At 72.1% G+C, this 112,684-nt stretch carries 103 protein-coding genes and 3 tRNA genes (1 of these 106 cut by a window edge); 59 read left to right on the forward strand and 47 right to left on the reverse strand.

Translation table 11 applies throughout. The features are described 5' to 3' along the window. A partial coding sequence (locus ACZ6Y1_RS18115) for a vitamin B12 dependent-methionine synthase activation domain-containing protein (protein WP_469630017.1) occupies positions 1–351 on the forward strand: 351 nt, incomplete at its 5' end. On the opposite strand, the gene ACZ6Y1_RS18120 is transcribed toward ACZ6Y1_RS18115, so the two are convergent. The 6 genes from ACZ6Y1_RS18120 to ACZ6Y1_RS18145 all read right to left on the reverse strand — a co-directional run bounded on the left by ACZ6Y1_RS18120 (position 338) and on the right by ACZ6Y1_RS18145 (position 5,534). Continuing rightward, positions 338–1,327, reverse strand: a complete 990-nt coding sequence (locus ACZ6Y1_RS18120; RefSeq protein WP_469630019.1) for a hypothetical protein — start codon at positions 1,325–1,327, stop codon at positions 338–340. The genes ACZ6Y1_RS18115 and ACZ6Y1_RS18120 overlap by 14 nt on opposite strands. Continuing rightward, on the reverse strand, positions 1,324–2,310 hold the full coding sequence (locus ACZ6Y1_RS18125; protein WP_469630022.1) for an LLM class oxidoreductase: 987 nt from the start codon (positions 2,308–2,310) through the stop codon (positions 1,324–1,326). Before ACZ6Y1_RS18125 ends, ACZ6Y1_RS18120 begins: the two co-directional genes overlap by 4 nt. A gap of 31 nt (positions 2,311–2,341) precedes the next feature. After that, positions 2,342–3,640 (reverse strand): cytochrome P450, encoded by a 1,299-nt coding sequence (locus tag ACZ6Y1_RS18130; RefSeq protein ID WP_469630025.1) that lies wholly within the window; start codon positions 3,638–3,640, stop codon positions 2,342–2,344. Between the two features lie 89 nt (positions 3,641–3,729). Beyond that, a complete protein-coding gene (locus ACZ6Y1_RS18135; RefSeq protein WP_469630028.1) occupies positions 3,730–4,872 on the reverse strand; it encodes a serine hydrolase domain-containing protein in 1,143 nt (380 codons plus the stop codon). After that, complete coding sequence (locus ACZ6Y1_RS18140; protein ID WP_469630031.1) at positions 4,872–5,123, reverse strand: hypothetical protein; 252 nt, start codon at positions 5,121–5,123, stop codon at positions 4,872–4,874. The genes ACZ6Y1_RS18135 and ACZ6Y1_RS18140 overlap by 1 nt, the downstream gene beginning before the upstream one ends. 126 nt (positions 5,124–5,249) lie before the next feature. Further along, positions 5,250–5,534 carry a phosphopantetheine-binding protein gene (locus tag ACZ6Y1_RS18145; protein WP_469630035.1) on the reverse strand — a complete coding sequence of 95 codons (285 nt, stop codon included), beginning with the start codon at positions 5,532–5,534 and terminating at the stop codon, positions 5,250–5,252. 245 nt (positions 5,535–5,779) lie between these two features. On the opposite strand from ACZ6Y1_RS18145, the gene ACZ6Y1_RS18150 reads away from it, so the two are divergent. Continuing rightward, complete coding sequence (locus ACZ6Y1_RS18150) at positions 5,780–7,039, forward strand: type III PLP-dependent enzyme domain-containing protein (RefSeq protein WP_469630038.1); 1,260 nt, start codon at positions 5,780–5,782, stop codon at positions 7,037–7,039. Positions 7,040–7,055: 16 nt separating this feature from the next. Here ACZ6Y1_RS18150 and ACZ6Y1_RS18155 read toward each other — a convergent pair. Next, a tRNA-Arg gene (locus ACZ6Y1_RS18155) sits at positions 7,056–7,128 on the reverse strand. 299 nt (positions 7,129–7,427) lie between these two features. On the opposite strand from ACZ6Y1_RS18155, the gene ACZ6Y1_RS18160 reads away from it, so the two are divergent. From ACZ6Y1_RS18160 to ACZ6Y1_RS18175, 4 genes are all read left to right on the forward strand, one after another. Further along, the gene (locus ACZ6Y1_RS18160; protein ID WP_469630040.1) at positions 7,428–9,050 is read left to right on the forward strand and encodes a dynamin family protein; all 1,623 of its coding nucleotides are present in this window, start codon (positions 7,428–7,430) and stop codon (positions 9,048–9,050) included. A gap of 4 nt (positions 9,051–9,054) precedes the next feature. After that, positions 9,055–10,902 carry a YfjP family GTPase gene (locus ACZ6Y1_RS18165; RefSeq protein WP_469630043.1) on the forward strand — a complete coding sequence of 616 codons (1,848 nt, stop codon included), beginning with the start codon at positions 9,055–9,057 and terminating at the stop codon, positions 10,900–10,902. A gap of 100 nt (positions 10,903–11,002) precedes the next feature. Further along, on the forward strand, positions 11,003–11,410 hold the full coding sequence (locus ACZ6Y1_RS18170; protein WP_469630046.1) for a single-stranded DNA-binding protein: 408 nt from the start codon (positions 11,003–11,005) through the stop codon (positions 11,408–11,410). A gap of 71 nt (positions 11,411–11,481) precedes the next feature. Then, positions 11,482–12,690 (forward strand): thioester domain-containing protein, encoded by a 1,209-nt coding sequence (locus ACZ6Y1_RS18175; RefSeq protein ID WP_469630049.1) that lies wholly within the window; start codon positions 11,482–11,484, stop codon positions 12,688–12,690. Between the two features lie 199 nt (positions 12,691–12,889). Here ACZ6Y1_RS18175 and ACZ6Y1_RS18180 read toward each other — a convergent pair whose 3' ends face one another. Then, a complete protein-coding gene (locus ACZ6Y1_RS18180) occupies positions 12,890–13,477 on the reverse strand; it encodes a hypothetical protein (RefSeq protein ID WP_469630053.1) in 588 nt (195 codons plus the stop codon). A gap of 152 nt (positions 13,478–13,629) precedes the next feature. Between ACZ6Y1_RS18180 and ettA the strand changes: the two genes are divergently transcribed. Genes ettA through ACZ6Y1_RS18195 form a run of 3 tightly spaced genes read left to right on the forward strand, consistent with a single transcriptional unit; the run spans position 13,630 to position 16,485 of the window. Beyond that, entirely contained in the window at positions 13,630–15,294 is a 1,665-nt protein-coding gene (ettA, locus tag ACZ6Y1_RS18185; RefSeq protein ID WP_007264121.1) for an energy-dependent translational throttle protein EttA, read from the forward strand. A 13-nt stretch (positions 15,295–15,307) separates the two neighbouring features. Then, positions 15,308–15,775: an acyl-CoA thioesterase gene (locus tag ACZ6Y1_RS18190; protein WP_384590857.1), complete on the forward strand. Its 468-nt coding sequence runs from the start codon at positions 15,308–15,310 to the stop codon at positions 15,773–15,775. After that, positions 15,772–16,485 carry a DUF8010 domain-containing protein gene (locus ACZ6Y1_RS18195; RefSeq protein ID WP_469630056.1) on the forward strand — a complete coding sequence of 238 codons (714 nt, stop codon included), beginning with the start codon at positions 15,772–15,774 and terminating at the stop codon, positions 16,483–16,485. The genes ACZ6Y1_RS18190 and ACZ6Y1_RS18195 overlap by 4 nt, the downstream gene beginning before the upstream one ends. 228 nt (positions 16,486–16,713) lie before the next feature. Here the strand turns inward: ACZ6Y1_RS18195 and ACZ6Y1_RS18200 are convergent, their stop codons facing one another. Continuing rightward, positions 16,714–17,118, reverse strand: a complete 405-nt coding sequence (locus ACZ6Y1_RS18200; RefSeq protein ID WP_469630059.1) for a globin — start codon at positions 17,116–17,118, stop codon at positions 16,714–16,716. A gap of 112 nt (positions 17,119–17,230) precedes the next feature. Between ACZ6Y1_RS18200 and ACZ6Y1_RS18205 the strand changes: the two genes are divergently transcribed. Continuing rightward, positions 17,231–18,226, forward strand: coding sequence for a methyltransferase domain-containing protein (locus tag ACZ6Y1_RS18205; RefSeq protein WP_469630062.1), 996 nt, complete (start codon positions 17,231–17,233; stop codon positions 18,224–18,226). Positions 18,227–18,266: 40 nt separating this feature from the next. Here the strand turns inward: ACZ6Y1_RS18205 and ACZ6Y1_RS18210 are convergent, their stop codons facing one another. From ACZ6Y1_RS18210 to ACZ6Y1_RS18275, 14 genes are all read right to left on the reverse strand, one after another. Beyond that, positions 18,267–19,262 carry an FHA domain-containing protein gene (locus tag ACZ6Y1_RS18210; protein ID WP_469630065.1) on the reverse strand — a complete coding sequence of 332 codons (996 nt, stop codon included), beginning with the start codon at positions 19,260–19,262 and terminating at the stop codon, positions 18,267–18,269. A gap of 59 nt (positions 19,263–19,321) precedes the next feature. Further along, positions 19,322–20,647, reverse strand: coding sequence for a VWA domain-containing protein (locus ACZ6Y1_RS18215; RefSeq protein WP_469630068.1), 1,326 nt, complete (start codon positions 20,645–20,647; stop codon positions 19,322–19,324). Positions 20,648–20,764: 117 nt separating this feature from the next. After that, positions 20,765–22,159, reverse strand: a complete 1,395-nt coding sequence (locus ACZ6Y1_RS18220; RefSeq protein WP_469630071.1) for a PP2C family protein-serine/threonine phosphatase — start codon at positions 22,157–22,159, stop codon at positions 20,765–20,767. 225 nt (positions 22,160–22,384) lie between these two features. Next, on the reverse strand, positions 22,385–25,405 hold the full coding sequence (locus ACZ6Y1_RS18225) for a tetratricopeptide repeat protein (RefSeq protein ID WP_469630075.1): 3,021 nt from the start codon (positions 25,403–25,405) through the stop codon (positions 22,385–22,387). Continuing rightward, positions 25,402–26,649, reverse strand: coding sequence for a hypothetical protein (locus ACZ6Y1_RS18230; protein ID WP_469630679.1), 1,248 nt, complete (start codon positions 26,647–26,649; stop codon positions 25,402–25,404). The genes ACZ6Y1_RS18225 and ACZ6Y1_RS18230 overlap by 4 nt, the downstream gene beginning before the upstream one ends. Before the next feature lie 83 nt (positions 26,650–26,732). Next, positions 26,733–27,707 (reverse strand): glutamate ABC transporter substrate-binding protein, encoded by a 975-nt coding sequence (locus ACZ6Y1_RS18235; protein WP_469630682.1) that lies wholly within the window; start codon positions 27,705–27,707, stop codon positions 26,733–26,735. Between the two features lie 356 nt (positions 27,708–28,063). Next, positions 28,064–29,473, reverse strand: a complete 1,410-nt coding sequence (locus ACZ6Y1_RS18240; RefSeq protein ID WP_469630078.1) for a hypothetical protein — start codon at positions 29,471–29,473, stop codon at positions 28,064–28,066. 180 nt (positions 29,474–29,653) lie between these two features. Continuing rightward, a complete protein-coding gene (locus ACZ6Y1_RS18245; RefSeq protein ID WP_469630685.1) occupies positions 29,654–30,676 on the reverse strand; it encodes an N-acetylglucosamine kinase in 1,023 nt (340 codons plus the stop codon). Further along, complete coding sequence (locus ACZ6Y1_RS18250; protein WP_469630081.1) at positions 30,673–31,938, reverse strand: 6-phospho-beta-glucosidase; 1,266 nt, start codon at positions 31,936–31,938, stop codon at positions 30,673–30,675. The genes ACZ6Y1_RS18245 and ACZ6Y1_RS18250 overlap by 4 nt, the downstream gene beginning before the upstream one ends. Positions 31,939–31,944: 6 nt before the next feature. Then, the gene (locus ACZ6Y1_RS18255; RefSeq protein ID WP_469630084.1) at positions 31,945–32,802 is read right to left on the reverse strand and encodes a carbohydrate ABC transporter permease; all 858 of its coding nucleotides are present in this window, start codon (positions 32,800–32,802) and stop codon (positions 31,945–31,947) included. Further along, a complete protein-coding gene (locus ACZ6Y1_RS18260; RefSeq protein WP_469630087.1) occupies positions 32,799–33,743 on the reverse strand; it encodes a carbohydrate ABC transporter permease in 945 nt (314 codons plus the stop codon). Before ACZ6Y1_RS18260 ends, ACZ6Y1_RS18255 begins: the two co-directional genes overlap by 4 nt. A 6-nt stretch (positions 33,744–33,749) precedes the next feature. Then, positions 33,750–35,084 (reverse strand): ABC transporter substrate-binding protein, encoded by a 1,335-nt coding sequence (locus ACZ6Y1_RS18265; RefSeq protein ID WP_469630090.1) that lies wholly within the window; start codon positions 35,082–35,084, stop codon positions 33,750–33,752. A gap of 147 nt (positions 35,085–35,231) precedes the next feature. Further along, on the reverse strand, positions 35,232–36,734 hold the full coding sequence (locus ACZ6Y1_RS18270) for an ROK family transcriptional regulator (RefSeq protein ID WP_469630094.1): 1,503 nt from the start codon (positions 36,732–36,734) through the stop codon (positions 35,232–35,234). A 194-nt stretch (positions 36,735–36,928) separates the two neighbouring features. Continuing rightward, the gene (locus tag ACZ6Y1_RS18275; RefSeq protein WP_469630096.1) at positions 36,929–38,011 is read right to left on the reverse strand and encodes a mechanosensitive ion channel family protein; all 1,083 of its coding nucleotides are present in this window, start codon (positions 38,009–38,011) and stop codon (positions 36,929–36,931) included. A 269-nt stretch (positions 38,012–38,280) separates the two neighbouring features. Between ACZ6Y1_RS18275 and ACZ6Y1_RS18280 the strand changes: the two genes are divergently transcribed. Next, on the forward strand, positions 38,281–38,817 hold the full coding sequence (locus ACZ6Y1_RS18280) for an HNH endonuclease (RefSeq protein WP_469630098.1): 537 nt from the start codon (positions 38,281–38,283) through the stop codon (positions 38,815–38,817). A gap of 232 nt (positions 38,818–39,049) precedes the next feature. On the opposite strand, the gene ACZ6Y1_RS18285 is transcribed toward ACZ6Y1_RS18280, so the two are convergent. After that, entirely contained in the window at positions 39,050–42,049 is a 3,000-nt protein-coding gene (locus ACZ6Y1_RS18285) for a beta-N-acetylglucosaminidase domain-containing protein (RefSeq protein ID WP_469630102.1), read from the reverse strand. A 220-nt stretch (positions 42,050–42,269) separates the two neighbouring features. Here ACZ6Y1_RS18285 and ACZ6Y1_RS18290 point away from each other — a divergent pair, with 220 nt between their 5' ends. Both ACZ6Y1_RS18290 and ACZ6Y1_RS18295 read left to right on the forward strand, forming a co-directional pair. Then, positions 42,270–44,297, forward strand: a complete 2,028-nt coding sequence (locus ACZ6Y1_RS18290) for a 4-alpha-glucanotransferase (protein ID WP_469630105.1) — start codon at positions 42,270–42,272, stop codon at positions 44,295–44,297. Between the two features lie 56 nt (positions 44,298–44,353). Continuing rightward, the gene (locus tag ACZ6Y1_RS18295) at positions 44,354–44,593 is read left to right on the forward strand and encodes a hypothetical protein (RefSeq protein ID WP_469630108.1); all 240 of its coding nucleotides are present in this window, start codon (positions 44,354–44,356) and stop codon (positions 44,591–44,593) included. Positions 44,594–44,699: 106 nt separating this feature from the next. On the opposite strand, the gene ACZ6Y1_RS18300 is transcribed toward ACZ6Y1_RS18295, so the two are convergent. After that, positions 44,700–45,194 carry a MarR family winged helix-turn-helix transcriptional regulator gene (locus tag ACZ6Y1_RS18300; protein ID WP_469630111.1) on the reverse strand — a complete coding sequence of 165 codons (495 nt, stop codon included), beginning with the start codon at positions 45,192–45,194 and terminating at the stop codon, positions 44,700–44,702. A gap of 133 nt (positions 45,195–45,327) precedes the next feature. On the opposite strand from ACZ6Y1_RS18300, the gene ACZ6Y1_RS18305 reads away from it, so the two are divergent. The 4 genes from ACZ6Y1_RS18305 (at position 45,328) to ACZ6Y1_RS18320 (ending at position 49,555) form a co-directional block, all read left to right on the forward strand. Beyond that, a complete protein-coding gene (locus ACZ6Y1_RS18305; RefSeq protein WP_469630114.1) occupies positions 45,328–46,602 on the forward strand; it encodes an MFS transporter in 1,275 nt (424 codons plus the stop codon). Positions 46,603–46,669: 67 nt separating this feature from the next. After that, positions 46,670–47,644: an EamA family transporter gene (locus ACZ6Y1_RS18310; protein ID WP_469630117.1), complete on the forward strand. Its 975-nt coding sequence runs from the start codon at positions 46,670–46,672 to the stop codon at positions 47,642–47,644. 41 nt (positions 47,645–47,685) lie between these two features. Then, positions 47,686–48,621: a DMT family transporter gene (locus ACZ6Y1_RS18315; protein WP_469630120.1), complete on the forward strand. Its 936-nt coding sequence runs from the start codon at positions 47,686–47,688 to the stop codon at positions 48,619–48,621. Positions 48,622–48,655: 34 nt separating this feature from the next. Next, positions 48,656–49,555 (forward strand): LysR family transcriptional regulator, encoded by a 900-nt coding sequence (locus tag ACZ6Y1_RS18320; RefSeq protein WP_469630124.1) that lies wholly within the window; start codon positions 48,656–48,658, stop codon positions 49,553–49,555. Positions 49,556–49,943: 388 nt separating this feature from the next. Here the strand turns inward: ACZ6Y1_RS18320 and pepN (ACZ6Y1_RS18325) are convergent, their stop codons facing one another. Beyond that, positions 49,944–52,526: an aminopeptidase N gene (gene pepN / locus ACZ6Y1_RS18325; RefSeq protein WP_469630127.1), complete on the reverse strand. Its 2,583-nt coding sequence runs from the start codon at positions 52,524–52,526 to the stop codon at positions 49,944–49,946. A 139-nt stretch (positions 52,527–52,665) separates the two neighbouring features. Here pepN (ACZ6Y1_RS18325) and ACZ6Y1_RS18330 point away from each other — a divergent pair, with 139 nt between their 5' ends. Next, a complete protein-coding gene (locus ACZ6Y1_RS18330) occupies positions 52,666–53,187 on the forward strand; it encodes a DUF1203 domain-containing protein (RefSeq protein WP_469630132.1) in 522 nt (173 codons plus the stop codon). Positions 53,188–53,292: 105 nt separating this feature from the next. On the opposite strand, the gene ACZ6Y1_RS18335 is transcribed toward ACZ6Y1_RS18330, so the two are convergent. Further along, on the reverse strand, positions 53,293–54,321 hold the full coding sequence (locus ACZ6Y1_RS18335) for an aspartate-semialdehyde dehydrogenase (RefSeq protein WP_469630137.1): 1,029 nt from the start codon (positions 54,319–54,321) through the stop codon (positions 53,293–53,295). Between the two features lie 279 nt (positions 54,322–54,600). On the opposite strand from ACZ6Y1_RS18335, the gene ACZ6Y1_RS18340 reads away from it, so the two are divergent. Further along, on the forward strand, positions 54,601–56,073 hold the full coding sequence (locus tag ACZ6Y1_RS18340; protein WP_469630139.1) for a M28 family metallopeptidase: 1,473 nt from the start codon (positions 54,601–54,603) through the stop codon (positions 56,071–56,073). Between the two features lie 67 nt (positions 56,074–56,140). On the opposite strand, the gene ACZ6Y1_RS18345 is transcribed toward ACZ6Y1_RS18340, so the two are convergent. After that, positions 56,141–59,464, reverse strand: coding sequence for a S8 family serine peptidase (locus ACZ6Y1_RS18345; RefSeq protein ID WP_469630141.1), 3,324 nt, complete (start codon positions 59,462–59,464; stop codon positions 56,141–56,143). 273 nt (positions 59,465–59,737) lie between these two features. After that, positions 59,738–60,334: a CGNR zinc finger domain-containing protein gene (locus ACZ6Y1_RS18350; RefSeq protein ID WP_469630145.1), complete on the reverse strand. Its 597-nt coding sequence runs from the start codon at positions 60,332–60,334 to the stop codon at positions 59,738–59,740. Between the two features lie 133 nt (positions 60,335–60,467). On the opposite strand from ACZ6Y1_RS18350, the gene ACZ6Y1_RS18355 reads away from it, so the two are divergent. Then, the gene (locus tag ACZ6Y1_RS18355) at positions 60,468–60,926 is read left to right on the forward strand and encodes a VOC family protein (protein ID WP_469630148.1); all 459 of its coding nucleotides are present in this window, start codon (positions 60,468–60,470) and stop codon (positions 60,924–60,926) included. 30 nt (positions 60,927–60,956) lie between these two features. Continuing rightward, positions 60,957–61,853, forward strand: a complete 897-nt coding sequence (locus tag ACZ6Y1_RS18360; RefSeq protein WP_469630151.1) for a pyridoxamine 5'-phosphate oxidase family protein — start codon at positions 60,957–60,959, stop codon at positions 61,851–61,853. Here ACZ6Y1_RS18360 and ACZ6Y1_RS18365 read toward each other — a convergent pair. Further along, complete coding sequence (locus ACZ6Y1_RS18365) at positions 61,829–62,791, reverse strand: hypothetical protein (protein WP_469630156.1); 963 nt, start codon at positions 62,789–62,791, stop codon at positions 61,829–61,831. The genes ACZ6Y1_RS18360 and ACZ6Y1_RS18365 overlap by 25 nt on opposite strands. Positions 62,792–63,056: 265 nt before the next feature. Continuing rightward, positions 63,057–65,612, reverse strand: coding sequence for an aminopeptidase N (gene pepN / locus ACZ6Y1_RS18370; RefSeq protein WP_469630159.1), 2,556 nt, complete (start codon positions 65,610–65,612; stop codon positions 63,057–63,059). Between the two features lie 134 nt (positions 65,613–65,746). On the opposite strand from pepN (ACZ6Y1_RS18370), the gene ACZ6Y1_RS18375 reads away from it, so the two are divergent. After that, complete coding sequence (locus ACZ6Y1_RS18375) at positions 65,747–66,394, forward strand: mycothiol-dependent nitroreductase Rv2466c family protein (RefSeq protein ID WP_469630163.1); 648 nt, start codon at positions 65,747–65,749, stop codon at positions 66,392–66,394. Between the two features lie 129 nt (positions 66,395–66,523). Here the strand turns inward: ACZ6Y1_RS18375 and ACZ6Y1_RS18380 are convergent, their stop codons facing one another. Together ACZ6Y1_RS18380 and ACZ6Y1_RS18385 are read right to left on the reverse strand one after the other, a co-directional pair. Then, positions 66,524–67,180, reverse strand: coding sequence for a superoxide dismutase (locus ACZ6Y1_RS18380; RefSeq protein WP_469630166.1), 657 nt, complete (start codon positions 67,178–67,180; stop codon positions 66,524–66,526). 145 nt (positions 67,181–67,325) lie between these two features. Beyond that, complete coding sequence (locus ACZ6Y1_RS18385) at positions 67,326–68,732, reverse strand: amino acid permease (protein WP_469630169.1); 1,407 nt, start codon at positions 68,730–68,732, stop codon at positions 67,326–67,328. Positions 68,733–69,020: 288 nt separating this feature from the next. On the opposite strand from ACZ6Y1_RS18385, the gene ACZ6Y1_RS18390 reads away from it, so the two are divergent. Then, positions 69,021–69,623, forward strand: a complete 603-nt coding sequence (locus tag ACZ6Y1_RS18390) for a biotin transporter BioY (protein WP_469630172.1) — start codon at positions 69,021–69,023, stop codon at positions 69,621–69,623. A gap of 73 nt (positions 69,624–69,696) precedes the next feature. Here ACZ6Y1_RS18390 and ACZ6Y1_RS18395 read toward each other — a convergent pair whose 3' ends face one another. Further along, positions 69,697–71,124: an amino acid permease gene (locus ACZ6Y1_RS18395; protein WP_469630177.1), complete on the reverse strand. Its 1,428-nt coding sequence runs from the start codon at positions 71,122–71,124 to the stop codon at positions 69,697–69,699. Between the two features lie 220 nt (positions 71,125–71,344). Here ACZ6Y1_RS18395 and ACZ6Y1_RS18400 point away from each other — a divergent pair, with 220 nt between their 5' ends. Continuing rightward, positions 71,345–71,830, forward strand: a complete 486-nt coding sequence (locus tag ACZ6Y1_RS18400; protein WP_469630180.1) for a ribose-5-phosphate isomerase — start codon at positions 71,345–71,347, stop codon at positions 71,828–71,830. Positions 71,831–71,906: 76 nt separating this feature from the next. After that, complete coding sequence (locus ACZ6Y1_RS18405) at positions 71,907–72,713, forward strand: Fpg/Nei family DNA glycosylase (RefSeq protein ID WP_469630183.1); 807 nt, start codon at positions 71,907–71,909, stop codon at positions 72,711–72,713. Positions 72,714–73,194: 481 nt separating this feature from the next. On the opposite strand, the gene ACZ6Y1_RS18410 is transcribed toward ACZ6Y1_RS18405, so the two are convergent. Beyond that, positions 73,195–74,436 carry a GNAT family N-acetyltransferase gene (locus ACZ6Y1_RS18410; RefSeq protein WP_469630189.1) on the reverse strand — a complete coding sequence of 414 codons (1,242 nt, stop codon included), beginning with the start codon at positions 74,434–74,436 and terminating at the stop codon, positions 73,195–73,197. A gap of 117 nt (positions 74,437–74,553) precedes the next feature. Here ACZ6Y1_RS18410 and ACZ6Y1_RS18415 point away from each other — a divergent pair, with 117 nt between their 5' ends. Together ACZ6Y1_RS18415 and ACZ6Y1_RS18420 are read left to right on the forward strand one after the other, a co-directional pair. Continuing rightward, entirely contained in the window at positions 74,554–75,696 is a 1,143-nt protein-coding gene (locus ACZ6Y1_RS18415; RefSeq protein ID WP_469630192.1) for a SpoIIE family protein phosphatase, read from the forward strand. Between the two features lie 400 nt (positions 75,697–76,096). Next, the gene (locus ACZ6Y1_RS18420) at positions 76,097–76,843 is read left to right on the forward strand and encodes an ABC transporter ATP-binding protein (RefSeq protein WP_469630688.1); all 747 of its coding nucleotides are present in this window, start codon (positions 76,097–76,099) and stop codon (positions 76,841–76,843) included. 9 nt (positions 76,844–76,852) lie between these two features. Here the strand turns inward: ACZ6Y1_RS18420 and ACZ6Y1_RS18425 are convergent, their stop codons facing one another. Further along, positions 76,853–77,455: an AAA family ATPase gene (locus ACZ6Y1_RS18425; protein ID WP_469630691.1), complete on the reverse strand. Its 603-nt coding sequence runs from the start codon at positions 77,453–77,455 to the stop codon at positions 76,853–76,855. After that, positions 77,452–77,841 (reverse strand): DUF4232 domain-containing protein, encoded by a 390-nt coding sequence (locus ACZ6Y1_RS18430; protein ID WP_469630196.1) that lies wholly within the window; start codon positions 77,839–77,841, stop codon positions 77,452–77,454. The genes ACZ6Y1_RS18425 and ACZ6Y1_RS18430 overlap by 4 nt, the downstream gene beginning before the upstream one ends. Before the next feature lie 818 nt (positions 77,842–78,659). Between ACZ6Y1_RS18430 and ACZ6Y1_RS18435 the strand changes: the two genes are divergently transcribed. From ACZ6Y1_RS18435 to ACZ6Y1_RS18445, 3 genes are all read left to right on the forward strand, one after another. Continuing rightward, complete coding sequence (locus ACZ6Y1_RS18435; protein ID WP_469630199.1) at positions 78,660–80,051, forward strand: pyridoxal phosphate-dependent decarboxylase family protein; 1,392 nt, start codon at positions 78,660–78,662, stop codon at positions 80,049–80,051. Further along, positions 80,048–80,503 (forward strand): HD domain-containing protein, encoded by a 456-nt coding sequence (locus ACZ6Y1_RS18440; protein ID WP_469630202.1) that lies wholly within the window; start codon positions 80,048–80,050, stop codon positions 80,501–80,503. The genes ACZ6Y1_RS18435 and ACZ6Y1_RS18440 overlap by 4 nt, the downstream gene beginning before the upstream one ends. A 135-nt stretch (positions 80,504–80,638) precedes the next feature. Next, positions 80,639–80,833, forward strand: a complete 195-nt coding sequence (locus tag ACZ6Y1_RS18445; protein WP_384745525.1) for a hypothetical protein — start codon at positions 80,639–80,641, stop codon at positions 80,831–80,833. A gap of 63 nt (positions 80,834–80,896) precedes the next feature. Here the strand turns inward: ACZ6Y1_RS18445 and ACZ6Y1_RS18450 are convergent, their stop codons facing one another. Beyond that, on the reverse strand, positions 80,897–81,283 hold the full coding sequence (locus ACZ6Y1_RS18450; protein ID WP_469630207.1) for a cupredoxin domain-containing protein: 387 nt from the start codon (positions 81,281–81,283) through the stop codon (positions 80,897–80,899). 544 nt (positions 81,284–81,827) lie between these two features. Between ACZ6Y1_RS18450 and ACZ6Y1_RS18455 the strand changes: the two genes are divergently transcribed. Then, on the forward strand, positions 81,828–82,214 hold the full coding sequence (locus ACZ6Y1_RS18455; RefSeq protein ID WP_469630210.1) for a hypothetical protein: 387 nt from the start codon (positions 81,828–81,830) through the stop codon (positions 82,212–82,214). 45 nt (positions 82,215–82,259) lie between these two features. Here the strand turns inward: ACZ6Y1_RS18455 and ACZ6Y1_RS18460 are convergent, their stop codons facing one another. Next, positions 82,260–83,015 carry a GntR family transcriptional regulator gene (locus ACZ6Y1_RS18460; RefSeq protein ID WP_469630213.1) on the reverse strand — a complete coding sequence of 252 codons (756 nt, stop codon included), beginning with the start codon at positions 83,013–83,015 and terminating at the stop codon, positions 82,260–82,262. A gap of 78 nt (positions 83,016–83,093) precedes the next feature. On the opposite strand from ACZ6Y1_RS18460, the gene ACZ6Y1_RS18465 reads away from it, so the two are divergent. Beyond that, positions 83,094–83,372, forward strand: a complete 279-nt coding sequence (locus ACZ6Y1_RS18465; RefSeq protein ID WP_469630216.1) for a hypothetical protein — start codon at positions 83,094–83,096, stop codon at positions 83,370–83,372. A gap of 266 nt (positions 83,373–83,638) precedes the next feature. Here ACZ6Y1_RS18465 and ACZ6Y1_RS18470 read toward each other — a convergent pair whose 3' ends face one another. Continuing rightward, positions 83,639–83,794 (reverse strand): hypothetical protein, encoded by a 156-nt coding sequence (locus tag ACZ6Y1_RS18470; protein ID WP_469630218.1) that lies wholly within the window; start codon positions 83,792–83,794, stop codon positions 83,639–83,641. 41 nt (positions 83,795–83,835) lie between these two features. Here ACZ6Y1_RS18470 and ACZ6Y1_RS18475 point away from each other — a divergent pair, with 41 nt between their 5' ends. The 4 genes from ACZ6Y1_RS18475 (at position 83,836) to ACZ6Y1_RS18490 (ending at position 86,723) form a co-directional block, all read left to right on the forward strand. Further along, on the forward strand, positions 83,836–84,579 hold the full coding sequence (locus ACZ6Y1_RS18475) for a GntR family transcriptional regulator (protein WP_469630221.1): 744 nt from the start codon (positions 83,836–83,838) through the stop codon (positions 84,577–84,579). After that, positions 84,576–84,902: a hypothetical protein gene (locus ACZ6Y1_RS18480; protein WP_469630224.1), complete on the forward strand. Its 327-nt coding sequence runs from the start codon at positions 84,576–84,578 to the stop codon at positions 84,900–84,902. The genes ACZ6Y1_RS18475 and ACZ6Y1_RS18480 overlap by 4 nt, the downstream gene beginning before the upstream one ends. 385 nt (positions 84,903–85,287) lie before the next feature. Then, on the forward strand, positions 85,288–86,199 hold the full coding sequence (locus ACZ6Y1_RS18485) for a hypothetical protein (protein ID WP_469630227.1): 912 nt from the start codon (positions 85,288–85,290) through the stop codon (positions 86,197–86,199). Next, complete coding sequence (locus tag ACZ6Y1_RS18490; protein WP_469630230.1) at positions 86,196–86,723, forward strand: hypothetical protein; 528 nt, start codon at positions 86,196–86,198, stop codon at positions 86,721–86,723. Before ACZ6Y1_RS18485 ends, ACZ6Y1_RS18490 begins: the two co-directional genes overlap by 4 nt. A gap of 457 nt (positions 86,724–87,180) precedes the next feature. On the opposite strand, the gene ACZ6Y1_RS18495 is transcribed toward ACZ6Y1_RS18490, so the two are convergent. Together ACZ6Y1_RS18495 and ACZ6Y1_RS18500 are read right to left on the reverse strand one after the other, a co-directional pair. Continuing rightward, on the reverse strand, positions 87,181–87,393 hold the full coding sequence (locus ACZ6Y1_RS18495) for a bacteriocin immunity protein (protein WP_469630233.1): 213 nt from the start codon (positions 87,391–87,393) through the stop codon (positions 87,181–87,183). Then, positions 87,390–87,854, reverse strand: coding sequence for an NUDIX hydrolase (locus tag ACZ6Y1_RS18500; protein WP_469630236.1), 465 nt, complete (start codon positions 87,852–87,854; stop codon positions 87,390–87,392). The genes ACZ6Y1_RS18495 and ACZ6Y1_RS18500 overlap by 4 nt, the downstream gene beginning before the upstream one ends. 18 nt (positions 87,855–87,872) lie before the next feature. Here ACZ6Y1_RS18500 and ACZ6Y1_RS18505 point away from each other — a divergent pair, with 18 nt between their 5' ends. The 11 genes from ACZ6Y1_RS18505 to ACZ6Y1_RS18555 all read left to right on the forward strand — a co-directional run bounded on the left by ACZ6Y1_RS18505 (position 87,873) and on the right by ACZ6Y1_RS18555 (position 94,925). Continuing rightward, entirely contained in the window at positions 87,873–88,655 is a 783-nt protein-coding gene (locus ACZ6Y1_RS18505; protein ID WP_469630239.1) for a GntR family transcriptional regulator, read from the forward strand. A 139-nt stretch (positions 88,656–88,794) separates the two neighbouring features. Beyond that, positions 88,795–89,136, forward strand: coding sequence for an SCO3933 family regulatory protein (locus ACZ6Y1_RS18510; RefSeq protein WP_469630242.1), 342 nt, complete (start codon positions 88,795–88,797; stop codon positions 89,134–89,136). A gap of 2 nt (positions 89,137–89,138) precedes the next feature. Beyond that, positions 89,139–90,497, forward strand: coding sequence for an FtsK/SpoIIIE domain-containing protein (locus tag ACZ6Y1_RS18515; protein WP_469630245.1), 1,359 nt, complete (start codon positions 89,139–89,141; stop codon positions 90,495–90,497). Positions 90,498–90,575: 78 nt separating this feature from the next. Next, complete coding sequence (locus tag ACZ6Y1_RS18520) at positions 90,576–91,217, forward strand: DUF2637 domain-containing protein (protein ID WP_469630249.1); 642 nt, start codon at positions 90,576–90,578, stop codon at positions 91,215–91,217. An 11-nt stretch (positions 91,218–91,228) separates the two neighbouring features. Continuing rightward, positions 91,229–91,420: a mobile element transfer protein gene (locus ACZ6Y1_RS18525; protein ID WP_469630252.1), complete on the forward strand. Its 192-nt coding sequence runs from the start codon at positions 91,229–91,231 to the stop codon at positions 91,418–91,420. 16 nt (positions 91,421–91,436) lie between these two features. Then, the gene (locus ACZ6Y1_RS18530) at positions 91,437–91,595 is read left to right on the forward strand and encodes a hypothetical protein (protein WP_469630255.1); all 159 of its coding nucleotides are present in this window, start codon (positions 91,437–91,439) and stop codon (positions 91,593–91,595) included. A gap of 23 nt (positions 91,596–91,618) precedes the next feature. After that, positions 91,619–91,939, forward strand: coding sequence for a hypothetical protein (locus ACZ6Y1_RS18535; RefSeq protein WP_469630260.1), 321 nt, complete (start codon positions 91,619–91,621; stop codon positions 91,937–91,939). 89 nt (positions 91,940–92,028) lie between these two features. Next, complete coding sequence (locus ACZ6Y1_RS18540) at positions 92,029–92,211, forward strand: hypothetical protein (protein WP_469630262.1); 183 nt, start codon at positions 92,029–92,031, stop codon at positions 92,209–92,211. After that, complete coding sequence (gene repSA / locus ACZ6Y1_RS18545) at positions 92,151–93,584, forward strand: replication initiator protein RepSA (protein ID WP_469630265.1); 1,434 nt, start codon at positions 92,151–92,153, stop codon at positions 93,582–93,584. The genes ACZ6Y1_RS18540 and repSA overlap by 61 nt, the downstream gene beginning before the upstream one ends. After that, a complete protein-coding gene (locus tag ACZ6Y1_RS18550) occupies positions 93,577–93,780 on the forward strand; it encodes an excisionase family DNA-binding protein (RefSeq protein WP_400053288.1) in 204 nt (67 codons plus the stop codon). The genes repSA and ACZ6Y1_RS18550 overlap by 8 nt, the downstream gene beginning before the upstream one ends. Further along, positions 93,780–94,925, forward strand: coding sequence for a tyrosine-type recombinase/integrase (locus ACZ6Y1_RS18555; protein WP_469630270.1), 1,146 nt, complete (start codon positions 93,780–93,782; stop codon positions 94,923–94,925). Before ACZ6Y1_RS18550 ends, ACZ6Y1_RS18555 begins: the two co-directional genes overlap by 1 nt. Positions 94,926–94,992: 67 nt before the next feature. Here the strand turns inward: ACZ6Y1_RS18555 and ACZ6Y1_RS18560 are convergent. Continuing rightward, positions 94,993–95,066, reverse strand: a tRNA-Gly gene (locus ACZ6Y1_RS18560). 169 nt (positions 95,067–95,235) lie between these two features. Here ACZ6Y1_RS18560 and ACZ6Y1_RS18565 point away from each other — a divergent pair. From ACZ6Y1_RS18565 to clpX, 5 genes are all read left to right on the forward strand, one after another. Beyond that, a tRNA-Pro gene (locus ACZ6Y1_RS18565) sits at positions 95,236–95,312 on the forward strand. A 160-nt stretch (positions 95,313–95,472) separates the two neighbouring features. Continuing rightward, the gene (tig, locus tag ACZ6Y1_RS18570) at positions 95,473–96,861 is read left to right on the forward strand and encodes a trigger factor (protein ID WP_469630272.1); all 1,389 of its coding nucleotides are present in this window, start codon (positions 95,473–95,475) and stop codon (positions 96,859–96,861) included. Between the two features lie 320 nt (positions 96,862–97,181). After that, positions 97,182–97,799 (forward strand): ATP-dependent Clp protease proteolytic subunit, encoded by a 618-nt coding sequence (locus tag ACZ6Y1_RS18575; RefSeq protein ID WP_376661033.1) that lies wholly within the window; start codon positions 97,182–97,184, stop codon positions 97,797–97,799. A 52-nt stretch (positions 97,800–97,851) separates the two neighbouring features. After that, on the forward strand, positions 97,852–98,520 hold the full coding sequence (locus ACZ6Y1_RS18580) for an ATP-dependent Clp protease proteolytic subunit (protein WP_384588417.1): 669 nt from the start codon (positions 97,852–97,854) through the stop codon (positions 98,518–98,520). A 163-nt stretch (positions 98,521–98,683) separates the two neighbouring features. Next, positions 98,684–99,970: an ATP-dependent Clp protease ATP-binding subunit ClpX gene (clpX, locus tag ACZ6Y1_RS18585; RefSeq protein WP_030026955.1), complete on the forward strand. Its 1,287-nt coding sequence runs from the start codon at positions 98,684–98,686 to the stop codon at positions 99,968–99,970. Positions 99,971–100,037: 67 nt separating this feature from the next. Here the strand turns inward: clpX and ACZ6Y1_RS18590 are convergent, their stop codons facing one another. Together ACZ6Y1_RS18590 and ACZ6Y1_RS18595 are read right to left on the reverse strand one after the other, a co-directional pair. Continuing rightward, positions 100,038–100,946, reverse strand: coding sequence for a hypothetical protein (locus ACZ6Y1_RS18590; RefSeq protein WP_469630278.1), 909 nt, complete (start codon positions 100,944–100,946; stop codon positions 100,038–100,040). A gap of 127 nt (positions 100,947–101,073) precedes the next feature. Further along, positions 101,074–101,709 (reverse strand): hypothetical protein, encoded by a 636-nt coding sequence (locus ACZ6Y1_RS18595; protein WP_469630280.1) that lies wholly within the window; start codon positions 101,707–101,709, stop codon positions 101,074–101,076. Positions 101,710–101,808: 99 nt separating this feature from the next. Between ACZ6Y1_RS18595 and ACZ6Y1_RS18600 the strand changes: the two genes are divergently transcribed. Further along, complete coding sequence (locus ACZ6Y1_RS18600) at positions 101,809–104,430, forward strand: valine--tRNA ligase (protein WP_469630283.1); 2,622 nt, start codon at positions 101,809–101,811, stop codon at positions 104,428–104,430. A gap of 60 nt (positions 104,431–104,490) precedes the next feature. Here ACZ6Y1_RS18600 and ACZ6Y1_RS18605 read toward each other — a convergent pair whose 3' ends face one another. Then, a complete protein-coding gene (locus ACZ6Y1_RS18605) occupies positions 104,491–105,039 on the reverse strand; it encodes a vitamin K epoxide reductase family protein (protein ID WP_469630287.1) in 549 nt (182 codons plus the stop codon). A 151-nt stretch (positions 105,040–105,190) separates the two neighbouring features. Between ACZ6Y1_RS18605 and ACZ6Y1_RS18610 the strand changes: the two genes are divergently transcribed. Then, a complete protein-coding gene (locus tag ACZ6Y1_RS18610) occupies positions 105,191–106,342 on the forward strand; it encodes a sensor histidine kinase (RefSeq protein WP_469630290.1) in 1,152 nt (383 codons plus the stop codon). A 66-nt stretch (positions 106,343–106,408) separates the two neighbouring features. Here the strand turns inward: ACZ6Y1_RS18610 and ACZ6Y1_RS18615 are convergent, their stop codons facing one another. Continuing rightward, positions 106,409–107,458, reverse strand: a complete 1,050-nt coding sequence (locus ACZ6Y1_RS18615) for a rod shape-determining protein (protein WP_469630293.1) — start codon at positions 107,456–107,458, stop codon at positions 106,409–106,411. Positions 107,459–107,575: 117 nt separating this feature from the next. Here ACZ6Y1_RS18615 and folC point away from each other — a divergent pair, with 117 nt between their 5' ends. The 5 genes from folC to mreC form a co-directional block, all read left to right on the forward strand. Continuing rightward, positions 107,576–109,093 carry a bifunctional tetrahydrofolate synthase/dihydrofolate synthase gene (folC, locus tag ACZ6Y1_RS18620; protein ID WP_469630297.1) on the forward strand — a complete coding sequence of 506 codons (1,518 nt, stop codon included), beginning with the start codon at positions 107,576–107,578 and terminating at the stop codon, positions 109,091–109,093. 3 nt (positions 109,094–109,096) lie between these two features. Next, positions 109,097–109,444, forward strand: coding sequence for a DUF4233 domain-containing protein (locus tag ACZ6Y1_RS18625; RefSeq protein ID WP_469630301.1), 348 nt, complete (start codon positions 109,097–109,099; stop codon positions 109,442–109,444). Between the two features lie 544 nt (positions 109,445–109,988). Then, positions 109,989–110,399 carry a nucleoside-diphosphate kinase gene (ndk, locus tag ACZ6Y1_RS18630; RefSeq protein ID WP_384588392.1) on the forward strand — a complete coding sequence of 137 codons (411 nt, stop codon included), beginning with the start codon at positions 109,989–109,991 and terminating at the stop codon, positions 110,397–110,399. 296 nt (positions 110,400–110,695) lie between these two features. Further along, positions 110,696–111,715: a rod shape-determining protein gene (locus ACZ6Y1_RS18635; RefSeq protein ID WP_008738981.1), complete on the forward strand. Its 1,020-nt coding sequence runs from the start codon at positions 110,696–110,698 to the stop codon at positions 111,713–111,715. A gap of 144 nt (positions 111,716–111,859) precedes the next feature. Then, a protein-coding gene (gene mreC, locus ACZ6Y1_RS18640) for a rod shape-determining protein MreC (protein ID WP_469630304.1) crosses the window boundary here: on the forward strand, positions 111,860–112,684 show its 5' portion. 117 nt of this gene lie beyond the right edge of the window; only the first 825 of its 942 coding nucleotides appear in the window; its start codon is at positions 111,860–111,862; the stop codon falls past the right edge of the window.

Genomic DNA, 112,684 nt, shown 5'->3' on the forward strand with positions numbered 1-112,684 from the left:
CTGTTCGAGTCCGACTCCTACCGCGAGTACCTGGAGCTGCACGGCCTGTCGGTGCAGCTGGCCGAGGCCCTGGCCGAGTACTGGCACGCCCGGGTCCGTGCCGAGCTCGGTTTCGGCGGTGAGGACCCGGCGAAGGTCGAGGACATGTTCGACCTGAAGTACCGCGGTGCCCGTTTCTCCCTGGGGTACGGTGCCTGCCCCGATCTGGAGGACCGGGCGAAGATCGCCGATCTGCTGCGGCCGGAGCGGATCGGGGTCCACCTCTCGGAGGAGTTCCAGCTCCACCCCGAGCAGTCCACCGACGCGATCGTCATCCACCACCCCGAAGCGAAGTACTTCAACGCGCGATAGCGGCCCAGTCGTCCAGAGCGTGCAGCACCCGCGTCATGCTCTGGACGTCGTCCGCCGCCCTGGCCGCGTCCAGGGCGCGGCGCAGCAGCGCCGCCCCCTGCGACGTGCCCTCCGGGCGGCGCCGCAGGACCCCGGCGAGCCCCAGGCACAGCAGTACCTCCGCCTTCGCGGGGGCTGCCGGGGGCAGGTCGGCGAGCCCCTGCCGGTACACGTGCCCGGCCTCCTCCCACTGTCCGGCGGAGGCCAGTGCCTCCCCGTCGAGCAGGCAGGCCCAGGCGAGGGTCGAGCCGGCCAGGGGGCCCAGGCGGTCTTCGGCACGGTCCGCGGCGCACAGCTCGCGCAGCCGCCGCAGGTACGGGCGGGCCTCCTCGTGACGGCCGGCGCCGCTGAGCGTGCGCGCGGCGGTCGCCAGCGCGCGCAGCGCCCCCTCCGGGCGGTGCAGCCGCAGGAACTCGGCCGCCGCGCCCGAAGCCTGCGCGACGGCCCGGTCGCCGTCGGTGCGGGACCGGGCCATGGCCGAGTGCAGCCGGCCCCAGGCCGCCTGTTCCGCGTCGCCCGCGCGCACGGCGCAGAGCACCGCCTCCTCCGCACGGATCCGGGCCCGCTCGTCGTCCCCTCCGGCCAGGTGGTGCCGGGCCGAATGGTTGAGGAAGGCCGCCTGTGCCCGATGGTCCCCGAGAGCGCGTGCCGCCCCCCGGCCGAGCGCGAACACCTCGTCCCACGGGCCCGCGTCGGGCCACCAGTCACAGGCCCAGTGCAGTGCCTCGGCCGCCTCCGCGACCGTGCGGTGCGCGTCGGCCGCCGCGGCGGCCCGCAGGGCCGGCAGCCATCCGGGTGCGCCGTGCCGCAGCCGGCGCGCCGCCTCCTCCTTGCCGTCCTCCGGCGCCCCGGGCGCCAGCAGACGGGCCGCCGACAGGGCGTCCTCCAGCAGCCGGTGGTGCCGTACGGCGTCCCCGTGCGGGGTGCCGGACCTCATTCGGGCCCGTCGGAGAGCTCCCCGGCCGCCCCGCACGCCCGCAGCACCCGCCCCGTCCACGCGTACTCGACCGGGTCGCCGGGCAGGTCCACGATCAGGTCGGTGACCCCCAGCTCCCGGCACGAGCCCAGCCAGGCCGCGACCTGCTCGACGGAGCCCACCAGTTTCGGTGCGTCGATCCCGCGGGCGGGCGCCCCGTACCAGAGCAGTCCGTCGTGCAGCTCGCCCTCCTCGGCGAGGCCGTAGCTCGTGGTGTGCTCGCTGGAGACGACCTGCGCCATGAACATGCGCCCGGCGACCTGCTGCCGCCGGTCGGGGGTGGCCAGCCGGGCGGCGGCCTCCCATGCCTCCTCCTCGGTGTCCCGGGCCACGATGCCGACCAGCATCGAGACCCGATCCACCCGCTGCTCCTTGCGGGCCCGCTCGATGCCCTCCGCGAGCATGGGGCGGGGCCTGGCCATCGTGAGCACGCAGTCGGCCGGCACCAGGCCGGGGGTGGACGAGGTGGGCGTGAGGATCAGCGGACGTCCGGCCGCCGGGTCGTGGCGCCGGTCCAGCGCCGACCTCAGCTCCTCGGCGAAACGGGCGAGTTCCGCGCGCGCCGCGACCTTGTCGCCGCGGTCGTCGGCGCGCGAGGAGCGGGTGGCGCCCGCCACGATGTTGACGTGCGTGGGCCGCCCGAACCGGTAGCCGAGGTCGGTGACCCGGCGGGCCACCGACTCGGCGCTCTCCTGGTGCGGGCGGACCGCGACGATGGGTTCGAGCGCGGCCGACCCCGCCAGTACGTCGAAGGCGGCGAGCCAGGGGTCCAGCGCGACCGGGAAGTCGTAGACGAACGCCCCGGTCAGCCCGATCTCCTCGGCGGCGCCCATGTAGCGGCCGAGCCGCTCCAGGTAGGCCGCGGGTTCGAGGATGCCGCCGAAGCCGAACTGCACGGAGTGCGGCGGAACGATGAAATTCAGCGACAGCGGCCACGACGGCACGGGGAATTCCTTTCACGCGACTCGGTCGGTGTCATCGGTCCGCCCCGACGCGCGGCCTGACCTCGCGCACCGACACCGGTACGCCCCCGTCGGGCCACATCGTGGCGACTCCCGTCGGCGGCACCACGTCGGTGGCCAGCTCGATGTCGACCCTGCGCGCCAGCTCGGCCAGCAGGACCTTCAGTTCCAGCTCGGCGAAGGCGTATCCGATGCAGCGGCGGTAGCCGCCGCCGAACGGGACGAAGCTGTAGGGCGCCGGTTCGCGGTAGTCGGGGGCGTCCCGGTCCCACCGCTCCGGGCGGAACTCCAGCGGGTCGGTCCACAGCTCGGGCATGCGATGGGTGACGTACTGCGAGTAGAGGACCTTCGCCCCGGCGGGTATGACGTGCCCGGCGAACTCGAAGTCCTCGACGGCGGTCCTGCCGGTCAGCACGCCCGGCGTGTAGAGGCGCAGGGTCTCCGAGACCGTCCAGTCGACGTAGTCCATGCCGCGGATCAGTTCGGCGGTGAGCGGCCGGTCGCCCGCGACCCGCTCCACCTCCTCCCGGATCCGGCGCATCACCTCGGGGTGCTTGAGCAGGGCGTACACCGCCCAGCCCGCCGCGGAGCTGCTGGAGTCGTAGCCCGAGGCGATGAGGCTGATCACCTGGTCGCGGACCTCCAGGTCGGCGAGCTGGTCGCCCTCGAAATACGATTCGAGGAGCGCGTCCAGGACGTCGCCCTGGTCGTCGGGCTCGGCGCGCCGCTTGGCGATCTCGGCCCGTACGTACCGGTCGACGCGCTCGCGCGCCGCCATGGCCCGGCGGTAGGCGGTGCCGGGCAGGTCGTGGTCGAAGCGCAGGAACGGCGACCGGTTGATGTAGTTCAGCGCGGTCTGCAGCTCACGGCCGATCTCGTCGGTGTGGGCCTTGAGGCGGTCGCCGAAGAGGGAGTGGATCGCGATCCGCCGGATGCACGAGCGCACGTCCGCGAACGCGTCGACGGACTGGCCGGAGCTCCACCCGCCGATCATGCGGTGGATCTCGTCCACCATCGTGGGGACGTACCCCTCGATGCGCCGGCGGGTGAACGCGGGCCGTACCAGCGCGCGGCGGCGGCGGTGGTCCTCGCCGTCGCTGACGACCATCGCGTTGGCGCCGACCACCGGGATCAGCAGGGTCAGCACGTCACGTGAGAGGAACTTGGGGTCGCGCGGGGAGTCCGTGAGCAGCAGCTCGTTCGCCTCGGCGCCGAACATCAGCACGTACTGCTGGCCGCCCACGCCGAACTTGCACACGGGCCCGTGGACCCGGTGCAGTTCGACGAGGGCGTCGTACGGCTTTCCCAGCATGCCCCTGAGGTACCGGCGGTGCCCCCAAAGGCTGGGCCCGGGGAGCCGGTTGACCATGTCCCGGGTGCGGGAACCGCCCATCGTCTCCACTACTCCGTTCCGGTGTCGGCGCTCGCGGCGGTCCTGCCCGCGCGGGGCAGGCGCGGCAGCCCCAGGTCGTCGTAGAGGGCCCGTACGAGGGCGTAGCGGCGGGCGAAGGTCTTGACGTCGTCGAGCCGGCCGTTCCAGTACACCGCCACGACCAGTCCGAACAGCGGGTCCACCAGCAGGGTGGAGGTGTTGCCGCCGGCGTGGCCGAAGGTGCGGGCGGAGGTCCGGCGCCCGAAGATGGCGGGCTGCGTCATGATCCCGAGACCGTAGGGGAAGTCGGTGTCGCAGATGGACCGGTCGGGGGAGCCCGGCCAGTGCGTGGCCGTCAGGGCCTCCACCGTCGACGGCCGCAGCAGCGGCGTGCCCCGGTGCAGTCCCTTGTCCAGCAGCACCTCACCGACCACCCGCAGGTCCCGCATGTCGCCCCACACGCCGACCCCGGGCAGGGGCAGCGCGCTGGCCAGCTCCATGTAGCGCAGGCCCTCTTCCTCGCCGGGGGGCGCGGTGACCTTGGCCCGCCGCTCGGGAGGGAGCGCCGGGTCGAGGCCGAGGGTGGCGCCGAGGCCCAGCAGCTCGAACATGGCGCGGTAGCTGTCCCCGGACGCACCGCCGTTGACGGTGTTCAGCAGCCGGTCCAGTACGTACCAGGTGGTCACCGGGTTGTAGACCATGGTGCTGCCGGGCAGCGGACCGGCCGGCGCGTCGCAGACGACGGCCCAGATCAGGGCGTCGATGTCCGACCAGGCGAAGTCGCCGAGATCGGTGCCGCCGGTGTCGATGGCCATGACCGGGTCGGTGACGCCGACCGCGTGCGTGAGCAGGTCCCGTACGCGGACCTTCTCCTTGCCCCCGCCGGTGAACTCCGGGAGCACCTTCGACACCGGGGTGTCGAGGTCCACGGCGCCGGTCTCCCAGGCCCGGGCGAAGGCGAGGGCGCCGAGCGGCTTGGAGGAGCAGGTCCAGGGGACGAAGGTGTCCGTGGTCATGGGGTGGCCGTCGCCGTTGTCCCCGAGGGCGAGGTCGACGACCTGGCCCCGGAAGGAGACGGAGAGCTGGACGCCCGTCTCGATGCCCCGCTCGATCTCGGCGTCGAACAGCCGCTTCACCAGCGGCAGTTGCAGGTCGGTCGTGGTGGCTGCCATCAGGAATCGGCTCCCTCTGCGGTGGGGTGGACCATCAGGTAGACCTCGCGGAGGGTCAGCTTGTCCCAGCTGGCGACGAGGTCCGCCTCCACGTCGGCGGGCAGGCCGTCGCCGACCTGGTCCAGCCAGGCCAGGACCGCGTAGTCGCCGGCGGCCAGGCGGCTCAGCGGTGTCGTCTCGTGGTCGGACGCCTCCTCCCGTACGAGTACGGGACGGACGAATTCCTGGAAGGTCGGTATGCCAGAGGCCATCGTTGGTGTTTCCCCCGTTGGTTCGGAACGGTTCACCGCGGGATCCGTGACCGGGGATCCGTGACCGGGACCCGTGACCGGGACCCGTGATCCCGGATCCGCGACCTGCGCAGTCGCGAATCGCGGTCAGCGTGCGGCGTCGGTGCTGCTTGTCTGCATGGAACGGACGGCCGACTCCAGGGAGTGGAGCGACTCGAAGGTCTCCCTGACCAGGAGTTCGTCGGGGAACTGCACGTCGAAGGTCTCTTCGATGGTGAGGACCAGCTCGATCGCGGACATCGAGTCGAGGCCGATGTCGGGGAGCCGGACCGTGGTCCACTCCACGTCGGCCGGCACGTTCCGCAAGTGACTGATCAATGTGTCCCGCAGCCGGTCCGCAATGGACGGGTCGGATGCGCCTGCGCCGCTCAAGAGCCCCCCTCTTTTTCAGGACCAGCCCCGACCGCTCCACATCCCGTACGGCTGAATCAGCCAGTGGAGTGATCTTGAAAGATCCGTCTCGCACATACGAACGGGAGTACAGTATGGGCGTTGTCCGGTCTGCCGCAAGCGCCGTCCAGAGTGGGAGAACGGCTCGCTGGGACCGGAACAAGGCCTGCTCGGCGCCCAGTTGACGGTGCGTCGGAAGACAGTGAACGAGGAACGGACGCCACGACGTGATTGACCGTGTTCTTCGCGAGACCGCCGAGCGCTTCGGTACCCCCGCCTATATTTACGACCTGGCCGAATTGCGTTGCCGTGTGGCTGATTTGCGTTCCCATCTGCCCGAATCCGCCCTCCTTTACTACTCATTGAAGGCCAATCCGCACCCTTCGGTCGTGGCCGAACTGCGACGGGCCGGGTGCCGGGCGGAGGTCTCCTCGCCCGGCGAGCTGGCCGCGGCCCTGGAGGCCGGACACGACCCGCGGGACGTCCTTTACACGGGCCCCGGCAAATCGCTCGCGGAAATAACGGAGGCGCTGAAGCAGGGGGTCACTCAGTTCTCCTGCGAATCCGCCGCCGAACTGCGGCGCCTCGGCCCGGCGGCCCTCGCGGCGGGCCGGCGGGCGCGGGTGCTGCTGCGGCTGCAGCCGCCCAGCGGCACCAAGGCGGGGCTGTCCATGGGGGACGGCCGGCAGTTCGGGTTCACCCCCGAGGACGCGGTCCGCGCGTGCGCCGATCTGCCGGACGGCATCGAGCTGCAGGGCTGCCACGTCTACCTCGGCTCGCAGCTGCCCAGCAACGACGCCCTGTCGGAGGCGTTCGCCACGGCCAGGGCCACGGTGGAGGCGGTCGGCGCCGCGGCGGGAGTCCCCCTCGGCCTCGTCGACCTCGGCGGCGGCTTCCCCTGGCCCTACGCGATGCCGGGCGAGGGCGCCGATCTGACCGGCCTGCGGCCGCGGCTGGAGGAGCTCCTGTCGGGCTGGGGCGCGAGCGGTACGGGTGCGCAGGGCGGCGGCGAAACCCCGCGCGTGGCCTTCGAGTCGGGGCGGCGGCTCGCCGCCTCGGCCGGTCACCTGCTCACCACGGTGCTCGACGTCAAGGAGCGCCCGGAGGGCACGATCGTCGTACTGGACGCGGGCATCAACGTACTGGGCGGCATGAGCGGCCTGGGCCGGGTGCTCCGCCCCGCCGCCGGGTTCCTGAACCTCTCCGCCGGGGACGGCGGTGACGACCGTGAAACGATCACCGCCGACGTGGTGGGCCCCCTGTGCACCCCCCTCGACCGCCTCGCGGTCCGCGCCACCCTGCCGCGGCCGCGCGAGGGCGACGTTCTGTGCATCCCCAACGTGGGCGCGTACGGGCTGACCGCCAGCCTGACCGGGTTCCTGAGCCGCCCGCCGGTCGTCGAGGTGGTTCACGACGGGGACCGGCTGATCGGTGCCTCCCGGCGGATCTCCGTCACCGAGGAGGTGGCGGCGGCAACTGCCGGGTGACCCGGTGGAGAAGGTGTGCCCCCGGCAGGACTCGAACCTGCGGCCAAGTGCTTAGAAGGCACCTGCTCTATCCACTGAGCTACGGGGGCCGGAAGGTGGCCGTGGTGGGCCGCGCCGGGTCAAGGATAGGGCTCCGGCTGCCTTGTCCCGGTTGCTTCACCCGCGTGCCACGATGTGTAGGTTCGGTGAAGCGGTCCCGATAATCGCAGGCAGGTGCGATTCCCGCATCGCTTTTGCGCCGCGGCGCCCTTGGTGTTGTGCACTCGTTATGCCTGCGCCCCACTCGTCCACTGTGTCCAGGATGTCCCCTGGGGTGGCGCTCGGCGCGCAGAGGACTTATAAGCTTCAAAAATGGTCCTAAATTGGGCATTCTTCGCATGTGGTGACCTTGGATGTTCGGCCTCAGCTGCTCGATGCCCTGTCCGCCCTGCGCGACCGGGTCGCGTCCGTGCGTCTGCCGCTGCCCCTGCCCGGCGCCCCGCGCGCCCGCCAGACCAGAGCCGAGCTGCTCGCGCAGCTCGACGACTACCTCGTACCCCGGCTGAAGGCGCCCGAGGCGCCGATGCTCGCCGTCGTCGGCGGGTCCACCGGGGCCGGCAAGTCCACCCTCGTCAACTCCCTCGTCGGCCGCCAGGTGAGTGAAGCCGGGGTGCTGCGGCCCACGACCCGCATCCCCGTGCTCGTCTGCCACCCCGACGACCACCACTGGTTCGCGGGGATGCGCGTACTGCCCGACCTGATGCGGGTCTGGGTGCCGCACGACGAGGACGAGGGGCCGCCCGCCCCCCGCAGGTCCCCCCGCGACCCGGGACGCGGCCCCGGCCCCGGCCGGCTGGTCCGCGAGATGCGGATCGAGACCGTGTCCACCCTGCCCCGCGGCCTCGCCATCCTCGACGCCCCCGACATCGACTCCCTCGTCGTCGAGAACCGCGACCTCGCCGCCCAGCTCATCTGCGCCGCCGACGTCTGGGTGATGGTCACGACCGCCTCGCGGTACGCCGACGCCGTCCCCTGGCACCTGCTGCGCACCGCCAAGCAGTACAAGGCCACGCTCGTCATCGTCCTCGACCGGGTCCCGCACCAGGTGCTCGCCGAGGTCTCACGCCAGTACGCCGCGCTCCTCACCCGGGCCGGGCTGGGCGACGTACCCCGCTTCACCGTGCCGGAGCTGCCCGAATCGGCGGGCGGCGGCGGACTGCTCCCCGCCAGCGCCGTCGCCCCCCTCTCCGCCTGGCTCGCCCACCACGTGCAGGACCCGGCCGCCCGCCAGTACGCCGTCGGGCGGACCGCCCTCGGCGCGCTCGACTCCCTCTCGCGGCGGATGCCGGAGCTCGCCTCGGCCGTCGCCGCCCAGCACGCCGCCGCCGTACGGCTGACCGCCGCCGTCGAGGGCGCGTACAAGAAGGAGGGGAAGCGGATCCAGGGCCGCCTCGACCAGGGCGCCGTCCTGGCCGGCGACGCCCTCACCCGCTGGCGCGGCTACCCCCTCGACACCAGCTCCGGCGAACTGCTCGACTCCCTCGCCGACTCCCTCGCCGCCCTCGTCCAGTGCGCCGTCGCCGCCGCCGACGAGCGCATCGCCGAGGCCTGGAAGCGCGAACCCGCCTCGGGAGCCGTGTCCCTGCCCGCCCCCGACCGGGAAGCGGGCGCACGCATCGGCATGGCCGTCCGGCGCTGGCGGCGCGTACTGGAGGAACTCGCCGAGGAAGAGGTCTCCGCCCTCGAACGGCAGCCCGCCCCCGACCCCGAAGGCGTCGCCGCCCTGCTCGCCGCCGCCCTCCTCGGCGGCAAACGGGCCCGCCCCGCCGGCGAGCGGCTCGCCGAACGGATCGGCGCCCAGGCCGCCCTGCGGCTGCGCGACCGCGGCGCGGAACTGGTCGGCGACCACCTCGACCAGGTGCTGCGCGCCGAACGCGACCGCCGGCTCGCCCCCCTGGAGGCACTCGAAGTGACCCCCGAACCACAGGCCGAGCTCATCGCCGCACTGTCCCTACTGCAGAAGGAGAGGTGACGCGGTGAGCGCCCTGACCGACCCGGACCGCGACCGCACCGACGACCGCTGGGACGACGGACTCATCGCGCGCTCGCGCCGGGCGGAGGCGGACGAGGGCGGGGAGGGCGCCGGCGGGGACGGCGACGACGCACTCGTCCGGGCCGTCTCCGGCGCAGGCAGCGACGGCGGCAAATCGGCCGCGCCCCCGCTCAGCGCCGAGGGCCGGGCCCTGCGGGCCCGGCTCGACGCCCTGCGCCAGCTCGTCGGCCTGTCCCGGACCAGGCTCGACGGCAAGACCCTCGCCGAGGCCGGCCGGGTCCTGGACGAAGCCGCCGCACGCCGGGGGCTGTCACCGCAGCACACGGTCGTCGCGATCGCCGGAGCCACCGGAAGCGGCAAGTCCACGCTGTTCAATTCACTCGCCGGAGTGCAGATCTCGGAGACCGGGCTGCGCAGGCCGACCACCGCCGCACCCATCGCGTGCAGCTGGTCGGACGGAGCCGCCGGACTGCTGGACCGGCTGGAGATCCCGGGCCGGCTGCGCCGCCGGCCGCGCGAGACCTCCGAGGCGGGGGCCCTGCGCGGCCTGGTCCTCGTGGACCTGCCCGACCTCGACTCCGCGCTCGGCGCGCACCGCGAGCACGTGGACCGCGTACTGGCCCTGGTCGACGCCGTGGTGTGGGTGGTCGACCCGGAGAAGTACGCGGACGCCGTCCTGCACGAGCGCTACCTGCGGCCCCTCGCCGGGCACGCCGAGGTGACCTTCGTCGTGCTGAACCAGGTCGACCGGCTGGCCGGCGAGTCCGCGGACCTCGTCCTGGACGACCTGCGGCGGCTGCTCGACGAGGACGGGATCGCCCTCGGCGAGCACGGGGAGCCCGGTGCCACGGTGCTCGGACTCTCCGCCCTCACGGGTGAAGGCGTCGGTGAACTGCGCGAGCTCCTCGCACAGTTCACCCAGGAGAAGGGCGCCGCGACCAGAAGGATCTCCGCCGACGTGGACCGCGCCGCCGCGCGCCTGCGGCCGCTGTACGTGGCCGACGGACACCCGGGGCCGGAGATCGGGGAGGCGGCGCGCACCGAGTTCGAGGACCGGCTCGCCGAGGCCGTCGGGGCGTATGCGGCCGGCCTCGCCGCCGAGCGGGCCTGGCGGCGCAACGCCGGACGGGCGTGCGGGACGCCGTGGCTGCGGCTGTGGCGGTGGTACGAGAACCGCCGCGCGCCCCGCACCCTGTCGGGCCTGGCCGCGCTGGCCGCGATCGGCGGCCGGGGCGCCGCCGCCCCTCAGGCGCCCGTCGAGGAGGAGGTGACCGCGCGCCAGCGCGTGGAGCAGGCCGTACGGGCCGTCGCCGACGAGGCGGTCGCCGGCCTGCCCGAGCCGTGGGCGCAGGCCGTGCGGGAAACGGCGGTGCGCGGCGGCGAACGGCTCCCGGAGGCGCTGGACGAGATCGCGGTGACCCTGGGCGCGGCGGTCGCGGTGCCGACCGCCAAGCCACCGCGTCCCGCGTGGTGGCCGGCGGCGGTGCTGGGTCAGGCCGCCATGACGCTGCTGCAGATCTTCGGCGGGCTGTGGCTGGTCGGGCAGATCGTCGGGGTCCTGGAGCCGAAGCTGCTGCCGCCCGTGCTGCTGATGGTGGCGGGCATCATCGGCGGCCCGCTGGTGGAATGGGCCTGCTCGATCGCGGCGCGGGGCCCGGCGCGGCGCTACGGGCAGGACGCGGAGCGCAAGCTGCGCCAGGCCGCCGCCGGATGCGGGCGGGCCCGGGTCCTGGAACCGGTGGCGGCGGAACTGCTGCGCTACCGGGAGGTGCGCGAGCAGTACGCCGCGGTAGCCGCAGGGGGGACGAAGTTGTCCACAACCCGCCAGTAGTCCACAGGCTCCGGCGGGGTGCCGGCCCTTCGGCCCAGCATGGTCCGTAGCCCGTACGGATGGTCCGCGCGGGCACGGTACGAGGGGGAGGGCGGCGGGGATGAACGACACCCAGGTGACGCTGGTGGGCTTCGTGGCGACGCGGATCGACTTCAGGGAGACGCCGGGCGGCCCGTCGGCGAGGTTCCGGTTCGCGGTGACGCCGAGGTGGTTCGACCGGCGCACGGACGCCTGGACCGACGGGGCGACCAGCTTCTACACCGTGTGGGCGAGGCGCTCGCTCGCCGTGAACCTGGCCGGCTCCGTGTCGGTCGGCGAACCGCTGGTGGTGCACGGGAGGCTGCGGGTGCGGGACGACCCGGCCGACGGGGAACGGGACCGGTGGTTCTCGGCGGACATCGAGGCGACGGCCATCGGGCACGACCTCAACCGGGGGACCGCGGCCTTCCGGCGCGTGGTGAAGACGGAGACCCCGCTGATGCCCACTCAGAAGGCGGCGGTGGTCTGAGTGTTCGAGGCGGATAGGATTCCCCGGTACTCACGGGCACCTGGGTCTGCTTCGGCCCGAAGGGGAAGACTGTGTCGATTGCCGTTCCCGCATCCTCCGCTCCTGATCCCGCTCCTTCCGTACGGGGCTCCACACGCCGCCCGCTGGCGGTGGCCCTGCTCGCCGCGGCCCTCACCGCCGCGCCCGGAGCCCGGGCGGCCGCCGACTCCGGCCCGGTGCCGCCCCGGGCGGCGGAGGGTGCGAGCGCCGTGCTGGACGGGCTGAAGACGTACGGCCAGGCGGTCCTGCACTCCGGCGACGGATCCGTACGCCAGATCCCGGCCGGGCTGTACGAGATGCGGGTCGACGGCGGCGGCATGCTCCAGACGTACGGGGTGGGGGTGGCGGGCAGCGCGCAGCCCCAGGCCCGGTACACGGAGAGCGGCTGGAGCGGCAGCCCGCTCGCGGGGAACGGGGACGCCGGGCGGATCCGCTGGGTCCTGGAGCACTCCTACCCCCAGCTGAACGACCTGGCCGGCCTCGCCAAGGCCGCCGGGGCCGGGACGCTGACCGCGGAGAGCGCGGCCGCCGGCACCCAGGTGGCGATCTGGCGGCTGGCGGACAAGGTGCAGGTGGAGGCGGCGGACCCGGCGGCGGAGAAGCTCGCCGACTACCTCCAGAAGGCGGCCGCGCGGCTGCCTGAGCCGCCGGCCTCGCTCGCGCTGGACCCGGGCGAGGTGTCGGGGGCGGTGGGCACCCGGATCGGCCCGGTGACCGTGCACACCGGGGCGCGGAGCGTCTCCGTCGTGCCCGACGCCGCGGCGGTCGCGATGGGGGTGCGGGTGGTGGACGCCGAGGGGCGGCCGCTGGAGACCGCCGTCCACGGGACCAGGCTGTTCTTCGAGGTGCCCGCGGGCACGCCCGACGGGGCCGCCTCGGTCACCGTGCACGGGGCGACGAAGGTGCCTGTCGGCCGGGTCTTCACCAGCGAGGCGCCGGCCCAGGCGCAGGTCGTGGCCGGCTCCAGCGAGTCCGCGTCCACGGCGACCGCCCACGCGCAGTGGCCGAAGCCCTCCGACTCCCGGCCGGGCGCCACCGCCGACCCGGCGAACCTCACGACCCTGGGCACCCGCGCCAACCCCGCCTCGGCGACCACCCCCGAGGAGGAACGCCTGGCCACCAGCGGCAGCTCGGCGGCCACCCCGGTCATCGCCTCCCTGGCGGTGGGCCTGGTCGTCCTGGGCGGCCTGGTCGTCCTCGTCCTGCGCAAGCGCCCGCAGGACGAGGAGGAGACCCCCTAGTGCGGTGACCGGAGAGGTTCATCGGGTCGCGGCGCCCGGCACGGCACCTCGCGGTGTTCCCGGTCCGCGCGAGTACGTCCCGTACGAGCCGCGGCCCTCCGCCTTGCGACGCACCGCACCGCACCGGACACCGCGACCAGCGGCCGGTCGGGACGGGCCGCGGGAAGCCGGGGACGCGGGCCGCCCGGGGCGGCAGGCCCTAGGCAGGCGGCGCCGGAGGCCGGCCCGCGTCCACGCCCAGGTCGGCCCGCATCGCGCCGCGCATGGCCTTCCAGCCCTCCCGGAAGCCCAGCAGCTCCGCGTGGAGGGCCTCGAAGGAGACCGCCCCGCCGGCCGCCGCGTCGGAGTGGGGACCGGCCTCCTCCAGCTGCAGGATCCGGGCAAAGGTGCCCGCGAGGGCCTCCGTCATGCCGTCCATCGCCTCCAGCACCGCGTCGGAGGCGATCATCTGGGCCTCCGCGAAGGCCCCGTGCATGGTGCGGCGCGCCTCCTCCAGGTCCGACCGGGCCTCGCCGGTCACCTCGCCCTTGCGGACGAGCCACAGGTAGAGCATCAGCTCCTGCCGGTACCGGCGGTAGCTGGAGTTCGCCGTCACGTAGCAGTCGCGCCGCGCCGCCTGGTCCGCGACGCGACGCTCGCGGTCCCACTGGGCTTCGGCCTGCCGCTCCTGGCGTTCGAACTGCTGCGACTGGATCCGCGCGACCAGGCGCTGCGAGAGCAACGGAGCCAGTAGCGTGCCGGTCACACCGACCAGTGCCACGGCCAGCGCCGGCAGCATGCTTTCCATGAGAGCCCCCCCCCCGGCCCGTTCCACCCCGTCCGTCCACGGGCATCCTGCCCTACTACTCGCCGGGCCTGCCATACGAGTTTCCCCCGCGGGGTGGACGTCAGGCAGTATGGGGTGTATCTGCCCACCATCGATCTGCCGGACGGTTTCTCTTGGCTGAGTTCATCTACACCATGCGCAAGACGCGCAAGGCACACGGCGACAAGGTCATCCTTGACGACGTCTTCCTGAACTTCCTGCCCGGCGCGAAGATCGGTGTGGTCGGCCCGAACGGCGCCGGTAAGTCCACCGTTCTGAAGATCATGGCGGGTATCGAGCAGCCGTCCAACGGTGACGCCTTCCTCTCGCCCGGTTACTCCGTCGGCATCCTCATGCAGGAGCCCAAGCTCGACGAGTCCAAGACCGTCCTGGAGAACGTCGAGGACGGCGTCGGCGAGATCAAGCAGAAGCTCAACCGGTTCAACGCGATCGCCGAGGAAATGGCGACGAACTACACCGACGAGCTGATGGAGGAGATGGGCAAGCTCCAGGACGACCTGGACCACGCCAACGCGTGGGACCTCGACGCCCAGCTGGAGCAGGCCATGGACGCCCTGGGCTGCCCGCCCGGCGACTGGCCCGTCACCAACCTCTCCGGTGGTGAGAAGCGCCGCGTGGCCCTCTGCAAGCTGCTGCTGGAGGCCCCCGACCTGCTGCTCCTCGACGAGCCCACCAACCACCTCGACGCCGAGTCCGTGAACTGGCTGGAGCAGCACCTCGCCCAGTACAAGGGCGCCGTCGTGGCCGTCACCCACGACCGTTACTTCCTCGACAACGTCGCCGAGTGGATCCTCGAGCTCGACCGCGGCCGCGCCCACCCCTACGAGGGCAACTACTCCACCTACCTGGAGAAGAAGGCCGAGCGTCTCAAGGTCGAGGGCAAGAAGGACGAGAAGCGCGCCAAGCGCCTCAAGGAAGAGCTGGAGTGGGTCCGCTCCAACGCCAAGGGCCGCCAGGCCAAGTCCAAGGCCCGTCTCGCCCGCTACGAGGAGATGGCGGCCGAGGCCGACAAGATGCGCAAGCTGGACTTCGAGGAGATCCAGATCCCGCCGGGCCCGCGCCTGGGCTCGATCGTGGTCGAGGTCAACAACCTCTCCAAGGCGTTCGGTGACAAGGTCCTCATCGACGACCTGTCCTTCACGCTGCCGCGCAACGGCATCGTCGGCATCATCGGCCCGAACGGCGCCGGCAAGACCACGCTCTTCAAGATGATCCAGGGCCTGGAGACGCCGGACTCCGGCGAGATCAAGGTCGGCGAGACCGTCAAGATCTCGTACGTGGACCAGGGCCGCGCCAACATCGACCCCAAGAAGACCCTCTGGGCGGTCGTGTCGGACGAGCTGGACTACATCAACGTCGGCAACGTCGAGATGCCGTCCCGCGCCTACGTCAGCGCCTTCGGCTTCAAGGGCCCGGACCAGCAGAAGCCGGCCGGCGTGCTCTCCGGCGGTGAGCGCAACCGCCTGAACCTCGCGCTGACCCTGAAGCAGGGCGGCAACCTGCTGCTCCTCGACGAGCCCACCAACGACCTCGACGTCGAGACCCTGGGTTCGCTGGAGAACGCCCTGCTGGAGTTCCCCGGTGCGGCCGTGGTCGTCTCCCACGACCGCTGGTTCCTGGACCGCGTCGCCACGCACATCCTGGCGTACGAGGGCGACTCGAAGTGGTTCTGGTTCGAGGGCAACTTCGAGTCCTACGAGAAGAACAAGGTCGAGCGGCTCGGCCCGGACGCCACCCGTCCGCACCGCGCCACCTACAAGAAGCTCACCCGAGGCTGAGGCCGGAAGAATCATGGCCAGACACCACTACCGGTGCCCCCTGCGCTGGGCGGACATGGATGCCTTCGGGCACGTCAACAACGTCGTCTTCCTCCGTTACCTGGAGGAGGCGCGGATCGACTTCATGTTCCGCCTCGCGCCGGGGGAAGGCAGTGAGTCCTTCACGGGCGGCTCCGTCGTGGCCCGCCACGAGATCGACTACAAGCTGCCGCTCGTGCACCGTCACGAGCCGGTCCTCATCGAATCCTGGGTCACCCGGATAGGCGCCGCGTCCCTGACCATCCGCTACGAGGTCAAGGACGAGGCGACCGAGGACGCGCCCGAGACGGTCTACGTGCGGGCCGAGACCGTGGTCGTCCCGTACAACCTCGCCGAGGGGCGGCCCCGCCGCATCACGGCCGAGGAGAGGCACTTCCTGGAGGAGTACCTCGACAAGCCGAAGGCGCCCGAAACGGCTTCCGAAGGGCGCCTCGCGGCATGAACGAGCAGTTGCGCTTCGCCGACTCCGGGGAGGCGGCGGACCTCGCCGCCTTCCTGGGCCGGCTGGTGCACTACGACCGCGCCGCCGCGGTCCGCCTCCAGGCGGGCGGCGGCGCGCTCGCCGTCTTCGGACGGCCGCCGTCCTTCGAGGTCCTGGCCGTCCGCACGGTGCGGCTCGCCGAGCCGGTCGCGACGCCCCTGGACCTGACGGTCTCCGCCGGTGAGTTCCTGGAGCACGTGGACGAGGCCTCGGCCGCGGCCGCCGTGCCCGGCGCGGTCACCGGCCCGCCCTGGACCGGTGTGCTCCCGCCCCGTGGCGGCTGGCGGCAGGTGCCCGGGCTGCCCGGCCCCGAGCGGATGAGGGCGGCCGTCGCGGCCGCCGTCGCCGAGTTCCGGGCCCGTGACGAGGCCCTGCCCCCGCAGCACCGGACCCGCTCCGAGCGCGACCGCATCGGCCGCGACATCTGGTCCCGCACGCTGGGCGACACCGAACTCCCGCTGCGCGCCGTGCACGCCGCGCAGTCCCTGGGCTTCTTGCGGCCCGTCCGGACCGCGGTCGCCGCCGGCGGGACCACTCCCGGTGCCCCGGACCCGGTGGCGCTGCTCGCCGCCGGGAGCTGGCTGCGGCTGCGCACCCCGTACGGCTCCGTCGCCCTGCGCCGCCCCGGTGCCGCCGGCGGCCTGGGCGCCCTCCAAGTCCGGCCGGTCTAGGGGGGCGAAAGTCCCGCACGGCGCCCACGGTGCCCGGCACGCACTCTCGCCGCACCGGCCGAAGCCGCGAGTACGCCCAGTACGAGGGGTTTCGCCCGGCACGCCGAGAGCATGCACCGGACGCCGCGGGTACCGCCCAGGACTTTCGCAAGCACCCGCACAGACGACCGCACCGCACCGCACCGCACCCCCTCGCGTTCCGCTCGGGGGCCCGGTTCCGCCTCCGGATCAGCCCGCGGTGTTGATCATCGAGGCGGCGGCGTACGTCAGGTACTTCCACAGCTGCGCCTCGTGCTCCGGCGCGAGGCCCAGCTCGTCCAGCGCGACCCGCATGTGCCCCAGCCAGGCGTCGTGCGCCGCCGAGTCAACCTGGAACGGGGCGTGCCGCATCCGCAGCCGCGGGTGGCCGCGGTGCCGGCTGTAGGTGCTCGGACCGCCCCAGTACTGCATCAGGAACAGCGCGAACCGCTCCTCGGCGGGGCCCAGGTCCTCCTCCGGGTACATCGGGCGCAGCAGCGGGTCCCCGGCGACCCCCTCGTAGAAACGCCGGACCAGGCGGCGGAAGGTCTCCTCACCGCCCACCTGCTCGTAGAAGGTCTGCTCCTGAAGCGCGCCCTGCGGAATCTCATTCACCCGACCATCGTCTCAGACGCCCGGACGGAGGTCCGGGGCCCCAGGACCCATCCCCGGACCCGCCGCCCGCCCCGCGGTCGCCTCCGGGGCGCCCGCGCAGCACAGTGGAGACATGGGCGCACACACCTCACGCACCACCGCGGTACGGGACCTGCGGGAGACCGCCCACGCCGCGCAGGTGCGGGAGCTGACCGCCGCCGGGGTGCTGGAGGACCCGCGCTGGCGGGCCGCCTTCGCCGCCGTGCCCCGGGACGTGTTCGTGCCGTACTTCTGGACCGGCCGCGGCGCCGGACACGAGCGGCTGTGGGCCGAGGACCCCGACCCCGAGCGACGGGCCCGCTGGCTGCGCGGCGTCTACGCCGACACCCCGCTGGCCACCCGGCTGCGCGACGGCCGCCTGGTCTCCTCCAGCAGCCAGCCCTCGCTGATGGCGAAGATGCTGGCGGCCCTGGACCCGGCCGACGGCGACGACGTCCTGGAGATCGGTGCGGGCACCGGCTACAACGCCGCCCTGCTGTGCCACCGCCTCGGCGACGAGCACGTCACCACCGTGGACCTGGACGAGGAGATCACCGAATCCGCCCGGACCCACCTGGCCCGGCTCGGCTACCACCCGACCGTCGTCACCGGGGACGGGGCGCGCGGCTGCCCCTCCCGGGCCCCCTTCGACCGGATCATGGTGACCTGCACGCTGCCGATGATCCCCGTGGCCTGGCTCGGCCAGTGCCGGCCCGGGGCGCGGATCCTGGCCCCGCTGTCGACGGGCCTGATCGCCCTCACCGTCCGCGACGCCGGCTTCGCCGAGGGCCGCTTCCTGCACACCCCGGCCTATTTCGTCCCGGTGCGCGGGGCCACGGCCGCGCCGCCGCCGCCCACCGGGCTCGTGGAGGGGCACGGGCTCCCGTACGAGATGGTCGAGAACGAGCGCTTCCAGTTCATGCTGGTCCTGACCGACGGCGTGCTGCACCCCCGCGAGGCGCTGGACCTGTGGCGCCGGGAGGACCGGCCGGGCCGTGAGCGCTTCGGGGTCACCGTCAGCACCGAGGGCCAGTGGTCGTGGCTGGACGATCCCCAGGGGCCCTACGTCTGGCCCCTGGGGGACGGCTGAACCGGCTGCCGCGGCGGCCGTCGGATCAGCGCCGGCGGGATCAGCCCCGACGGATGGTGATCGTGGTCCAGGCGCCCACGTGGACGCGGTCGCCGTCGGCCAGCGGTACCGGCACGTAGGGCTGGATCGGCTCCTCGCCGCCGTTGATGGTGGTGCCGTTGGTGGAGTTCTGGTCCACCACCGCCCAGCTCTGGTCGGGCTGCTGGACGAGCACGGCGTGCGCGTGCGAGACGCCCGGGTCCTCCGGGGGCACCGACAGGTCGATGTCGGGCGACTCACCCGTGGAGGCCCGGCGGCGGCCGATGGTGATCTGGCCGCCGGAGAGCGGCAGGTGCTGCTCCGGGGAGTAAGCGGGAAGGTTGAGCCCGGCCGCCTCGGGGCCGCTGCGCTGCATCATCGCCATGAAGTACGAGCGGTCGGGGCCGATCGTCGCGGTCCAGGCACCGGTCTGCGCCGGGAACGCCTGCTGCGCGGACTGCTGCTGGTACTCGTGCTGCGGCGGCACCTGGTGCTGCTGGTACTCGTGCTGCGGCGGAGTCTGTGCGGCCTGCGGCGGCGCCGGGGGCGCCTGCTGGTACTGCTGCTGCGCGGGCTGCTGGTACTCCTGCGGCGCCTCGTGCGCGGGCGGCGACAGCATCCAGTCGTCGTCGCGCTGCAGCGGCTCGGCCGGCCGGTTCACCCGGGACGGCCGCGAGCCCTGGTACTCGAAGTGGTCCTGCGCGTACGCCGGCGGCGCCGGAGCGGGCGGCGGCGGCGGAGGAGGAGGCGTGGCGCCGGTCCGGGGACCCGGCCCGGCGGTGGCCGACCGCGTCAGGAAGTTGTACCGGCACTCCTCGCAGAACGGGGCCATGGCCTCGCGCGGGGTGCGGCACTGCGGGCAGAGCTCGGCCTGCATGGTCGCGGCACCACCGGTCGGGGGGAAGCCGTAGCCGTAGGACGGAGCCGCGGGCGGTGTCTCCTGGGCCGCCATGCGGTGGCCGCACACCTCGCACCAGTCGTCGGCGGCGGACTGGTGCCCGTTCGGGCAGGTCGGCATGACGGCGCTTCCCCCTTCTCCTCCCCGCGGTCTTCCGCCGCGGGTCTTCGCAGGACTTCTCAGGTCTTCTTCACTCGGACGGTCTGCGTCGAGCGCGTTTCGAGGGTCATCTCGTCGGCGTCGGCGACCTTCGCTTTCAGCCGCACAGTACCCGCCACCGCATCCACGACATCCACCACCTTCGCCAGAAGCTTCGCGGTGTCGGCGTTTCCGGACGCACCGGCCAGCTGTACGGCGCGTCCGAGCTTGGCCGTCGCGCCGACGACATCACCCAGTTTGCGCGCCTCGAGGCCCTGCTGGATAGCCTGCGCCAGCTCCGCCTGCCCCGTGTAGTGCGCGACCTGCGGGTTCATGGCCGTGGACGCGGCCAGATCGTCCGTCCACACCGCCCGTACGAGCCCCTGGGCGAGCGTGGTGACCGGTTCCCCGGGCGCCGACCCGGGGAGGACGAGCGAGGCGCGGGCCGCCAGCATCTCCTGGCCCACGGAGGCGGCCGGGACGCGGACGCACACGTGGTACTCGCGGGACTCGTCGCCCCACGAGCCGGTCGGGTAGTCGCCCGCCCGCGGCCCGGCCTCGGTGCGGCGGCCGGTCAGGTCCTGGACGGTCGGCGCGACCTGCTTCACGTACTGGATCTCCACGCCGACCGGGGTCCACAGGCGCAGCGCGACGTCCGCGACCTCCTTGCCCATGACGTTCTCCATCATGCGCGTGAAGTCCTCGGCGAGGTGCGCCGGATCGGCCACGATGTCGGCGGAGCCGAGGAGCGCGCTCGCGATGCCGGTGACCTCCTTGACCTCCCAGTCGGTGCCCACCCCGCGCGCGTCGCAGGTGAAGCGGCCGGCGCAGGCGTCGAGGGTGGCCCGGAGCACGGCCGGCTCCTCGTGCTCGTTGCGGCCGTCGGTGAGCAGGATGCCGTGCCGGATCGCGGCGGTGGAACCGCGCAGCAGGCCGTCGGCGAGCCGCAGCCAGGTGCCGATGGCGGTGCCGCCGCCTGAGCTCAGCCCGCGCAGGGCCTCCTTGGCCCGGGCCCGGGTCGCCGGATCGGCGACGGCGAGCCGGCCCTGGCCCGGGTAGACCTCCTTGGCCACGTGCGTACCGGCGACCACGGCGAACGAGGTGCCGTCGCGCAGGGTGTCGATCGCGGCGGCCGTGGCCTCGCGGGCACCGCGCATCTTGTCCGGCGGGTACTCCATCGACCCCGAGCAGTCGACCATGATCACGACGGCGGCGCCCTGGGCGACGCTCGTGCGGGTGACGGCGGCACCACCGGTGGCGGTCACCGTGACGATGGCGTGCACTTCCTGCCCGCCCACCGGGAGGAACTCGTTCTGGTACACCTCCACACCGAAGCGCGGGGCGCTCGGCTTGGCGAAGTTCGCCATCGACTGGACTCCTTGAGGGGTCGGGCTCGGGCTCGGGCGGGGGACGGCGGTCGGCCGTCGGGACGGCGTCTGGACGGGCGGTCGGGGCGCGCGCGGTCGGGGCGCGCGGAGGGCGGGTCAGGCCTGGGGGCGCGCTTCCGCTTCCGTATCTGTCCCGGACTCCGCTTCCGCATGCCCCTGTTCCGTTGCCCGCGCCGGCGCGGGCGCGGCGAACGGGACCACGGCCACCGTGACGTTGTCGTGCCCGCCCCCGTCCAGGGCGTGGCCCACCAGGACTTGAGCACTGTGCAGCGGGCGGGCGGCGGCGTCCGCGGGAAGCACCTGGGCCATCTCCCGCGCGGACTCGGCGTAGTTCCACAGGCCGTCGGTGCAGACGACGACCACGCCGGGGTGGTCCGGCTTGAAGGTGGCGGTGTGCGGTTCGAGGTCGTACGCATCCGCCCCCAGCCAGCCGGTGATGGCGTGCGCACGGACGTCGGCGTACGCCTCGGCCTCGCCCATCAGGCCCGCCGCGACCATCTGGGCGGCCCAGGAGTCGTCCTCGGTGAGGCGGCGCGGGAGCGCGGCCCGGTCGTCGGGCACCCAGTACGCGCGGCTGTCGCCGACCCAGCCGATGGTCAGCAGACCGCTGCCGACGACGGCGCCGACCAGGGTGCAGGCGGGGGCGTTCTGCGCGCCGGGGACCTCGGGGGCCAGCGCGTTCACCGCGGCCGCGGCGGCGAGGATCGCGGCGTGCATGGCCTCCTGCGGGTGCGCGCCGCGCGGGAGCGCGTCGAGCAGCGCCTCGTTGGCGGCGCCCGCGGCCGCGGCCGACGCCTCGTCGGGTCGGCTGGCGGAGGAGACGCCGTCGCAGACGATGGCCACCGTGGCGGTGGAGCCGTCGGGCAGGGCGGTGGCCGCCACGGCGAACGAGTCCTCGTTGCGGTGGTGGCGCAGACCGCGGTCGCTGACGGCGGCGACGCTGCCGAGCTCCTCCTCCAGGTGGTCCCGCTCGCGCGGCTGGGCGTGCCCGCAGTGCTCGCAGTACCCGTCGGTGTCCACGTGGCCGGCGCGGCAGGCGACGCAGGTCTTGCCGGGGCCGGGGCCGGTGCCGGTGCCGGTTCCCTGCGGGGCGTCGGCGTACGGGTCCTCGTGCTCGGCGCCGCCGGCCTGGTGCGACGGTTCGTGCGGGGCCTCGTACGGCGCCTGGTACGGGGCTTCCGCGCGCGGCGCTTCTCCGTACGGGCTGTCGGTCGCACCCCGGGTGGTGCCCTCCGCGGGCGTGGTCCCGTCCGGCCGGGCGGAGCCGCCGCCGGAACCGGAAGGCTCCCACGGGGCGCCCGCCGGGGGCGTGGTGCCGCCGGGTACGTCGTACCTGGCCTGCGGCCCTTCCGGCGCGCCGCCGTGCGCGTGCTCGGCGGTGCCGCCCGGGGCCCACACCTGCTCCGCCGGGGCGTCGACCAGGGTCGGTGCGGCGGAGGCCACCGTGCCCCAGCCGGGGGCCGGGGAGGCGTGACCAGCCGGGGCCGGCACGGCGGGCGGAGCCACGGCCGGCGCGGCCGGGGCCGGGGGCGCCGCCTGTGCCGCCGTGGGGGCCGCGGCCGGTGGCGCCGGTGGGAGCTCGATCGTCGGGCGGTCCGCGGACGCCGCCGGAGGAGGGGAGGTGACGGCGTGTCCGCAGACTCCGCAGAAACGGTCACCCTCCTCCAGGGGTTCCGCGCAGCTGGGGCAGCCCGACGGCCGATGCATCGACATCACTCACACCCACGTCCGGGGACGGAAACGGTTTGCCCGTTCCACCAGTTCGATCCTCTCCTCGCCCCGCTGCGCCAGCCGCGCGAGTACGCGGTACGAGCGCTCGAGCCCGAAACGCAGGCCCCGCTCGTCCAGTTGACTGCCGAGCAGCGAGGTCCGGCCGGGGTCGGAACCCCGGCTACCCGACAGTACCCAGTCCAGGGCCGAGCCCAGAACTTCGGTGGCGAGCCGTTCGTGGCGCTCGGGGTCCAGACCGAACCGCCGCAGCGCCTCCACCTGCTCCGCGGCGGCCGTCAGATCGGTCAGCAGCGGCTCGTGCGGGGACCGGTCGCGCAGACGTGCGCGTACGGCCGCCACCCGCGCGGCGGTGTAGTGGATGGACGCCTCCGGCACGGACTCCAGCGTGAGTACGGCCCCGTCCCGGTCGCCGGCCGCGAGCTGGACCCGCGCCAGACCGAAGGCGGCGCTGACGAAGCCCGGATCGGTGCTCCACACCAGGCGGTAGTACTCGGCGGCGTTGTCCAGCTGTCCCAGCACCTCGGCGCACAGCGCGAGGGCCAGCTTCGGCGCGGGCTCGCCGGGGAAGGCGTCGTAGATCGCGTCGAAGGAGAGGGCCGCGATCTCGTCGTCCCCGGTGGCGAGCGAGGCGATGCCGCGGGCCCAGACCACGCGCCAGTCGTCCGGGTGCAGTTCCTCCAGGTCCGTCAGCGTGCGTGACGCCTCCGGCAGTTCGCCCAGTTCGAGGTGGGCCCGCAGGCGGCGCAGCCGCAGCTCGGCGGAGTCGGCCGGCGCCGCGCCGAGGGCGGCGAGGAGCTCGCCGGGCGCGGAGGCCAGCAGGCCGGCCAGGAAGCCGGCGTTGGGATCGCCGGCGTCCACGAGCGGCACGGGCAGCGCGAGTGCCGTCCCGCGGGCGTCGAGCCCTCCCGCTCCCACGGAGGGGGCCGGCGCCAGGGCCACCGCCACGGGCGGGGAAGCCGGTGCGGGCACGGCGGCCGGAGCCTGCCGGGGCGCCGGCACCGCCGCCCCCGCGACGTGCGTGGCGGTGGTTCCGAGTCCCCCTGCGGTCGCCGCGACGCCTCCGGCCGGCGCCCCGCCGGGCACGGGCCCCCACGTACCGGGTGTCCCCGTGGGGCCGGCCGCCCCCGGCGCGGCGACGCCGCCGGGCGCGGCAACGCCCCCGGGCAGGGGACCCCACGTACCGGAGGCCCCCGGAACCTGCGGGGTTCCGCCGGGCGCGTGGGCCCCGGCCGGGCCGCCTGCCCACGGTCCGGGGGTGCCGTGGGGCGGCGGGGCCGCAGTCGCGGGCAGCGGGGTGCCGCCCGCCGGGGTGGCGGATCCGGACGGGTGCGCGGCCGTGCCGGAGGGTGCGCCCGGGACCGGGGCTGCCGCGGGGAGTGCGGCCGGGCCGCGGCCCAGGAGACCGGCGAGACCGCCGCCCCGCCGGGAGGCGAACGGCCGGGAGGACGCCTCGCGCAGGCCCAGGAGGGACACCGGCCGGTCCGCCGTGTCCGTGAAGAGCTGGGTGTCCGGGACCCGGGTCTCGGGGCCGAACAGCGTCGACAGCTGCGGCCGCGGCCGCCCCGTCTGGAGGGCGACCACCTCCCGCAGCACACCCGTCAGCTGGTCCGCCATCTCCTGCGCGGACGCGAACCGCCGCCCGGGGTCCGGGTCGGTCGCCCGGACCAGCAGCCGGTAGAAGGACTCGTACCGCTGGAAGACCTCGATGTGCTCCGGGTCCGGGAGCGAGTCCACGAAGATGTTCGTGTACCCCTGGAAGTCGAAGGTCAGCACGGCCAGCGTCCGCGCCACCGTGTACAGGTCGGAGGCGACCGACGGCCCCAGCTCCGCAACCTCCGGCGCCTGGTAGCCCACCGTGCCGTAGATCGCCGACTCGTCGTCGTCCATCCGCCGCACCGCGCCCATGTCGATCAGCTTCAGCTGGTGCTGCTGCTGGATCGCGTTGTCGACCTTGAAGTCGCAGTACAGGAGATTGCGGCTGTGCAGGTGCCCCAGCGCCTCCAGCGCCTCGATGCCGTACGCGCACGCCTGCTCCACCGGCAGCGGATCGCGCCGCCCGTCCGGCCGGCGCCGCTCGTTCGCGATCTCCTTCAGCGATTTGCCGCCGACGTACTCCATGACGATGTACCCGTCCAGCGAACCCGTCCGCTGGTCCAGGTGCTCCACGAAGTTGTAGATCCGCACGATGTTGGAGTGCTCGATCTCCGCGAGGAAGCGCCGCTCCGATATCGCGGCCGCCATCGCGTCCTGGTCCCCGGTGTCCAGCAGGCCCTTGAGCACCACCCACCGGTCCGAGACCGCCCGGTCCACCGCCAGGTACACCCAGCCGAGCCCGCCGTGCGCCAGGCAGCCCGCCACCTCGTACTGGCCGCGCACCACGTCACCCGCGTGCAGCTTCGGCACGAAGGAGTACGGGTGCCCGCACTTGGTGCAGAACCCTTCCGTCCGGCCGGGCCGGTCACCGCGCGCCCGGCCCACCGGGGCCCCGCAGTCCGAGCGCGAGCAGAACCGCTTGCGCTCCGGCACCTCGGGATTCTCCAGGACGGCCGTCGAAGGATCCGGCCGCGGCACCTCGGGCACCTTGACCAGCCCCGCACCGAGCCGGTTGCGCCCCGACGCCGAGACGGACCGGCCCGTGCTGCGCACCGACACCGAACGGGTCGACGCGGCCCCCGACAGGGAGCGCGACAGCCGCCCCGACACCGAGCGCCGGGACGAGGACGAACGGGAGGAGCGGGAGGAGCGCGCCGAGGTCGACACCGAGGACGAGGAACGGGAGGACCCGGAGCCCTGCGACCCCTGCGACCCCCGGGATCCGGACGAGCCCGCCCCGCCCCGCGCCGCGCTCGTCATGGCCGTCGGCGGCGACACCAGCTCCTCCGCGCCCGCCAGGGCCGCGCCCAGCGGCGCCAGTCCGCAGGTGTCGCAGTACAGGTCGCCCTCGCCCATGTCCTCGTACGTCCCCGGGCAGCCGGGGCGCAGGCACGCCGTTCCCACCAGGCTCATGCGCCGTCCTTTCCGGGAGTCTCCGCGGGCCGCAGGGCCTCCGCCGTCGCCTGCTGGTAGCGCAGGACGGCCTGCTCGGCGGCGCGCAGATCGCAAGGAGCGCTCCACAGCATCCGCCGGGCCGTGTCGTACCGTTCCATCAGCAGAGGGTCCTCCGCCATGCCGTGCCGTGCCACCTTCGCCTTGTACGCGTCCAGCCGCCCGCGCAGCTCCGCCCGGACGGCCAGTGGTGCCGTCACCGCGGTCAACGATTCCCGGGCCCTGCGCAGTTCCTCCTCGGCCCGTTCCTCCAGCGACTCCAGCAGCGGCGAGAGCCGGTGCCAGCGCGCGTGGCGCCGGTGCTCGGCCGCCGCCGCGAGCTGTTCCTGGAGCACCGTGGGCGGGCCGCTGACCGCCGGGACCTCCGAAGCGGCGATCTTCGCCAGCACCTCGCCGCGCGCGGTCCGCGCCTCCGACAGGGTCCGGTCGGCCCGCGAGAGCACGTCCCGCAGGCTGATCAGCCGCTGCTCGGCGTCCTGCCGTACGTCCAGCACCGCCTCGACCTCACGGCGCACGTCCTCCAGCGCGAGCGCGGCCCGGTCGTAGCGGGCGGTGTCCGGACGGCCGCCGCCGGGGGCCGCGCCGCCCCCCGCCGGCTGCCAGAACGCCAGCGGGTCGGCGATCACCCGGGCCCGCAGCTCGGTCAGTTCCGCGGTGATGTCCTCCAGGTCGTCGCCCGACGGGTGCTCCCCGGGGCGGACGCCCACCGAGTGGGCCAGCGAGCGGGTGCGGTGCAGTTCGGCGGCGAGCAGGTCGATGCGGGCGGGCAGCGCCGACCACACCGCGTCGGCGGCCACCACCACGTCCAGCGAGCGCGCGTACAGGTCGTTCATACGGGCCACCAGCTCGGCGAGCGAGAGCCGCTCAGCGAGCGCGGCGCCCTCCGCCGCGGCGCCGGCGATCAGCACGCCGGGCCCGCGCAGCCGCTCGGTCAGCTCGACGAGGTCCTCGCGGTTCGGCCAGCGCCGCCGCTCCCGGATCTGCCGGGCGGCGGTCAGGGCCCCGCTGTAGGCGTCGAAGTACGTCCACAGCCGGGTGATGTCGGCCTCGGCGGCCGCCCAGCGCTCCCGGGTGAGCCCGGTGAGCGCGGCGCCCTCCAGCAGCCGGCGCCCCGCGTGGTCCTGCAGCGCGAGCAGCGAGGTCTCCACCGCCTCGTGTTCCGCGCCGAGTCTGGCCAGGGCGCGGTCCACGCCGTCCCTGTCCATCACCGCCGATCCGCCTTCCACCGACAGTGCCTCCACCGATCGCCCCTCTCGTCCCTCCGTGCCGGAATCAGCCGCCACCGTTCTCAGCCGTCCCGGTACTTGGGGGCCGGCGGCGCGGTCACCCCGGGCAGCACGGGCTCGAGGTGCTTGCGGTAGGAGACCATCCACGGGCTGTTGGCGCCGCCCGCGCGGTAGCCCTCCAGCACGTTGTTGACGCGGCGGACCAGGTCGGAGGCGTCCTTGTTCATCGCGACCCCGTAGAACTCCCGGGTGAAGGGGGAGCCGACCAGCCGCACGGAGGGGTCCTGCGCGGCCTGGCCGGCCGCGAGGGCGTTGTCCGTGATGATCCCGTCGACCTCGCCGAGCTGCAGCCGGACCAGGCAGTCCAGCTGGTTGGGCACGGTGACCGGCGCCGCGCCGTACGACTGGGCCTTCAGGGAGGCCTCCGCCGTGGAACCGGCGGCCACGCAGATCTTCTTGTCCTTCAGCGAGGTGTCGTACCCGGTGATCGGCGAGCCCTTGGGGGCCAGGACCTGCTGTCCGGCCTCGAAGTAGGCCGTGGAGAAGGCCACGTCCTCCAGCCGCTTGCAGTTGATGGTCATGGTCCGCACGACGATGTCGACGCGGCCCTCCTGGAGGGCGGGGATGCGCTGGCTGGTGGGGATGGCCCGGTAGATGACCGCCTTCTCGTCGCCCAGTATGTCCTTGGCGATGGCCTTGACCAGGTCGATGTCGAAGCCGTCCAGGCGGCCCTGGTCGGACGGGTCCCCGGGGCCGGTGCCGCCGGTGGTGGTCTGGTTGCGGTAGCCCCAGCGGAAGCTGTTCTGGTCCACGCCCGCGACGAGCTTGCCGGCGGCCTTGATCCGGGCGATGGCCGCCCCGTCCACGGTGGACGGGCGCAGGCTGGCCTCCGGGTCCTGGCAGGTGTCGGAGGGGGCCGCCGGGGCCACCGCCATGGAAGCGGGCCCCCGGTACACCCCCGGGCGGCCGGAGTCCGGCGCGGCCTGGGTCAGCGGCAGCAGCACGGCCGCGGCCGTCATCGCGCACGCGGCGGCCATGGCGGTCACCCCGCCCCACCCCCGCAACCGGGTCCGCGTTCCCCGCGCCGCCCGCGGAACGGGGAAGGGTTCGTCCGGACCACCGCCGTAGTACACCTCACCGCCCCCGTGACCACCCCGCCCGCCGCTGCGGCCACCGGTACCGGAGTACCCGCCGTGTCCGCTCCCGGCTACGCCGTGTCCGCTGCCCGCGCTGCCCGCGCCCGTGTGACCGTCCGCGGACTCGGCGGTGCCGGGGCCGGCCGGGTCCTGCGGAGCGTCGCCCGAGCCCGCGGCAGCGCCCGCGGCGAGCGGGCCGTGGGGTGTACGGCCCTCGAAGCCCTCGGAGACCCGCCTCGCTCGTATCCGCATCGCGCTCACCTGTACTCCGAAAGCCTGCGCCCGATACCGAGCAGCGCCGCCACCGCACCGGCCACCGCCAGGGCCGCCGAGCCCGTCAACAGACCGCCCAGCGCGCCGAGCCCGTCCCGCGCGGCCCGGGTGAACTCCTGCTGTTCGTGGGCCACCGCCTGCTCCAGGGAGGCGTCCACCGTGTCGAACGCCGCCCCGCTGGTGTCCTTGTGCTGCGCGTCCCCGACGACCTGCGTCAGAGCGGACTCGAAGTCACCCTTCAAGTCCGCCTCCCGGGCCGCCGCGTGCCGCTGCCGCCACTGCTCCGCACCTGCCACCGCGCGGCTCACCGGCTCCCGGCCCGCCTCGTCGTCGGCGAGCCGCAGCGCCGTCGCCAGCCCGGAGTCCAGCTGCTTCATGTTGGAGGTGAACTCCACGTCGTACTTGTCGGACTTCTTGTCCTCGGCCAGCACGGCGCCCCGCGCGACCAGCGTCAGGTTCTCCCCGGCCCGCGCCTGGAGCGAGGCGATGCGCGCGTCGTTCAGCACCTTCAGCGACTCCTGCCCTTCCGACCGGGCCGAGCTCAGGTCCGACCGCGCCACCGTGTGCCCCACGGCCAGCCACAGCAGGACCACCACCGACGCCGCCGTCGCCGCCAGCAGCCCATGGTTGAAGACCCGGTTCGTCCGACGGTAGTTGCGCCGCTGCGCCCACACCAGGGCGGCGAGCGCGACCAGGCCCAGTCCGAGCGAGACCAGCGGCCACGCGCGGGCCTCGTCGTAGTCGGTGTACAGCCGGCCCGTCTCCGACTCGTAGAGCCGCTGCGCCGCGGGCAGCAACTGCGTGGTCATCTGCTCGTTGGCGTAGCGGAGGTAGGCGCCGCCCAGCGGCATGCCCTGCCGGTTGGTGGCGCGGGCCTGCTCTATCAGACCGGTGTAGCGCGGCAGCTGCTCGCTCAGCAGGGCGATCTGGGCGCGGGAGTCCTCGTTGCCGCCGGTGTTGGCGGCCGCGTTCACCAGCAGTCTGGAGGCGTTGGCGATGTCCTTCTCGTAGCGCTGGCGGACCTCGCGGGGCTCCTGGGCGCCCAGCAGGAAGCCGCTGGAGGAGGTCGTGTCGGCGTCCGCGAGGGAACGGTAGATGCTCGCCGCGTCCGCGCTCAGCGGCTGGCTGCGGCCCACGACGTCGTCGGCGGCGGCGGACCGGCCGGAGATCTCCCACACGCTGACCACGCCGAACAGCAGTACCAGGGCGGCCAGGGCGGCGCCGATGATCCGCAGCCGTCCCGGCTCGGTCACCGCCGCCGCGCGCAGCCGCTCCACGCCCTCCGCCCAGGCGGTGCCCCGCCCCGGCGGCGCGCCCGGCGGAGGTCCCGACGGACCGGCGGGCGGCACGGAGACACCGCCCCCGGGCGCGGGTGCGCGTGATGTGATCGCCACCGTGACCTCCCCCTCGGTCCTGTCCACTGTCCGGAGCAGTATGGCGTCAGTGCCGGCCGGTCACACCACCCGGTACTCCATCCCGGACGGTCTGCCCCCCGGCCGCGCCCGCCACCCCTTCAGTGTCAATACGCACGCGAGACCGCCACGGTTCCAGATGCGTGCCCTCCAGGAGCCGGTTCACCCGAATCGGGCACCGGAGCGGGCGTCCAGCGGGGCCCCGAAGTGCGCGCGGAGCCTCGCGTACGCCGACGGCGGCGCGCCGAGGGCGTCCAGGCCGAGGAGGGCGGCGCCCAGGACCGGCGGCGCCGTGATCACGCGCATCCGTGCGAGCGGGGCCCGTTCGGCGAGGCCCCGGGCGACGCGTTCGTTCAGCTGGGGGTGCCGGGCCGTCAGCACCCCGCCGCCCAGCACCACCGGGACCTCGCGGTCGAGGAGTTCCAGGCGGCGCAGCGCCACCGTCGCCATGGCCACGACCTCGTCCGCCTGCCGGTGCACCAGCGAGGCCGCCACCGGGTCCCCGGCGGCCGCCACCGCGAACAGCACCGGGACCAGTTCGTGCCGCCGCCCGCCCGGGATCCGGCCCAGGTGCAGAGCCTCGATCAGGTCGTACATCGAGGCGTGCCCGAAGTGCGCGGGCAGGGCCAGGGCCAGTTCCGTCCGTTCGCCCCGGCCGTCCTCGGCGCGGGCCGCGAACCACAGGGCCTCCTCGGCCAGTCCGCCCCCGCCGCCCCAGTCCCCGGAGATCCGGCCGAGCGCGGGGAAGCGCGCGGTGCGCCCGTCCGGGGTCATCCCGACGCAGTTCACCCCGGCCCCGCACACCACGGCCACCCCGATCGGCTCCTCCACCCCGGCCCGCAGGATCGCGAAGGTGTCGTTGCGCACCTCGGTGGCCGCGCCCCAGCCGCGGGCGCCGATCGCCTCCGTCAGCTGCCGCTCCTCCACCGGCAGGTCCGCGTTGGCCAGACAGGCCGACACCTGCGCCGCGTACGGGGATCCGGGCCCCGCCGCGGGCAGACCCGCGGCCCCGGCCGCCGCGGAGACGGCCTGTCCGAGGACGTCCACCGCGGCCTCGACGCCGGAGCGGGGAGGCTGGAAGCCCCCGGAGCGGCCGGTGCCGAGCACCGTGCCGTCGGCGGCGATCAGCGCCACGTCGGTCTTGCTGTTGCCCGCGTCGATCGCCAGTACGGAAGGGAGGGTCAGGCCCACGCCAGGTGCTCCTCGTTGTGCGCGAGGAGCCGGTCGGTGAGCCCCTCGGCCAGGTCGTACTGCCCGACCAGCGGATGCGCGAGCAGGGCCCTGAAGACCCGCTCGCGGCCGCCGCGCAGGGCCGCGTCGAGCGCGAGGTCCTCGTACGCCGTCACGTGCGCGACCAGTCCGGCGTACAGCGGCTCCAGCCGGGGCACGGGCAGCGGCACCGGGCCGGCGGCGGTGACCCGTGCCTGGACCTCGATCACCGCGTCGTCGGGGAGGAACGGCAGGGTGCCGTCGTTCCGGGTGTTGACCACCTGCACGGGCGACCCCCCGTCGCCCAGCAGGGCGGCCGCCAGGTCCACGGCCGCCTCCGAGTAGAAGGCCCCGCCGCGCTGGGCGAGCAGCGCCGGCTTCTCGTCCAGCGCGGGGTCCGCGTACAGGGCGAGCAGTTCCCGCTCCATCGCGGCCACCTCCGCGGCCCGCGACGGGCCGGCGCCCAGTTCCCGTACGACCTCGTCGTGGGCGTAGAAGTAGCGCAGGTAGTACGAGGGCACCACGCCCAGCCGGTCCAGGAGCGCGCGTGGCAGGTGCAGCTGGGCGGCGATCGACTCCCCGTGCTCCGCGAGCAGCCGGGGCAGCAGGTCCTCGCCGTCCGGCCCCCCGAGACGTACGCCCCGCTCCCAGGTCAGGTGGTTGAGGCCGACGTGGTCGAGGTGGACGTCCCCCGGGGCCACGTCCAGCAGGGCGGCGAACCTGCGCTGGAAGCCGATGGCCACGTTGCACAGCCCGACGGCCCTGTGCCCGGCGCCGAGCAGGGCCCGGGTGACGATCCCGACCGGGTTGGTGAAGTCGATGATCCAGGCGGCCGGGTTGGCCCGGCGCACCCGTTCGGCGATGTCGAGGACCACCGGGACGGTCCGCAGCGCCTTGGCGAGCCCGCCCGCCCCCGTGGTCTCCTGCCCGACGCAGCCGCACTCCAGCGGCCAGGTCTCGTCCTGGAGCCGGGCGGCCTGCCCGCCGACGCGCAGCTGGAGCAGGACCGCGTCGGCCCCGTCGACGCCGGCGTCGAGGTCGGCGGTGGTGGTGACCCGGGCCGGATGGTCCTGCCGGGCGAAGATCCGCCGGGCGAGGGCGCCGATCAGCTCCAGCCGTTCGGCGGCGGGGTCGATCAGGACGAGCTCGGTGACGGGAAGGGTGTCGCGCAGCCGTGCGAAGCCGTCGATCAGCTCGGGGGTGTAGGTGGAACCGCCGCCCACCACTGCGAGTTTCATCAGTCGTCAGCCTTTCACGCCGGTCAGGGTGACGCCTTCGACGAACGCCTTCTGGGCGAAGAAGAAGAGGACGATCACCGGGGCCATGACCAGTACGGTCGCGGCCATGGTCAGGTTCCAGTTGGTGTGGTGCGCGCCCTTGAAGGACTCCAGCCCGTAGCTGAGGGTCCAGGCGGCCGGGTTGTCCGAGGCGTAGATCTGCGGGCCGAAGTAGTCGTTCCAGGCGCAGAAGAACTGGAACAGGGCGACCGCCGCGATCCCCGGTTTCGCCATCGGCAGGACCACGCGCAGCAGGGTGCGCACCTCCCCGCAGCCGTCGACGCGGGCGGCGTCGAGGTACTCGTCCGGGATGGTCAGCAGGAACTGGCGGAGCAGGAAGATGGAGAACGCGTCGCCGAACGCCATCGGGACGATCAGCGGCCACAGGGTGCCCGACAGGTCGAGCTGCTTCGCCCAGAAGAGGTACATCGGTATGACCACCACCTGCGGCGGCAGCATCATCATGGAGATCACGAGCAGCAGCGACAGCCGACGCCCGCGGAAGCGGAACTTGGCGAGCGCGTAGGCGACGGGCACCGAGGAGACCACGGTCAGCAGGGTGCCGAGCCCCGCGTACAGCAGGGTGTTGCGCCACCAGGTCAGGAAGCCCGGGGTGTGCCAGACCGTGGCGTAGTTGCCCCACTCCCAGGTGTGCGGCCACAGGTCGCGGGTGAGGGCCTGCCGGTCGGCCATCAGGGAGGTGAGCAGGAGGAAGACGAAGGGGAGGACGAAGAACAGGGCGGCGGCCACGCCCAGCGCGTGCACCCCGATCCAGTGCAGGACGGCCCTGCGGCCGCGTGCGCCCGCGGCGCCGGCCGCGCTCACGCGTCCGCTCCGAGCAGTCCGCCGCGGCGGCGCATCAGGAGCGCGGTGAAGGCCATGGAGAGGGCGAACAGCACCAGGGCGATGACGCAGGCGGAGCCGTAGTCGAAGCGCTGGAAACCGGCGTTGTAGACGAGCTGGGGAAGGGTCAGGGTGGACTTGTCGGGGTAGCCCGGCTCGAACTGCTGGCCGGAGCCGCCGATCACCCCGGCCGCCACCTTTCCCGCCACCAGCGGCTGCGTGTAGTACTGCATGGCCTGGATGACCCCGGTGACCACGGCGAACAGGATGATCGGCGCGATGTTGGGCAGGGTGATGTGGCGCAGCCGCGCCCAGGCCCCGGCGCCGTCCAGCTCGGCGGCCTCGTACTGCTCCTTCGGTACGTCGAGCAGCGCGGCCATGAAGATGACCATGAGGTCGCCGACCCCCCACAGCGCGAGCACGGTCAGGGCGGGCTTGGACCAGTCCGCGTCCGTGAACCAGCCGGGGGTGGGCAGGCCGGCCGCGTCCAGGAGGGTGTTGGCGGGGCCGGTGCCGGGGTTGAGGAGGAAGACGAAGGCGAGGGTGGCGGCGACGGGCGGGGCCAGGTAGGGCAGGTAGAAGAGGGTCCGGAAGATCCCCGCACCCGTCTTGATCTTCGTGATGAGCAGGCCGACGCCGAGGCCGAAGACGACCCGGCAGGAGACCATGACCGCCACCAGCCACAGGGTGTTGCGCATCGCCGGCCAGAACAGCGGATAGTCCGAGAAGACGTAGCTCCAGTTGTCCAGGCCGTTGAAGACGGGCGGCCGGAAGCCGTCGTAGCGGGTGAAGGAGAAGTAGACGGTCGACAGCAGGGGGTAGGCGAAGAAGAGGCCGAAGCCGATCAGCCAGGGGGACATGAAGGCCGCGGTGCGCAGCGCGGAGCGGCGGCGCTTGGAGCGCAGCGGGTTCGTGGTGGTCATCTGGGGCTACTTGGCCTTCGCGATGTCCGTGTCGATCTGCTGGTCCGTCTTGGCGAGCCCGGCCGGGATGTCGGCGACGTCGCCCTTCTCCACGGCGTAGGCGAAGTCCTGGAGGGTCAGCTGGTAGGTGCCCCCGTCGGCCTGGGCGGGGGTGGTGTTCGACTTCGGGTGCCGCGCGATGTCGATGAAGGTCTTGAACTGCGGGGTCACCTGGAGGGCCGGCGACTCCAGGGCCGCCAGCGTGGAGGGGATGTTGTGGATGGCGTTGGCGAAGGCCACCACCGCCTCGGTGTCGGTGGTCATGTACTTGACCAGTTCCCAGGCCGCGTTCTGCTTCTTGCTGCCCCCGGCGATGCCCATGATCGTGCCCGAGAGGTAGCCCTTGCCGTAGTCGCCGATCCGGTCGTCGGGCACGGGCAGTGGAGCGGTGCCCACCTCGAACTTCACCCCGGCCTCCTGGGCCATCGCGGCCCGCCACTCGCCGTCGACCTGCATGGCGACCTGGCCGGTGTGGAAGGGGTGTTCGGCACTCCACTCGTCGCCGAAGGTACTGCGGAAGCGCTCCAGCTTCTCGTAGCCGCCGAGCTTGGCCACCAGGTCCTTCTGCGCGGTCAGCATCTGAGCGAAGGCCGGGTCCTTGGCCAGGTTGGACTTGCCGTCGGCGCCGAAGTACGCCGGGCTCCACTGCGCCGCCAGCCGCATGGGGGTGGTCTCGTAGCCGTGGAAGGTGGGCATCAGCCCGACCTGCTCGTACGAATCCCCCTTCGGCTTCGTCAGCTTCTGCGCGACCTCGGTGAACTGGCTCCACGTCTTGGGGGGTTCGGTGATGCCGGCCTCCGCGAAGGCGGTCTTGTTGTAGACGAGCCCGTACGCGTCGTTCAGCAGCGGCAGCGTGCACTGGTTGCCGTCGAACTGGGTGTACTCCAGCAGGGTCTTGGGGAAGACCTTGGCCTTGTCGATCCCGGACTTGGCGAGGAAGGGGTTCAGGTCGGCGAAGGCGCGGGAGTTGCAGAACTTGCCGACGCTGTCGGTGGTGAAGGAGGAGACCACGTCCGGGGCCTTGTCCCCGCCCGCGCGCAGCGCCTGGTTGATCTTGTCGTCGGTCATGTTGCCGGTGACCTCGACCTTGATGTTGGGGTGCGCCTTCGTGAAGCGGGCGATGTTCTCCTCGATCGCCTTCACCTCACCCGGCGCGGACCAGCCGTGCCAGAAGTTGAGGGTGACCTGGGCCTTCGGGTCGTCGGAGGCGGTGTCGGCTCCCTGGCCCGTACAGGCGGTGGCCAGTACGGATATCGCGGCGAGCAGGACGGTCGCGGTGACCGGGCGTCCGGTTCTGGGCATGGCGGGGCTCACTCTCTGCGGGAGGAACTACCGATGGGGGGTGCCAGTGGGGGTGCGCGCGGGTGTGCGGATGCGGATGCGGATGCGGATGCGGATGCGGGGGCGGTGCGGGTGTGTGCGGGTGCGGGTTCGGGTGCGGGTTCGGGGTCAGCGGGAGGTGTCGAAGACCTCGTCGCGGGTGGCGGCCAGCGCGGTCTCCAGGGCGCCGCGCAGGACCGGGCGCTCCGGGACCTCGCCGGAGACCAGGCGGGGGCGGGAGGGGGCCAGTTCGGCGAGCTCCTCCTCCAGGAGCCTGCGCAGCGGGTCGCCGCCGGCGGCGATCACGGCTCCGGAGAGGACCACGATCTCCGGGTCGAGGACGGCCACGAGGGAGGCGAGACCGGTCGCCAGCAGGGTGGCGTACGACTGGAGGAAGCGCAGGTGGGGCCCTTCGGGCGTGGCGGCGGCCCGGGCGAGGAGAGCGACGGCGGCGGCAACCTCGGGACTGTGCGCCCCACCGGCCCCACCCGGGGACAGACCCCCTGCCCCGGCCGCTGCCCCTGCCGCTGCCCCTGCCCCGGCCTCGGGTCCAGCTCCGGCTCCTGCCTCGGGTCCAGCTCCGGCTCCTGCCTCGGGTCCAGCTCCGGCCCCGGCCTCGGGTCCATCTCCGGCTCCTGCCCCGGGTCCAGCTCCGGCCCCGGCTCCGGCTTCGGCCCCGGCCGCTGCCCCGGCCTCGGGTCCGGGTCCGGCTCCTGCCACCGCCCCGGCGGCCCCGGCGCCGGGTGGTGTTCCGGTCTCGGAGGCCGGCGCGGGCGCGCCCTCGGCTTTCACGCCGAATCCGGCGGCGAGGCCGGGCACCACCTGGGCGCCGGCCAGCTCCTGGTAGCCGCCGGTGTTGGCGCGGGCCGGCCGGCGGACCAGGGGGTGGCCCGGCACGGGCAGGAAGCCCACCTCGCCCGCGCCGCCGGTCCAGCCGCGGTGCAGCCGGCCGCCGAGCACGAGGGCGGCGCCGAGCCCCTCCTCGTTCCACAGCAGGACGAAGTCCTCGTGGCCGCGGGCCGCCCCGAGGCGCTGCTCGGCGACGGCCGCGAGGTTGACGTCGTTCTCGTACTCGACGGGCATCGGCAGGGCCGCGGCCAGCTCGTCGAGCAGCGTGGGGGAGTGCCAGCCGGGGAGGTGGCCCGCGTACCGCAGCCGGCCGGTCTGCGGGTCGAAGGCGCCGGGGGTGGCGATGACCACCCGGTGCAGGTCGGAGCGGTGCAGTCCGGCGGCCTTGACCGCCTCGCCGAGGGCTTCGGTCACCTGTCCGACGGCGTCCGCCCCCTCGGTGTACGGCACCTCGTGCGTGCCGACCACGGTGCCGGTGAGGTCGGCGACGGCCGCGAGCACCCGCCCCGGGGTGACGTCCAGTCCGCCGACGTACGCGGCCCGGGGGTTGACGGAGTACAGCTGGGCGCTGGGACCGGGACGGCCGCCGTCGGTGCCGGTGGCCACGACGAGTCCGGCGGCCTCCAGGCGGGCCAGCAGCTGCGAGGCGGTGGGCTTGGACAGTCCGGTCAGGCTGCCGATCCGGGTCCGGGAGAGCGGCCCGTGCGCCAGCAGGAGTTCGAGCGCGGCGCGGTCGTTCATGGCGCGCAGCAGGCTGGGTGTTCCGGGCGTGGCGGCGGGCATGGCGCGGTCTCTCTCTCGCCGGAGCAGACGGTACGGACGAACGGTACGGACGGACGGTACAGCGGATGGTACGGACGGGCGGTACGCGCCGGGGGAGGACTGTTAGGTAAGTTTCCTATCACTGTTCGGGCCCTGTCAATGCCGCTGCCCCGCAGGCTCGTCCTGCGGGGCAGCGGGGAAGGCGTGTCTCGGGGCTACTTCGTGATCTTCGGTCCGCCGGGCGCCGGGATCGGGGCGGTGGCCAGGGACTGCGGGGAGGCCGGGTTCGCCAGCGCCGAGGGGGCGGCGACGGCGGCCGCCGGGTCCGCCGGGGCCTCCTCCTCGTCGGCGGGCGCGGCCGCGCCACCGATGATCCGGATGCCCGCGGCGTCGAAGGCCTCCTTGATCCGCCAGCGCAGCTCCCGCTCCACCGCGAACTGCTTGCCGGGCATGGTCTTCGCCGACACCTTCACCGTCATCGAGGCGAGCAGCACCTCGTCCAGGCCCAGCACCTCCACCGGACCCCACAGGCGCTCGTCCCACGGGGACTCCTTCGCCAGGGTGTCGGCGACCTCCTGGACCACCTCGCGGATCCGGGTCAGGCTCTCGGTCGGCTTGACCTGGATGTCCACCCCGGCGGTCGCCCAGCCCTGGCTGAGGTTGCCGATCCGCTTGATCTCGCCGTTGCGCACGTACCAGATCTCGCCGTTGTCCCCGCGCAGCTTGGTGACGCGCAGACCGACCTCGATGACCTCGCCCGAGGCCACTCCGGCGTCGATCTTGTCCCCGACGCCGTACTGGTCCTCCATGATCATGAAGACGCCGGACAGGAAGTCGGTCACCAGGTTGCGGGCGCCGAAACCGATCGCCACACCGGCCACACCGGCACTCGCCAGCAGCGGGGCCAGGTCGATCTTCAGGGCGGCCAGCACCATCAGCGCGGCCGTGCCGAGGATCAGGAACGAAGCCACCGACCGCAGGACCGAGCCGATGGCCTCCGAGCGCTGGCGTCGGCGCTCGGCGTTGACCAGCAGTCCGCCCAGGGCGGTGCCCTCGACGGCCTCGGCGCTGGTGTTCATCCGGTTTATGAGCTTGGTCAGCGCCTTGCGGACCACCGAGCGCAGTGCGGCCGCGATCACGACGATCAGCAGGATCCGCAGGCCGATGCCCAGCCAGGTGGCCCAGTTCTGTTCGATGAAGCTCGCGGCCTCGGTGACGCTCTCCTGCGCCTCCTTGACCGAGGCGGGCGCGTCCGGAACGTCCGCTGCGAGCGGCAGCAGAGCGGCGGGCCAGGGCACGACGGGAACCTCCAGGTGTAGCGGTCTGCCCGGAAGGGGTGTGCGGGCAGACCAACCACACTAACGGGGCAATCCCTGCGACGTGTTTGCCGAGGGGCTTCCTGTTCGAGGGAGAGACGGGACTCACTTGGGCAGGAAGCAGGTGTGGTTGAAAACACCCCGGACCCGTTACGGGCGCGTGGTGGCGCTTCGACCAGCCGTAAGGAGAGACTGGAGAGCAGATCGTCCCGGCGCGAGCCACGCGCCGCCGGCGTACAAGGAGGCAGTCCGTGCCGCACGTCCTGGTCCTCAACGCGTCGTACGAGCCCCTCGGCGTCGTACCGCTCCGCCGCGCGCTCGTCCTCGTCCTGGAGAACAAGGCCGTCTCCCTGGAGGAATCCGGCGCCTATCTGCACAGCGCGACAAGGGTCGTCCCCGCGCCCAGCGTGGTCCGGCTCAAGCGCTTCGTACGGGTCCCCTACCGGGGGCCCGTTCCGCTCACCCGGCGCGCCCTGTTCGCGCGCGACGGGGGACGCTGCATGTACTGCGGTGCCGTCGCCACCAGCGTCGACCACGTCATCCCGCGAAGCCGGGGCGGCCAGCACGTGTGGGACAACGTCGTCGCCGCGTGCCGCCGCTGCAACCACGTCAAGGCGGACCGCCACCTGGTCGACCTCGGCTGGCGCCTGCGGCACCAGCCGGCGCCGCCGTCCGGGCTGGCCTGGCGGATCATCGGCACGGGGCACCGGGATCCGCGGTGGATGCCGTACCTCCAGCCGTACGGGGCGGAGGATGCGCTGGAGCGCATCGGGCTCGCGGCGGGATAGCCCTGCAGCGCCGGTCACCCGGGGCGCTGCCCCACCCGGGGCGCTGCCCCGGACCTGCCCCTGTCGGGTGCGGCGCCGCTGCGGGGGCGCTGCCCCCGGACCCCCGCGCCTCAAGCGCCGGCGGGGCTGGATTTCGCTCCTGCCGTCCGCCACCAGCGGGCACTTTCAGCCCCTCCGGCGTTTGACGAGCGGAGGTTCGGGGGCGGCGCCCCCCCGCAGCGGGGCCGCGGGCTTACGGAGTCACCGCGTACGCCTCCGCGCCCCACAGCGAACAGCCGAAGCGCGTCGCGCGGCGCTCGCACGTGACCCTGACGAACCGGGAGTCGGGGGCGTCCACGCGGACCGTCTCGCGGCCCCCGCGCGAGGCGGGGACGGTGGCCGCCGGGCGCCAGACGCGGCCGTCCGCGGAGGTCTCCACCCGGTACGCCGACGGGTACGCCTCCTGCCAGTGGAGCTCCAGGCGGCCGATCCGGGCCGGGGCGCGCAGTTCGGCCTGCCACCACGCGCCGTCCACCGCCGGCGAGGACCAACGGGTGTTCGGGTAGCCGTCGACCGCCGCCGACGCCGGGAAGTCCGCGGTCTCGTCCCCCGAGGAACTCGCCCGCGCCGTGCGCAGCAGGTCCGGCCCGCCCGTGCGCGGCACCGCACGCACCGTCAGGGTGCGGGTCTCCGTGCCGAAGGTGACCGGAACCGCATAGGTGCCCGGCGCCGTCGCCGGGGCGACGCTGACCTCCAGCGGGATCGACACCTGACCGCCGCGCGGGGCCACCACGGTCCCCGGCAGCCGTACCGACACGCCCGCCGGGGGCTTCGCCGTCAGCGGCCCGCGGACCTCACCGGCGCCCAGCGCGGTCAGCTTCGCCGACACCCGCTGCGCCGCGCCCCCGACCTCCGCGTCGGCCGCGCCGTCCGCCAGCTCGAAGCGGGCCTGCGGGCCGTCACCGAGCCACGGCACCACCTGGTGAACCCGGGGAGCGGCACTCGCGTCCGCCCAGGAGAGCCGCACCGCGTCCGCGAGGACCCCGCCCGTGTCCACCTGGGTCCAGCCAGAGGTGGCGGCCTCGGCCACCTTGCGCCAGCCCTGGCCGGGCACCTCGACCTCCACCGCCGCTCCCCGCGCGCCCGCCGGGAGCGGGTCCGTCATCACCGTCACCGCCGACACCGGGCGCGCCGCGTCCAGCCGGACCGTCCAGCTGTTCGCGTCCTTCGTCACCGTGCCCGTCTTCCGTGCGGCTCCCGTCCACGCGTCCGCCTCCGCGGCGGCCTGCTTCAGGAAGGGGTCCAGTACGGCCTTGTCCACCCGCACCGTGCCCGGCTCGGCCAGTGCCTGCCGGGCCGTGTCCAGGGCCTGGTACGCCTTCCACGCGGCCGTCCCGTCGCCCTTGGCCTGGGCCTGGAGGACGTCGAGCGCCAGTTCCCCGGCCGTCCCGTAGCGCGCCAGCCGGTCAAGCCAGGGGCCCGCCTCGGCCGACAGCGACGGCAGCCTGGCGGGCGCCTCCCGCAGGACGGTGAAGGCCTTGCGCAGGTCGGCCCCGGCCGCCGGATCCCCCGCCGCGCGGGCCTTCCAGAACTGCTCGACCAGCGGCTTCAGATACGCCGACTCCTCCAGCTTCAGACCCGACGACGCGGTGTTCCCGGCCAGCGCCGCCACCGCCTCCCGCGCCCGCGCGTCCGGGCCCGCCAGCTCGCGCACCGCCGCCGCCCAGGACTCCCCGGCCCGGTAACCGCGCGGGTTCCACGCGAAGTCGGCCGCCGTGAAGAGCGGGATCCGCGACAGGGTGCCCTGCGGCATCGCGTTGGCCAGCAGCGCCGCGGAGCCGCCCGCCACGGCGGGCTCGCGGCCCGCGTAGGGGCCGAGGAAGATCCGGGCCGGGTCCCAGTCGTTGACCGGGTAGTTGTCCATCGTCACCAGCGGGTGGCCCATCGTGGAGCGCGCCCCGGCCACCTCCTTGCCGGTGATCGTGCGCGGCACCACGCCCACGCCCGTCCAGGCCACCTCGACCCGCGGGTCCAGCGCGGCCGCCAGGGCCTTGCGGTAGGTGGTGGAGCCCTGCTGGTGGTACTCCGTCGGCAGCAGCGACAGCGCGGCCGTCCCCCGGTCCTTGCGGGCCGCCAGGTGCGCCGCCAGCTCGCCCGCGACCTCCGCGTGCGCCTTCGCGGCCGCCGCGGGCCCCCGCCCGTACTTCTCGCGGTCCTCGCGGCAGCCCCACTCGGAGTAGCTGACGTTCTGGAACTGCACCTGGAAGGCGCGGAAGCCCAGCTCCCACATCGCGTCCAGCTTGCGGGCGAGGGCGGCGCGGTCGTCCTGCGAGGACAGGCACATCGACTGACCGGGCGAGACCGCCCAGCCCAGTACGACCCGGTTGGCGCGGGCCTTCTCGGCCAGCGCGCGGAACTCCTCCTGCCGCTCCGCCGGGTACTCCTGCCGCCAGGCCGTCGTCCGGTACGGGTCGTCGCCGGGCGCGATCAGCAGCCGGTTCTGCTTGGTGCGGCCCATGAACTCCACCTGTGCGAGGCGCTGTTCCCCGGTCCACGGCTCCCCGTAGAAACCCTCGGTGATCCCGCGCACCGGCGCCGCGGGCCAGTCCCGCACCAGCACGCCGGGCGCCTTCCCGGCGCCCGCCGCGAGCAGCTGACGCAGCGTCTGCGCCGCGTGGAACAGCCCGTCCTCGCCGACGCCGGCCAGCGCGACCGTGTCCCGGCCACCGGGCCGTCCCACCGCCAGCCGGTAGCCGCCCTCCGGCAGGTCGCCGGGCTCGGCCGCCCCCAGTGCCCGCAACGCCTCCTGGGCGTCCGGGCCCTGGAGCCGTACGACCGTGCCGTGCGCGGGCAGCGGGGCGCCGGGGGCGGTCTCGCGCACGGTGCGGACGCCCGCCGCGCGCAGGGCCTCCCGCACCACCCGGACGGCATGGGGGTCCGCGTCGGCCGGGGCCACCAGCACGGCCTCCGTGCCCAGGGGCACCTCGCGCGCCGGATCGGCGGTCATCGACTGCGGCCGGGGCCATACGGCGGGCCCTTCGGCGGCGGTGCGCGGGGGGTTGGCGGCGGGGTCGAGGACGAGTTCGGCGGAGGCTCCCGCGCCGGCGACGGCGGCCGGTTCGCGGTCGGGGCCGGCCGGACCGGTCACGACCGTGAACATGCCGGTCGGAGCCGAGGCGACCGCCCCGCCCAGCAGCGAACCGATCACCGCCACGGCCGCGGCCGCCGTCCGCTTCCTGCCCCTGAGCTGCACAGAGCCTCCTCGTCCCGAGACGTCCCCCGCTCGTACGGATGAGCCCGAGCCCACCACCCGTGCGGCTGGAGTGTCAATGCGGATGGGCGATCTGACCGGTATGCGCCAGGAATGCGATGCCCCGTACTGGGTAGGGCTGCTGTGTTCGCGGCCGTGTCCCAGGGTGCCGCCCCGGTGTTGACCGGGCGCCGACCCACCCTCAGCACAAAGGAGTGCGCCCATGGACGACGACCTGGCCCGGCTCGCGGCCCTGCACGGTGTGGCCACCGCCTACCAGCCCGCCGCGGACGTCACCGTCCCCGTACCGCGGGCCACGGTCCGCGCCGTACTCGGGATGCTCGGAGTCCGCACCGACACCCCCGAGGACGTCCGGGCGGAGGTGGAGGCCGCCGAACGGGAGGCACGGGAGCGGCTGTTGCCTCCGACGCTGGTGTGGTGGGAGGGCGAGCCGCCACCGGCCGAACTGGCCGCCCTGCCCGCCGGCACCCGGATCCGGCTGGAACCGGAGCCGGCGGAACCGGGCTCGGCGGAACCGGAGCCGGCGGAAACGGGCTCGGCGGAAACGGGCCGCCGGCCCCGGCACGTCGAGTGGTCCGGCGGGGCCGTGCCCGCCGAAGTGCCCCTGGGAGTGCACCGGATCGCGTGCGCCACGCCGGACGGGCGGACCGGGGCGGCCACGCTGATCGTGGCCCCGGAGCGGGCGCCCGCCGCGCCCGGGCGGGCCCACGGGGTGCTCGTCCAGCTCTACTCGCTGCTCTCCGAGCGCTCCTGGGGCATGGGCGACCTCGGCGACCTCGCCGAACTCGCCCGCTGGACCGGGCGCACCCACGGCGCGGGCTTCATCCAGGTCAACCCGCTGCACGCGGCCGTGCCCGGCACCCCGACCGACCCGTCCCCGTACCGGCCCTCCTCGCGCCGCTTCCCGGACCCCGTGTACCTGCGGATCGAGGACGTGCCGGAGTACGCGGAGTGCCCCGGGCGCGAGGCCCTCGACGAACTCTCCCGCCGAGGCGGCGAGTTGCGCCGCCAGGTGCTGGAGAAGGGTGCGCTGATCGACCGGGACGCGGTGTGGGAACTCAAGCGGGCCGCTCTGGAGCTGCTGTACGCCGTCCCGCGCACGCCCGAGCGCGAAGCCGCCTACCGGGCGTTCTGCGCCGCGCAGGGGGCCCCGCTGGACGCGCACGCCTCCTGGTGCGCGGGGCGGGAACCGGGCGGACGGGCCGACTTCCACCGCTGGCTGGTGTGGCTGACGGACACCCAGCTCGCCGCGGCCCAGCACGTGGCCCGGGACGCCGGGATGGCGGTCGGGATCGTGCACGACCTCGCCGTCGGGGTGCACCCCGACGGCTCGGACGCCCGCACGGGTTCCTTCCACGCCCGGGACGCCTCCGCGGGCGCCCCGCCGGACGCCTTCAACGCGCGCGGGCAGGACTGGGGGCTGCCGCCCTGGCGGCCGGACCGGCTGGCGGAGACCGGCTGTGCGCCGTTCCGGTCCCTGCTGCGTTCGGTGTTCCGCTACGCGGGCGCCCTGCGCATCGACCACGTCATGGGGCTGTTCCGGCTGTGGTGGATCCCGGAGGGGACCCCGCCCGCCGAGGGCACGTACGTCTCGTACGACGGTGAGGCCATGCTGGCGGTGCTGGTCCTGGAGGCCCACCGGGCCGGGGCGCTGGTCATCGGCGAGGACCTGGGGACGGTTGAGCCGCGGGTGCGCCGGGCGCTGGCCCGGCGCGGGGTGCTCGGCACCTCGGTGCTCTGGTTCGAGCGGGACTGGGACGGCGGCGGCAAGCCGCTCGCGCCGCAGGACTGGCGGGCCGACTGCCTGGCCACCGTCACCACCCACGACCTGCCGCCCACGGCCGCCAAGCTGGCCGGGAGCCACGTGGAACTGCGCGACCGGCTCGGCCTGCTGGCGCGTCCCGTCGAGCGGGAGCGGGCCGAGGACGCCGCCGACACCGCCGAGTGGCTGGAACTGCTCGGCGGGCTGGGCCTGGACACCGGGGACGAGGAGGCCGCCGTACGGGCCCTGTACGGGTTCCTGCTGCGCACTCCCGCCCGGCTGGTCGGCGTATGGCTGCCGGACGCGGTGGGGGACCGGCGGCCGCAGAACCTGCCGGGCACCTGGGACCAGTACCCCAATTGGCGGCTGCCGGTCGCCGACGCCGACGGGCGGCCGCTGACCCTGGAGGAACTGGCCGCCTCGCCCCGGGCGAACGCCCTGCTGAGGGCTCTGCGGAAGGGGGCCTGACCCCGTACGGCACCCCCGGGCGCGCGGGCCGCCGGGGCGTTCGCTAGTTTGGCACCGTGGACAAGAAGAACGCTCTGCGCGCCGGCACCATCACGGCCGGATCTGCGCTGATGATGCTGCTGATGACGTCTCCCGCCCTCGCGCTCACCCGCGACGACGGCGACGACCCGGGCGCGGGCCTGAGCGTCGGCGAGACGCTCGGCCTGTACGTGGCGCTGCCGATCGTGCTGTTCCTGGTCATCACGGGTCTCGTGATGGTCCTCGACAAGTCGGACAAGCCGCAGAAGCAGGCCTGACGCGCCGCCCCTCAGGGGCGGCACCGTATGACTTTCCCGGGCGCCGGGGGTCCGCACCGCCGATTCGATCGGGTCGTGCGACGCCCCCCGGCGCCCTGTCGTGTTCTCACATCCCGGCCATCAGCTTGCGGAGCAGGCCGGTGAGTACGGCGGCCTCCTCGTCGCTCAGTCCGGCGAGCGCGGCGCGCTGCACCTCCAGGCCGGCCGTGACGGCCTCGTCGATGAGCGCGAGGCCGCGGTCGGTGATCGTCACCTGCAGTCCGCGCCGGTCGTGCGGATCGGGCTTGCGGTAGAGCAGCCCGGCCTTCTCCAGCTTGTCCAGACGTCCCGTCATGCCGCCGGTGGTGAGCATCAGCGTCGCCGAGAGCTGCCGGGGCGAGAGCGTGTACGGCTCTCCGGAGCGGCGCAGGGTGCCGACCACGTCGAACTCGCCCCGCGAGATCCCGAAGCGTGCATACGCCCGTTCCATCTCGTCACCCATGGCCCGGGCGATCCGGTAGATGCGTCCGAAGACTTCCATGGGTTCGGTGTTCAGGTCAGGGCGCACCGCGTGCCACTGGGCGGCGATGGCGTCGACGGCGTCCTTGTTGGCCTCGGTCATGGGCGCAGTATCCAGCCTTCCGGAAGTCGATCGCAAGAAAGTTGCTTGACGGAAAGTAGCTTACGAGTAAGCTACTTGCTATCGACCTACTTGCCGTCGACCTACTTCGATCGGCCAACCGCGGGGGGAAGCAATGGAAACGAGAGTCGCGGGTGAGCGGGCCCTGCTCGCCGGTGTCGGGATCAGCGCGGTCGGGATCGGCATGTACGTGCCGTTCTCGCTGGTCTTCTTCCATCACGTCACCGGGCTCTCCTTCACCCTCGTCGGACTGGTCATGACCGTCACGGGTGTCGCCGGACTGGCCTTCATGCCGCTCGCCGGGACGGCCGTCGACCGGTTCGGCGCCAAGAAGGTCAACCTGGTCCTCTACGGGATGCGGGCGGCCGGCTTCGCGCTCTACCCCTTCGCGAGCTCGCCGGCCGCCTTCGCCGCCGTCACCCTCGTCACCGCCCTCGCCGACCGCTCCTTCTCGATCGTCCAGCAGTCGCTGATCGGGGAGGTGGCGCGAGGCTCCGCCCGCGACCGGCTCCAGGCCTCGATCCGGGCCCTGCAGAACGCCGGCATGGGCGCGGGCGCCCTGCTCGTCACCGGGGTCCTCGCCCTGTGGGGGACCGGCGGGTTCACCTACACCGCCTGGGGCAACGCGCTGGCCTTCACCCTCGCCGGACTGCTCGTCTCCCGGGTCCGCCCGGTGCCGGGCGGCGAGGGCGGCACCGCGAAGCGCGAGGCCGCCGGCTACCGGATGGTCCTGCGCGACCGGCCCTTCCTCGGACTGACCGCCGCCAACTTCCTCGCCGCGCTCGGCTACGCCGCCCTCTCCGTCCTCTTCCCGCTCTACCTCTCCACCTGGCTGATGGCGCCCGACTCCCTCACCGGAGCCGCCTTCACCCTCAACACCGCCCTGTGCGCCGGAGCCGGCGTGCTGATCGCGAGCCGGGTCCGCAAGTCCGGCGCCCGGCGCACCCGCGCGGCCGCCCTCGGCTCCCTGCTCTTCGCCGCCGCCTTCGCGGGCCAGATCGTGCTCGGCACCGTCCGCCCCGGACAGACCGCCACCCTGGTCGCCCTGATGGTCATCGTGGTCGTCTACACCCTCGGCGAGCTGGTGCACAGCCCCTCCGGCGGCGCCCTGTCGGTCTCCGCCGCCCCCGAAGCCGTCCGCGGCCGCTACCTGGCCACCTATCAGCTCTCCTACTCGCTGGCCACCGCGCTCGCCCCCTCGCTCTTCACCGCCCTGCTCGCCGTCGACGGCCGCCTGCCCTGGGCCCTCCTCACCGTCAGCGCGCTCGGGGCCGCCCTGGCGCTGGTCCGCCTGGAGCCGCACCTGCCCGCCGAGGCCGTCCACGCCGAGCCGCCGGCCCCGGCCCCCGCCCCCGCCGCCGCGGCCGCCCCGGCCCCGGCCGCCGCCTGAGCCGCGCCCCCGCACCACGCCTCACGCCTCCCGTCCTTCGTTCCTCACCCGCCGAGGAGTCAGCGCCATGAAGCGCATCGCCACCGTCGCCCTCACCGCCCTCGCGCCCGTCTCCTGGGGCTCGACCTACGCCGTGGCCACCGAGCTGCTGCCGCCCGACCGGCCCCTGTTCACCGGCGTGATGCGGGCCCTGCCCGCCGGACTGCTGCTGACCGCCCTGTCCCGCACCCTGCCCAAGGGCGAGTGGTGGTGGAAGTCCGCCGTCCTCGGCACCCTCAACATCGGTGCCTTCTTCCCCCTGCTGTTCCTCTCCGCCTACCGGCTGCCCGGCGGGGTCGCGGCCGTGCTCGGCTCGGCCGGACCGCTGTTCGTCGTCGGACTCGCCGCGCTGCTCCTCGGCGAACGCGCGAGCCTGCGCACGGTCCTCGCGGCCGTCGTGGCGGCCTTCGGCGTGAGCATGGTCGTCCTCACCGCCGAGGCGAAGCTCGACCTCATCGGGATCATCGCCGGCGTGGTCTCCTCCGCCTCCATGGGCGCGGGCACCGTCATGACCAAGCGCTGGGGGCGGCCCGAAGGCGTCGGCCCGCTGGCCATGACCGGCTGGCAGCTCACCGCGGGCGGGCTGGTCATCATCCCGATCGCCGCCCTCGTGGAAGGCGCCCCGCCCGCGCTCGACGGCATGGCCTTCCTCGGCTACGGCTACATGATGCTGATCAACACCGGAACCGCGTACTGGCTCTGGTTCCGCGGCATCGGCCAGCTCAGCGCCACCTCGGTCACCCTCCTGGGCCCGCTCTCCCCGCTCACCGCCGCCGTCATCGGCTGGGCCGCCCTCGGCCAGGCGCTGACCCCGGTCCAGCTGGTGGGCATGGCGGTCGCCTTCGGCGCCACCGTCGCCGGACAGCTCTTCGCCGCCCGGACGGCGGCCCGGGCGGCCGCCCAGGGCGCCGCGCAGACCGCAAGCCAGGAATCGTTCAGTTCTACTGAACGGATCGATCACAACATTTCGATGGACCTGAGCGATGGACCGGTGCGACGGTAGAGCCACGAACGACACAGACCAACCCGAGGGGGAGACCCGCAGTGGCCGTCACGGACCGCGTCCGCACCGCTTCGCACGCACAGCCCACCGCGGCGGGCACAGGGAAGAAGGGAGCCGCCGGACTCGGCGTGCTCCTCGCCCTCCTCGCGACGGTCGTCTGGTCCGGCAGCTTCGTCGCCACCCGGGGGATGGCCGGACACGTCCCGCCCGTGCAGGCCGTGTTCTGGCGCTGGGTCATCGCCCTCGTCGCGGTAGCCCCCTTCGCCGCCCGCCAGGTCTGGCAGCAGCGGGCGCTGATCCGCCGGCACTTCGGATTCATCGCCCTGGCCTCGCTGTTCGGCGTCACGCTCTACAACACCCTCGTGCACCAGGCCGGACTGACCACCTCCGCCTCCAACATGGGCATGATCATGGCGGCCTCGCCCGTCATCATGGCGCTGTACGCCCGGCTCGGCGGCGAACGGCTCGGCGCCCGGCGCACCATCGGGATGTCCGTCGCCGCCTTCGGCGTGCTGCTGCTCGTCGGGGACGGCTCCATCGGCTTCGACTTCGGCGCCGGCGACCTGTGGATGTTCGCCGCCGCCCTCTCCTTCGCCACGTACAGCGCCCTGCTCAAGCGCAAGCCCGCCGAACTGGGCGGCCTGGCCTTCCTCATGACCACCTTCGCGCTCGGCGCGCTGATGCTGGCACCCGCGTACGCGGTGTCCGTCTCCGTCCAGGGCGCCTTCGAGGTCACCGCCGGGTCCGTCGGAGCGCTGCTGTACGTCGGGGTGTTCTCCTCGGCGGTCGCGTTCTTCGCCTGGAACAAGGCGGTCTCGGTCATCGGGGCGGCCCGGGCCGGAATCGTCTACTACCTCCAGCCCGTCTGCGTGGCCGGACTCGGCTTCCTGCTGCTGGGCGAGCGGACCGGCTCCGCGCAGCTGCTGAGCATGGCGCTGATCCTCGGCGGGGTCATGCTGGGGAGCGCCCGCCGGTAGGGCCGCCGGGCAGGGCCGCCGGTAGGTTCGGCCCATGACCGAGTGGGACATCAAGAAGCTGCGGATCCTGCGGACCCTCGCCGAACGGGGGACCGTGACCGCGACGGCCGAGGCGCTGCACATGACGCCCTCGGCCGTTTCGCAGCAGCTGACGAACCTCGCCCGGCAGCTGGGAGTCGTGCTGCTGGAGGCCGAGGGCCGGCGGGTCCGCCTCACGGACGCGGCACACCTCGTACTGCGGCACGCGGAGGCGGTGTTCGCACAGCTGGAGCGGGCCGACGCCGAACTCGCGGGGTACCTCGCCGGGGACGCGGGAGAGGTGCGGGTGGGCGCCTTCTCCACCGCCGTGCCGGCACTCGTCGTACCGGCGGTGGCGGCGCTGCGGGAGAGCCGGCCGGGGGTGGAGGTCCACGTGCGCGAGACGGAGGCCGCGGAGTCGTACGAGCTGCTGGCGGCCGGGGGCGTGGACCTGGCACTGTCCCTGGCGGCCCACGCGCCGACGGCACGCGATCCGCGGTTCACACGGGTGACGCTGATGGAGGACCCGCTGGACGTGGCGCTCCCCCCGGGACACGCGCTGGCCGGGGCGGCGGAGGTACGGCTGGCCGATCTGGCCGACGACCCGTGGATCTACGGGGGCAGCGGCCCCTGGTCGGAGATCGCGGTGGGCGCGTGCGAGGCGGCGGGGTTCGTACCGGAACAGGCGCACTCGGCGTCCGGGTGGACGGCGATCCTGGCGATGGTGGAGGCGGGGATGGGGGTGGCGCTCGTCCCGCGCATGGTGTCGAGCCGGGCCTCGGGCGTGGCCGTCCGGGTGCTCACCCACGACCGGCCCACCCGTCACGTGATCGCCGCGGTCCGCCGGGGCGGCGAGGCCGCGCCGGCGGTGTCCCACGTCCTGACGGCCCTGCGCACCGTCGCGGCGGCCCGCTAGCCGCGGGCCGCGTGCAGTTCTCGGCCCGGGGCAGCCTGGGCGGGTCTGCGCCGCGTGCCGTTCGCCCGGAGCCCGCCGGGCCGCAGGGCCCGGGCGGGGTGCCGCTGCGCGGAGCCGTCCCCGACCCTCCCCCAGACTCCGTCCGGGGGGACCCCCTCTTCCACCGTTCCCCGGGCTCCGCCCGGACCCGCGCCTCAAACGCCGGCGAGGCTGGAATTGCCCCGGCCGGGCTGGGAAATCCAGCCCGTCCGGCGTTTGAGGACCGGGGGTCCGGGGGCAGCGCCCCCGGCAACGGCGGCGCGCCCGGGCGCATGCAGCCACGCCGGAGGCGCGGAGGCGAATCACCCTGTGCCCGTGGGGCGGGATGCTCCACGGGCACGGGTGGGGGCTACGCCCGAGCGGCAGCGGCAGCGGCGTCGGCCGCCTGGGCCTTCAGCGCGCGTTCGACACCCGCGCGGGACTCCGAGACCAGCCGGCGCAGCGCCGCGTTCGGCTCGGCAGCGGACAGCCACGCGTCCGTCTCGGCCAGGGTGGCCTCGGAGACCTGGAGCGACGGGTACAGACCCACCGCGATCTGCTGCGCGATCTCGTGGCTGCGGGACTCCCAGACGCCCTTCAGCGCCGAGAAGTACTTCGCCGCGTACGGGGCCAGCAGCTCCCGCTGGTCCGTCTGGACGAAGCCCCCGATCACCGCCTCCTGCACCGCGTTCGGCAGGTCACCGGACTCCACCACCGACGCCCACGCCGCGGCCTTCGCCTCCGCCGTCGGACGCGCCGCCCGCGCCGTCGCCGCGTGCCGCTCGCCCGCCGCCGTCGCGTCCCGCTCCAGCTCCGCCGCGATCGTCCCCTCGTCGGCGCGGCCCGTGGCCGCCAGCCGCTCCAGGAACGCCCACCGCAGCTCGGTGTCGACGGCCAGGCCCTCGACCACGGCCGAGCCGTCCAGCAGCGCCGACAGGAACGCCAGCTGCTCCTCCGTACGGGCCGTGGCCGCGAAGGCACGCGCCCACGCCAGCTGGTGGTCGCTGCCCGGCTCCGCCGCGTGCAGGTGCTCCAGCGCGGCCGCGGTCCAGGCCGCCAGCCCCTCCTCCCGCCACGCCGGGTCGGCGTACAGGTCGATCGCCAGCTTCACCTGGCGGTGCAGGGACTGGACGACGCCGATGTCCGACTCCTTGCCGACGCCCGACAGGACGAGCGCGAGGTAGTCGCGGGTGGCGAGCTCGCCGTCCCGCGTCATGTCCCACGCCGAGGCCCAGCACAGGGCACGCGGCATCGAGTCGGTGAAGTCGCCCAGGTGCGCGGTGACCGTCGCGAGGGACTCCTCGTCCAGACGGACCTTCGCGTACGACAGGTCGTCGTCGTTGAGCAGCACGACGGCCGGACGCGCACGGCCCAGCAGCTCCGGAACCTCCGTCAGCTCGCCGTCGATGTCCAGCTCGATCCGGTCCGTGCGGACCAGCTTGCCGCCGTCCAGGTCGTACAGGCCGACCGCGATCCGGTGCGGGCGCAGCGTGGGCTCGCCCTTGGCCCCGGCGGGCAGCGCGGGCGCCTCCTGGCGGACGGCGAAGGCGGTGATCACACCGTCCGCGCCGGTGGTGATCTCCGGCCGCAGGACGTTGATGCCGGCCGTCTCCAGCCACGCCTTCGACCAGGCGGTCAGGTCGCGGCCCGAGGTCTCCTCCAGGGCGCCCAGCAGGTCGGACAGGCGGGTGTTCCCGAACGCGTGCGCCTTGAAGTACGCCTGGACGCCCTTGAAGAAGGCGTCCGTGCCGACGTAGGCGACGAGCTGCTTGAGCACCGAGGCGCCCTTGGCGTACGTGATGCCGTCGAAGTTGACCATGACGTCGTCGAGGTCACGGATGTCCGCCATGATCGGGTGCGTGGACGGCAGCTGGTCCTGCCGGTACGCCCAGGTCTTCATGGAGTTGGCGAACGAGGTCCACGCGTGCGGCCACTTCGAGCCCTCGGCGTGGGCCTGGCAGGCGATCGAGGTGTAGGTGGCGAAGGACTCGTTCAGCCACAGGTCGTTCCACCACTCCATGGTGACCAGGTCGCCGAACCACATGTGCGCGAGCTCGTGCAGGATCGTCTCGGCGCGCACCTCGTAGGTGGCGTCCGTGACCTTCGAGCGGAAGATGTACTGGTCGCGGATGGTGACCGCGCCCGCGTTCTCCATCGCGCCCGCGTTGAACTCCGGCACGAAGAGCTGGTCGTACTTGGCGAACGGGTAGTCGTAGGCGAACTTCTCCTGGAACCAGTCGAAGCCCTGCCGGGTCACGTCGAAGATCGCGTCCGCGTCGAGGAACTCGGCGAGCGAGGGCCGGCAGTAGATGCCGAGCGGGACGACCTGGCCGTCCTTGCCCTCGTACGTGCTGTGCACCGCGTGGTACGGGCCGACGATCAGGGCCGTGATGTACGAGGAGATGCGCGGGGTCGGCTCGAAGGCCCACACCCGGTCCTTCGGCTCCGGCGTCGGGGAGTTCGAGATGACCGTCCAGCCCTCGGGGGCCGTCACGGTGAACCGGAACGTGGCCTTCAGGTCGGGCTGCTCGAAGCTGGCGAAGACCCGCCGCGCGTCCGGCACCTCGAACTGGGTGTACAGGTAGGCCTGCTGGTCGACCGGGTCGACGAAGCGGTGCAGGCCCTCGCCCGTGTTGGTGTACGCGCAGTCCGCGACGACGCGGAGCTCGTTCGCCCCGGCCTGGAGCCCGCTCAGGGCGATCCGGGAGTCCCGGAAGACCGCCGCGACGTCCAGCGGCCTGCCGTTCAGGACGACCTCGTGCACGGCCGGGGCGACCAGGTCGATGAAGGTCTCGGCCCCGGCCTCGGCCGACTGGAAGCGCACGGTGGTCACGGAGGGGAAGGTGCCACCCTCCTGGGCGCCGCTGAGATCGAGCTCGATCTCGTACGAGTCGACGGTGAGCAGCTTGGCCCGCTGCTGGGCCTCTTCACGGGTGAGATTCGTGCCGGGCACGCGTTCATCTCCTTTGATGGTGACGTTGCCCGGTCATCCTTCCATGCGGTTCGCGCCACCGGGCAGGAGTAATCCACGGGCGAACGCGACGTCGGATTTCCGCCGGACTCCGGCGGCCGCCGCCGCCAGGCTGGCGGGCATGGACAGCAGGTACTGGGCGAGGCCCATCGAGGAGACGGCGCTCGGCGAGCTCCGGGTACGGGACGACGCCGGACGGGAGTGCGTCCCGTACCGGGACGAGGAGGGCGGGGCGCCGCTGCGCTGCTGCCTGCGGCCGAGCGCGGCGGGCGAACGGATCGCGCTCGTCTCGTACGCGCCGCTGCGCCGCTGGGCGGCCGGCACGGGCGCGGACCCGGGCGCCTACGACGAGCAGGGGCCGGTCTTCATCCACGCCGGGACCTGCGCGGGGCCCGCGGCGGGCGGCGGACACCCCTTCGCCCGGGCGGGCGTGCAGCGCACCGCCCGGCGGTACGACGCCCGCGGGCACATCCTCGGCGGGCGGGTCCTCGACCTCGGTGAGGACCCCGACGGGATGATCGAGCGGGCCCTCGACGAGGCCTTCGCGGAGCCGGAGGTGGCCCTGGTGCACCTGCGCGCCGCCGAGTTCGGCTGCTTCCTCTTCGAGGTCCGCAGGCCGGCCCCCGGCCCCGCCGGCGGCTGAGGCGCGGGCCCGGCGGCGCGGCCCCTGGGCGCGCGCCGGGAGACAGCGGGAAGGGGGCGGGCACCTCGTGGCACCCGCCCCCTTGCCGTCGTGCTGCCCCCGGGGTCAGCCGCGCAGCTCCTCGGCCACGAGCTCCGCGATCTGGACCGCGTTCAGCGCGGCGCCCTTGCGCAGGTTGTCGTTCGACAGGAACAGCGCGAGGCCGTTGTCCACCGTCTCGTCGGCGCGGATGCGGCCCACGTACGAGGCGTCCTTGCCGGCGGCCTGGAGGGGGGTCGGGATCTCCGACAGCTCGACGCCCGGGGCGTCCTTCAGCAGCTCGTAGGCGCGCTCGACGCTGATCGGGCGGTCGAAGCGGGCGTTGACCTGGAGCGAGTGCCCCGAGAAGACGGGGACGCGCACGCAGGTGCCGGAGACCTTGAGGCCCGGGATCTCCAGGATCTTGCGGGACTCGTTGCGGAGCTTCTGCTCCTCGTCGGTCTCGAAGGAGCCGTCGTCGACGAGGTTGCCCGCGAGCGGGACCACGTTGTAGGCGATCGGACGCTTGTAGACGGCCGGCTCGGGGAACTCCACCGCGTCGCCGTCGAAGGTCAGCTGGTCGGCGGCCTCGGAGACCGCGCAGGCCTGGCCCTTGAGCTCGGCGACACCGGCCAGGCCGGAGCCGGAGACGGCCTGGTAGGTGGTGGCGATCATCGCGGTCAGGCCGGCCTCCTCGTGGAGGGGGCGCAGCACCGGCATGGCGGCCATGGTGGTGCAGTTCGGGTTCGCGATGATGCCCTTGGGGCGGTTCTTGATCGCGTGCGGGTTGACCTCGGAGACCACGAGGGGCACCTCGGGGTGGCTGCGCCAGGCGGACGAGTTGTCGATCACGACGGCGCCCTGGGAGGCGACCTTCTCGGCGAGGGCCTTGGAGGTGGCGCCGCCGGCGGAGAAGAGGACGATGTCCAGGCCGGAGTAGTCCGCCGTCGAGGCGTCCTCGATGGTGATCTCCCGGCCCTCCCACTCGAGGGTCGAGCCGGCCGAACGGGCCGAGGCGAACAGCCGCAGCTCGTCCACCGGGAACTTGCGCTCGGCGAGGATGCCGCGCATGACTCCGCCGACCTGTCCGGTGGCTCCGACGATTCCGACCCTCACGGTGACTCCTTCAGCTACGTACGACGCGTGCGCGCGTGAAGCCATCATGCGTTCGACCCCACGAGCCTTGTCCAATCCATTGTCCGCAGTACGGACGATCTGCGTGCAGAACGGGTGTGCGGCGCCGCACCGATCCGGAACGTGACGGGGTGTGACAACTCTGTGGCGGCTGCGTTGCGCGGGCCGCGACTGTCCGTGATGTCCCGGTCGCGGCACCTATGGTCCGGACAGTCGACTCCGATATGCGGACGTCGTACCGAACACGGGGAGGGAACCGCCATGTCCGACCACCGCAGCCGCCACCGCCGCTCCATACCGGCGCTGGCCGCGCTCGCGGCCGTCGCCGTCGCCGCACCCGTTCTGCTCGCCGCCACTCCGGCCGCCGCCCACCCGCGCGAGGGCAGGCTCGCCAAGGAGCTCGTGGAGGAGGTCACCGCCCGGGGGGCCTACCGCCACCTGGCGAAGTTCCAGCAGATCGCCGACGCCAACGGCGGCAACCGCGCCGCCGGCAGTCCCGGCCACCAGGCGTCCGCGGCCTACGTGCACGACACCCTGAAGAAGGCCGGGTACGAGGTCTCGTACCAGGACTTCGACATCTACGAGGCGCACACGAAGACGGAGCGGACCACCGTCCTCGGCGACCAGCCGCGCGAGCTGGCCACGGCCGCCTTCACCTTCACCAGGTCCACGCCGGAGGGCGGGCTGACCGCCCCGCTCGCCCTCGCCCGGGTCGACGAGACCCCGGGCTGCACGGCCGACGACTACCCGGCCGGCGCCTTCACCGGGAAGATCGCCCTGGTCAAGCGCGGGGCCTGCACCTTCGTGGAGAAGCAGAAGGCGGCCGCCGCGGCCGGCGCGCTCGGTGTCATCGTCTACAACCACAGCGGCACCACGCCGGTGCGCGGCGGCTTCTCCTCGCCCGCCGAGGGGATCATCCCCAGCGCCGGCATCACCCTCGCCGACGGTGAGGCGCTGACCGCGGCCGCCGCCGGGGGCGAGGTGAAGGTGCGCCTGGACCTGGACCAGGAGCACGTCAAGAAGACCACCCGCAACGTCGTCGCCGAGACCAGGGGCGGCCGGTCCGACCGAGTGGTGGCCGTCGGCGCCCACCTGGACTCCGTCCCCGAGGGGCCGGGCATCAACGACAACGGCTCGGGCTCGGCCGCTCTGCTGGAGGTGGCGCTCAAGCTGGCGAAGGAGACGCACGGCAGGCCCGCCAACAAGGTGCGCTTCGCCTGGTGGTCGGCGGAGGAGCTGGGTCTGCTGGGCTCCGAGTACTACGTGGCGCGGCTGTCCGAGAAGCAGAGGAAGGACATCGCCCTCTACCTGAACTTCGACATGATCGCCTCGCCGAACCCGGTGCAGTTCGTGTACGACGGCGACGACTCCGACAGGACGGGCGCGGGCGCGGGCCCGGCCGGTTCGGCGCAGATCGAGGCGCTGATCAACGGCTTCCTGGACAGGAAGGGCAAGCCGCACGAGGGCAGCGACTTCGACGGCCGCTCCGACTACGGCCCCTTCATCGAGAACGGCATCCCGGCCGGCGGCACCTTCACGGGCGCCGAGGGCATCAAGACCGCCGAGCAGGCCAAGCGCTACGGCGGCACGGCGGGCGCCCCGTACGACCCGAACTACCACGGGGCGGGCGACACCCTGAAGAACCTGGACCTGAAGGTCTTCGACACCAACCTGGACGTGATCGCCCACGCGGTCGGCACCTACGCCGAGTCACTGGGCTCGCTGGGCCGGTAGGTCCCGCCGGAAAGGCCGAAGGGCCGGTGCTCGACGGAGCACCGGCCCTTCGGTTGTCTGCCGCGTACTACGGCAGGACCTTCTCGATCTGCACGCTGCCGGTGCCGGCGGCGGTGCCGCGGGCGTTGAGCAGCTGGACCTGGCCGAAGAACTGCCGGCCCTCGGGGGCGGCGGCGCTGACCAGGACGTTCGCCGAGATCGCCGTGGAGGCGCCGTTGGCGAGGTTCACCGCGGCGGCCTCGTCGACCTGGACGGAGCCCAGCGCGGCCGAGAAGTACACGTCGCGGTAGTCGTAGGTGGTGGAGCCGGACGGGACCGCGTAGCCGAGCACCTTGATCTGGTAGGTGCCCGCGCCCGGGTTGGCCAGGCTCACGGCCTCCTCGGAGTCGCCGTCGGCGGAGGAGCCGACCTTGACGCCGTCCTTGTAGACCTCGAGGTCGAGGTCGGCGGCCGTGTCGGAGACCTTGCCGATCGCGATGTCGAGGCGGGAGACGCCCTCGCCGATCGTGACCTCGGTGGTCTGGGTCTCACCGTTGGCGATGGTCGGCTTGGCGACCTTCGCCGAACCGAGCGGGCCGCCCTGGAGCTTGCCGCCGGTGATCGCCGCACCGTCGTTCTTGACGGTCCACTGGACCGGCGCCGGGGTGCCCTGCTTCACCTCGGGCAGGACCTTGACCGCGGGGTCGAAGGCCGCGCCGAGCACGGAGACGTCCAGCTTGAACGGGTTGTCGAGGAGCGGCGACGTGCGGCGCGACTCGACCTCGATCTCCCAGACGCCCGGCTGCGGGTCGGCGTACGACCGCAGGTCGGGGCGGCACTTGTTCGCCGGGTTGTCGTAGTTCGGGTAGCACTGGGTGGTCGCGCTGTCCTCGACGCCCACGCCGTACGGGTGGATCGAGATGAAGCGCGTCTGGCTGCCCGCCGCGAGACCGCCCAGGGCGACCTCGAGGGTCTTCGCGCCCTGCGGCACGGTGACGAAGTACGACTTGTGGCTGTTGCGCTGCACGGACGAGGTGTCCGAGAAGGAGAACGACGGCTGCGCCAGCGGGGTGGAGGCGATGACCGTGGTCAGGATCTGCTTGTCGATGCCCTCGGTGGTCTCGTCGTCCAGCTGCAGGATGCCGCTGTGCACGCCGGCCGTCTTGACGTTGGCCTCGACCTTGATGGTGACGGGCTTGTTCAGCGGCAGCGTGACGTAGTCGTAGCCGCCGATGACCTTGAACGTGCCGTCGTTGTTGCGCCAGCTCAGGTTGTGGCGGGTGCCGTACTTGACGCCGGTGGTGCGGGTGACGACGACGTCGTAGACCTTCTTCTGGCCGACCTTCAGGCCGCCCTCGCGGTCGTAGAGGCCGGTGCCGAAGCCCGGGGTCTTCAGGAACTGGTCGATCGCGGTGTCGACCGGCGCCTTGACGGTGAACTCGTTGGCCTTCGCGCCGCGCTGGATGGACTCCCACGCGCCGAGGACGTTGATCAGACCCGAGCCCTGGGCGTGCGCCGGGACGTCGTCGATCTTCTTCGCGGTGCTGGTGAGCGCGGTGCGCAGGCTCGCCGGGGACAGCGCGATCTTCTGCTGCTTGGCGGCCGAGATCAGCAGGGCGCTGGCGCCCGCGGCCTGCGGCGAGGACATCGAGGTGCCCTGGAGCATGCCGTAACCGGCCGGCAGGCTGTAGCCGGCCTCCTTCACGGGCGCGCCGGGCAGCCAGGTCTGGATGGTGTTGATGGCCGCGCCGGGGGCGGTGATGGTCGGCGTGAACCCGCCGTCCTCACGCGGACCGCGCGAGGAGAAGGGGAACATGTTGTACTTCTTGGTCACGCCGGAGCCGTAGTTGGCGGCCCAGGTCTCCTTGGAGACCGCGGCACCCACGGAGATGACCTTGTCCGCGAGGCCGGGGTCGCCGATGGTGTTGACACCGGGGCCCTCGTTGCCCGCCGAGATGACGAGCTGGACACCGTAGGTGTCGATGAGGTTCTTGTAGAGCTCCGAGCGGGCGTTGTTGCCGTCGTTCAGCGCCGGCAGGCCGCCGATGGACATGTTGACGATGTCCACGCCGCGGTTGACGACGAGGTCGATCATGCCCTCGGTCAGCGCGATGTTGGTGCAGCCGCCGGACCAGGTGCAGGCGCGCGAGGAGACGATCTTCGCGCCCGGCGCCTCGCCGTTCATCTTGCCGCCGAAGAGGCTGTTGGCGGCGGTGATGCCGGCGACGTGCGTGCCGTGCTCGGACTCGATGATGCCGATGTTGACGAAGTCGGCCTTCTTGCCGACCCAGTCCCCGCCGAGCGGGTCCATCGGGACGTCCTTGCGGATCTGGATCACGAACGGGATGCGCTCGGCGACGTCGGTCGCCGGGTTGTCCGTGCCGAAGTACCCGATCTGGTAGCCGTCCTTGTACGGCTTCATCGGCTCGTTGTTCGTGAAGTCGTTGTCCTGGTCGGTGTCGACGCGGACGGTGCCGGCGGCGGCGTCGTAGAGCATGCCGAACCGGTCGGTGGTGTCCCCGTCCCGGTTGACGTCGCCCTTCATGTCGCCGTTGGCGGTGATCGACTCGCTGAAGCGGCTCCACTGGTAGCTGCCCTCGGGCGCCTTCCAGCTCGCGCCGCCGGCCGTGAAGGTGCCGCCGGAGGTGGTGACCGGGGTGATCTGGGCCCGCCAGGTGGCGTCGCCGTCGGCGATCGGGTCGGTCGCGGTGACCCAGTCGACGATCTTGCGCTCGCCGGTGGTGGTCTTCTGCAGGGCCGGGTGGCTGACGTCGACGCCCGAGTCCAGGATGCCGATGGTCACGCCGCGGCCGTCGGCCTGCGGGTTCTTCGCGACGAAGTCCACGGCGCCCGTCTCGAAGGACGGGTTGTACGGGTTCTTCGCCGGGGTGTTCTTGTCCGGCGCGGGGTACGACTCCGCGGCGGTCTTCTGGACCTGGCCCGACTCGCCCTTGGTGTCGGGGCGCGGGTCCGGCAGCTGGATCTCGTGCCGCAGGTCGATGCCGTGCACGGAGGACAGCTTGGCGGCCGCCTTCAGGGCGGCCTCCGCCTTGCCGGTGGGCAGGGTGGCGCGCACGTAACCGAGCTTGTCGTACGTCTGGCCCACCGAGGCGCCGGGGACGGCGTCGAGCTGGTCGGTGACCTGCTTGGTCTGGCCGGGGGCCGTGGCGACCATGACGGTGACGGTCGCGTCACCCTTGGCCTTGGCCTCCTGGAGGAGCTCCGCGTCGGCCGAACCGAGCTTCTGGTCGGCGGACTTGACGGCCGGGTTGGAGCCCGGGGCGTCGGCCGCGTTCGCCGCGAAGACGGGCGCCGAGCCGGTGGCCGCGAGGGCGGCCACCAGGCCCGCCGCGGCCGCGACGCGCGCGACGCGTCTGGCCGCGGGTATGGAGCCGGGGGATTCGAGGGTCATCAGCATCCCTGGTAAGTGAAAGATACGGTCCGGATTTCGGTGCCGGATGACCGGTCAGCTTTGCGTAAACGACAGCTCTTTGGGGAGTGTTGTCATTGACCGGTACCCGCCATGGCGGACACTCGCCAGCGCGGCGCATACGCCAGCGCGGCCTTACCGGGACAGACCGGAGTGAACTGCCGGGGTCGCGGAGCTGATTTGTCGACTTGGCGACCGCATGACAGCGCCGGGGCGCGGTCGCGCCCCGGCGTGGGTGTGACAGTTTCGGACCGTTCAGCGCTCGCGCGTGCGCGCGTAGTGCCGGGAGGCCTTCGCCCGGTTGCCGCAGACGGCCATCGAGCACCAGCGCCGGGTCCCGTTGCGCGAGGTGTCGTGGAAGTGCAGCACGCAGGTCTCGGAGGCGCACTTGCGGATCCGGTCGGGCGCGGCGCCCAGCAGTTCCAGGTAGTTCCGGGCCGCGGTCCAGGCCGGCCCCCAGGTCGGGTCGTCGAACTCGGCCCGCTCGCCCGGGCCTTCGGCCGTCAGGGTGGCGCGGATGCGCCCGTGCTCCAGTACGGCGTCGACCAGCGCGCGGGCGCTCTCGTCGGCCGGGTCCGCCACCGCGCGGGCCAGGGCCTCGCGGGCGGTCATCAGGTGGACCAGGGTCGGGGCGTCGGCGCGGAAGCGGCCGGCCAGTCCGGTGGACTCCAGCCAGATGCGCAGCCCCTCGACCCGGCCGAGCCCGAAGGCCCCGGCGAAGAGGTCGGTGAGCTCGCCCTCCTGCATCCAGCGCGTGTTCAGCAGGTCGAGCGCGACCGGCTCCCCGGTCAGGGGGCGGGGGTCGGTCGCCCGGGCCGTGACCTGGTCCTTCGCCGGGTCCGTCGCCGTCATGTCCGTCTCCTCCACGCCTCGCTAACCCCTGAAGGGTACGTGACCGGTTGACGCCTTGTGCCCTAACCGTTAATCTCGATTTAGAAGGTTAGAAAGTGGGAAGTCAAGAACTCCTCCGGGGAAGGAACCCGTCATGACGACTGCCATCAGCACCCTCCGCACCGGACACGTGGGCCTGAACGTCACCGATCTGGAGCGCTCGCTGGCGTTCTACCGGGACGCGCTCGGCTTCCAGGTGCTGGGCGAGGGCAAGGAGGAGGGCCGGCGCTTCGCCTTCCTCGGCCAGGACGGCGAGCTCGTGCTGACCCTCTGGCAGCAGGCCGACGGCGCGTACCTCCCCGCCGCGGCCGGACTGCACCACCTGGCGTTCTCCGCGGGCGCCATCGAGGAGGTGCGGGAGTACGAGGAGCGGCTGCGCGGCCTGGGCGTCGAGTTCGCGTACGAGGGCGTCGTCGCCCATCGCGAGGGCGCGGCCTCGGGCGGCATCTTCTTCCACGACCCCGACGGGACCCGGCTGGAGATCTCCGTCCCGACCGGCGCCGAAGGCGCCCCCGCCCCCAGCGAATCCGCTCCTACCTGCGGATTCTTCTAGTCACCGCTTCTTCGCGAGGAAGGAAGTCCCATGTCCGGCGCCTACCACCAGGGCTCGATCGCCGTACAGGAACGGGTCGGCGTACGCGAGCTCGCCGAACACGTGGGCCGCTCGATCGGCACGGGCATCAAGGACGTCGCCGCGGCCTTCCTGGAGCAGCAGCCACACCTGGTCGTCGGCGCCGCCGACGGCGGGGGCCTGCTGTGGGCCTCCCTGCTCACCGGTGCGCCCGGTTTCGTACGGGCCACCGGGCCGCAGCGGATCACGGTCGCCGGCGGCCTGCCGGCGGGCGATCCGCTGACCGGGGCGCTGGCGACGGTCGGGACGAAGGTCGGCACCATCTCCCTCGACCCGCGCACCCGGCGCCGGATGCGGCTGAACGGAACGCTGGAGGTGACCGGCCGGGGCTTCGCCGTCCTGGCCGAGCAGGTCTTCGCCAACTGCCCCAAGTACCTCCAGAAGCGGCAGCCGCTGGACCTCGCCGCCGAAGGAGCCGGTGTCGTGCGGCGCGGGGACGCGCTCACCCCCGGCCAGGAGCGGGCCGTCCGCGCCGCCGACACCTTCTTCGTGGCCACCACGGCCGAGGCGGACGGGGTCGACGCCAGTCACCGCGGCGGGCTGCCCGGCTTCGTCGAGGTCCTCTCGCCGACCGAGCTGAGCTGGCCGGACTACGCGGGCAACGCCATGTTCCTGACCCTGGGCAACCTCGCCGCCGACCCGCGCGCCGGGCTGCTCTTCCCGGACTGGGAGACGGGGGCCGTGCTCCAGCTCAGCGGCCGGGCCGGGGTCGAGTTCGGACCCGACGGGAGCCGCAGCACCCGCTTCCGCGTGGAGTCGGTCGTCGAGGCCGTCCACCCGGGGCGGCTGCGCTGGAGCGCCCCGGAGTACTCGCCCCACCTGCCTCACCTGGGCAGCACCACCAGATAGGCGGCGGGCTCGCGGTCGCCGGACGCCGTCAGGGCGGTCCGGACGACCGCGGCCTGCTGCTCCGGCCAGTCGCGGAGCTTGCGCGGGGTGATGTGGATGACGGTGACCCCCAGCCGCTCCAGGGTCTCGCGCTTGCGCACGCACTCGGACCACTCCTCGTCCTCGCCCTGGCGCGGGGCGCGGGTGTCGAGCTCCACGGCCACGGAGTGCTCGGGCCAGAAGGCGTCCACCCCGCCGAGGTGGGGGCCGCCGGGGATGCGCAGGTCCACGTTCCAGACCGGCTCGGGCAGCTCGTATCCGCGTACGAGGTGGTACAGCCGGTCCTCCGCGATGGCGCGGCCCTCGGCGAGGAGGGCCTCGACGGCGTCGACCACGTGCGTGCGGTTCAGCAGCCGGGCCACCGTCAGCTCCCGTACGACGGCGGACGGTTCGCAGTGCCCGGCGCGGACGGCCTCGCTGAGCAGGCGGCGTACGGTGCCGGCGTCGTCGAGCTGGGCGACGGCGTCCGCGACGGCCCGCGCGACGGGCGCCACGGGCAGTCCGGTCACCTCCTCGGGCCGGGGCGGGGTGTGCGCGCGCACGATCCGCACGTCCCCGGTGGACCGCAGCCGGCGGGTGCCGGGGACGAGCACGTCGACGTGCGAGAGGGCGAGCAGGGCGGGGACGGAGGTGAACCGGTACAGCGCGAGCGCCGCCAGCCCGGTGATCATGACCTCCCCGTGCCCGCGCCGGCCGGCGTACAGCAGCGCGGCGTGCAGCCGCTCCTCGCTGGTCGCGGGGCCGGAGTGGAGCAGGAACACTCCCGGCAGGATCTGCTGCCAGGGGCGCTCGGCGGCGTCGGAGGCGGTGACGCCGTGCTCGCGCAGCTGAGCGAGGGTCAGCACGCGGGGCCGGGTGCCGGTGAGGTGGGCGAGGGGGAGGGGTGCGTTGTGGTTCATGACGCGGTGATTCCCTCAGGCCATGGCCTTGATAACCGCTGTTACACGCCCGTCGACAAATCCGGACAAGCCGGGGCTAAAGTACGGGCGTTCGATGACCGATACGCGGCCCCCGCCGCCGCAATTCCAGCCCCGCCGGCGTTTGGGGCGCGGGCGCGGAGCGCCGTGTTCGTGACGGAAGCCGAGAGCCGGGCGCAGCCAGAACCAGCCCCGCCGGCGTTTGAGGCGCGGGGGTTCGGGGCCGGGCCCCGAACCCCCGGCGGGGTCAGCCGGCGGCCGCGTCGCAGCGCTGGGCGCGCAGGGCGCGGGCCAGGTCGTCCCGCGATTCGAGGACCAGGCGGCGCAGCGCAGGGGCGGCGTCGGGGTGCGAGGCGAGCCACGCGTCCGTCGCCGCGACCGTGGACTCCGGGTCCTGCAGCGAGGGGTACAGCCCCTTCACCACGTCGATGCCGATCTGGATCGACCGCTCCGACCAGATCCGCTCCAGCACGGAGAAGTACGGCTGCGCGTAGGCCGCCAGCAGGTCCCGCTGGGAGGCCTGCTGCATGCCCGCGATCGTCGCCTCCACCAGCGCGTTCGACAGCGCGTCGGACTCGACCACCGCCGCCCACGCCTGGTCCTTCACCGCCGCCGACGGCCGCGCCGCCAGGCACCGCACCTGGTGCCGCTTGCCCGACGCCGTGTCGTCCCGCGCCAGTTCCGCGGCGAGCACGCCCTCGTCCACCGCCCCGTGCGCGGCCAGCGGCAGCAGGAAGTCCCAGCGCAGTTCCTGGTCCACCTCCAGCCCGTCGATCCGGGCGGAGCCGTCCAGCAGCCCCAGCAGCAGCTGGAAGTCGCCCTCGGTCGCCGCGCCCGCCGCGAAGAAGCGGGCCCACGTCAGCTGGTGCTCCGAACCCGGCTCGGCCAGCCGCAGTTCGTGCAGGGCGCCCACCGCCAGATCCCGCCCGGCCTGCTCGCGCCGCTCGGGCGCCGAGTAGTGGGTGACCGCGGTCTGGGCCTGGGCGTGCAGCATCTGGAGCACGCCGACGTCCGTCTCCCGGCCCGCGTGGGCCAGGACCAGCGAGAGGAAGTCGCGCGCCGGCATCAGACCGTCCCGCGTCAGGTTCCACAGCGCGGACCAGCACAGCGCCCGCGCCAGCGGGTCCGCGAGGTCCCCCAGGTGGCCGCGCAGCGTCTTCAGCGAGCCCTCGTCGAAGCGGACCTTGCAGTAGGTCAGGTCCTCGTCGTTGACCAGGACCAGGTCCGGCCGTTCCCGGCCCGCCAGCTCCTCGACGACCGTCCGCGGCCCCGCCACGTCCACCCCGGCCCGGGCGTAGCGCACCAGGCCGCCGTCGGACTCCAGCCGGTACAGGCCGACCGCCACCCGGTGCGGGCGCAGCTCCTCGCCCTCCTGGACCACCGCCAGCTCCGTCAGGCGCCCGCCCGCGTCGTACGTCAGCACGGGGGTCAGCGCGTTCACGCCCGCCGTCTGCAGCCAGGCCCGCGACCACCCGGCCATGTCCCGGCCCGAGACCTCCCCGAGCACCGACAGCAGGTCGTCCAGGGTGGTGTTGCCGTACGCGTTCGCCTTGAAGTAGCGGCGCGCGCCCTCCAGGAACGCCTCCCGCCCCACGTAGGCGACCAGCTGCTTGAGGACCGCCGCGCCCTTGGCGTAGGTGATGCCGTCGAAGTTCAGCTTCGCGTCCTCCAGGTCACGGATGTCGGCCGTGATCGGGTGCGTGGACGGCAGCTGGTCGGCGCGGTAGGCCCATGCCTTGCGGCTGTTGGCGAAGGTGACCCACGCCTGGTCGAAGCGGGTGGCCTCCACCAGACCGAAGGAGCCCATGAAGTCCGCGAAGGACTCCTTCAGCCAGAGGTCGTCCCACCACTTCATGGTGACGAGGTCGCCGAACCACATGTGCGCCATCTCGTGCAGGATGACGTTCGCGCGCCGCTCGTAGGAGGCCTGCGTCACCTTCCCGCGGAAGATGTACTCCTCGCGGAAGGTCACCATCCCCGGGTTCTCCATCGCGCCCAGGTTGTACTCCGGCACGAAGGCCTGGTCGTACTTCCCGAAGGGGTACGGGTAGTCGAAGATCTCGTGGAAGAGGTCGAAGCCCTGCTTGGTGACGAGGAAGACGTCGTCCGCGTCGAAGTGCTTCGCCAGGCCCTTGCGGCACATCGCGCCCAGCGGGATCGTCAGGTCCCCGCGGGTGTAGGTGTCCGTCACGTAGTGGTAGGGGCCGGCGACGACGCAGGTGATGTACGTCGAGATCGGCTGGGTCTCGGCGAACCGCCACACCCCTCCCTCGCGGGACTCCTCCGCCCCGTTGCTCCAGACCTGCCAGCCCTCGGGCGCGGTCACCTCGAAGCGGTACGGCGCCTTCAGGTCCGGCTGCTCGAAGTTGGCGTACACGCGCCGGGCGTCGGCCGGCTCGTACTGGGTGTAGAGGTAGACCTCGCCGTCCTCCGGGTCCACGAAGCGGTGCAGGCCCTCGCCCGTGCGGCTGTACGCGCAGTTCGCGTCGACCACAAGGACGTTCTCCGAGGCCAGACCGTCGAGGGCGATCCGCGCCCCGTCGAAGACGGCGGCGGTGTCGAGCTCCCGCCCGTTCAGGGTGACGGAGTTCACGGAGGGGGCGATCAGGTCCACGAAGGTGGACGTGCCGGAGGCGGCGGCCCGGAAGCGGATCGTGGTCACCGAGCGGAAGGTGCGGGGCCCCAGGGCGGGCTCGGCGTCCGCCACCGCCGACCTGATGTCGAGGACCACCTCGTACCCGTCGACGGACAGCAGTTCGGCCCGCTCGCGGGCCTCCTCGCGGGACAGGTTCTCTCCGGGCACGTGCACTCCTTCGTGCGTCATCGTGTTCTTTCGACGAATCCTCCCACGGGGGAATGTGCGCGCCCCGGTCCTGGTTGGGGACACAGAACGTCAGCCAGTGCTGCCCTTTTCCGCGATGGAGACTGAGGAGAGACATGACCGACACCCAGGTGCGCGAGAAGACCCCGGTCGACTTCTGGTTCGACCCGCTCTGCCCCTGGGCCTGGATGACCTCCCGCTGGATGCTGGAGGTCGAGAAGGTCCGTGACGTCGAGGTCCGCTGGCACGTGATGAGCCTCGCGGTGCTGAACGAGAACCGCCTCGACGAACTGCCCGAGCGCTACCGCGAACTGCTCGGCCCCAAGGGCTGGGCCCCGGTGCGCGTGGTGGTCGCCGCCCAGCAGAAGTTCGGCGACGAGGTCACGGGCAAGCTCTACACCGAGCTCGGCACCCGCATACACAACGAGGCCAAGGGTGCGACCCGCGAGGTCATCGCCGAGGCGCTGGCGGCGCTCGACCTGCCGGCCGAACTGCTGGCGTACGCGGATTCCGACGAGTACGACGAGGTGCTGCGCGCCTCGCACAACGACGGCATCGACCGCGTCGGCCAGGAGGTCGGCACCCCGGTGATCTCCGTGCCCGGCGCCGACGGCGAGGAGGTCGCCTTCTTCGGCCCGGTGGTCACCCCCGCCCCGCGCGGCGAGGCCGCCGCCCGGCTGTGGGACGGCACGCTGCTGGTCGCCTCCACGCCCGGCTTCTACGAGATCAAGCGCACCCGGACCAAGGGTCCCTCCTTCGAGTAACCCGCACCCTTCCGCGCAGCACACGGAAAAGCCCCCGCGAGTCACGTCCTCGCGGGGGCTCTCCCTTGGACACGCCCGCCGGTGATGGCTGAGAAGACGATCACGAGGCGGACGGGCTGTGGGTGCCGGTCAGCCCTTGACGGGGATCAGCAGCGGGGTGTTGGCCCTGGCATCGGTGTAGCGCTTCGCGACGTCCTGCCAGTTGACGACGTTCCACATCGCCTCGATGAAGTCCACCTTCTGGTTCTTGTACTGCAGGTAGAAGGCGTGCTCCCAGGCGTCGAAGACCAGGATCGGGGTGCTGGCCACGCCCACGTTGCCCTGGTGGTCGTAGACCTGCTCGACGACCAGCCGGCCGCTGACGGGCTCGTACGCGAGCACGCCCCAGCCGGAGCCCTGGGTGGCGGAGGAGGCGAAGGTCAGCTGCTTCTTGAACTTCTCGAAGGAGCCGAAGGACTCGGTGATCGCGTCGGCCAGGTCGCCCAGGCCGTCGGCCGCGGTCGGCTCGCCGCCGCCCTCGCCGGACTTCGGGCTCGCCATGTTGTGCCAGTAGATGCTGTGCAGGATGTGGCCGGAGAGGTGGAACGCGAGGTTCTTCTCCAGGCCGTTGAGGGCGCCCCAGTTCTCCTTGTCGCGCGCCTCCGCCAGCTGCTCCAGCGTGTTGTTGGCGCCCGTGACGTAGGCCGCGTGGTGCTTGTCGTGGTGCAGCTCGATGATCTGCGGGTTGATCACGGGCTCGAGTGCAGCGTAGTCGTACGGAAGTTCGGGAAGCGTGTAGATGGCCATGCGTGTGATCCGGTCCCCTCGGCGTGCCAATCTCTTATTGCAATTAATGCGCAACTGCACGCTAGCAGCATGTATTCCGGGGGGCGCAAACGGGTACGGCCCGGGACTCCCGTCCCGGGCCGTACTCCGTGCTTCTGCGGTCGGATCAGGACCGGCGGTCCCGCAGTTCGCGGATCCACGCCACCAGCAGGACCGCCGCGGCGGCGCCCGCCGACCACAGCAGCTGAGGCCGCGCCGAGTCGTCGAACAGCATCAGCACCAGCACCGCGGCCATGCCCAGCAGCGCGCACCAGGTCGCGTACGGGAACAGCCACATCGGCAGGGTCAGCCGCTCGGGCATGTCCCGCTCGATCCGGCGGCGCAGCTTCAGCTGCGAGACCGCGATCAGCGCCCACACGAACAGCAGCACCGCACCGACCGCGTTGAGCATGTACAGGAAGATCGTGTCGGGCCACAGCAGGTTCAGCACGACCGACAGGAAGCCGAAGGCCACCGAGGCGAACACCGCCCGGCGCGGCACCCCGCCGCCCGAGACCTTCAGCAGCGCCCCGGGCGCCTCCTCGCGCTCGGCCAGCGAGAAGATCATGCGCGAGGACCCGTAGAGGTTCGCGTTCAGCGCCGACAGCAGCGCCACGAACACCACGATGTTCATGATCTGCCCGGCCGCCGGGATGCCGATGGAGTCGAGTGCGGCGACGTACGGGCTCTGGCCCGGCTCCAGCGAGTCCCACGGCAGGAGGGTGACGATGACCAGCATCGAGCCGATGTAGAAGAAGAGGATGCGCCACACGGCGCTGCGCACCGCGCGGGAGACGGACCGGGCCGGGTCGTCGGACTCGGCGGCGGCGATCGTGACGACCTCCAGGCCGCCGAAGGCGAAGATGACGGCGAGCATGCCGGCGACCACGCCGCCGATGCCGGTGGGGAAGAAGCCGCCCTGACCGGTGAGGTTGGTCAGGCCCACGGGATCCGTGTCCGGGAGCAGACCGAAGACCGCGAGGGTGCCCAGGATCAGGAACAGCACGATCGCGCCCACCTTCAGGGCGGCGAACCAGAACTCGAACTCGCCGAAGTTCTTCACGGCGGCCAGGTTGCTCACGGTGAAGAGCACCATGAAGAGCAGCACCCAGACCCACTGGTCCACGGAGGGCACCCAGCCGTGTGCGATCTTGGCCGCGCCGGTGGCCTCTACCGCCAGCACCACGACCAGCAGGAACCAGTACAGCCAGCCCGCGCTGAAGCCGGCCCAGCGCCCCAGGGCCTTCTCCGCGTACACCGAGAACGAGCCCGAGGCGGGCATCGCCGCCGACATCTCGCCCAGTGCCCGCATCACGAGCATCGCGAGGACGCCCGCGAGAAGGTAGGAGCAGATGATCGCGGGACCGGCGATGCCGATGCCGGCCCCGGAGCCCACGAAGAGCCCGGCGCCGATCACGCCGCCGAGGCCCAGCATCGTCAGATGGCGCTGCTTGAGGCTGTGACTGAGGGGTTCCGGGGCAGGCTCCGACGACGGGGGAGTGGGAGGGGGGACTTCGGACAGGCGCTCGCGCATGAGGGGTGCTCGTACTCTCGTTGGGCCCGGCGGCGACGGAGGCTCCGCATCAGGTTGGCGGGACCCTACAGTCTCCCCGAGCAGAACCGTCGTGTGCAAAACGGACGTGCTGACAGATCTTCCCAGTGATGCGGATCACCCCGCCTGGGGTGTTGATCGCATCCTTTGTGTGATTCCCACGAAACCGGCCGGTACGGCTTTGTGCCGGGCGGCGGTGGGACGGGGCCCGGGAGCCCCATAGCGTCGGTGATCGTCCTGCTCTACCCCTCACCCCTCCCGGAGCCAACGATGAGCACCGCTTCCGCAGCGTCCACCGCTTCCGTCCCCTTCCGGCCCGGCGCCGTCCTCGCCGACCTGCTGCCCGCGAGCCGCGTCCGTGACGTCGCGCTCGTCGTCGGCGGCGCCGCGCTCACCGGGCTGGCCGCGCAGATCTCCGTGCCGGTCCCCGGCTCCCCGGTCCCGGTCACCGGCCAGACCTTCGCGGCGCTGCTCGTCGGCTCGGCCTTCGGCGCGCGCCGCGGCTTCCTGTCGCTCGGGCTGTACGCGCTCGTCGGCATGGCGGGCGTGCCGTGGTTCGCGGGCGGCACCTCCGGGGCCGGCGGAGCCTCCTTCGGCTACGTGCTGGGCATGCTGCTGGCCGCCACCCTCCTCGGCGCCCTCGCACAGCGGGGCGCCGACCGGTCGGTCCTGCGTACCGCGGGCACGATGGTGCTGGGTTCCGCGGTGATCTACGCGGTGGGCGTGCCGTACCTGATGGCCGCGACCGGCATGTCCTTGAGCGCCGCGGTCGCCGCAGGCCTGACCCCGTTCCTGATCGGCGACGCGCTCAAGGCGGCCCTGGCGATGGGCGCCCTGCCGGCCGCCTGGAAGCTGGCGGGCCGCCGCGGCTGAGCCGTACCGGACGCGACGGAGCCCGGTCCGCCTGGGAGGCGGGCCGGGCTCCGTCGTACGCACCCGACGGGGGTCAGCCCTGCAGGGCGGCCCGCTTGCGACGGAAGTCGAGCACCACACCGATGGCGACGACGACACCGGCGACCAGGGTGGAGAGGGTGACGACCTCGCGGTTGGCGTCGTCCACGAACATGTAGCCGATGACGAACATGATCAGGGCGGCGGTGGCCCAGGTCAGCCACGGGAACAGCCACATCTTCACGGTCAGCTTCTCCGGGGCCTCGCGGACCAGGATCCCGCGCATCTTCAGCTGGGTGAAGCAGATGACCAGCCAGACGAAGAGCGCGATGGCACCCGAGGAGTTCAGGAGGAAGTTGAAGACCGTGTCCTTGAACGCGTAGTTGAAGTAGACGGCGACGAAGCCGAAGACCGTGGAGCCGAGGATCGCGGCCACCGGAACACCACGCGAGTTGACCTTGGCGAACGCCTTCGGGGCGTCGCCGCGCTCACCGAGCGAGAAAGCCATGCGCGAAGCGGTGTAGAGGCCGGAGTTCAGGCAGGACAGCACGGCGGTCAGGACGATGACCTCCATGATCGTGCCGGCGTGCGCGATGCCGATCGAGTCGAGGGCGGCGACGTACGAGCCCTTCTCGGTGATCGACTTGTCGTTCCAGGGGAGCAGCGTCAGCACGATGAAGATCGAGCCGAGGTAGAAGACGCCGATCCGCCAGATGACGGAGTTGGTGGCCTGGGTGACGGCCTTGCGGGGGTTCTCCGACTCGCCGGCGGCGAGGGTGACGATCTCGCTGCCCATGAAGGAGAAGACGACCATCAGCACGCCGGTCAGGACCGCGCCGTAGCCGTTGGGGAAGAAGCCGCCCGTGTCGGTCAGGTGGGCGAAGCCCGCACCCGGGTTGTGGGAGCCGGGCAGCACGCCGAAGACGGCCAGCATGCCGATGACCACGAAGGCGCCGATGGCGACGACTTTGATGCCCGCGAACCAGAACTCGAACTCGCCGTACGAGGCGACGGAGCCGAGGTTGGTGGCGGTCAGGACCGCCATCACGATCAGGGCCCAGGCCCACTGCGGGACGGCCGGGATCCAGCCCTCCAGGATCGAGGCGCCGGCGGTGGCCTCCACGGCCAGGACGACGACCCAGAAGAACCAGTACAGCCAGCCGATGGAGAAGCCGGCCCAGCGGCCGAGCGCGCGGTCGGCGTAGGCGGAGAACGAGCCCGAGTTCGGGCTGGCGGCCGCCATCTCGCCCAGCATCCGCATCACGAAGACGACCATCGCGCCGACGAGCGCGTAGGAGATCAGGATGGCGGGACCGGCCTTGGCGATACCGCCGCCGGAGCCGACGAAGAGGCCGGCGCCGATGACACCGCCGATGGCGATCATGGACAGGTGGCGGTTCTTGAGACCGGCCTTCAGACCGTCGGAGGGCAGGCCGTTCCCGGTGGGGTGGCCTTCCTTCTGAAGGGTCGTCGTGGAGCTCATGGACGGATCCTTAGGTTCTCGGGTTGCGAGCCCCGGCATTGAAACCTGAGATGAACGTAAGGCGGAAGACCCCAATCCGTGACCTTGCGCTGGGACGAACGTCCAGGACCTTGGTCCCGACCCGTCCCATCTGCGTTCTTTGGGTTTACTTGAGCTTTAGAAGTGACTTACGCGACACCCTGCCGAGCTCCGCCGGGGGCTCTCGTGCCACACTCGTCCCATGCGCGTGTACCTCGGATCCGACCATGCAGGCTTTGAGCTGAAGAACCACCTCGTGGACTGGCTCAAGAACAACGGCCACGAGCCCGTCGACTGTGGGCCCCACATCTACGACGCGGTGGACGACTACCCGCCGTTCTGCCTCCGCGCCGCGGAGAAGACCGCCGCGGACGCCGACAGCCTCGGCATCGTGATCGGCGGCTCCGGCAACGGCGAGCAGATCGCCGCGAACAAGGTCAAGGGCGTCCGCGCCATCCTCGCCTGGAGCGTGGAGACCGCGAAGCTCGGCCGCGAGCACAACAACGCCAACGTCATCTCCGTCGGCGGCCGCATGCACACCCAGGACGAGGCCACCAGCTTCGTCGAGGCCTTCCTCGCGACCCCGTACTCCGACGAGGAGCGCCACACGCGCCGCATCGAGATGCTCTCCGCGTACGAGCAGACGGGCGAGCTGCCCCCCATCCCCGCACACCACCCGCAGGGCTGATCCCGCTTCCGGCCGTGCCACCCGAGGAGCGGGTGGCACGGCCGTTTTTTCATGCGACGACTTCGAGGAGCGCGCCGTGCCCGAGGGGCATACGATCCACCGCCTCGCGCAGGACCACGCCGAGCGGTTCGCCGCACGCCCGGTCCGGGTCAGCAGCCCGCAGGGCCGCTTCGCCGAGAGCGCGGCCCTGCTCGACGGCCGTGAGCTGGAGAGCGCCGAGGCGCACGGCAAGCACCTCTTCCTGGAGTTCGGCGACGCCTGGATCCACATCCACCTGGGCCTCTTCGGCAAACTCGGCTTCGGCCCCGCCCCGGCCCCGCCCGCCACGGACACCGTCCGGCTGCGCCTGCTGAACGACGACCACTACGCCGACCTGCGCGGCCCCACCGCCTGCGAGCTGATCGGCGAGGGCGAGAAGAAGGCGATACACGACCGGCTCGGCCCGGACCCGCTGCGGCCGGCCGACGACCCGGACCGCGCCTGGGCCCGCATCTCCCGCTCCCGCACCACCGTCGCCGCGCTGCTCATGGACCAGAAGGTGGTCGCGGGCGTCGGTAACGTCTACCGCGCCGAGGTCCTCTTCCGGCACGGCATCGACCCGTACCGGCTCGGCAAGGACCTCACCCGCGCCGAATGGGACGCCATGTGGGCGGACCTGGCCGCGCTGATGCGGGAGGGCGTGCGCAACAACCGCATCGACACGGTCCGCGACGAGCATCTGCCGGAGGCGATGGGCCGCCCGCCGAGGGTGGACGACCACGGCGGCGAGGTGTACGTCTACCGCAGGGCGAACATGCCCTGCCACATCTGCGGTGGCGAGATCAGCACCGCCGACCTCGCCACCCGCAACCTCTTCTGGTGCCCCACCTGCCAGCGGCACTAGCCACCGATCCACCCCCGCGGCCCACTCCAGCCCCGCCGGCGTTTGAGACGCGGGTCCGGGCGGGGCGCGATCCAGCCCCGCCGGCGTTTGAGGCGCGGGGTCTGGGGCGGAGCCCCAGGGAACGGTGGAAGGGCGGGTAGGGGACCGGCTCCGCGCAGCGGCCGCACAGAAGGGCCGCCGGGGCCGGGCGCGCGCCGGGGCACCTCCTCGGGCGTCGAACCTGCAGAGGCACCGGCAAGCAGGCGTGGTCGCGTTCGACGCCCTGCGGGGGCACCCCGGCACACACCCGACCCCGGCGGCGCGGGGGTGGCAAGGGGCCGGTCAGCCGGGCATCCGCGTTCGACGCCCTGCGGGGGCACCCCACCGCACACCCGGCCCCGGCGGCGCGGGGTGGCAGCGGGGGGCACCCCGGCACACACCCGACCCCGGCGGCGCGGGGGTGAGCGGGGAGCACCCACCGCACACCCGGCCCCGGAGGGGGCTAGAAGCCGTGGGGGAGCCAGGGCGCCACGTCCCCGGCAAAGGCCCGCGAAGCCTCCCGCACCGCCCCCGCCCGCGCCTCGGCGACCCGCCCGGCCCCGGCCAGGGAGGCGAGGGTGATCCCGCCGAGATAGGCCGCGCCCAGCTCCCGCACCGACAGCCGAACCTCCGCCGCCTCCTCGCTCCGCGTCACGCACGCCGCGCCCTTCGCGTCGGCGACCACCCGCCACCGCCCCTCGTTCCACGGGCAGAACGCGTCCTCGACCTCCATCACCACGTCCATCGCAGCCCCGTACGTCCGCGCTTCGAGCGCCGCCCGCAGGTCCACCAGCCGTACGTGCAGCGAGTCCCGCAGGCCGGGCCGTGACCTCCGTACGTCACTGACGAGGTGCAGCACCGGGTCGTCCACCGGCCGCCGGTGCGCCCGTACCGTCCAGGTCAGGTCGATCCCGAACAGGTAGCGCCACAGCGCCGCGTACGCCGCCGGGTCGAGCGCGTCGAGGTCGGTCACCTCGACCTTGCCGTCGGAGCCCGTCGGGTCCCAGTCCGGCTTCACCCGGTAGCGGGCGTACCCCACCACCCCGCCGCCCCCGCCCTCCCGCTCGGCCACCACGCACTTCAGCGGCGACCCGCCGCCCCGCATCGCCGGCGCGTCCAGCAGCGGCATCTGCTCCCAGCCCGGCTGCCGGGCCGGCATGCCCGGGCGGCCCGCGAGCAGTTCCTCGTACACCCGCTCGCAGTCGGCCAGCGCCTCCTGCGGATCGGCCAGCCGTACCGTCACCCCGTCCGTCCCCGGCGGCGCGGAGAGCCGTACGCGGGTCGTGTCGATGTCCACGGAGAGGGCGTACGTCGCGGTGCCGTACCCGAAGCGTCCGTAGATCGCCGGATCCGAGGCCGTCAGCACGGCGAGCGGTTCGCCACCCGCCCGGATGTCGTCCAATTGGCGGCGCATGAGCGAGGTCAGGATCCCGCGGCGGCGGTGGGTGGGGGAGACGCCCACCATCGTGACGCCCGCCGCCGGGACGAGCGCGCCGCCGGGCACGGAGAGACGGAAGGTGAAGGCACCCGCCGAGCCCACGCAGACCGGGCCGTCCCAGACGCCCAGCGACCGCTCCGTCTCCGTCAGCCGCCGGTAGAGCTTCCGCTCCGCCGGGGATTCGGGCACTCCGCCGAACGCCAGTTCAATCTGGGCGTACCAGACATCCCACTCATCGGCCTGCAATACGCGCGTCTCAAGAGCCATATGGCCATCCTTAGCAGGGCATTACGGCCCAGTCGACACGTTTTCGAGCGGCGAAAGTCCCCCGGTGCGGGGGTACCCCTGCGCACACACAGCCGGGATGGATAGGGTCCCGAAGCAATGGCCGGAGCACGCGTGGAGACGCTGATGGCCCGGGCGCGCATGCTGTCGCACCGGGCGCGCACCGCCCTGCGCAAATCCGCCGTCGACTACTTCCGCGGCGACGCCTCCGACTGGCTCGCCTTCGTCGGGCTGCTGCTCACCGTCCCCGCGATCGCGTTCGGCACGATGATGCTGCCCGTCTGGTTCTCGCCGTCCGCCCTCGTCCTGCCGATCGTCGCCGGTGGCCTGCTCCTGCGCCCCGCGAGCCTCCTCGCCCTCTACGCGGCGTCCGCCGCCGCGCTGATCGTCGAGGCCCTCGTCCTCGGCCCGTACACCCAGGGGCCCGCCCGGGTCACCCCCGGCACGGTCCTGGTCGTGGCGGCGTGCGGGTTCTTCGGCCTGGTCATCGCCCAGTTCCGCAGCCGCGTCGGCGTGCCGTGGCGGCGGGGCGGCACCATGCTCTTCGACCTGCGCGAACGCATCAGGGTGCAGAGCAAGCTGCCCGCCCTGCCGCGGGGCTGGCACCGCGAGATGGCCCTGCGCCCGGCGGGCGGCCAGTCCTTCTCCGGCGACTTCGTGGTCGCGGCCCGCACGAACGGCGGCCGGACCCTGGAGATCGTCCTCACCGACGTCTCCGGCAAGGGCATGGAGGCGGGCTCCCGCGCCCTCCTCCTCTCGGGCGCCTTCGGCGGGCTGCTGGGTGCCCTGCCGCCGCACGGCTTCCTGCCGGCCGCCAACGGCTACCTGCTGCGCCAGGACTGGGAGGAGGGCTTCGCGACCTCCATCCACCTCGTCCTGGACCTGGAGACGGGCGACTACGAACTCCTCTCCGCCGGTCACCTGCCCGCGCTCCAGCTCTCGGCGGGCACGGGCCGCTGGCAGGAGAAGACCGGCGAAGGCCCCCTGCTGGGCGTCTACGACGGCGCGGAGTTCACCCCCACCCGCGGGAGCCTGCGCCGGGGCGACGTCCTGATGCTCTTCACGGACGGCCTGGTCGAGACGGCCGACCGCGAGATCAGCGAGGGCATCGACCGCCTCACCGGCGAGGCCGACCGCTACGTCGCGGCGGGCTGGGAGGGTGCGGCGTGGCACCTGATCGAGAAGGTGGCGAAGGACGTCAACGACGACAGGGCCCTCCTCCTGATCCGCCGCTCCCCCTGACCGGGGTGGGGTTTGCCCCACCTCCCGCCCGCCGGGTCGCGCCATGTCGGGGCCGCGCGGTGATCCGTAGCGTCGGGGACACAGACGGAACGGCACGCGGCGCGGAAGGCGGCACACCATGAGGCTCCGACGGAACAAACAGCGCAACGACAACCCGACAACGCCACCACCACCCGCCACGCACGACCCCGTGGGCCCCCCGACCACCCACACCCTGTACCCGGCCGCCCCCGGCAGCCCGGACGCCCCCGGTACCACGGGCACCCTGGCCCCCACGGGCACCCTGGGCAGCCCGGCTGCCACGGCAGCCACTGGCATCCCGGCCCCTGCGGGCACCACCGGCACCACCGGCACGCCCGTCGCCACCGGGCGCCCGGCTGCCGCCGGTCCCGCCGTCGAGCTGCGCGGCGTGCGCCGCGAGTACGGCCGGGGTGCCGCCACCGTGCACGCGCTGCGCGGGATCGACCTCAGCCTGCCGCGCGGCAGCTTCACCGCGGTGATGGGGCCCTCCGGCTCCGGGAAGTCCACCTTCCTCCAGTGCGCCGCGGGACTCGACCTCCCCACCGCGGGCTCCGTCCGCCTCGGCGGCACCGAGATCACCGGCCTGGACGAGAACGCGCTCACCGAACTCCGCCGCAGCCGCCTCGGCTTCGTCTTCCAGGCCTTCAACCTCCTGCCCTCCCTCACCGTCGAGCAGAACGTGCTGCTTCCGATGCGGCTGGCGGGCAGCCGCCGCCAGGACCGCGCCCGGGCCGCCGACCTGCTCGCCCGCGTCGGCCTGGAGGGCAAGGGGCGCCGCCGCCCCGCCGAACTCTCCGGCGGCCAGCAGCAGCGCGTCGCCATCGCCCGGGCCCTGATCACCCGCCCCGACGTGGTCTTCGCCGACGAGCCCACGGGCGCCCTGGACACCACCACCGCCGCGGAAGTACTCGGCCTGCTGCGGTCCGCGGTCGACTCCCTCGGGGCCACCATCGTCATGGTCACCCACGACCCGGCCGCCGCCGCCCACGCCGACCAGGTGCTCTTCCTCGCCGACGGCCTGATCGCCGACCGCCTCCCGCGCAGCCCGGCCACTGCGATCGCGGCCCGCATGACCACCCTCACCACGGCCGCCCCCGCCCCGGCCGCCCCCGCCGTGGCCGCCTAGGCCGACCGCCTAGTCGAAGCGGATGTGCCGCACGCCGACGAGGGCCCGCCGCAGGCGTCCCCGCAGGGGCCCGTCGGTGTCGGGGACGAGGCTCAGACCCGCCGAGGCGGCGACCCGGTCGGCGACCTGCGACACCGTCAGCCGGTCCGTCGCCAGGTGCTCCGCGAACTCCGGTTCCCGGAGCGCCGCCAGGCACCCGTCCAGCCGGGCCACCGCGAAGCTCTCCCGCTTCAGCCCCCGGCCCAGCCCGCGCTCGCGCAGTCTGCGCAGTACGGTCTCCCGCTGCGCCAGCAGCGCGAAGTGCCGTACGTCGTGGCCCCGTTCCCGGAGCCGGCCGACCGTCTCCGCGAAGTACGCCGGCTCCGTCACGGTCATCGGCACCAGGACCACCCCCGGATGCCGCGCCGCCGCCAGGTCCAGCACCTCGAACACCCCCTGCCGCCACGCGGGCAGGTCCTGGAAGTCACCGCGCAACGCCGCCGGCGTCATCCGGTGCAGGCCGAACCCGACGTGCTCCGGGTCGCACACCACGCTCCCCGCCAGCCGCCGGTGCAACGCGTACGCGGTCTGCGTCTTCCCGCCCCCGAAGGGCCCGTTCAGCCACACGATCACCGGGCCGCCGCCGTCCACGGCCCGATCCCCAGCTTCCCGGTGTTCCCCAGGTCCACCGGCGCCCTGAGCCGCAGCCACAGCCGTGGTGCGCCGGACCGGGGCTCGACCTCCACGATCGGCGCCGACACGGCGGGCACCGAGAAGTCGGTGACCAGATTGCGCCACAGCAGCGCCACCGAGGCGGCCTGTCCCGGCCCGAGCGTCACCCGCTCCGGTGGCGCGTCCATGTTCGGCGCACCCGTCGTGATGCCCGCCGAGCCGTGCTCGACGGAGACCACCACCGGATCGTTCCGGTCGTCCCGCAGGACCAGGTGCGGATACCCCTCCAGCACGTACGGGTCACCGCCGCAGTTGACCAGCCGCAACTCCGCGACCCGCAGCCCCATCGCCGCGTCCCCGCCCGCCTCGACGAGCCGTACACCGCCCTCTGGGCAAGCCGCCTCCTCGGACGGCGCCGGCGCGATCGAGGGCCTCCCCGGCGGCCCGGTCCCGGTCCCGGCCCGCGGCGCCGACGTGACCGAGGGCCTCCCGGCCGTGGTCTGAGCCCCCGTCGGCCCGGGCGCGGCCCGCGGCGCCGGGGGCGTCGCACACCCCGCCACCCCCACGAGCACCCCGGCCACGACAACACCCCGCACCCACCCCATACGCACCATGCCCCGACCCTACGACCACCCGGCCCGCCCAACCCCTGAGCACCGGGCCCGGACAGAGCCCCCCGATCCAGCCCCGAGTCCCTCCAGCCCGTCCGGCGTTAGAGGCCCCCCAGCCCCGCCGGCGTTCGAGGCACGGGGGCCGATCCAGCCTCGCCGGCGTTTGAGGCGCGGGGTCTGGGGCGGAGCCCCAGGGAACGGTGGAAGGGCGGGTAGGGGACCAGCCCCGCGCAGCGGCACCCCGACCGGCCCGGCCCGCCAGGCAAGGGCCGCCGGGCCCGGCCGCGCACCGGGGCACCTCCTCGGGCGTCGAACCTGCAGAGGCACCGGCAAGCAGGGCGTGGTCGCGTCCGACGCCCTGCGGGGGCACCCGCCGCACACCCGCCCCCGCCGGCGCGGCGGTAGCACTGGGGGCACTGGGGGCACTGGGGGGACTCCCCCGCACACCCCCCCGCCGGCACGGCGGTGCCACCCCGCCGCTGCCGCCCCGCACACGGGCCACTCGTCCCCGATTGGCCCGCCCCCCGCGCCCCGCCGCCGCATACCGTGCCCCCATGGACCGCACGCTCGCCGCAGACCTCGCCCGGCTCCCCGAACTGCTCGACGCCACCCGCCGCGCCGCGGCCGACGCCCTCGCGACCCTGGACGCGCGTGCCGTCGTACCGCCCGCCGGAGGCGAACCGCACGACCCCGAGCCCCTCCCGGACCACGGCGACGGCACGGAAGCCGCCCTGGCCGCCTTCCGCGAGCGCTGGGAGCCCCGGCTGTCGGCCTCCGCCGGCCCCCGCTACCTCGGCTTCGTCACCGGCGGCGCCACCCCCGCCGCCCTCGCGGGGGACTGGCTGACCGCCGCGCACGACCAGAACTCCAACTCCGCCCTCGACGGCGCCGGCCAGGACCTCGAACGCGAGACCACCACCTGGCTCCGCGAACTCTTCGGCCTCTCGGACGCCCACAACGGCACCTTCGTCAGCGGCGCCACGATGTCCAACACCACCGGCCTCGCGATCGCCCGCGAATGGCTCGGCGAACGCCTCGGGGTCTCCCCGGCCGACGACGGCGCCGCCGCCCTCGGCCCCGTACGGGTCCTCTCCGGCGCCGCCCACTCCTCCATCGCCAAGGCCCTCTCGATCCTCGGCCTGGGCCGCAACGCCCTCGTCCCCGTCCCCACCCTCCCCGGCCGGGAGGCCGTCGACCCCGAGGCCCTCGACCGGGCCCTCGCCGACACCCCCGGCCCGGCCGTGGTCGTGGCCAACGCGGGCACCGTCAACACCGTCGACTTCGACGACCTCCGCGCGATCGCCGCCCTGCGCGAACGGCACGACTTCTGGCTCCACACCGACGCCGCCTTCGGCGCGTTCGCCGCCCTCTCGCCGGACCACGCCCATCTCACCGACGGTCTCGACGCCTCCGACTCCGTCTGCGTCGACCTCCACAAGTGGCTCAACGTCCCCTACGACAGCGCCGTCCAGTTCACCCGCCGCCGCGACCTCCAGACCCGTGTCTTCGCCAACTCCGCCGCCTACCTGGGCCCCCTCGGCGAAGACCCCGACCTCGTGCACCTCACTCCGGAGAACTCGCACCGGCTGCGGGCCCTCGCCGCCTGGTTCACGCTCCGCGCCTACGGCCGCCGCGGTCACCGCGAGATCGTCGAACGCGACGTCGCCTGCGCTAGGGACCTGGCCGGGCAGCTCTCTGCGGACCCCTCCTTCCGGCTCCTCGCCCCGGTCCGCCTCAACGTCGTCTGCTTCACCCTCGCCGAGGCCCCCACCCAGGCCCGCCTCACGGCACTCCGGGAAGCGGTCGCCTCCGAGGTCTTCCTCACCCCGACCGTCCACGCGGGAACCCCCGCCCTGCGCGCCGCGTTCTCCAACTGGCGCACCACGCACGCGGATGTGCGCCGGGCCGCCGAGGCCCTCCGTACGGCAGCGAAGGAGCTCACATGACGGCGGCGCCCCTGACCCTCCTCGAGATCGAGGCCCTCGCGCGCACCGCGCACGAGGGCCAGACCGACAAGGCCGGCCGGCCGTACGCGGAGCACCTCGCGGCCGTGGCCGAGGGCGTCCGGATACGCGGCGGCAGCCCCGAACAGCAGGCGGCGGCCTGGCTGCACGACTCGATCGAGGACGAGGCCCTCAGCCTCACCTGGCTGGATTCCGCCGCCCTCCCGCAGTCGGTGAAGGACATGGTCCTCGCGGTCACCAAGCGCCCCGGCGAGCCGGTCGAGCAGTACGCGGCCCGCATCCTGGCCACCCCCGGCGCCCTGCTGGTGAAGGAAGCGGACCTCGCCCACAACGCGGACCCGGCCCGCCTCGCCGTCCTGGACGCCGCCACCCGCGACCGTCTGTCCGTGAAGTACGCCTATGTCCGCTCCCTCCTCGGCCTCACCGCTCCCTGACCCCACAAACGGAACGATGGTGATTCGTCACGGGGCGGATAGGCGGGGCCGGTTGGTGGGAGGATGGTCCATGTGGGGGTGTGCTTGGCCGTGCGCCCCGGGCCGACCAGGGGACGACCGAAGGTGTGATCAGTAGTGGCCATTTCGCTGTCAGTGGTGGTTCTGTTGGCGGTCATCCTGGTGGTGCTGATCCGCGGCAACCACATCAAGCCGGGCCCTGCCATCGTCGCCGCCCTCTTCGGCTTCTTCCTCGCGTCGAGCTCGATCGCGGACGACGTGAACCGCTTCCTGAACTCCCTGGCGACGATGATCGCGAACATCAAGCTGTAGAGCCCCCGCGAAACGGCCCTCGGCCCCCGGCCACCGGATCCGATGGCCGGAGACCGCGCGACGTCACTTGACGGTGAGCGTTCCCGTCATCTGCGGGTGGAAGGAACAGACGAAGGGGTACGTGCCCAGCCCGGACGGCGCGGTGAAGCTGCCGGTGGCGCCCGCCTTGATGGTGCCGGTGTCGAAGGAGCCGTTCGAGGCGGTCAGGGTGTGCGGAGCCGAGTCCTCGTTGACCACGGTGACCTTCGTGCCGGGTTTCACCGTCAGGGTCGCGGGGTCGAACTTGAAGTCCTTGATGTGGACTTCCGTCGCCTCGGCCGTCACGGCCGACACGGCGGCGGTCCGGGACACGGGCGCGGCGCTGGTACTGGTGACGCCGACGACGGCGAACAGGGCACAGGCGGCGCCGACCGCTGCTGCCCGGGTACGGCGGGAACGGGTGAACGACATGGCCACCCCTCTCACGGTTCAGTAATGGTCTTGACCGGCCCCGGCGCTCTCGCCCGGCCGGCCGGAACACGCCCGCCATGGGCGGAAATGGTGCCGAGGCCCAGCGCGCCGATGAACACCGCCAACAGGCCCGCCACCGGCCGCCACAGCGCGGGAGCGAACGACTCCCACCCGAATCCGAACCTCTCCCCCCACTATCCCAGCCCCCCACGACGGGGCCACTTCACACCCCGGGAACGCATCAGGGCCAGGTCGAGGAAACATCCTCTGACCTGGCCCTGAGCCATTCTGAGCGGGTGACGGGAATCGAACCCGCGTAGCTAGTTTGGAAGATCGCGTACGCACTTCCCGGCTCACCAGCCAACCCCCTGACCTGCACGCCCCCGCCCACCACCCCGCCATTCCCCGAGGCTCCCCCCAGAAGCCCTCCCATCCGGGCACGCGGGGGACACGGCCTTCTGCGCCCTGGGGCAGCGGTAGCGAGCGCTAAACGCGGTTGTGACACACCGCTGCCGCATCGCAGGATGCCAGCCAGGGAGGGACGATGGAACGACACGAGTTGATGCGGCTGCTGGCAGGCGACGACGCGGCTTCCAAGGCTGCTCTGGCGGCCCTCGCTGACGGCGGCGAGTACGTCGTCACGGAGGACTGGATTAGGTCCTCAGAGGTCCACGCACGCGTCCTGACGAAGCGACTTCCAGGCATGCGGTGGAGGGGCGTGGAAACCCTGGGGGTGGAGCGGGCGGTGCAGATCCTCGGCGAGCGCGCCCAGCCGATCCTCTGCGGGATTGTCAGAGACTCCGATGACTCGTGGCTCTTCAGGTTCTTCCTCACCGAAGACGGCGGCGCACTGGTGGCCTGCATCGGCATGCGGCGGCCCGACAAGCGCCCAGCGCAGGAGTCCGACCAGCGGGCTCAGACGTCGCCCTGAGCCGCCTCAAGGCCGTCCACGTCTCCCTCTGCTCTGCTGGCCGCTCTAGCGACTGACAGGGATCTCGTAGACGATCTCGCACAGCGCGGCGGGAATGACGACGTCCGCAGTCTCCACGGGCTGCCCCTGGTCGCTGTAGTACGTCCGCCGGATGTGGGTAACCAGAGCGGCCTTCTGGATCCCGAGGAGTGATGCCTCCTCGGCGGTCGCCTGCCGCGGCTCTGGTTGCTCCACGGCATGGCTGACGGTGATCCCGATCGCGGCCATCCGGTTCACGACGCCAACCCCCGCGTGCGGCCCACCTTCCGGCAGCACAACGAGCGTGCCGGCGGTGAGCTCGTACGGCTCCCAACTCGTCGACAACTGCACTGGCCGACCATCAGCGAGGAACTCGTAAACGGTCCGGACGCACAGCTCGCCCTCGGCAATCCCGAGCCGCGAAGCGATCTCGCCCGGTGCCGGCACCTTCGCCTCGGTCCGGCTCTCCCAGTTGCCCTGCTTGCCCAAGGCCTGCATGTCCGCCCGAAACGGCGAACCGCCGGGCTGCTCCCGCGCCGAGGACCGAACAACCCGCACACGCCGCCGAGGCTCCGCGACATAGGTCCCCGACCCCGCTCGCCCCTCCAGCACACCCTGAGAAATCAGCAACTCCTGCGCCCGGCGAACCACGTTCTCGCCGACACCGCACTCCTCGGCGATCTGGGCACGCGACGGCAGCCGATCGCCGGCGGTCCACTCGTGCTCCGCGATTCGCTGCCGCAGGACGTCGGCGATGCGGAGATAAGGCGGCTGCTCAGGCATGTGGAAAATCTAGTCCACTAGCTCTAATCTAGTTAACCAGCTTCACTCAACGTGTTCACTCGGCGACGGAGGCCCTCGGTGCCCGCTTCGGAAGCAAGGGCCAAGGACCTCGCCACCCGACTCTCAGCCCTCGGGCTGACCACACGAGTGGAGCCGCACGCCACCTACACCTCGATCGAAGCGGAGGTACCGGAAGCGCTGCCCGCCGAATCGTGGCGGGAGGTCCTGGACGTGCTGGCGGAGGCCAACCGATTCGGTCTCCTCGCCAGCAGCTTGACCGGCCGCACCCTCTGGGCCGCCGTAAACGAAGCGGTCCCCGCGACGGGCGACGTCCGGGGACCTGGCCATCAGCGATAGGAGCTGATCAGCGTGTACAACCGTATGGGCCCCACCTCGGCCCGCACCAGTGGGCGACACCTCCCCACACCCCAACCCACGACGACTGCCTACCGCTCAAGCTCGTGCGCGATCGGCACCCACCCCGAGTGCGCTCAGTCGTCCCCCGCCATCGCCCCCGTCGGCATCCCGGTGATCTACGAGGCCTGCGACTGCTCCTGCCACGCCCCAGCCGAAACTCCGGACCCGCGGCAGGCGAACCAGTGATGGCCTGGACTCCGAGCGGCTCACTCGCTGCCAGCATTGAAATCACTTCGCTCACCGTGCGGCGCGGGGACGTCATTCAGATCGGCGGCCAACCGTGCCGAGTCGCCGACCTCGTCCAGCTGCGCGCAGGTGCCAAGCGCCTGTTCTTCGAGTCGGGCGAAGTTCTGACGATGCACGCGCAGAGCCGCCTCATCGCCCTCCGAATGACGAGGAAGTGGTGACCCGCCCCGTGCCCTCTCGCCGAGACGCCATCGCCGATGACCTCCGCCACCAGATCTCGACAGGCCGCTTCAAGGCCGGCGAGCGCCTCCCCTCCGAGGCCCAACTCGCCACCCGCTACACGGTCAGCACGCCAACCCTGCGAAGCGCCCTGGCCCTCCTCCAAGGCGAAGGCCTGGTCGAGAAGATCCACGGCAACGGCAACTTCGTCCGCCGCCCCCTCCCCAGGATCACGTACCGCGGCGGAATGGCCGACCCGACTACCTGGACCACCTTCTCCGCTCCCTTACGAGTGACCACCCGCACCACGAACATCGAGGCGCACAGCCACCTGCCCACCCTCCTGAACGTCCCACCCCGCAGCCCCCTGACCGAAGTCCTCCACATCGCCCACGAAGGCAAGACGCCACACAGCCTGGCCCGCGTCTACGTCCCTCGTGACCTGGCGTCGGCCGACGCACCGGCGGCCACGCCATTGCCTGAGCAGATAGCAGCACGCTTGGTAGACCCCCGCCCAACGCTGGCCGAAGTCCAAGAGCGACTCAGCGCCCGCCTCCCCACCCAGGAAGAGGCAACGGCCCTCCGAATCAGCACATCTCTGGCAGTCCTCTCGCTCACACGCGTGGCCACCGACACCACCGGCCGAGTGGTCGAGGCCGCCCTCCTGCTTCTCCCCGGCGACAGGGCAGACGCACTCTTCACCACCCGCCTCAACATCGAGGAGAGGACCCCAAGGGCATGACCACAAGCAACGAATTGCGCCTCCTCCCATGGTCGGACCCCGACGACAAGCCCTGCTACCTGAGCGCCGACGGCGCCGCCGGCTACCTGTCCCGCCTGGCCGACAGGGCTGAAGAGGCCCAACTCAATTTGGGAGCGGAGCTCCTGGCCCACGCCCTGGAAGTAATCGCCGACGTGGACTCGGATCCGGAGGAACTCCGTCTCCTGGCCACGGACCTGACCGGCGCACTCCGGGACGCGGTCCGAGTAGCAACCAGCCGCGGCCACCGCCTCCTGCGACCAGCCCACTCCGGTCACGAAGGACCGTTGGCGCACCTCACCTAGCAAGAGCATGCATAACAACGGAGCGGCCCCAGACCAAGTCAGGGGCCGCTCCGGCGCATACGGCTCCGGAGGCCCGTGCGTTTCACGCGTTTCTGCAGTTCAGAAGCCCAGAGACAGGTTGCCCTGCACCGCCGGTCCATAGTTAGGCCGCAGACCGGCGATCTGAAGGGGCGTTCACGGGATGTCCGGTTCGGTGCTGTCGTGGCTCTCGCGGTTCCCCGACTCCGTTCTCGACTACGAGGCTCTTGGTCCTTGCCACCTTGGCCAACAGGTGGATCAGGCTGATCCGTTGTCATACCCCCGGCTCATACTGGAGGTAGGGGAGGTCGGTAGGTCCATCCAACAGACGGTAGTCGAGAGATCACCGAAGGGCTAGCATGACGCCATGTTGAAGCGTAGTCTGATATTCCACCGCTGGGCTTCCCTTGCAGGCAAGCCGGAGTTCGTGCCGAATCAAGTCGCCGCCTCCTTGGTGGCTGCGATCTCAACTGACAGCGAATTCGCGATCTTGGATACCGGTGATGCTGTCACAGCGGTAGAAGTCATGGACGTCGGGGTTGGTACCGAGCCCACCAATCTGAGGCTTTTTGCACTGCGTGGTGCGGACGATCGACCCTTCAAGTGGGACAGTCAGGGTAGCGTTAGTCCGATTTCTCTCAGGGATAGTGAGTATCCCGCCGACGTCAGTCATGTTTCAATCTGGCCGGATGGAACATGTGCGCATGACTATGCGAAAAATGTGCCCCGCATTTCTCGTCTTTCGGCATTCTTGCGTCGCAAGCTGAACTCGCACGTAAAGTTCGATGCCCTTTATCGCGAAGACATGCTGGATAAACTCAAGGCGATGGAAGGGCAGATGCGTTCCGTTGAGGTTGCCATGACCAGGCGTGGGGACGTCGCCTCGGGTGGTGGAACCTTTGGGACCCTTATCCCGGCAAGTTTTGGGGAGAGAGCCCCCTCTGTTCGTTTCACTCTCGGGATGGGTAGGTATGGCCCCCGGGATCGATACCTTGACAATGAAACCGAGGAGCAGATCTTCTCGTTGGCGGAGCAGGCAGACGACTTCGTCAGCAATATGATCATCCGAGGTCGAAGTCGAGCCTCCGGCCGAGTGGAAACGATCAACCTGCTTCAGGAGAGGCTTCAGGTCCAAGTGGAGGTCCGCCAGAGTTCTGCGGTCTCTTCCATGCCGGAGCCGTCCGATGTGTTCCTGGAACTTGATCAAGCGTATAAGGGATTTCTGCGCGACGGGAAGATCGCCTCCGCAGTGCGGGGGGAGAAGATGCGTGGCGGGTGAGCGCGGCAAGCTTGGGGGGAGCTATGGCGCCTTTTAGGTGGCTGGATAAACATCTTTGGGTAATTCCGATACTCGTCTTCGTCTTGCTTGAGGCTGCGCTCGTTTTTGCGCACTGGCGTGCGTCGAGCCCGTTTCTACTAGAGGCGGTATCTGCAGACAAGAGAAAAGAGATCTACACGTCTTTGACGGGGTCTTCCAGCGGGCTGCTGGGGTTCACTTTGGCCGCCGTTGCCATCCTGGCTGCCTTCGGCCGACGCGCGACCAATAGCCCAGAAGATCGTCGGCGTGAGGCGGGTCTTGCTGAGGCTCGAACTGGCGTTAGTAAAATCCTGCTTGCCACTGCTGTAATGCTGCTGACGATTTTGGTCACAGCCACAATTGGGCTCGGGGTGGATGTTGATAAATCGGGTGGCTTGGTGGTGACCAGTCTTACTCTCTCTTCCGGAGTTGCCGGGGTGGTAGGGCTCGTGGTGAGTGGGGCCGGGTTGACTCTGTCTCTTGTGGAAAGAGGCCAGGACGCCTGAACGGTGCGGAGCATAAGCGCCGTGCCGCTGTCATCCCGTCTGCCGTCGGCCCACACGGAGTGATAGCGGGGCAGGCTTCTGGGGCCCAGGTGGAGCGCCCTGCTGGACGAACGACCTGGGCCCCAGAAGCCTGGTCTGCTATGGCTTGCCTGGGTCGACGGCAGACGGGATGACAGCTCCCCACCCGAACCACGCACCGGCCTGCAGCCGCATAACTGGCCCCGGTCATCCCGGAGCCTGAGCGCCCCCGCCGGAGGCATATGTATTGACGGGTGGCCGACAGATCGGCCTCGGCTCATGCCATCAAACCCAAGCCCGTGTGGCGCGCGGCCGGCGGTCCGGGCAGGAGCGGGGCGGAGACAGGAGCGCAGGCCCGGGGCGACGGGCGCGCGACGCCGCCTTGGCGGCGGAAGCGCCCTTGATGAAGTAGGGAAACTCTTACCGCATGGCCTCGGGCTCAGAGAGCGATTGGACGGTAGGCCATGGCTCTTTCGACGACCTGCTCGGCGGAAGGGTCCTGCCCGGGGCCTGGGTAGAAGATGTAGTCACTGAGGTGCGGGCACCGCAGGCCCAGTTTCAGGGCTTCGACGATCGCGTCACCCTCGGCCTCGCTCGCGGTGCCGCCGTCCATGAGGAGCTGGACCAGACGGATGGCTTCCTCGCGGGTCATGACGTGACTAGCTGGCGGCCGTCGTGGCTGCGGACGTGGGGGCCTGCGTCGTCCAGGGCGTCCAGGAGGCGGATTGCGTAGACCTCGGACATCTGGGCGGTGACCTCCTCCGGGGTGAGCCATGCGACCGCGGTCGATTCCTCCGAGGTGCGCTCGGTCCCGCCGGACGGCTTGCAGCGGAAGACCAGAGCGACGATGCCGCGCGACGTGTTCTTGTAGACCCCGGTCAGCTCGTCCACCTCAACGTGGATGCCCGTCTCCTCCAAGACCTCGCGCCGGACGCCGGCCTCCGGAGACTCGGTGAGTTCGAGGACTCCGCCCGGCAGTTCCCAAGTCCCGTTGTCCGCGCGGCGGATCGCCAGGAGTCGGCCGTCCTCGCGCACCACCGCCCCGGCTACGGACACGGAGTGCAGTGGCGTTGACTTGGCCTGCGGGAAACCCGTACTCATGTACATGAGCATAGGAGGAAGAGAAGGACTATGGGAACCGCAGCAGGAGGTGGCCGAGGGGCTGTGCCGCGCTACGTGCAGATCGCCGACGACATCGTTCAGCAGATCCGGGCCGGGGTGCTGAAGGCCGGCGACATGGTGCCGAGTGAGTCGAATCTCGTGGAACGCTACGGCGTCGCGGGCGGGACGATCCGCAAGGCCATGGTGGAGGTTCGGGCCAGTGGGCTCGTGGAGACCCGGCACGGCAAGGGCTCCATGGTGAAGGCTCGGCCGCCCGTGCGGCACCGGTCTTCGGACCGCTTCCGGCGTACGCATCGGCAGGAGGGCAGGGCCGCGTACCTCGCAGAGTCCGCGCAGTCTGGGGCCGAAGCCAAGGTGAGCGTGCTGTTCATCGGGCCCATGGAGGCGCCGGAGGAGATCGCGACGCGGCTCGGGGTAACCGCGGGGACTCAGGTACTGGCCCGGCGTCGGCTGTACTTCCGGAACGGCACGCCTGTGGAGACGGCTACCTCGTACCTGCCCTGGGACGTTGTGAAGGACATCCCGGAGCTCTTCGCTGAGAATCCCGGCCCCGGCGGCATCTATGCACGGCTGGAGGACCACGGGCACGTCTTCGCCGAGTACGTGGAGACGCTCCAGGCTCGGCCGGCGGCCAAGGCCGAGGCGACCGAGCTGTCGCTGACCCCCGGTGCCCCGGTAGTTCACCTGCTCCGGGACGCGGTCACGGAGGAAGGCCGTGTGGTCGAGGTGTGTGACACGCTCATGGCCGCTGATCAGTTCGTCTTCGAGTACCGGATCCCTGCGCGCGACTGACGCTCGCTCAACTCCCCACGACCCGCTGCGAGTTTCTCTTCGTAGCGGGTTGACTCATGTATAGGAGTCGGGCACTCTTCTTCATGTCACTCCTATACATGAGTGACGGAGTTCCGCATCTATAGAGGAGTGATCTGCTGTGCGTCAGATTCCCGTCGACACCTCGGCTGCCCTAGTGATGGTGGCCCAGCCTCCGGCCGTGAAGATCAAGGACCGTCTGACCGGTGAGATCGCCACGGACCCCGAGACCGGGTCCCAGATGATGACCGTGGACGTGCTGTTCGCCGCGAACGGCGAGGCAGAGGTCCTGTCGGTGGTTGTGCCGGCGCCCGGCATCTCGGGTGAGCTGGTCATGGGTACCCCGGTCGCGCTGACCGGCCTCGTCGCTCGCCCGTGGGAGAACGAGTTCAACGGCCAGAAGCGCCACGGGATCAGCTTCCGTGCCGTTGCCGTCACCTCGCTCGCCGCCAAGGTGAGCTGAGTATGAACGCCTTATGGGTCACGCTGCTGGTGGTCCTCGTCCTGGCGCTCGTACTGCGCTGGCAGCGGCCCACTTGGTACTGGATGACCTTCGGGGTGACCTTCGCGACGGTCCGCGTCCTGATCCGCTACCGCTCGGTGATGGACGCCTGCGGGCTCACCGTCCCGCCCTCCCGCTGGCGACTGGCGCTCGCCCGGTTCGCCAACCGCCCAGTTCCCGAGGCTCGCTCGCCGCGCATCCTGCGGCTGCGGCCTACCGCGACAGGCCTGGTTCTACGGCTGAAACTCCGGCCCGGACAGGATGCGTTCGACTTCTCCGCCTCATCCGACAGGCTCCGGCACTCCTTCGCCGTTCACAACGTCGTCTCGCGCGAGATCCGTTCCGGCGTCGTCGAGCTGCGGATGACCGGATACGACGTGCTCAAGCGGGTCCGCATGCCGACGGCCGTGCCCGATGAACCGCTTCGGGTGCCGGTGGCCCTGCGAGAGGACGGGCAGATCCATCACCGGGACTACCGGCAGGTCCCGCACGCTCTGAACGTCGGCGCGACCAAGTCCGGGAAGTCCGTCTATCAGCGCACGCTCGTCTCCGGCCTGGCCTCGCAGAACGTCGCCCTCGTCGGCATCGACTGCAAGAACGGCGTGGAACTCTCGCCGATGGCACGACGGTTCACAGCCCTGGCAGACAACCCGGACGATGCGGCGGAACTGCTGGCCGCGCTCGTCCAGTACATGGGCCGTGTCTATCTGGTCATCCGGACCGAGCAGCGGATCAGCATCGACCTGCCGGACGCGGAGATCACTGCCGACATCTGGGACCTGCCCGCGCACCTTCGTCCCGTACCTGTCGTACTCCTCGTGGATGAGGTCGCGGAGCTCGCCCTCGCTGCGGGCAAGGCTGAGGAGGCCCGGCGGGACCGGATCGTCACCGACCTCGTCCGCCTCGCCCAGCTCGGCCGCGCCGCCGGCATCCACCTGGAGATCTGCGGGCAGCGCTTCGGCTCCGAACTCGGCAAAGGCATCACCATGCTCCGGGCCCAGCTCACCGGCCGTACTGCCCACCGCGTCAATGACGAGACCTCGGCGAACATGGCCTTTGGGGACATCTCCCCGGACGCCGTCCTCGCAGCCGTCCAGATCGACAAGGACCGCCCCGGCACCGCTGTAGCCGGCGACTCCTCGGGCGGCTGGTCCCGTATCCGGGCCCCGCACACCACGCTCCGCCAGGCCGTGAACACCTGCAACGCCCACGCGCACCGCACCCCGAGCATCCCAGAGCTGGAGCCCTTCCGGCCCACGCTCCCGGTACGCGCCCTCATCGGCAAGGTCCAGCCGAAAACCGCCTCGGCACCTGCCTTCTGACCACTCGCCTCACCCGGTCGGCGCGGCCTCATCGCGCCAGGTCCCTACCCCACCCATGCCTGAAAGGAGGTGAAGACCATGACCCGCCTGGTTCGGCCGGATGCCGTCCTCGTCCAGGCCGTCATCGCCGGAGCCCTCTCCTTCGCCCACCTTCACGACCTCGCGGAAGCCGCCGGACAGGACGGCTGGAAGGCCTGGGCCTACCCGGTCAGCGTGGACCTGCTCCTCGTCGCCGCCTGGCACCGCCTCCGCTCCCTGCGGGACGCGGGAGAACCCGCGCGGTCGGCCTGGTCCTGGTTCGCCGTAGCCCTCGCGGCCTCGCTCGGTGCGAACGTCGCGACCGCCGGCCTCCTCGACCTCCGCGACGTCCCGGACTGGCTCCGCATCCTTGTCGCCGGATGGCCAGCACTCGCCTTCCTCGGCGGGACGCTCCTGGTCCACCGGCCTACGTCGCCCAGCGCGCCGGAGCCCGTTCCTGACCCGGCGCCTGTGCCCGTGGTCGAGCGGGAGACAGAACCCGGCGTACAGGCTGAACAGCTCCCCGCCTTGCCCGCTCCTGCTCCGGCGCCCACCGTCCCGCCCGCTCTCGTCGCACACGCCCGGAAGATCGCCGCCGACCACCGCACCCGTACCGGCTCGGAGATCGACGCCGAGACCCTGCGTGCCCGACTCGGCGTCCCGTCCCCGATGGCCGAGGCCATCGCCGCCCAGCTCGCCTGACAGGAGATCCCATGCCCGCCCGGATCAACTTCCGCTCGCTCATGAAGATCGGCCCCGTCCAGATCGGCACCTACCGCGACCGCCGCGGCCGCAACAAGGACACGGCCGTCTGCACCACTGATGGCTGCGGCTGGTCCTCGGACTACAGCTCCTCGACCGCCGCCCAGCTCGCCGCCCGCTCCCACCGCTGCCGCGTCAGCTGACCGAAAGGCCAACGCCATGGATGTCCCGCTCTGGTTCGCCCTGCTGGTCGTCGGTGTCCTCGGCTACAAGCTCTTCCGCCCGCCGCTCTGGCTCGTCGCCGTGATCCTCGTCGGCGGCTTCCTCCTCGCGGACAGCTTCCTCGCCCCCGCCATCGACACCGCGATCAATAAGTAGCCCGCCCCGGAAGGTGAACGGCCATGTTCAAGCCCAAGTACCCCAGCCCCGACACCTACACCCCGGCGACCATCCGCCCGACCCGGGCACCCGTCGAGTACTCGGAGTCCGGTCCGGCTCCCGTCCCCGCGAAGTCTGCGAGCGCCTTCGGGGGCCTGGTCCAGAACTCGCCCGGTACCGCGCTCGCCCTCGCCGCCGGCGGAGTCGCCGGAGTCCTCGCGCTGGCCTCGGTCGCCGTCTCGCTGCTCCTGGCCGTCGCGGTCACCGCCGTCGCCCTGTCCGTCAGTGCCGTCGTCCTGCTCTTCCTCGTCCGCGCCCTGCGCCAGGAGTTCAAGAGCCGTTGACCGGCCCCGGGACGGCCTCAACCGCCAAGTTTCCGCCGTCCCGGCGGCTCCCTCCCGCCCGATCCAACGACCCGGAAGGAAGCACCATCATGAACCAGCACGCCTGGGCAGAGCTCTGCCCGAACTGCGACGGGCACTCCTCCGTCGCCGTCACCCTCGGCTGCCGCGACCGCTCCGGCTGCCTCCGCACGATCACCGCGCACTGCCCTGCATGCCACGGCACCGGGATCCGTCGCTTCACCCGCCGTCCCCGCCGGACGGTGGCGGCGTGACCAACACCGCGACCCTCGCGGGCCTGGACCTGGCCACCCTCGGCGACATGCTGAGGGTGGCTGGGGCTACCGGTTACGGACGCTGGGAAGACCAGATCCACCGCACGGGCGGTTGCTCCGACCCGATCCACATCACCGGCTGGACCGTCGCCAAGGACAGGACCTCCGGCGAAATCCTGCACCGCTACTCCACCGAGAACGAGCCCGGCGCTCGCCTCCGGATCGCCTGCGGCAACCGTCGAGCCTCTCGCTGCCCGGCATGCGCCTGGACCTACGCCGGAGACACGTACCACCTCATCCGGGCCGGACTTGCTGGGGACGACCGCCGCGACATCCCCGCCACCGTCCGCGAACACCCCCGCGTCTTCGCCACCCTCACCGCCCCGTCGTTCGGCCCGGTCCACAACCGTCCTGCCGGCCGTCCATGCCGCTGCGGCCAGCACCACCAGGAGCACGATGCCGAACTCGGCACCGCCCTCGACCCGACCACCTACGACTACGCCGCCGCCGTCCTCTTCAATAACCACGCAGGGCAGCTCTGGCAGCGCTTCACGACCCGCCTGCGCCGCGAGATCGCCGCGTACGCCGGACTGACCCAACGGGAGCTGAAGGAGGAGGCTCGGATCTCCTACGGCAAGGTCGCCGAGTTCCAGAAGCGCGGGGCCATCCACTTCCACGCGGTCATCCGTATCGATGGCCCGGCCGGCCCGCTTGACCCTCCGCCTGCCTGGGCCAGCACCGAACTCCTTGACCGCTCGATCCGGTCTGCGGTCGCCCACGCCTACACCTCGATCACTGTCCCGGCCGCGGCCGACCAGCCCGCCCGAACTTTCCGCTGGGGCACCCAGCTCGACGTCCGCCCGATCAAGGCCTTCGGGGACGGCTCCGACATCACGGAGCAGGCGGTGGCCTCGTACGTGGCCAAGTACGCGACGAAAGCCGCGGAGAACACCGGCACCCTCGACCGCCGGATCGGCAACCGTGAGGCCTTGGTCCTCCTCGACGTCCCCGACCACGCTGCGCGCCTGATCGGGGCCTGCCTCGACCTCGACCCGCTCTACCCAGACCGCCGCCTCGCCGCCTGGTCGCACATGCTCGGCTTCCGGGGCCACTTCTCGACTAAGTCCCGCCAGTACTCCACGACCCTCGGCGCCCTCCGCCAGACCCGCGCCGACTACCGCGCTGCGCAGGAGCGGGAAGCCCGCGGCCTGGTCGACGTCGAGCCGGACAGCGTGCTTGTCCTCGCCTCCTGGCAGTACGCCGGCCACGGACACAGCCCGGGGGAGTCGGTACTCGCCGCCACCATCGCCCGCGACATCCAGCTGAACCGCCAGACCGCTCGGGAAGCCCTGCAAGGAGAGCAGCATGAATGAGCGCTATCTCAGCGTCGTCCAGGTCGCCGAACTGCTCGGCACCACCGTCCGGTTCCCGCGGCGGCTCGTCGAAGAGCGGCGGATCACCTACGTGAAGGTGGGTCGACACGTGCGGATCCCGGAGAGTGCGGTGCGCGACTACCTCGCCGCCCACACCGTCGAGCCGCGTCGGCGCCGTCTGGGGGTGGCTGCCTGATGGCTGGAAAGCGTCGTCAGTTCGGACGGGTCCGCAAGCTGCCTTCTGGCAGGTATCAGGCCCGGTACGTCGGCCCGGACGGGCAGCTCCGACCTGCGCCGGAGACCTTCCGGACCAAGCGGGACGCGGACGACTGGCTGGCCGACAAGCAGACCGAAATGAGGCGGGGGGACTGGCACGACCCTGAAGCCGGGAAGGTCGCCTTCGGTCCGTACGCCGTCGCCTGGATCAAGGAACGGGAGCTGACCAGCACCACCCGGCAGCTCTACGGCTCGCTCCTCAAGCACCACCTGGAGCCCGCGTTCGGGGCCGTCAACGTCGCGGACATCTCGGCCCCACTCGTTCGGCGCTGGCGTGCCGACAAGCTCGCCGCCGGCACCGGACCCACCACCGTGGCCAAGGCCTACGCCCTGCTGCGGGCGATTCTTGGGACGGCCTTGTCCGACCAGTTGATCAGGCGGAACCCGTGCCAGATCAAGGGCGCCAGCACCGTGCACACGCCGGAGCGGCCGACCGCGACAGTCCAGGAGGTCTACGCCCTGGCCGGTGCCGTCCAGCCCCGATTCCGGGTGCTGGTCCTGATGGCCGGATTCCTCGGCCTGCGCTGGGGCGAGCTGATCGGGTTGCACCGTCGGGACATCGACCTGGATCACGGCACCCTCCGCGTCCGCCGGGCTGTCGCCGAGCTGCAGGACGGGCAGCGGGAGATCAAGGCGCCCAAGAGTGCTGCGGGTAAGAGGACGGTCTCCATCCCCAGCGTCATCGTTCAGGAGATCCGCGACCACCTGGAGAAGTACGCCGAGCCAGGTGCCGATGGGCGTGTCTTCGTCGGTGCCAAGGGGGCGACTCCGCGCCGGAACCACTTCAACCTGCTCTGGCACAAGGCCTGTCGGAAGGCGGGGATCAAGGGGCTGCACTTCCACGATCTCCGGCACACCGGGAACACGCTCGCCGCCTCGACCGGGGCCAGCACCCGCGAGCTGATGGCGCGCATGGGCCACAGCACCGCCCGCGCCGCGCTGATCTATCAGCACGCCAGTGCCGACCGGGACCGGCTGATCGCCGACGCGCTGAGCGGGCTCGTGCAGAAGGGCCGACGGGGCACGGGGGAGAGGAAGGGGCACGCGGGGGACACGGAGGGCTGATCGCAGACCCCAGAAACGCATCAGGGCCAGGCGGAGGAAACATCCTCTGACCTGGCCCTGAGCCGTCTGGAGCGGGTGACGGGAATCGAACCCGCGTAGCTAGTTTGGAAGACTAGTGCTCTACCATTGAGCTACACCCGCAACGCACGTGCCGCAGGTCGCGGGGACCTTGGCACGGACAGCATCCTAGCGGGTCGTTCAGCGCCCGCGCACACCACATTCGGGCCCGGCGCGCGCAGCCGTCGAAAACCGGTCGGGAAACTCCGTGCATCGGAGCGTCTCCGGGCATGTACCCTACGTGTCGCACCGACGGGGTGTGGCGCAGCTTGGTAGCGCGTCCGCTTTGGGAGCGGAAGGTCGTCGGTTCGAATCCGGCCACCCCGACCACATGATCTCGTTTGCAAGATCGCGTTGTGGGCTGATTGCCGCTTGCGGTTACTATGCAAGCTGCGTGCCCGTGTGTCTGATGTACCGGGCCCGATCCGCTGAACCGCTGAATCACAGCGACAGCAGAGACCCCAGCAGTCAGCCACAAGGAGACCAAACCGTGAAGAGCGCCGTGGAGACCCTGAACCCGACTCGGGTTCGGCTCACTGTTGAGGTGCCCTTCGAGGAGCTCAAGGACAGCCTCGACGCGGCGTACAAGAAGATCAACCAGCAGGTCACGGTGAAGGGCTTCCGCAAGGGCAAGATCCCTGCCCGCGTCATCGACCAGCGCTTCGGCCGCGGTGCGGTGCTGGAGGAGGCCGTCAACGACGCCCTCCCGAAGTTCTACACCGAGGCCGTCAACGAGGCCGACCTGAACCCGCTGGGCCAGCCCGAGGTCGACATCACCGAGCTGAAGGACGGCGAGCTGCTGGCCTTCACCGCCGAGGTCGACGTGCGTCCCGAGATCGAGATCCCGGACTACTCCGGCATCGAGGTCGAGGTCGACGCGGTCGAGGTCTCGGACGAGGACGTCGAGAAGTCGGTCGAGCAGCTGCGCAGCCGCTTCGCGTCCACCAAGGACGTCGAGCGCGCCGCCGCCGAGGGTGACGTCGTCACCATCGACCTCGAGGCCAAGGTCGACGGCGAGGTGCTGCCCGACGGCGTCGCCTCCGACGTCTCGTACACCATCGGCTCGGGTGAGCTGCTCGAGGGCATCGACGAGGCCGTGACGGGCCTGGAGGCCGGTGGCGAGGCCACCTTCACCTCCCAGCTGAAGGGCGGCTCCGCCGAGGGCAAGGACGCCGAAGTCACCGTCAAGGTCACCAAGGTCTCCGCCCGTGAGCTCCCCGAGCTGGACGACGAGTTCGCGCAGCTGGCGAGCGAGTTCGACACCATCGAGGACCTCAAGGCCGACAGCCGCAAGCGCCTCGAGAACATGAAGCAGTACGACCAGGCCACGCAGGCCCAGGAGCGCGTCCTGGAGAAGCTGCTGGAGCTCGTCGAGGTGCCGATCCCCGAGAAGCTGCTCGAGGACGAGGTCAACACCCGCAAGCACAACCTGGAGCACCACCAGCTCGGCCAGATGGGCCTGACCATCGAGAAGTACCTGGAGTTCCAGGGCAAGACGGTCGAGGAGTTCGACGCCGAGACCAAGGAGCAGGCGGTCAAGGGCATCAAGACCCAGTTCGTCCTCGACGCGCTGGTCAACAAGGAGAAGCTGGGCGTCAACCAGGAGGAGCTCACCGAGCACCTCATGCGCCGCGCCGCCTCCTCCGGCATGTCCCCCGACCAGTTCGCCCAGGCCGTCGTCGAGGGTGGCCAGGTCCCGATGCTGGTCGGCGAGGTCGCCCGCGGCAAGGCCCTCGCGGTCGTCGTCGAGGCCGCCAAGGTCACCGACACCAACGGTGAGGTCGTCGACCTGTCCGACGAGGACGAGGAGCAGGTGACCGAGACCGTCGAGGCCGCCGTCGAGGGTGACGCCGAGACCGCCGAGGACGAGGCCAAGTAAGGCTCTCCCGAGCCTCTGCCGGAGTACCCCGAGCAGTGCCCCGAAGGGCCCGTGCGCAGCCGCGTACGGGCCCTTCGGCACAGGGGCCCGTGCCCGGCCCCGCGCGGCCCCGGGACGGCCCTCGTACCTTGCGCTCCCAGCGAACAGTTCAGGAAGCGGGATGGCGTTGTCCGACCTGCGCGTTAGGGTCCATGAATACGAGGGCACGGGAGTACCCGGAACCACCCGGACGCCGGCGGACCTTTCCGCTCCGGCCGGGCCGCGCCCCAGAACGAGACGCTGAGACGGCACATGGCCGTCGGAGACGAGCAGGTGGATACGTGACGAATCTGATGCCTTACGCCGCGGGTGAGCCGTCCATCGGTGGCGGCCTCGGCGACCATGTCTACAACCGGCTGCTCGGCGAGCGCATCATCTTCCTCGGCCAGCAGGTCGACGACGAGATCGCCAACAAGATCACGGCGCAGCTCCTCCTCCTGGCCGCCGAGCCGGAGAAGGACATCTACCTCTACATCAACAGCCCGGGTGGCTCCGTGACGGCGGGCATGGCGGTCTACGACACCATGCAGTACATCCCGAACGACGTCGTCACCATCGGCATGGGCATGGCCGCCTCCATGGGCCAGTTCCTGCTGACCGGTGGCGCCAAGGGCAAGCGTTTCGCCCTGCCGAACACCGACATCCTGATGCACCAGGGCTCCGCCGGCATCGGCGGCACCGCGTCGGACATCAAGATCCAGGCCCAGTACCTGCTGCGCACCAAGCAGCGCATGGCCGAGATCACCGCGTTCCACTCGGGCCAGACCGTCGAGGCGATCATCCGCGACGGCGACCGCGACCGCTGGTTCACCGCCGAGGAGGCCAAGGAGTACGGCCTCATCGACGAGATCATCTCGGCCGCGTCCAACGTGCCGGGCGGCGGCGGCACCGGGGCCTGATCACGCCCCACCGCCAGTACCGACAGCCGACAGCCCGCAGAACGCCACCAGGATGGTGAACACCCAGATGCAGAACAACTTCTCCGCGAGCGGCCTCTACTCCGGCCCGCAGGTGGACAACCGCTACGTCATCCCGCGCTTCGTCGAGCGCACCTCGCAGGGCGTGCGCGAGTACGACCCGTACGCGAAGCTCTTCGAGGAGCGCGTGATCTTCCTCGGCGTGCAGATCGACGACGCCTCCGCCAACGACGTCATGGCGCAGCTGCTGTGCCTGGAGTCGATGGACCCGGACCGCGACATCTCGATCTACATCAACAGCCCCGGCGGTTCCTTCACGGCGCTGACGGCGATCTACGACACGATGCAGTTCGTGAAGCCGGACATCCAGACGGTCTGCATGGGCCAGGCGGCCTCCGCCGCCGCGGTCCTGCTCGCCGCCGGCACCCCCGGCAAGCGCATGGCCCTGCCGAACGCCCGCGTGCTGATCCACCAGCCGTCCGGCGGCACCGGCCGTGAGCAGCTCTCCGACCTGGAGATCGCGGCCAACGAGATCCTGCGCATGCGCGACCAGCTGGAGACGATGCTGGCCAAGCACTCGACGACGCCGATCGAGAAGATCCGCGACGACATCGAGCGCGACAAGATCCTCACGGCCGAGGACGCCCTCGCGTACGGCCTGATCGACCAGATCGTTTCCACCCGCAAGACCAACAGGGCCTGACAAGGCCCGATCCTTGCCGTCAGACGGCGTGGGGACGCCGTCGGATTCGGCGATGTGAACCACGTCAAGGGGGCCCCGCACGGGGCCCCCGGCAAGGTACCGTCGGATATGAGGCACCAGGAGCGCTGAACCAGGCGTCTCCCAGGCGAAGGGGAAGCACCTCGTGGCACGCATCGGTGACGGCGGCGATCTGCTCAAGTGCTCGTTCTGCGGAAAGAGCCAGAAGCAGGTGAAGAAGCTCATCGCAGGACCCGGTGTGTACATCTGCGACGAGTGCATCGACCTCTGCAACGAGATCATCGAAGAGGAACTCGCGGAGACCTCCGAGGTGCGGTGGGAGGAACTCCCCAAGCCCCGTGAGATCTACGAGTTCCTGGAGAGCTACGTCGTCGGCCAGGAGCCGGCGAAGAAGGCGCTCTCCGTCGCGGTGTACAACCACTACAAGCGGGTCCAGGCCGGCGAGAACGGCGGCGCGCAGGGCCGGGACGACGCGATCGAGCTCGCGAAGTCCAACATCCTGCTGCTGGGCCCCACGGGCTCCGGCAAGACCCTCCTCGCGCAGACGCTGGCCCGCATGCTGAACGTACCGTTCGCCATCGCGGACGCGACGGCGCTGACGGAGGCCGGGTACGTCGGCGAGGACGTCGAGAACATCCTGCTGAAGCTGATCCAGGCGGCCGACTACGACGTCAAGAAGGCCGAGACCGGGATCATCTACATCGACGAGATCGACAAGGTCGCACGCAAGAGCGAGAACCCGTCGATCACCCGTGACGTGAGCGGCGAGGGCGTGCAGCAGGCCCTCCTGAAGATCCTGGAAGGCACGACGGCGTCGGTCCCGCCGCAGGGCGGCCGCAAGCACCCGCACCAGGAGTTCATCCAGATCGACACGACGAACGTGCTCTTCATCGTGGGCGGCGCCTTCGCCGGCCTGGAGAAGATCATCGAGTCGCGTGCGGGCGCCAAGGGCATCGGCTTCGGGGCCACGATCCGCTCGAAGCGCGAGATCGAGGCCAGCGACCAGTTCCAGGAGGTCATGCCGGAGGACCTGGTGAAGTTCGGGATGATCCCCGAGTTCATCGGCCGTCTGCCCGTGCTGACCTCGGTCCACAACCTGGACCGCGAGGCCCTGCTGCAGATCCTGATCGAGCCGCGCAACGCGCTGGTGAAGCAGTACCAGCGGCTGTTCGAACTCGACGGTGTCGAGCTGGACTTCGAGCGCGAGGCGCTGGAAGCCATCGCGGACCAGGCGATCCTCCGCCAGACGGGCGCGCGCGGTCTGCGCGCCATCATGGAAGAGGTCCTGATGTCGGTGATGTACGAGGTCCCGTCCCGCAAGGACGTGGCCCGCGTGGTCATCACGGCGGACGTGGTCCGCTCCAACGTCAACCCGACGCTGGTCCCGCGCATCGTCCCGAAGGACCAGGGGCCGCACGAGAAGTCGGCGTAGCGAACACGGCAACGCAGAAGGGGCGCCCCGGCCGGGGCGCCCCTTCTGCGTCGTTCGGACCTCGCGGCTAGTTCTTCACACGCGCCGTGTTGTAGAGCTTCGCGGTGAGGTCCGCGCTCTGCTCCAGGGTGTAGCCAGGCTTTCCGGCGAGGATGGAGGCCACGTCCGAGGCGGTGACCACGGCCAGGGTGCTGTAGTCACCCCAGATGCAGATCGGGAGCGTGAACTCCTTGGGCCCCTTGGCCGTCGCGGCGTCCTTGGGGGTGAACTTGGCCTCCTGGCACTTCATGACGGCGCCCTTGAAGCCGGCCGGAGTCATCGCCTTGGGGCTGCCGATGAGTTCCACATTGGTCTTGCCGTCCTTGGTGGCGTTCAGCTTGGCCATGGCGAAGTAGCCGTCCACCGACTTCTCCGGGTCGGCGATCTCGCCGTAGAGACCGGAGAGGTTGAGGCCCTTCGCGGACAGCGGGTTCTTCGGGTCGCCGGCCTGGTAGGTCATGCCCGCCTGAGTGGGGTTCTTGATGCCCGCGGCTTCGGCTTCCTTCTTGTCCTTGTCGGTCATCTGCTGCTGCTTGTACTTCGGGTCCTGCTTGAAGTCGTCCACCGTGGGCGGGGGAACCAGCTTGTAGCCCTTGGTGTCGGAAGCCACCGAGCCGGCCGCGCCGCCGCCCTGCGTGAAGTACCAGCCGGCGCCGCCGATCACCGCGACCGCGACGACTATGCCGATGATGACGCCCGCCTTGGACTTCTTCGGGGGCTGGCCGCCGTACGGGGGCTGCTGCTGGTAGCCGTAACCGGGCTGCTGCGGCTGCTGCGGGTAGCCCTGGGGCGGAATGCCCGGCTGCTGCTGGGGGTAGCCGTAGCCCGGCTGCGGGGCGGGCTGGCCGTACGGGCCCGGCGGCGGCGGGGGCTGCTGCCCGTACGGTCCGGGCTGCTGCGGCTGCTGGCCGTACGGCCCCGGCTGGTTGTAGCTCATTTCTGCGTCCCCCTCAGGAACTTCTTCTTTAGGACCTTCTTATGCTGCCCACATCCTTGCGGAAGATCGAAAGGGTTCGGGCGCCGGGGTCCCAGGCGTTACGCAACTACGACGCTCCGGCGACGAACTACTTCGCGGGGACCTCCATCGCGGAACGCAGCGCCGCGGTGCGTCCGGCGAGGTCGTCGATGGTCACCGGCTCGTTCTCCACCGGGACGGTGACCGTCACCAGCGAGCTGTGGTCGCCCCACATGCACATCGGCAGCGACGTCCCCTCCACCGCGAGCGTGCCGCAGCGCATCGCGCCGCCCGCGGGGCTGCCCGCGTCGTGGGTGGTGATGTCGGCTTCCTTGACGCCCATGGTCCGCAGGCCCTTGGTGAGTTCGGCGCCCGGGTCCCCGTCGCCGAACGCGGCCTGCGAGCCGCTGACCACCAGCTGCGCGGTGCCCGCCTGGTCGGCGTAGACCACGGCCACCCGCTTCGTGCCCTTCTTCTCGGCACCCTGGCCCTGCTTGATCGCGTCGACCCGCGGCCCCGAGTCCTGCAGGGTCAGGCCCTGGAAGGTGGCGGGCGGCACGATCTCGTACTTCCCGGCGTCGGCGGGGCCGCCGAGCGCCGTGCCCAGGGCGAGCTTGACGGCGATGGCCCCGACCGCGAAGCCCACCACCGCTCCCGCACTCTTGAGGGCGCGCTTGCCCCTGGACGGCGCGGGCTGGGGGGAGGGGTACGGGGGGTACGGGGGCTGGGGAGTGATCTCGCTCATGGTGCGCATGAGATGGCCCCGGCGCGGTCGAACGCAATGGGAGGCCGCCCTGCGGTATGGATTCGTAACGGAGGCGGGACCCCCCGTATCCTGTGCCCCGTGACCGAGAACACGCAGACACCCAGTGCCCCCGACTCCGAACTGCCGACCACGTACGCGCCGGCCGAGGTAGAGGGGAAGCTCTACGAGCGCTGGGTAGAGCGTGGGTACTTCACGGCCGACCCCGCGAGCGAGAAGCCCGCGTACACCATCGTCATCCCGCCGCCGAACGTCACCGGCTCGCTCCACCTGGGCCACGCCTTCCAGCACACGCTCATGGACGCCCTGACCCGCCGCAAGCGCATGCAGGGCTACGAGTCCCTGTGGCTGCCCGGCATGGACCACGCCGGCATCGCCACCCAGAACAAGGTCGAGCAGCAGCTCGCCGAGGAGGGCAAGTCCCGCCACGACCTGGGCCGCGAGGAGTTCGTCGAGCGGGTCTGGCAGTGGAAGGAAGAGTACGGCGGCAAGATCCTCGGCCAGATGCGCCGCCTCGGCGACGGCGTCGACTGGTCGCGCGAGCGCTTCACCATGGACGAGGGCCTGTCCAAGGCCGTCCAGACGATCTTCAAGAAGCTCTACGACGACGAGCTGATCTACCGCGCCGAGCGCATCATCAACTGGTGTCCGCGCTGCCTCACGGCCATCTCCGACATCGAGGTGGAGTACCAGGAGGACGCCGGCGAGCTCGTCTCCATCAAGTACGGCGAGGGCGAGGACACCCTCGTCGTCGCCACCACCCGCGCCGAGACGATGCTCGGTGACACCGCGATCGCCGTCCACCCGGACGACGAGCGCTACAAGCACCTGGTCGGCAAGCTCATCAAGCTGCCGCTCACCGACCGCTCGATCCCGGTCGTCGCGGACACCCACGTCGACCCCGAGTTCGGCACCGGCTGCGTCAAGGTGACCCCGGCGCACGACCCGAACGACTTCGCCATCGGGCAGCGCCACGACCTGCCCAACATGACGATCATGGACGAGCACGGTGTCATCACCGTCCACGGCCCCTTCCTCGGCCTGGACCGGTTCGAGGCCCGTTCCGCGGTCGTCGGCGCCCTGCGCCAGCAGGGCCGCATCGTCGCGGAGAAGCGCCCCTACCTGCACTCCGTCGGACACTGCTCGCGGTGCAGCACGACCGTCGAGCCGCGCCTGTCCCTCCAGTGGTGGGTCAAGGTCGAGACCCTCGCCAAGGCCGCCGGTGACGCGGTCCGCGACGACCGGGTCACGATCCACCCCAAGGAGATGGAGAAGCGGTACTTCGACTGGGTCGACAACCTCAACGACTGGTGCATCTCGCGCCAGCTGTGGTGGGGCCACCGCATCCCGGTCTGGTACGGCCCGAACGGCGAGGTCGTCTGCGTCGGACCCGACGACGAGGCGCCCTCGGGCGAGGGCTGGACCCAGGACACGGACGTCCTGGACACCTGGTTCTCCTCCGGCCTGTGGCCGTTCTCGACGCTCGGCTGGCCGGAGAAGACCCCGGACCTGGCGAAGTTCTACTCCACCGACGTCCTGGTCACCGGCCACGACATCATCTTCTTCTGGGTCGCCCGGATGATGATGTTCGGCCTGTACGCCATGGACGGCGAGGTTCCGTTCAAGACGATCGCGCTGACCGGCCTGGTCCGTGACGAGCGCGGCAAGAAGATGTCGAAGTCCTTCGGCAACGTCGTCGACCCGCTGGACTGGATGGACAAGTACGGCTCCGACGCCGTCCGTTTCACCCTGGCCAAGGGCGCCAACCCCGGCACCGACGTCCCGATCGGCGAGGACTGGGTCCAGGCCTCCCGCAACTTCGCCAACAAGATCTGGAACGCGACCCGCTTCGCGCTGATGAACGGCGCCACCATCGAGGGCGAGCTCCCGGCCCCCGAGCAGATGTCGGCGACCGACCGGTGGATCCTGTCCCGCCTGAACAAGACCGTCGCCCAGGTCGACGCGTACTACGAGGACTTCCAGTTCTCGAAGCTCAGCGAGGCCCTCTACCACTTCGCGTGGGACGAGGTCTTCGCCTGGTACGTCGAGCTGTCGAAGACGACCTTCTTCGCCGGCGGCGAGCAGGCCAAGGTCTCCGGCCGGGTCCTCGGCGAGGTCCTCGACGTCATGCTGCGCCTGCTGCACCCGGTGGTCCCCTTCGTCACCGAGACGCTGTGGACCACGCTGACCGGCCGCGAGTCCCTGGTCATCGCCGACTGGCCCAAGGACAGCGGCTTCCGCGACGAGGCCGCCGAGGCCGAGATCGAGCAGGTCCAGGCCGTGGTCACCGAGGTCCGCCGCTTCCGCAAGGAGCAGGGCCTGCAGGACGGCCAGAAGGTCCCGGCCCGCCTGGACCTGACGGGCACGGCGCTGGCCCCGCACGAGGGCGCCATTCGCCAGCTCCTGCGCCTCCAGCCGGAGGGCGACTCCTTCAGCGCCACCGCGACCCTCCCGGTCGCCGGCGCCACGGTCGCGCTCGACCTGTCGGGCACCATCGACGTGGCCGCCGAGCGCAAGCGCCTCTCCAAGGACCTGGCGGCCGCCGAGAAGGAGAAGCAGCAGGCCGAGGCGAAGCTGGGGAACGAGGCGTTCATCGCCAAGGCCCCCGACAACGTCGTGGACAAGATCAAGGGGCGGCTGGCCAAGGCCGAGGCCGACATCGCCCGCCTCCAGGCCCAGCTGGACGGCCTGCCGGCCGCGTGACACCCCGTACGGCATGAAGGCGAAGGGCCCCCGCACCACGGTGCGGGGGCCCTTCCCCGTTCACCCCGCCGGTGCGGGGCCGAAACGGGTCAGGATCAGCACCGCCACCACCGCGTAACCGGTCAGCGGGACCAGCCAGTGGGGGAGTGCCCGCAGCCGGGAGCCCGGCCCCGACAGGTGCCGGGTGACGTACCAGAACAGCGGGATCATCACCGCCCACACCACCATGCACCACGGGCACAGCGCCCCGATCGCGTACAGGCACTGGCCGATCAGCCACACCGTGAAGCCGAAGCCGGCGGCCAGCCCCGCCCACAGCACGCGCCACAGCCCGCGCGGGAACACCGCCCCGGCCAGCATCGCCGCGCCCAGCCCCGACAGGGCCGCGAAGCCGGCGATGCCGAGCAGCATGTTGGGGAAGCCCAGCAGATTGCCCTGCCAGGTGGTCATCACGTCGCCGCAGCTGAGGACCGCGCCGACATTGCAGCCCGGCGTGAAGAGCGGGTCCTCCAGGGTGCGGATGCGGTCGTACGTGAGGACGCCGGAGGCCAGTGTGCCGAGCAGGCCGCCGATCAGCAGGAGGAGGGACGTGCCCCGGTGGGTGGTCATCCTCCCGACGCTACGGTCGCTGCGCCGGGCCGGGGCAGGGCGCAAGGTCACCAAGGCCGGGACCTCCGGCCTGTCCGAAGTGCCCCAGATCACGCCATGTGCGGCCCCGGTGGACCGTCACCGGCGGTGGCCGGCACGGATGATGGAGGGCATGCACGCGAAGCCCGCCCTCTCGGCGCTCCACCGGGTCACGGTCCGCGGCGCCCGGCTCACGCGGGGCTGGTCCGGCTCGCCGCGTGCGACGGACGTGCTCACGGCACTGAGCTGCCTGGGCCTGACGGCGATCGACCTGCCGGGCCTGGCGGCCGCCGACAACTCGCTGACCGGCGCCTCCGCGGCCGTCGTCCTCGCGCTGGGCTGCGCCACCCTGCTGGTGCGGCGCCGGCTGCCCTGGATCCCGTACCTCGCCGCGCTGCTCTTCATCGGGTGGCTGCACGAGCTCACCCTGATCCAGTTCGCGCTGTACTCGGTGGGCCGGTTCCGCGGGCGCCGGGCGGGTGTCCTCGCCACTCTCGGCTACCTCGCCTTCGCGCTGTTCCTCTTCGCCTGCGTGCCGGGGTGGCCCGAGGCCGAGCACGGGTCGCTCACCGGCTTCCTCGGCATCGTCGTGCCCATCGGGGTGCTCGCCTCGGCCGTCGGCATCGCGGCCTACCGGCACGACCTGGTCGCGGAGCTGACCGCGCGCCGGGCCGAGTCGGCCGTGCTCCAGGCCGTGCAGCAGGAGCGCACCTCGGTCGCCCGGGACGTCCACGACTTCGTCGGGCGGGAGCTGACCCTGCTGACGGTGCGCTCCGAGGTGCTGTCGGTGCGCTCGCGCGAGACCCCGTACGCCAAGGACTTCGAGGAGCTCGCGGACACCGCGCGCCGGGCCCATCTGGTGCTGAACGAGATCATCGTGCAGCGCGGTGAGCGGGCCTCGACGCCGGGGGTGGAGGGGCTGGCGGCGCTCGCGGAGGAGAGCGGGCGGGCCGGTTCCCCCGTACGCCTCGCCATGGACCCGGAGGTGAACGGGCTGTCGCCGCTGCGGCAGGCGGCGGTCTACCGGGTGGTGCAGGAGTGCCTGACCAACGCGGCCAAGCACGCGCGCGGGGAGAGCGTGGAGGTGTCGATCGAGGCGGACGGGCCCCGGCTGCGGATCGCCGTCAGCAACGCACTGCCCGCCCGCACCCCGGTCCGCGCCCCGGTCTCGGCGGGCTCGGGGACGGCGAGCATGTCCGAGCGCGTGCGCAGCCTGGGCGGCACCCTGACGGCGACGCGCACGGAGCGGGCGTACGAGGTGGTCGCGACGCTTCCGCGCGGATAGGAGCTCCCGCGCGGAGAGGGACGCGCCCACGCGGAGAGGACGCCCCCGCGCGGGCGGACCGGCCGGTCAGGCCTTCGCCGGGGTGAGCAGGCCGCTCAGGGCGTCGAGGTCCTCGACGCAGCGGCCGGAGCCGAGGGCGACGCAGTCCAGCGGGTGGTCGGCGACGAAGACCGGGATGCCGGTCGCGGACGCCATGCGCAGGTCCAGCCCCGCCAGCAGGGCGCCGCCGCCGGTCAGGACGATGCCGTGTTCCATCACGTCGCCGGAGAGCTCGGGCGGGCATTCCTCCAGGGTGGTGCGGACGGCGGCGATGATCGCCTCGACCGGTTCGTCGAGTGCGGCCCGGACGTCCGGGGCGCCGAGGGCGAGGGTCCGCGGCATGCCGCCGACCTTTTCGCGGCCCCGCACGGTGAAGGTGAGGCTCTCCAGCTCGGGGCGGTCCGGCACGGGCCAGGCCGAGCCGATGGCCACCTTGACGTCCTCGGCGGTGCGTTCGCCGATGAGGAGGGCGTGCTCCTTGCGCACCCAGTCGGTGATCGCGGCGTCGAGCCGGTCCCCGCCGACGCGCAGCGACCGGGAGGTGACGATGCCGCCGAGCGAGATCACCGCGACCTCGCAGGTGCCGCCGCCGATGTCGACGACCATCGAGCCGCGCGGTTCGGCCACCGGCAGCCCGGCCCCGATCGCCGCGGCCCTCGGCTCCTCGATCAGGTGCACGCTCCTGGCGCCGGCCCGGGTGGAGGCGTGGACGATGGCCCGCCGCTCGACCGGGGTCACGCCCGACGGCACGCAGATCACCATCCGGGTGCGGGGCCGGCGGCCGGGGACGGCCTTGCGGACGAAGTGCCGGATCATCTCCTCGGCGGCCTCGTAGTCGCAGATCACCCCGTCCTTGAGGGGGCGGATCGCGGTGATGGAGCCGGGGGTGCGGCCGATGGTCTCCTTGGCCTCCGCCCCGACGGCCAGGGCGGTGGTGGTGCCCGCCTTCACGGCGACCACGGAAGGCTCATTGAGGACGATCCCGTGCCCCCGTGCGTAGACCAGGGTGTTCGCGGTCCCCAGGTCTATCCCTATGTCGCGGCTGGATCCTGTCGTGTTGCTGCTGGCCTGCGGCATTTGTTCCCCTATCTGCTGTCCGCAAGGCTCGCACGACGATCAGGTCGCTCCCGCCGCCGGAAGTCCCGTACCGCCCGGGTCGAAAGTCCCGGGGCCCGGCGTCCGTAGACTGGGCGTGTGAGTGAGCAGCAGCCCGAGAGCCACGACCGGCACGAGTTCGACGAGTTCGACCAGATCGTGGCCGAAGAGTCCGACCGCGACCCCGACCTGGCGGTGATCGAGGCCGGCAGTCGCACCCTGCGCACCCAGGCCGGACCGCCGCAGGGCGATCCGGTACCCGCCCGGCCCACCGACCCGGAGGTCGCCAAGGCGCTTCTGGAGGTGGAGCAGGAGCTCTCCACGCGCTGGGGCGAGACCAAGCTGGAGCCGTCGGTGAGGCGCATCGCGGCACTGATGGACGTACTGGGCGAACCCCAGCGGGCCTACCCGACGATCCACGTCACCGGGACCAACGGCAAGACCAGCACGGCCCGCATGATCGAGTGCCTGCTGAACGCCTTCGAGCTGCGCACCGGCCGCTACACCAGCCCGCACGTGCAGTCGATCACCGAGCGGATCAGCCTCGACGGCGCGCCGATCGACGCCGAGCGGTTCGTCGAGACCTACCACGACATCAAGCCGTACGTGGAGATGGTCGACGCGAGCGAGGAGTTCCGGCTGTCGTTCTTCGAGGTGCTGACCGCAATGGCCTACGCGGCCTTCGCGGACGCCCCCGTCGACGCGGCCGTCATCGAGGTCGGCATGGGCGGCACCTGGGACGCGACCAACGTCATCGACGCCGCGGTCGCGGTCATCACCCCGATCAGCCTCGACCACACCGACCGGCTCGGCGGCACGCCCGGCGAGATCGCCCTGGAGAAGGGCGGCGTCATCAAGCAGGACGCGACCGTGATCCTGGCCCAGCAGCCGGTGGACGCGGCGCAGGCGCTGCTGAAGAAGGCCGTCGAGGTCGACGCGACCGTCGCCCGCGAGGGCATGGAGTTCGGCGTCGTCTCGCGCGAGGTCGCGGTCGGCGGGCAGCAGCTGACCCTGCGCGGCATGGGCGGCGAGTACGACGGCATCTTCCTGCCGCTGTACGGCGCGCACATGGCGCACAACGCGGCGGTGGCGCTGGCCGCCGTCGAGGCGTTCTTCGGGGTCGGGCAGGAGGGTGCGCGGGTCCTGGACCTGGAGACCGTGCAGCGCGCCTTCGCGTCGGTGACCTCGCCGGGCCGCATGGAGGTCGTGCGGCGCAGCCCGACGGTCGTCCTGGACGCGGCGCACAACCCGGGGGGTGCGGTGGCCACCGCGGAGGCGGTCACCGAGTCGTTCGGCTTCAGCCGGCTGATCGGCGTCGTGGCGGCGAGCGAGGACAAGGACGTGCGCGGGGTCCTGGAGGCCTTCGAGCCGATCTTCGCGGAGGTCGTGGTCACCCAGAACTCCAGCCACCGCTCGATGGACGCGGACGCGCTGGCCGCCGTCGCGGTCGAGGTCTTCGGCGGTGACCGCGTGCAGGTGGAGCCGCGGCTGGACGACGCCCTGGAGGCGGCGATCACCCTTGCGGAGGAAGAGGCCGAGTTCGGAGGGGCCGGGGTCCTGGTGACCGGTTCCGTGATCACGGTGGGCGAGGCCCGCCTGCTGCTGAAGAGGGGCTGAGGAATGCGCACGCTCTGTGCCTCGACGCTGATCGGCGAGTTCTTCGTGATCGGTTTCGCGGGGCTGGTCGCGATGAAGGACCCGGACCTGACCCAGGCCACGGTCTGGACGGTCTGCGGGATCGCGATGCTGCTGTCGGTGCTGCTGTGCGGGATGCTGTCGCGTCCCGGGGCGGTCCAGCTGGGCTGGGCGCTGCAGATCGGCCTGATCGTGAGCGGGTTCGTCGTACCGACCATGTTCTTCCTCGGCGCGGTGTTCGCGGGGCTGTGGTGGTGCTCGGTGCACTACGGCCGCAAGGTCGACGCGGCCAAGGCCCGCTGGGCGGCGATGGCGGAAGACCCCGCCGCCTGACCTGCGGTCCGCCCCGCCTGACCTGCCACCCCCCGCCGGCCCGGCCCCGGGCGTCCCGGGGACCGGTCCGCCTGCACCCCGGCCCCCGGGCCCCGGCCGCTGGATGTGCCGCGATCCCGGCTGCCTGCCCGGCCTGTACGGCCCGCGCGGGGCCGCCTCGGCGGCCCGTCGGCCGGGCCCCGGGCGTCCCGGGGACCGGGTCCGCCCGCACCCCCTGGTCCCCGGCCGCTGGATGTGGCGCGAGCCCGCCTGGCTGCCCGGCCTGCGGCGCGGGGCCGCCTCGGCGGCCCGGTGGACACGCCCCGCGCCCGGCCTGCGTCCCCGGCCCGTCGCCCGCCGGGGCGCTGGACGCGCCCCGGACCCGGCTGCCTGCCCGGCCCGTACGCAGGGCCCGCGGGACGACCGCCCCGTCGGCCCGGGACCCGCCCGGGCGCCCCGCGAGCCCGGCCGCGGGGCCGCTGCACCGGGGCGGGCGGGGCCGGGCGGGGCCGAACGGCCCTGTAGATTCGTCCCACCGCACCCGTATGCCGCAAGGAGCCCCAACATGACCCAGCGCACCCTCGTCATCCTCAAGCCCGACGCCGTCCGTCGCGGCCTGATCGGCGAGATCATCGGCCGCATCGAGCGGAAGGCCGGCTGGACCATTCCCGCCCTGGAGCTGCGCACGCTGGACCAGGACACCCTGGAGGCCCACTACGGCGAGCACAAGGGCAAGCCGTTCTACGAGCCCCTGATGGGCTTCATGGCGAGCGGTCCCGTCGTCGTCCTGGTGGTGGAAGGGGAACGCGCGATCGAGGGCGTCCGCCAGCTGGCCGGCCCCACCGACCCGATCGCCGCGGCGCCCGGCTCCATCCGGGGGGACTTCGGCAGCATCGTGCGCGAGAACCTCATCCACGCCTCGGACTCCGAGGAGTCCGCGGAGCGCGAGCTGAAGCTGTTCTTCCCCGCTCTCTGAGCCCTCCCTCCTGACGAGACATCAGCCGAATAGCGCTCTCTACCTGGGGCGACCGAAGTAATTTCGGTCGCCCTCCGGTATTTCGGAGCGGAAGCGGGAACGCCTGGGCAAGACCCGTCGTCACACCTAAGGGGGCGGGTTTCCGATCCGGCGGGATTGCCGGAGTCCCGTCGCGCGGCGTTCATACTTGCGGCACTACGATGGGGCCTCCACCCACACACCCACCTCGCCGACCTGACAGCAGCCGCTATCAACTGGAAGGCCAGACGCTCCTCATGGGGAACAAGGGGAACAACATGTCGTTCATCGGCCGTGACATGGCGATCGACCTCGGGACCGCCAACACGCTGGTGTACGTGAGGGGCCGGGGGATCGTCCTGAACGAGCCGTCCGTGGTCGCCATCAACACGAACACCGGCGGCATCCTGGCGGTCGGCTCCGAGGCGAAGAAGATGATCGGGCGCACGCCCGGCAACATCGTCGCCGTACGGCCCCTCAAGGACGGCGTGATCGCCGACTTCGAGATCACGGAGCGCATGCTCCGCTACTTCATCCTCAAGATCCACAAGCGCCGCTACCTGGCCCGACCGCGCGTGGTGGTCTGCGTTCCCTCCGGCATCACGGGAGTGGAGCGACGCGCCGTCATCGAGGCGTCCACGCAGGCCGGCGCCCGCCAGGTGCACATCATCGAGGAGCCCATGGCCGCCGCCATCGGCTCGGGCCTGCCCGTCCACGAGGCCACCGGCAACATGGTCGTGGACATCGGCGGCGGCACCACCGAGGTGGCCGTCATCTCCCTCGGCGGAATCGTCACGGCACAGTCCATCCGGGTGGCCGGCGACGAGCTCGACAACGCGATCATCCAGCACATCAAGAAGGAGTACTCGCTCCTCCTCGGTGAGCGCACCGCCGAGCAGATCAAGATCACCATCGGGTCGGCGTACGACCTCGACAAGGACGAGCACACCGAGATCCGCGGCCGCGACCTGGTCTCCGGCCTGCCCAAGACCGTGGTCATCTCGGCCGCCGAGGTCCGCAAGGCCATCGAGGAGCCCGTCAACGCCATCGTCGACGCCGTCAAGACCACCCTCGACAAGTGCCCGCCGGAGCTCTCCGGCGACATCATGGACCGGGGCATCGTCCTGACCGGCGGCGGCGCCCTCCTGCGCGGGCTCGACGAGCGGTTGCGCCGCGAGACGGGCATGCCCATCCACATCGCCGAGGACCCGCTCGACTCCGTGGCGCTCGGCTCCGGCAAGTGCGTCGAGGAGTTCGAGGCCCTCCAGCAGGTCCTGGACGCCCAGCCCCGTCGCTGACCCGTCGCGGACAGACCCTCCCCTGCCGGAGGGACCATGCGGAACACACAGGGATCCGCCGTACGGGTGCTACCGGGCCCGTGCGGCGGATCGTTGATATACAGGCAAAAGAGAATTCCGACGAGGAAGGCACGGCCGCCGCACGTGAGGGACACACGAGAGAGCCGGCTGCTCCTGGTGCTTCTGACCGCCATCGCGTTCGCACTGATCACGGTGGACATCAGGGCAGGTGAGGAGTCACCGGTCGACGGTGCCCGGCAGGCCGCCGCGGCGGTCTTCGGCCCCGTCGAGGAAGGCGTGGCGACGGCCGTCGACCCGGTCGCCAACGCCATAGGGGCCGTACGGGACTCCGGGAGCCGTCACAACCGTATCGCCACCCTGGAGCGGGAGAACGCCGCCCTGAAGGCCAAGCTCGGCAGCGACGACCAGACCCGCAGCCGCATCCGCGAGCTCGACGAGATGCTCAAGCGCGCCGGCGCCGGACAGTACGGCATCAAGGGCGCCGAGGTCATCGCCATAGGAGCGGCCCAGGGCTTCTCCTGGACCGTCACCATCGACGCCGGCAGCAAGGACGGCATCGAGCGCGACATGACCGTCCTCAACGGGGACGGCCTCGTCGGGCGCGTCACCACCGTCGGCCCCGACACCGCCACCGTCGTCCTCGCCAACGACCCCGACTTCACCGTCGGCACCCGGCTGGAGAAGACCGGCGAACTCGGCTTCGCCACCGGCCAGGGCGACCGCGCCCTGTCCGTCCAGATGCTCAACGGCAAGGCCAAGATCGGCCCCGGCGACCGGCTCGTCACCTTCGGCTCGCGCGGCAACAAGCCCTTCGTGCCCGGCGTCCCGATCGGCGAGGTCGTCAAGGTCGACGACGCCCGCGGCGACCTGACCCGCACCGTCTGGGTGCGTCCGTTCGTCGGTTTCTCGCGCCTGGACATCGTCGGCGTCGTCGTGATGCCGCCGCGC

It is taken from the genome of Streptomyces sp. NPDC053432, assembly GCF_055585365.1.

Coding starts and splice junctions, on each gene's coding strand:
- ACZ6Y1_RS18495 (WP_469630233.1), bottom strand. CDS start 87,393: ATGACCCGCGAGGAAGCCATCCGTCTGGTCCAGCTCCTCATGGACGGC.
- ACZ6Y1_RS18300 (WP_469630111.1), bottom strand. CDS start 45,194: ATGACCGAGGCCAACAAGGACGCCGTCGACGCCATCGCCGCCCAGTGG.
- ACZ6Y1_RS18190 (WP_384590857.1), top strand. CDS start 15,308: ATGGCCAGACACCACTACCGGTGCCCCCTGCGCTGGGCGGACATGGAT.
- ACZ6Y1_RS18385 (WP_469630169.1), bottom strand. CDS start 68,732: ATGCGCGAGCGCCTGTCCGAAGTCCCCCCTCCCACTCCCCCGTCGTCG.
- ACZ6Y1_RS18605 (WP_469630287.1), bottom strand. CDS start 105,039: ATGACCACCCACCGGGGCACGTCCCTCCTCCTGCTGATCGGCGGCCTG.
- ACZ6Y1_RS18270 (WP_469630094.1), bottom strand. CDS start 36,734: ATGCCCGCCGCCACGCCCGGAACACCCAGCCTGCTGCGCGCCATGAAC.
- ACZ6Y1_RS18455 (WP_469630210.1), top strand. CDS start 81,828: ATGGAACGACACGAGTTGATGCGGCTGCTGGCAGGCGACGACGCGGCT.
- ACZ6Y1_RS18520 (WP_469630249.1), top strand. CDS start 90,576: ATGACCCGCCTGGTTCGGCCGGATGCCGTCCTCGTCCAGGCCGTCATC.
- ACZ6Y1_RS18330 (WP_469630132.1), top strand. CDS start 52,666: ATGGACAGCAGGTACTGGGCGAGGCCCATCGAGGAGACGGCGCTCGGC.
- ACZ6Y1_RS18135 (WP_469630028.1), bottom strand. CDS start 4,872: ATGGCAGCCACCACGACCGACCTGCAACTGCCGCTGGTGAAGCGGCTG.
- ACZ6Y1_RS18515 (WP_469630245.1), top strand. CDS start 89,139: ATGAACGCCTTATGGGTCACGCTGCTGGTGGTCCTCGTCCTGGCGCTC.
- ACZ6Y1_RS18460 (WP_469630213.1), bottom strand. CDS start 83,015: ATGCCTGAGCAGCCGCCTTATCTCCGCATCGCCGACGTCCTGCGGCAG.
- ACZ6Y1_RS18290 (WP_469630105.1), top strand. CDS start 42,270: ATGGACGACGACCTGGCCCGGCTCGCGGCCCTGCACGGTGTGGCCACC.
- ACZ6Y1_RS18530 (WP_469630255.1), top strand. CDS start 91,437: ATGGATGTCCCGCTCTGGTTCGCCCTGCTGGTCGTCGGTGTCCTCGGC.
- ACZ6Y1_RS18540 (WP_469630262.1), top strand. CDS start 92,029: ATGAACCAGCACGCCTGGGCAGAGCTCTGCCCGAACTGCGACGGGCAC.
- ACZ6Y1_RS18450 (WP_469630207.1), bottom strand. CDS start 81,283: ATGTCGTTCACCCGTTCCCGCCGTACCCGGGCAGCAGCGGTCGGCGCC.
- ACZ6Y1_RS18210 (WP_469630065.1), bottom strand. CDS start 19,262: ATGCCGACCTGCCCGAACGGGCACCAGTCCGCCGCCGACGACTGGTGC.
- ACZ6Y1_RS18400 (WP_469630180.1), top strand. CDS start 71,345: ATGCGCGTGTACCTCGGATCCGACCATGCAGGCTTTGAGCTGAAGAAC.
- ACZ6Y1_RS18380 (WP_469630166.1), bottom strand. CDS start 67,180: ATGGCCATCTACACGCTTCCCGAACTTCCGTACGACTACGCTGCACTC.
- ACZ6Y1_RS18415 (WP_469630192.1), top strand. CDS start 74,554: ATGGCCGGAGCACGCGTGGAGACGCTGATGGCCCGGGCGCGCATGCTG.
- ACZ6Y1_RS18225 (WP_469630075.1), bottom strand. CDS start 25,405: ATGAGCCTGGTGGGAACGGCGTGCCTGCGCCCCGGCTGCCCGGGGACG.
- ACZ6Y1_RS18365 (WP_469630156.1), bottom strand. CDS start 62,791: ATGAACCACAACGCACCCCTCCCCCTCGCCCACCTCACCGGCACCCGG.
- ACZ6Y1_RS18435 (WP_469630199.1), top strand. CDS start 78,660: ATGGACCGCACGCTCGCCGCAGACCTCGCCCGGCTCCCCGAACTGCTC.
- ACZ6Y1_RS18235 (WP_469630682.1), bottom strand. CDS start 27,707: ATGGCCGCCGCGTGCGCGATGACGGCCGCGGCCGTGCTGCTGCCGCTG.
- ACZ6Y1_RS18375 (WP_469630163.1), top strand. CDS start 65,747: ATGACCGACACCCAGGTGCGCGAGAAGACCCCGGTCGACTTCTGGTTC.
- ACZ6Y1_RS18440 (WP_469630202.1), top strand. CDS start 80,048: ATGACGGCGGCGCCCCTGACCCTCCTCGAGATCGAGGCCCTCGCGCGC.
- ACZ6Y1_RS18195 (WP_469630056.1), top strand. CDS start 15,772: ATGAACGAGCAGTTGCGCTTCGCCGACTCCGGGGAGGCGGCGGACCTC.
- ACZ6Y1_RS18395 (WP_469630177.1), bottom strand. CDS start 71,124: ATGAGCTCCACGACGACCCTTCAGAAGGAAGGCCACCCCACCGGGAAC.
- ACZ6Y1_RS18130 (WP_469630025.1), bottom strand. CDS start 3,640: ATGCTGGGAAAGCCGTACGACGCCCTCGTCGAACTGCACCGGGTCCAC.
- ACZ6Y1_RS18480 (WP_469630224.1), top strand. CDS start 84,576: ATGACCACAAGCAACGAATTGCGCCTCCTCCCATGGTCGGACCCCGAC.
- ACZ6Y1_RS18595 (WP_469630280.1), bottom strand. CDS start 101,709: ATGAGCGAGATCACTCCCCAGCCCCCGTACCCCCCGTACCCCTCCCCC.
- ACZ6Y1_RS18265 (WP_469630090.1), bottom strand. CDS start 35,084: ATGCCCAGAACCGGACGCCCGGTCACCGCGACCGTCCTGCTCGCCGCG.
- ACZ6Y1_RS18555 (WP_469630270.1), top strand. CDS start 93,780: ATGGCTGGAAAGCGTCGTCAGTTCGGACGGGTCCGCAAGCTGCCTTCT.
- ACZ6Y1_RS18345 (WP_469630141.1), bottom strand. CDS start 59,464: ATGACCCTCGAATCCCCCGGCTCCATACCCGCGGCCAGACGCGTCGCG.
- ACZ6Y1_RS18590 (WP_469630278.1), bottom strand. CDS start 100,946: ATGAGCTACAACCAGCCGGGGCCGTACGGCCAGCAGCCGCAGCAGCCC.
- ndk (WP_384588392.1), top strand. CDS start 109,989: ATGACCCAGCGCACCCTCGTCATCCTCAAGCCCGACGCCGTCCGTCGC.
- ACZ6Y1_RS18610 (WP_469630290.1), top strand. CDS start 105,191: ATGCACGCGAAGCCCGCCCTCTCGGCGCTCCACCGGGTCACGGTCCGC.
- ACZ6Y1_RS18615 (WP_469630293.1), bottom strand. CDS start 107,458: ATGCCGCAGGCCAGCAGCAACACGACAGGATCCAGCCGCGACATAGGG.
- ACZ6Y1_RS18180 (WP_469630053.1), bottom strand. CDS start 13,477: ATGGAAAGCATGCTGCCGGCGCTGGCCGTGGCACTGGTCGGTGTGACC.
- ACZ6Y1_RS18580 (WP_384588417.1), top strand. CDS start 97,852: ATGGTGAACACCCAGATGCAGAACAACTTCTCCGCGAGCGGCCTCTAC.
- ACZ6Y1_RS18305 (WP_469630114.1), top strand. CDS start 45,328: ATGGAAACGAGAGTCGCGGGTGAGCGGGCCCTGCTCGCCGGTGTCGGG.
- ACZ6Y1_RS18170 (WP_469630046.1), top strand. CDS start 11,003: ATGAACGACACCCAGGTGACGCTGGTGGGCTTCGTGGCGACGCGGATC.
- ACZ6Y1_RS18355 (WP_469630148.1), top strand. CDS start 60,468: ATGACGACTGCCATCAGCACCCTCCGCACCGGACACGTGGGCCTGAAC.
- repSA (WP_469630265.1), top strand. CDS start 92,151: ATGCCACGGCACCGGGATCCGTCGCTTCACCCGCCGTCCCCGCCGGAC.
- ACZ6Y1_RS18260 (WP_469630087.1), bottom strand. CDS start 33,743: ATGACCACCACGAACCCGCTGCGCTCCAAGCGCCGCCGCTCCGCGCTG.
- ACZ6Y1_RS18350 (WP_469630145.1), bottom strand. CDS start 60,334: ATGACGGCGACGGACCCGGCGAAGGACCAGGTCACGGCCCGGGCGACC.
- ACZ6Y1_RS18485 (WP_469630227.1), top strand. CDS start 85,288: ATGTTGAAGCGTAGTCTGATATTCCACCGCTGGGCTTCCCTTGCAGGC.
- ACZ6Y1_RS18505 (WP_469630239.1), top strand. CDS start 87,873: ATGGGAACCGCAGCAGGAGGTGGCCGAGGGGCTGTGCCGCGCTACGTG.
- ACZ6Y1_RS18410 (WP_469630189.1), bottom strand. CDS start 74,436: ATGGCTCTTGAGACGCGCGTATTGCAGGCCGATGAGTGGGATGTCTGG.
- ACZ6Y1_RS18625 (WP_469630301.1), top strand. CDS start 109,097: ATGCGCACGCTCTGTGCCTCGACGCTGATCGGCGAGTTCTTCGTGATC.
- ACZ6Y1_RS18230 (WP_469630679.1), bottom strand. CDS start 26,649: ATGGACAGGGACGGCGTGGACCGCGCCCTGGCCAGACTCGGCGCGGAA.
- ACZ6Y1_RS18320 (WP_469630124.1), top strand. CDS start 48,656: ATGACCGAGTGGGACATCAAGAAGCTGCGGATCCTGCGGACCCTCGCC.
- ACZ6Y1_RS18215 (WP_469630068.1), bottom strand. CDS start 20,647: ATGGCGAACTTCGCCAAGCCGAGCGCCCCGCGCTTCGGTGTGGAGGTG.
- ACZ6Y1_RS18360 (WP_469630151.1), top strand. CDS start 60,957: ATGTCCGGCGCCTACCACCAGGGCTCGATCGCCGTACAGGAACGGGTC.
- ACZ6Y1_RS18500 (WP_469630236.1), bottom strand. CDS start 87,854: ATGCTCATGTACATGAGTACGGGTTTCCCGCAGGCCAAGTCAACGCCA.
- ACZ6Y1_RS18140 (WP_469630031.1), bottom strand. CDS start 5,123: ATGGCCTCTGGCATACCGACCTTCCAGGAATTCGTCCGTCCCGTACTC.
- ACZ6Y1_RS18635 (WP_008738981.1), top strand. CDS start 110,696: ATGTCGTTCATCGGCCGTGACATGGCGATCGACCTCGGGACCGCCAAC.
- ACZ6Y1_RS18340 (WP_469630139.1), top strand. CDS start 54,601: ATGTCCGACCACCGCAGCCGCCACCGCCGCTCCATACCGGCGCTGGCC.
- ACZ6Y1_RS18120 (WP_469630019.1), bottom strand. CDS start 1,327: ATGAGGTCCGGCACCCCGCACGGGGACGCCGTACGGCACCACCGGCTG.
- ACZ6Y1_RS18390 (WP_469630172.1), top strand. CDS start 69,021: ATGAGCACCGCTTCCGCAGCGTCCACCGCTTCCGTCCCCTTCCGGCCC.
- ACZ6Y1_RS18550 (WP_400053288.1), top strand. CDS start 93,577: ATGAATGAGCGCTATCTCAGCGTCGTCCAGGTCGCCGAACTGCTCGGC.
- ACZ6Y1_RS18310 (WP_469630117.1), top strand. CDS start 46,670: ATGAAGCGCATCGCCACCGTCGCCCTCACCGCCCTCGCGCCCGTCTCC.
- ACZ6Y1_RS18525 (WP_469630252.1), top strand. CDS start 91,229: ATGCCCGCCCGGATCAACTTCCGCTCGCTCATGAAGATCGGCCCCGTC.
- ACZ6Y1_RS18430 (WP_469630196.1), bottom strand. CDS start 77,841: ATGGGGCTGCGGGTCGCGGAGTTGCGGCTGGTCAACTGCGGCGGTGAC.
- ACZ6Y1_RS18250 (WP_469630081.1), bottom strand. CDS start 31,938: ATGAAACTCGCAGTGGTGGGCGGCGGTTCCACCTACACCCCCGAGCTG.
- ACZ6Y1_RS18535 (WP_469630260.1), top strand. CDS start 91,619: ATGTTCAAGCCCAAGTACCCCAGCCCCGACACCTACACCCCGGCGACC.
- ACZ6Y1_RS18205 (WP_469630062.1), top strand. CDS start 17,231: ATGGGCGCACACACCTCACGCACCACCGCGGTACGGGACCTGCGGGAG.